The following is a 112,007-nucleotide window of genomic DNA, read 5'->3' as shown; positions in this document are numbered from 1 at the left end:
ATGTCGTTGACATCCTGGGCGCTGGTGATGGCGCATCATCGCGATCCCGAAAACCGTCGGGCAGGCTATATCTATCTCGTGATGGCGAGCTTCGGCACGTTGGCGCTGCTCCTGGCATTCGGCCTGCTGGCCGGGCCTGCGGGCGGCTATGGCTTCGCCGACATGCGCGTGGCCGTTCACGCCGCCTGGCTTCCGGGCCTCGTTCTCATCCTGGCCTTGCTCGGGGCGGGGTCGAAAGCGGGCCTCGTGCCCCTGCATGTCTGGCTGCCTCTGGCGCATCCCGCCGCACCGAGCCATGTCTCCGCCCTGATGAGCGGCGTCATGACGAAAGTGGCGATCTACGGCTTCGTGCGCATCGTCTTCGACCTGCTCGGCGCTCCCGTCTGGTGGTGGAGCATCCTGGTGCTCGGGCTCGGCGCCGTCACGGTGGTGCTGGGCGTGCTGCAGGCCGTCCTGCAGCGCGATCTGAAGCGGCTTCTGGCCTACAGCACGGTGGAGAATATCGGCATCATCTTCATCGGGCTCGGACTTGCGCTCGCCTTTCAGGCAAACGGCATGACGGGGGCCGCGGCGCTCTCCTTCACCGCCGCTCTCCTGCATATTTTCAATCACTCGCTGTTCAAGGGACTGCTCTTCTTCGGCGCGGGGGCCGTCCTCAACGGGACCGGCGAGCGCGACATCGAAAAGCTCGGCGGCCTGATCCGCACCATGCCGCAGACGGCCTTCCTGGTCCTGGGCGGCTGCCTCGCCATTTCCGCCCTGCCGCCGCTCAATGGCTTCGTCTCCGAATGGCTGATCTTCCAGGCGATCCTCGTCAGCCCGGATTTGCCGCAATGGGGCCTGAAACTGGTGATCCCGGCGGTAGGCGCGCTGCTGGCGCTGGGGGCGGCGCTGTCGGCGGCGTGCTATGTGCGCGCTTTCGGCATCGGCTTCCTCGGCCGGCCGCGTTCACCGGCGGCAAGCTCGGCCCATGAGGCCGACCGACTCTCGCTGGCCGCGATGTTCATGCTGCTCGGCTTGTGCGTGCTCGCCGGCATTCTGCCCGGCTTTCTCATCGACGCCGTCGCACCGGCGGTAAGGGAAGCTGTCGGACACGCCATGCCGGCGCAAGCCTCGCTGCCCTGGCTGTCGATCGTGCCGGTGGCGGAAAGCCGCAGCTCCTATAACGGCCTTCTCATCTTCGCCTTTATCGTTATTGCGACGCTTCTCACCGTCAAGAGCATCCACCGTCTGGCGTCGCGCGCGATGAGACGCGGTCCCGCCTGGGACTGCGGCTATCCGGAGCCCAGCCCGCTCACGCAGTATACGGCGGACAGCTTTGCCCAGCCGCTGCGCCGGGTGTTCGGCGAGTTCTTCCTGGCGCGCGAAAAGGTGACGATGCCGAAGCCGGAGGACCCGCTACCGGCGCGGCTCGAGGTCAGGCTGCGCGACCTTGCCTGGGATATGATCTACTTCCCGATCGAAAGGACGGTCGCTCTCGCCGGCGAGAAGTTCAATGCTCTCCAGTTCCTCACCATCCGCCGCTATCTGGGCCTGGTCTTCGCGGCGCTGGTCAGCCTGCTTCTGGTGGTCGCGATATGGGCATGATCCGCGATCTCTTCCTGCAGGGCGTCCAGATGTTCCTGGTTCTGGCGGTGGCGCCGTTGCTTCTGGGCTTCACCCGCCGGGCCAAGGCGTGGCTGCTGCGCCGCAAGGGACCGCCGCTGCTCCAGCCTTATCGCGATCTCCTGCGTCTCATGCGCAAGGAGGTCGTGCTCGCCGAGAACGCGTCATGGCTGTTCCGCAGCGCGCCCTATATGATCTTCGCCGCCACCTGGGTGGCCGCGGCACTGGTGCCGACCTTCGCGACCGGCCTTCAATTCAGCTGGACGGCGGATCTGATCGTCATCACCGCCTTGCTGGGCTCGGCCCGCTTCTTCCTGGCGCTCGCCGGCATGGATGTGGGGACGAGCTTCGGCGGCATCGGCTCCAGCCGCGAGATGATGTTCGCCTCGCTCGCCGAACCGGCGATGATCATGATCGTCTTCACCGTGGCGCTCGTCGCCGGCACCACCCAGCTCTCGCAAGTGGCGGATTTCGTCTTCGCGCATGCGAGCCTGCGCGTGTCGCTGGCATTGGCGCTTGTGGCGCTTATCATCGTCGCGCTCGCGGAGAACACGCGCATTCCCGTCGACAACCCGGCGACCCATCTCGAGCTCACCATGGTGCATGAGGCCATGGTGCTCGAATATTCGGGCCGCCATCTCGCCGTGATCGAGCTCGCCGCAGCGCTCAAGCTGTCGCTCTATATTTCCCTCATTGCTTCCATTTTCGCGCCCTGGGGACTGGCGCAGGGGGATGCCGCGCCCGGCGCCTATGTGACGGCGGTCGTCGCCTATATCGGCAAGCTCGCCGTCGGCGGCTTCCTGCTCGTCCTGTTCGAGACGTCGATCGCCAAGATGCGGGTCTTCCGCGTGCCGGAATTCCTGGGCGCCGCTTTCATGCTTGGTTTCCTCGGCACCTTGCTTCTGTTCGTTTCACGGACCTTCTGATGGACAGGTTTGTTCTCGATTTCGCCCATACGCTCGCCGGCTTCATGGTGCTGGTCAGCTTCATGCTGCTCTACCAGGACCGCATGTTCAGTCTGCTGAACGTCTTCGCGCTCCAGGCCCTCGTCCTGGCCGCCTCCGTGGCCTGGCAGGCGCATGTCCAGGACGCCCCTCATCTTTATGTGACCGCCCTGATCGCGTTGGTGCTCAAGGCGATTATCATTCCGATCGTGCTGCATCGGGTCGTCGTCAGGCTCGGCATCCATCGCAATATCGAGACGGTGGGCGGCATCGGCCTCACCATGCTGTTCGGCATGGGCCTCGTCGCCCTGTCGATGGTGGTCATGCTGCGCGCCACCGCCGCCGCCGATCCGCTGGCGCGCGAGGATCTGGCCTTTGCGCTATCCGTCGTCCTCCTGGGTCTCCTGATGATGGTGACGCGGCGCAATGCGGTCAGCCAGATCATCGGCTTCATGTCGCTCGAGAACGGGCTCATCCTGGCGGCGACCGGCGCCAAGGGCATGCCGCTGGTGGTCGAGATCAGCGTCGCCTTTTCGGTTCTCGTCGCCCTCATCGTGATCGGCGTCTTCCTGTTCCGCATTCGTGAGCGCTTCGATTCGGTCGATGTCCACGCCCTCGACGAATCCCGTGGAGAACGGCAATGATGCCGGAAGGGATCGATCTGCCGGTCGCGCCGCTCGCCGCGCTGCTCGTCATCCCGGCCGTCTCGGCCATGGTTCTGGCGTTGCTGCCGGGCTATCGCCTTACCGCGCGCCTCAATGTGCTGGCGGCGTTCCTGACCTTCCTTTCCTCCTTGTCGCTTTTCGTCGAACGGCCGCAGCCCGGCAACTACCTGTTCGTCGACGACCTCAATGTCGTCTTCATCGTGCTGGGCACCTTTGTCGGGTTTACCACCAGCGCGTTCAGCGCGAGCTACATCGCGCATGAGATGGAGACCGGCAAGCTCACGCCGACATACTTGCGCTTCTACCATGCGATGTATCAATGCCTCATGTTCGCGATGAATCTGGGGCTTCTCGCCAACAATATCGGCCTCATGTGGGTGGCGGTCGAGCTGGCGACGCTGACGACGGTGCTGATGGTCGGCATATACCGCACGCCCGCGGCGCTCGAGGCGGCCTGGAAGTACTTCATCCTCGGCAGCGTCGGCATAGCCCTGGCGTTGTTCGGAACGATCCTCGTCTACATGGCGGCGCGACCGGTGATCGGCGAGGGCCATGACGCCATGGTGTGGACGGCGCTCATCGCGCGGGCGAAGGATTTCAGCCCCGAGCTGCTCAATGTCGCCTTCATATTTCTGATGCTTGGCTACGGCACGAAGGTGGGGCTGGCGCCGCTGCATGCCTGGCTTCCCGATGCGCACGCGGAAGGCCCGACCCCCATCTCGGCGGTGCTGTCGGGCCTGCTGCTCAATGTCGCGCTCTATGCGGTGCTGCGCTTCAAGATGCTGCTGGCGGCAAATCCGGGCGCCATCGCGCCGGGTCCCCTGATGGTGACGCTGGGGCTCGTCTCGCTCATTTTCGCAGGCCTCATGCTTTACCGGCGCCGCGACATCAAGCGCCTGTTCGCCTATTCCTCGATCGAGCATATGGGGCTCATCGCCTTCGCCTTCGGCATGGGCGGCCCGATCGCCAATTTCGCCGGTCTCCTGCACATGACGCTGCACAGCCTGACCAAGTCGGCGATCTTCTTCACCGTCGGCCATATCGCCCAGGCGAAGGGAACCCAGGATCTGAGCAAGATACGCGGGCTCACCGAAAGCCATCCGGTGCTCGGCTGGGCGCTGGTGCTGGGCGTCGTGGCGATCGCCGGCCTGCCGCCGCTCGGCATCTTCATGACCGAGTTCCTCATCGTGAGCTCGACCTTCGCGCGCGAGCCTGTGCTCGCGGTCCTGGTGGTGCTGGGGCTTCTGATTGCTTTCGGGGCGCTGCTGCTGCGATTGAGCGAGGCCGCCTTCGGTCCGGCCACGGGCGATACCAGCGCGGTCAAGGCGTCCTATGTGCCGCTCTTCGCGCATCTGGCGCTGGTGCTGGTGGCCGGCATCTACCTTCCCGGACCGCTGGTCGCCTGGTTCCGGAACGTCGCCGAGCTATTGGGTTAGGAGGCGATCATGGTATTCATATCGGCACTGGCCGCCAAAGGGAGGACGATCAAGGCGCAGCGTCCCTGGCCGCGCATCGTGGTCGACAGCAATGTCTGGCGCGATGCTGCTGCCGGCCTTGCCTCCGGACAGGCGACGCTTCTCGCCCTGTGGAGCGACGGCGAGGCAGTTCACATGGGCCTCACCGGTAAGGCGGAGGAGGGCATCCTGATCGTCAGCCTGCCATGCCCTGACCGGAGCTTCCCGTCCGTTGCCATCGCCCATCCGCCCGCCTTGCGTCTCGAGCGCACGATCCGCGATCTCCATGGTCTGGTGCCGCGCGATTGTCCGGATGAGCGACCGTGGCTCAATCACGGCCGTTGGGGCCTCGAACATCCGCTCGGCGAGGCGAGCAATGGCCCCTCCGATGGATTGCCATATGCGTTCCATACGGCGGAGGGCCCGCCGCTGCACCAGATCCCGGTTGGTCCCGTTCACGCCGGCATCATCGAGCCCGGCCACTTCCGCTTCCACGCCAATGGCGAGACGGTCGTTCGTCTCGAGGAGCGGCTGGGCTATGTGCATAAGGGGATCGATTCATTGCTGCGTGGGGCCACGCTCGACCGGGCGGCGAGCCTCGCGGGCCGCATATCGGGCGACAGCACGGTCGCCTATGCGCTGGCTTTCGCGCAAGCGGCGGAAGCGGCTCTCGGCCTCGCGATTCCGCCGCGCGCCCTTTATCTGCGCGCGCTCATGGCGGAGCTCGAGCGCCTTGCCAATCACTTCGGCGACATCGGCGCCATCTGCAATGATGCCTCGTTCTCTCTCCTGCATGCGCATATGGGGGCGCTGCGCGAGCATGTGCTGCGGACCGCGCATGCCTGTTTCGGCCACCGCCTGATGATGGATCGCATCGTGCCCGGTGGCGTGGCGGCGGATATGACCGAGGAGGGCGGCACGCGCATCCGCTCGCTCATCGCCACCGTCAACGGCACCTTCCCCGAACTCGTGTCTCTCTATGACAATACGGCATCGCTTCAGGATCGGACGGTGACGACCGGTGTCCTTGCAGCCGAGCTCGCCCGTCAATATGGCGCCGGCGGCTATGTGGGCCGAGCCTCGGGCCGGTCCTTCGACGCGCGACGGTGGCCGGGTTACGCACCCTATGGCGAGCTTTCATTCGACGTCCCGGTGCGCGAAGACGGCGATGTCGATGCGCGTGTCTGGATTCGCATCGAGGAGGTCCGGCAGAGCGTCGCGCTCGTCGACCAGATTCTCGCCGGCCTGCCGAGCGGCCCCTCCATGGCCGACATGACGCGAAGCGGCGGTGCAAGAACGCATCGTGAGGGCATATCGCTCGTCGAAGGTTTTCGCGGCGATGTGTTCGCCTGGGTGCGGCTTGCCCGCGATGGCCGGATCGCCGCGGCGCATCTGCGCGATCCGTCGTGGTTCCAATGGCCGCTGCTCGAAGCCGCGATCGAAGGCAACATCGTCGCCGATTTTCCGCTGTGCAACAAATCCTTCAACTGCTCCTATTCGGGAGTGGACGTCTGAGGCCTCGACATCATGCGAAAGCTCCTGTTCAAGAATCTGCTCAGCCCGCCGCTGACCGAGCCAGCGCCGGAGGCCGACGACCTTGCCCTTGCCCAGTTGGCGCGGTCCTTCGACGATGCAGCGCGCCGCGCCCTCGGTCGCAGCCTTTCGATCCGTCATGTCGATGCGGGGTCATGCAATGGCTGCGAGCTCGAGATTCACGCCCTGAGCAATGTCTTTTATGACCTCGAGCGCTTTGGCCTGCGTTTCGTGGCATCGCCCCGCCATGCCGACGTTCTGCTCGTAACCGGGCCGGTCACGCACAATATGCGCGAGGCCCTGGCGCGCACCTACAATGCCACACCGAGCCCGAAATGGGTCGTTTCGGTGGGAACATGCGCCCTGGATGGCGGTATCTTCGCCGACAGCTATGCCTGCGTCGGCGGCGTATCGAAGATCGTGCCCGTCGATCTCCATATCCGCGGCTGTCCGCCGAGCCCCATGGCCCTTTTGCAAGGGCTCATCGCTCTCGTGGAGAGGAGCGCCAGCGCGGCCTAGTCGTTCCGCGCCGGCGGTCACCATCCCCGGCTGAATCGAGGATGCGGTTGGTGCGGTGGCACCGGGTGGGTTAGAAAACGTGATCTTCAAAAGTTACTCTTAGTGCAATATGCCGAAGTGTTGCTCCGACATAAGTCGGCTCAAAACTTCATGTTTGAGATGCTCCTGCAGGATCGCAAAACTGCTGTCATCGCGTCGCAGGTGAATGTGATCCTCGAACAATTCGAGGATCCTTTTCGCTGAGCATAGCGGCAGCAATTCGCTCAAAGCCTTGTGGACAGAGTCAATGATCTTTTCCAAAGCATCGGTTCCGATCACATCACTCGTAAGCTCCAGGCAAACCCACAAATCGTTTCTGTCAACCAGACCGAGTATGCAACGGCACACCTGCGTGGTGGGGTTGGACTCCATGGCTTCTAGCGCTCTTCGAAGCGGCAGAAAATCGAGGCCGATGACCGGTTCCACCAGTATTTTCCCTCTGCGACGATGGACGCCCGGGTAGAGATAGATCTCTGCTTCATTTCCGACTTTCTTGACCAACCGTGCTTGTCGGGATTTGTGGGCCGTATTGAAACCGAGAGGTTCAAGTGCTTGAGCAATTCGTCGTTCCACCTGCGTGATTGCTGCTCGGGTTGTCATTTGCGCATTTTCCACTCTCCGGAATCCGTGTAACTCTTGCTGACTGCGACGATAAGAACAATAGCTGGTCTGCCCCGGTCGGCACTGTATAGTCTGGCACCACGAGCAACTGAGAGAGTGGGCTGCATGACGATCTATTCGCTCGATGGCGTTACGCCCGAGCTTCCGCCTGAGAACGAGTACTGGATCGCGCCCAATGCGGTGGTCGTGGGCAAGGTGAAGCTCGAGCGCAATGCCGGCATCTGGTTCGGCGCGGTGCTGCGGGGCGACAATGAGCTCATCCATATCGGGGAGGGCAGCAACATCCAGGATGGCTGCGTGCTCCACACCGATATGGGGGCGCCGCTCACCGTCGGGCGCAACTGCACCATCGGGCACCAGGCGATCCTGCATGGCTGCACCATCGGCGACAACACGCTGATCGGCATGGGCGCCACGATCCTCAACCACACCAGGATCGGCCGCAACTGCCTGATCGGCGCCAATGCGCTGATCCCTGAAGGCAAGGTGATCCCCGACAATTCGCTGGTGATGGGAGCGCCCGGCAAGGTGGTGCGCGAGGTCTCGGCCGAGATGGCCGAACAACTCACCCGCTCGGCCAAGAATTACGTGAAGAACTGGCGGCGTTTCGCCGCCGGCATGCGCGACTGGTCGCCGGAATAGGCGGAGCCGGCTCAGGGTGGGACTGAGCCGGCTCCTCGACCCGGTCTGGTGGGGGATGGGGAGGGGGACGCCGACCGGGCCGTAGCTCCCTCAACTCTTTTCGGTCCGATGCTCTATTTCTTCTTGCCTCCGGCCGAGACGACGGCGCCCGCGACAGAGTCCTTGTTGGTCAGCGAGACCCACTGGCGCGGATCTTCCGCAGATTGGCGCTTCAGATAGCTGTAACCGGTATCGCTCCAGCGCAGGACGTCGTTGCGGCGATTGTCGAGCACGAAGTCGCCCTTGTCGGTGGTGATGGTGAGCACGGCATGGCCTTGCGCCTTCTCGTCGAGCACGACGGTGATCAGCAGCGCCGATGACGGGAAGCCCAGCCCTTCGAGATAGTGCTTCTTGAGAAGCAGATAGTCCTCGCAATCGCCGGCATCGGTCGGGAGCGTCCAGTATTCGGGCTTGCCATAGAGCTCCTCATCGCTCATCGGCGCGATCTTGCCATTGACGAAGCTGTTGACCTGGTAGACCAGGTTCCAGCGGTCCGGCGACAAGGCCAGTCTCGTCGGCCGGCCACCTTGCGGGCGGCACAGTTTCGGCTCACGGGCGCACATTTCCACGAAGCCGATGGGCGGCAGCGCCTTGCCATAGATGGTTTCAAACTGTTCTGTGGGTTCTGCCCGGTCCTGTTCCGCTTGCACGGCATGCGCTGTGCTGATCAAGCAGAACAATCCGAGCGCAACTCCCCCGAGTCTTGCCAAGATAGTCATTTTTTGACGTCCATTCCCCTTATCGTTGGGCGTCAGACTAGCGGCAAGGCTTTGAGATCGCGTTCAGTTTATTGGCGCAAGTCTCTGAAAACTAATAACAAAATAGAAAGGATGGGAATCGGGACTATTAACCATCAAGGCGCGTGCGCAAACGGCCGGCCTGCGGCAGGCCGGGCCACAGTCATCGAGACGGCAGATCAGCGGATCTGGGCGGAAAGCTGGGTGGTGTTGAGGGGTTTCAGGAATTCAATGGCGATTCCTGATTCCACATAGCGCACGATGCGGCCGCGCATCTTGCCCAGCATCAGATGGGTGCCGAGGCTCGGCATGACGTCGACTTTCACGGCCGCACCCGACAGCGAAATATCGAGGATCTCGCAAGCATAGACCCGGCCATCCGGCAAGGTGATATGCGACTGGGTGTCGGTCGGGGCGAAGCGGGCGTGCCGGCGCAGGTCGGTCCCGGCGGTGGTGTTCTTGGTGGCGCGCCCGGCAAGGCGCGAGGCAAAGCGCTCTTTTCGCTGACCGGTATGGGAAAAGACGACCCGGAAGCCGCCTGGCACCGCCTCTGCGGCAATGCCTTCCACCCGTCCGATCTCATCGATATAGGCGACGATCTGGGCGTCCTTCTCGGGCACTGTCTTGGCTGCGAAGACCGCTCCATCCACGGTCAGGTCGCTTACCTGGCAGGAATATTCGCTCATATCGGGCAGCATGAAGCGGCCGAAGACAACGGCGGCAACCGCCGGGCCTTCGGCTGACGGAAATTTCGTACCAGTCGCGACTGCTGCATTCACGGCCGGAATTGCCTCTCGATTCTGCTTTACCCTGCGCTCTTCGACGCGACCGTAGCATCAGCACCTTAGCGAAGGGCTAAAAATATGAGGTTAAGGAAAACTAAATCCTTAACGGCCGCTCATCCGATTTCTTAACTAATCGAGGCGTCCGCCGTTAATCACCTGGAAGGCCTGTTGCGAATTTGATCGCGCGGAGGCGTAGCGGTCGGCGCCGGGAACCGGCTCGGTCCAGATCGTGCGGGCGGCCGACAGCTCGAAGGTGGTCACCGGGTCGTTCTGCGACCAGGTCACTTCCCGAAACGGCATGATCACGCCGAAGGCAAAAGTCGTATGGCCCTGACGCGCGCGCAACGGCGTGGCGACCAGCTCGGCCGCAACGCCGAGGCCTGACTCGGAATTGAGACGGAAGCGCAGGACAAAGGGCTGATGCGCATCGACGACGCCATCGAGCAGGCGGCTGATCGATTGACGCTCGAAGCGGTCACCTTCGGCAAAGGCCGGCCTGCCGGTCAGCTCCTTGCCCCAGAGCCCGCAAACGCGGGTTCCGGCCAGCCGCCAGGCATAGGCCTGATCCGGCCGGCGCTCGATCATGAAGAGATACGGGACGAGCATGCGGATCTTCTGCAAATCCAGCCAGTCGCGGGGCGGCGCCGACATCTCGCCGCGAACGGCCTCCCAGTAGCGGAACAGCGCGCGGCTGCCCGGATGAAGGATTTCTTCTGGGGTTGCCGTGGCCTTGATGGTATCAGTCATCTGCATTGATTTTGCCGGACTTGTGAGCAGTGGTTGTGTCATGAGTGGACGCTTGGCAGGGAGAGTGCAGCAACCGTGCCAGACGTGACGGACAGGACCGGGCAGGGCTTCCGCGGCGGAAGCGGCCCTATCGTTAACGCGCCCCCCATCGTTCTCATCGTCATCGCCGTCCTGATCGGCATTCACGCGGCCCTCGTCTTTGCCGGCCAGGACTGGGAAATCTGGTCGCTCTACGCCTTTGCCCTCATCCCGGCCCGCTTCGGCGGGAGCGAGAGCATCGCGATGATCGAGGGCTCGCAATATTGGAGCCTCATCACCTATGCCTTCCTCCATGACGGCTGGCTGCATGTGCTGTTCAATTCAGTCTGGCTCCTGATCTTCGGCACGCCGGTGGCGCGCCAGTTCGGGACGCTGCGCTTCCTCCTCATCGCGCTTGTCTCGACGCTCGGTGGCGCGCTCGCCATGATCGCCGTCTTCTGGGGCACGCCGGTGATCGCAGTTGGCGCGTCGGCAGCGGTCTCAGGGCTGCTCGCGGCGGCGATCCCGGTGATGTTCGGGCGCCGGGGCGCGCCTCTGACCTTCAGCGAATTCCTGCATAACCGCCGCGCCATTATCTTCCTGCTCGTGTTCATGGGGCTGACGGTACTTAGCGGTGTACAGGGACTGCCGGGTTTCGCCGACAATGCGCGCATCGCCTGGGAAGCGCATATTGGCGGCTTCATTGCCGGGCTCGCCGCCTATTTCCTCGTGATGCGAGAAGGGATGCGCAGACCCTGAGTTCGTGTTAATCTGAGGGCCAGCGAAGCAGGAGGTGTGCATGACTGTTGCGCAGATTCTCAACGCCAAAGGCCGCGCCGTGATCACGGCGCAACCCGACGATACGGTGCTCGCTGTCGCGCAGACACTCGCCGCCAAGAAAATCGGCGCCGTCGTCATCGTCGATGCGCAAGGGCGCATCAACGGCATCGTATCCGAGCGCGACATTGTTCGAGCCGTGTCGCTGGGCGGCGCCAAGGCGCTGGACAAGCCGATCAAGGAATACATGACCGCTGCGGTCAGGACCTGCGCGCCGCGCGATACCGAGGCCGAGCTCATGTCGCTGATGACGGAGCATCGCGTGCGCCATCTTCCGGTGGTCGAAAGCGGCAAGCTCGGCGGCATGATCTCGATCGGCGATGTGGTGAAGCACCGCATCGAGGCGATCGAGCGCGAAGCCGAGGAGATGAAAAGCTACATCGCGTCCTCGGGCTAGGCTCAATTCGGGCATCAGCCGCCTCAGTCTGACCGAGGACAACCTGTTGAGGCTCCACAGCTAGAGCACGGAGATCGCACGCTCTATCTCCGGCATGGCGCGGTCGACCGCGTCGCGGCCGGCTGCGATTGCTTTCTCGGCCTTGTCGAATTCGAACAGGCCAAGCCCATTGGAGCGCGGGCTCAATGAAATATCGGGCGGATCGCCGGCGAGGCGCGAGCGTGCGAGACGGTCTTGCGTGATGTTGAAAGCGGCGACGAGCACCGAGGTGAGGCTCGGTGCCGTCCTGCCTTTGTCGCTTGTGGCAATGTCGGGCGGATTCTGGATGGCGATGCCGGCTGCCGTCTCGGGTCCCAGATTGACGGCGATCACCAGACGGGCGCCGAGCGCCCGGCAAGCGGCGACGGGCACCGGATTGACCACGCCGCCGTCGATGAGCCAGTGGCCATTGACGCGAACGGGGCGAAAGACGCCCGGCAGCGCATAGGAGGCACGGATCGCCGGCGCCAGCGCGCCCGAGCGCAGCCACAATTCATGCCCCGTGCCGAGCTCGGTCGCGATGCAGATGAAGGGTATCTTCGTGTCGGCAAAAGTAACGCCGCCGACAACATCGTCGAGCAGGCCGCCTAGGCGCTCGCCAGCGATGAGGCCCGATCCGCGCCAGGAAATATCGAGGAGCGACAGGACCCGCCGGCGGGTGAGGCCAAGGGCGAACTCCTTGAGCGCCTGAAGCCGGCCTGCCGCATGGAGGCCGCCGGCAAGCGCCCCGATCGAGGAGCCGGCAATGGCGCAGGCGTGGATGCCGTTCTCCTCCAGCCTTTCGATGGCGCCGATATGCGCCCAGCCGCGCGCCGCACCCGCACCGAGCGCCAGCCCGATGGCCTGTCTCACCTTGCCGTTCATGATGCGACTTTACATCGTGTACGGAAGATCGGGAAATCTCAGATTATTTCGAGTTTGTAACCTTGTGAGTCGCGGCTGACCCGGCGATAGAAGCAGGAATGGCGGCCGGTATGGCAGGCGACACCGCGGCCGGCCATGTTGACGGACATGAGGACAGTGTCCTGGTCGCAATCGAGCCTGATTTCGACGACCTTCTGGGTGTCTCCGGATGTGGCGCCCTTGCGCCAGAGCTCACGACGCGACCGGCTCCAATAATGGGCTTCGCCCGTTTCGAGCGTGCGCGCCAGGGCTTCCGCATTCATGTAAGCGAGCATGACGACCGAGCCATCCCTGGCATCGGTCACGATGGCGGGGATCAGCCCGTTCTCGTCATAGCGCGGCGCGAAGACGACCGATTCTTCGTCGCCCGTGGCCATCAGAGGGAGAAGCCGCCCGAGGGTGAGCGCACCAGCTCCATGAAGCGGGCCTGCAGCACCGGGTTGGATTTGAACTCGCCGGTGAACTGGGTGGTGATGGTCGCGACATTGCGCTTGTTCACGCCGCGCAGCGACATGCACTGATGCACCGCCTCGATGAGGACGGCCGAACCCTTGGGCTCGAGCGCCTTGTCGATGGCCTTGGCGATCTGCGCCGTCATGGTCTCCTGGGTCTGAAGCCTCCGGGCATAGATCTCGACGACCCGCGCCAGCTTGGAAATGCCGACCACGGCATGGGAGGGCAGATAGGCCACATGGGCCCGGCCGATGAAGGGGACGATATGGTGCTCGCAATGGGAGTTGAACTCGATGTCGCGCAGCATGACGATGTCGTCATAGCCCTCGACCTCATCGAAGGTGCGCGAGAGCGCCTGCAGTGGGTCCTCGCCATAGCCCTTGAAGAACTCGCGATAGGCCTTGACCACCCGCTTCGGCGTGTCGAGCAGGCCCTGGCGGGTCGGATCGTCGCCCGCCCAGGCGATCAGGGTGCGGACAGCCTCCTCTGCCTCCTCCTGGGAGGGGCGCTTGAGGGCCGTTTCCCGCGCGAGTTTCTTGACGACAGCATCCATAATTGGGCTCACTTTGACTTCCGATTTCGCCGATCCCATATCATGGGCGGCTTCCAGGGGCAAACACGCCGAAAGACGCTTTGCGGCGCGTTTCCGGCGCACAAAACCGCTTCGCAGCTTGCAGTCCGATGCATTAGGATGTGTGCATGATCAACGAAATCTACAATCGCAAGATCCTCGAATTCGCCGCCGATATACCCCGGCTGCAACGCCTCAATGCGCCCGACGCAACGGCAACGGCGATCTCGCGCCTGTGCGGCTCCAAAGTCACGGTCGACGTCAGGATGGCTGACGGAGTGGTCAGCGATTTCGGCCATGAGGTCAAGGCCTGCGCGCTCGGCCAGGCCTCGTCCTCGATCATGGCGCGCCATGTGGTGGGCTCGACGCCTGAGGAGCTGCGCCATATCCGCAAGCAGATGCATGCCATGCTGAAGGAAGGCGGCGAGCCGCCTTCCGGCAAGTGGCAGGATCTCGAGGCGCTCCTGCCGGTGCGGGACTTCAAGGCCCGGCATGCCTCGACCTTGCTGACCTTCGATGCCGTGGTCGATGCCGTCGACCAGATCGAGGCGAAAGCGAAGGCTGCCGTGCCGGCCTGAATTGCATTCCAGTAAACTGATCAACGCCGCTTGTCCGCGACATCGGGCGCCGGTGGAAACCGGCTCTTGAGGTCGCGGTCGGTGACCGACATGTGATTGCGCGTATATTGCTCGGAGGCCTCGCGCAGCGGCTGGAAGTCCCAGGGAAAATGGGCGCCGCGCCGCAACGCCTCGAACATCATGAGGCGGGCCTGCTGGCTTGCCAGGACTTCCCCGGTGATGCGGGGAATATCGAATTTCTGCTCGACCTCGCGACGGAATGACCGCGCGCGATCCTGGTGATCGGCATAGGCCGCGAGATTTCGCCGCTCGTCGGGATCGGCCGCGATGTCGAACAACTGATCGGGATCGCTCGGGGTATGGACGAACTTCCAGGGTCCGCGCCTCAGCATGTACATGGGAGCGATAACGCCTTCCGCCAGATATTCGCCCCAGGCCGTGGCGTCCGGGGACTCGGCTGAGCCGGCGAGCAGGGAATAGAGGCTTCGGCCATCCACCTTGCGGGCGAGCTCGCCTTTTCCATCCGTACACAGATCAGCGAAGGTCGGAAGAATGTCGCAAAGCGTCACCGGCTCGGCGACCCGGCGCGCGGAAAAGCGTTTCGGCGCCCAGATGATGAGCGGCACATGGGCGGAAGGCTCGAGGAACGACATCTTGTACCACAGGCCACGTTCGCCGAGGAAGTCGCCGTGATCCGAGGTGAAGACGACGATGGTGTTGTCGAGCTTGCCGGTCGCTTCGAGCGCTGCAAGCAGCTTGCCGACGAGCTCATCGATATAGGAGATATTGGCGTAGTAGCCGTGGCGGGCGGCGCGCACATCCTTCTCGGTCACAACATAGTCGTCCATCGCCGACATCTCATAGAGACGCCGGCTGTGCGGATCCAATTCCTCATTGGCGGCCGCCGGCAGCGATGGCAGGTCGATCTCCTCGTCGCGGTAAAGATTCCAGAACTTTCCTCGTGCCGCATAGGGGTCATGCGGGTGGGTGAAGGAGGCCATGAGGCAGAAGGGCGTGTCGTTCTCATAGCGCGCATAGTCATAGATCTTGCGGGTGGCGAGGAAGGCGACTTCGTCGTCGAATTCAAGCTGGTTGGTGATTTCGGCGATGCCCGGCTGCAGCACCGAGGTCATGTTGTGGTACCACCAGTCGATGCGTTCCTGGCGCAGGCGCCAATCGGGCGTCCAGCCGAAATCGGCCGGATAGATATCGGTGGTCAGGCGCTCTTCGAGCCCGTGCAGCTGATCGGGGCCGACGAAATGCATCTTGCCGGACAGGCAGGTGCGATAGCCGGCAAGCCTCAGATAGTGCGCCCAGGTCGGGATGGAGGAGGGGAATTCGGCGGCATTGTCGTAGACGCCGGTCCGCGACGGCAGGAGGCCGTTCATCACAGTCGCACGGGCAGGGGCGCAGAGCGGGCTTGGTGTATAAGCGTTCTCGAACACGACGCCCTCGCCCGCCAGCCGGTCGAGATGGGGTGTCTTCACCAAAGGATGCCCGTAGGCGGGGAGATAGCGCGCCGCCAATTGATCGGCCATGATGAAAAGAATATTGGGCTTGGCGAGCTTCATGCCTATCTCCGTGTCGAAGATCAGAGTGTAAACGGCCCGCAGGGCAGACAGAATGTGCGAACGTCATGATGGGAAGGAAAAGCGACAAGGGCGGGGGCCGGTCGCTGCGGGTCTGGTCGGGCTGATCCGGCTTTACCAGCTTACCGTCTCATCGGTGCTCGGCCGCCGCTGCCGCTACCTGCCGACCTGCTCGGACTATGCGATGGAGGCGATCCGGTTGCATGGCGCCTGGGCTGGATTCTGGCTCGGACTCTCACGCGTGACGCGCTGCCATCCCTGGGGCGGCGACGGCTTTGATCCGGTGCCGGAGGATTTTCCGCGGCGGGACTGGCGTGCCTGGCGCCATGTCATGTGGCGGCAGAAATAGAAAAGGCGCCAATTGCTACTTTAAATTGTAGATTGGTGCGCGCCAAAGATTGGAGGATTTGGGTGGGCCGCTCAGGGGATGTGAGGTCTGGCGCCGCCCTGAGGTCAGTTGTACCAAACTGAGATGCTGATGGTGGGATAGGTTCCTTGGGCGCCACTAGCATGTACGAACAGTACGACAGTCGAATTCCACCGCAGCCGTGGTGGATAGCCAAATGTTCTAAAATATCCGCCGATATCAACGAGATATATTGTTACGAATCTGCTACAAATGAGCAGTCGTTGCGAATACGCCACAAGCCCATTGCGAATCGTGGAGAACTCACCCAAGGTCTGCTCGGACGGGAATTTTGGGACGGGGGCGATCATGCTGCGGTTATGCTGTGGCCGTGCACAGATTTCGTGGGCAATAGGTCAAGTTGGAAAGGCGATTGGACTAGCGGCCGTCGCCTTTTTCATTTGTAGTGGTGCAGCTGCCCAAGACGTTAGTCCTGTGGAACTGCGAAATTTGAGCCCTATGCAGCCATATGCCGCCTATAATGGCAGCTACCGCTATTCTGTCGCGATTAATGTTCCCGAATTCCGCGGGCTCGAACCGAACTTGTCTGTTGCCTACAGTTCGGCGGAAACTATTCGCAATAATCCCAGTGTTGGTGCTTGGCTGGGTGTCGGCTGGAAACTAAATGGGCTTTCGGTTATCGAACGTGTCTCCGGCTCGCCAACGCCGGCCAGCGGCCAGCCCAAGCTCCCAAGCGGTCGAGGCTCGCCCGGTTACGGCGCTTCGAACTTGCCACCTGATTCATTTACGCTCGATGGCGAGGAGATTATCCACTGCGCGGAGCTGCAAAACCCGTCGACGTCACCGTCCTGCGCCGCATCGGTTGCTTCCGGCTTAATTGGCTATGGAAGCAGGGTGGAGAACTATCTGCGCATTCGCCGCAATGGCACGACAAATGTTTGGGAAGTCACGGCACGTGACGGCACCAAGTATGAGTATTCCGCGTTCCAAGGGGGAACCGATTCGACCGCATTCCGCTGGCATCTCTCCAAAGCAACGGACCGACGCGGCAATCATGTCGACTATAGCTATGATTGCGTTACGGACAATGCTTGCGTGTTGGCAACAGTTACCTATTTCAATCAGAGTGGTTCTACTCCGATAGCAACCATTGCGTTCCATTACGAAGCACGGCCGGAAAGCCTGAGCGAAGCTAGCGGATCGGGTTTTCTTGCAAGCGCCAAGCGTCTGAAAACTATTCGCGTTCTTATGGGGCCGACTTTGGTGCGTGCCTATAGATTCGCATACGGAATGAGCAGCGCCACTAATCTCTCCCGTCTGGCTTATGTCCAGGAATACGGAAGGGATGCCACATTTGATGTAAATATGGGAGTTACCGGCGGTACCGCCTTGCCCGCGACTTCATTCACCTATTCAGACTATGATTTGACCACCGATTTCAGTGACTCGACCTGGTCAGGAATATCCGCCACCCCAAATGCGCGATCAGGCGATTTCAATGGTGATGGTCGTACCGATCTTTGCGAATCCAATATCAAACTGTCGACGGGCACTTCATTCACCGTGTTGAGCGCCGCATGCGCAACAGGTGATCTTATTGCCGATTTTACGGGGGATGGGACAGATGATTTGCTCAAGATGTCGGGAAATCCCGCCAAAATTCGTATTAATAAGCTTGTCGGCACTAGCCTGACGGCGCTCACCGCCACGACAAGTCCGACGAGTGGAGGGGATTTCGACGGCGGAATCAAGGGTATCGGCGATTTCAATGGTGACGGGAAGGTCGATATCGTAACGGGTAATCGTAATGTTTGGCTTTCGGATGGTACAGCTTTTATAAAACAAACGACTTGGCAAGTCCCCGTTCTCGCAGATACCGAAAAGAAAATCTGGCCTGGTGACTATAACGGAGATGGCAAAGCAGATCTGCTGATCACGCGCCATTTCACCGACGGCATACATAAATGGGACGCAACGATCTATCTATCGTCCGGATCGCAGTTTGCCGCCCAATCGCCGGTGCTGGTATCTGCCCACACAATCAATGACTATCGCGTGCGTTTCCTTGTCGGCGACATCAATGGCGACGGTCGGACGGATTTGATTAAGGTTTATGATTACAGTGGTGGATTTGCGCCTGCGGAACTGAAGGACATCGCCGACGTCACCATCTACTTTTCAAATGGCCAGACAGTTGTTGCGGTTTGGCCAGAGCAGAGAATCACGGGCATTTCGTACCACCGTGGATCGCAAGCGCGGCTCGCTGATTTAAATGGTGACGGGCGAATGGACCTTCTGCTTGCATCATATATGGGGAACATCACTGGTTATCAGAGTAAACTTTATGTCTTGAACGGTACGAGTTTTCAGCTTGTTTCCGGCCCTGCCATGTACAAGGTGAATGTGGAGGGTGACTTTGATGGTGATGGTCGAACCGACCTCGTTGGCGATTTCAGCTACAGCAATAACATCCGGCTGAGTTCAGGCGATAATGTCCTAGATCTCCTGACGAATGTCGTCGAGCCCTTGGGCGGGAAGATCGCGATTGCCTATGAGCCGTCGAGCGGCAAGCCCAACACGACATTGCCTTTTGTGATGCCTGTGGTGAAGTCGGTGACTCTGGATGACGGGCGCGGCACGGGCGGCACACCCAATTGGGAATCGATCACCAGCTATTCCTATGAAGGCGGAGCCTGGGATCCGAGCGAGCGCCAGTTCATGGGCTTCCAGAAAGTCACGGCACAACTGCCGGCTGTCGAGGGTGAGACGACAGGGCCGAAGGCGGTCTCGACCTACCAGCAGAGCCTGGCGTGTTTAGGTCGTACATCGGCGATCGAACGCCGCGATGGCGCCGATGTGCTACTCCGCAAGGTGGCGGATGCCTATACCACCGATGCCGAAGCTCCTTTTACCTGCCTCAGCACATCTACGACGGCGGATGAGATCGCTTCCGGCCAGACCAAGACGGTGAAGACGGACCGAACCTTCAACGCCCATGGGCTCGTCACCAATGAGGACCAGTATGGCGATCTTGCGGTCACCGGCGATGAGCGGTCGTTCAACACTACCTTCATCCCGAACACCACCGATTATGTGGTGGCATGCCCGCATGTCGAGACGAGCTATTCCTCGCTGACCCAGAGTGCCGCGACGCAGACGGCGCAGACCGGCAATTTCTATGAGGGAATGAGCACCTGGAATGACCCTGCACTCTCCTGCCAGAAACAGGAAGTGCGGCAGTGGATATCGAGTTCGCCGAGCTGGGCCGTCAGCACCTTCACCTATGACAGCTATGGCAATCTCACGGTCGCCATCGGCCCCGAAGGTCAGCGCACCGAGAACACCTATGACGCGACAAACCAGCTGTTCGTGACTGAGACCCGGCTGCCCAAATATTTCGGCACCGGCGCCGACAGCCGCTTCAAGGTCCAGATGCAATGGGACACGATTTGCGGCGCCCCGACCCAGGTCACCGACATCAACAGCCAGAATACAGACTCGGTCTATGATGCGCTCTGCCGGCTGACGCGCGAGGTCAAGCCCGGCGGCGATTACCGGAGGCTCGTTTATGACATTGGCACGGCCGATGTCTCGGCTCCTGGCGGTATCAAGCCCGATGCGATCGACCAATTGATCGAGACCCAACGCCCGGCGCCTCATGCCTCGACGGACGATGACGACTGGGCCAATCCCGGACCGACCATCAACGCCACCACCGACATCATCTCGGCTCAGGCCTATATCGACGGCTTCGGGCGCAAATGGAGGGATTGGAATGAGGGCGTCGTGGTGGACGCTGGCCAGCCGAAGCGCTCACAGACGCAGAGCTTCACGTTCAACAAGCGCGGCAATGTCAAAGCCAGCACGCAGGTGTATTTCGACACGTCCGAAACGGCGCAATGGACCAACTATCACTATGACGCGCTCGACCGTCTGATCGACAAGGAGGCGCCGGATGGCAAGTCGATCACGCTCGCCTATGCGCTGGGCGGTTCATCGACCACCGAGCTTTCCGTCATCACTCAGACGGATGAGACAGGGCGCCAGACCCGCTATCACTATGACGCCTATGGCCAGATGGTGACACGGGCGAAGATGCGGATCAGTTCGGGGGATCCCGAGGCCATCACGCAATATAAGCGCGATGCCCTGAGTCGCATCGTCGAGATCTATGACCCGAACAATAACAAGTGGACCTACAGCTATGACGGGATGAGCCGCCGGACGGCGGTGCATGATCCCGATCTCGGCGACTGGTCCTACAGCTACGACACCGCCGGCCGGCTGCTGACCCAGACCGATGCCAAGGGGCAGGTCTCGACCCTGACCTATGACAGCATGGACCGAGCCCTCACCAAGACGGTGACCGGGTCCGGCCTCGCCACCGAGACGGTGACCAACACTTACGACCAGGCCCGTTCCGGCTTCTTCAATGCCGGAGCGCTCACCAGGTCGATCAAGGAGCGGGCAGGGACGCCGACCATCACCCTGTCCGATGTCGAGATCGACTATGACGCTGCTGGTCGCCCGGTGAAGCAGTCCTTTGCCGGCATCAATGGCAGCGGAACGCCGAAGCTTATCGAAAGCACCTATTGGCATGCGGGCGAGCTCAGGACCCGCACCTTCCCCTCGGGGACAGGCTCGGGCTCCGGCACCTATACGGCCAGCTACGACTATGACGAGATGGGCCGGCTGCTGACCGTCAAGAACGGCTCGACCGACCTCGTCTCGGCCTTGGCTTACAACGGTGCCGGCCAGATGACCTCGGTGGCTTACGGCAACGGCGTCACCACCAGCTATGCCTATAACGCCCAGCGTGCCTTCCTCACCGGGATCACGACCAATAACGGCGCGACCTCGCTGATGGCGCTCACTTACACACGGGACTTTGCCGGTCGTATCACCGCCGTCACCAACAGCACGGTGACCAGCAATGTCGAGAACTGGACCTATGGCTATAGCGATCTGGGAGACCTGATCTCGGCCGACAACCAGGGCGACAATGCCCAGGACCAGACCTGGACCTATGATCTCGCCGGCAACATGTTGACCAATTCCAAGGTAGGGACCTATACCTATCCGACCCAGGGACCCACGGCGGTCCGGCCGCATGCGCCGCTCACCATTGCCGGGCAGAGCGTCAGCTATGACGCGAATGGCAATACGACCGCCTACACGATCGACAGCCAGACCCGGACCTTCACCTATGACGGCGAGAACCGGCCACTGTCGGTTGCCATTTCCGGCGGCTCGACCAGCACTTTCGAATATGGGGCGGATGGCGAGCGCGTCCGGAAGACTGTCGGCACCGATGTCACCTGGTATTTGGGCAATGACACGGAAATCGTTGTCAACGCCATCAATCCGTCAGGGGAATGGGGGCAGTATCTCCATCCCGATGTGAAGCGCACGGGCACCACGCTCTCCTGGCTGCACAAGGATCATCTCGGTTCCAACCGGGTGACGACCGATGCGACGGGGGCCATACCCGGCAACGGCCGCACCGCCTTCGCTTCCTATGGCAAACCGCTGACGACACCGCTCAACTCGAAGTCCTACATCAACGAGCGCTATGACAGCGAGACCGGCCTGCAATATCTCCACGCCCGTTACTACGATCCGGCGCTTGGGCGGTTCCTATCGCCCGATGATTGGGATCCGACGATCGGCGGAGTCGATGTCAACCGTTATGCCTATGCCCTCAACGACCCGATCAACGGATTGGATCCGTTTGGAAACGCCGCGGATGACCATGAGAGCACCAGCGGGGGAAGTTGGAGTGGAGGGGGAAATTTCGCTGGCGGTAGTTCAGGCGGCGGCAAGTCGATCTCCCAGAAGACCGCAGAACGCATGACCTACGAGCATGGTCCACGCTGTGGAACCTGTGCCGACGTCGGCTGGGGTGGTGGTGGGTGGGCGGTCAATGAAGGAAGCAACGCCAATCCGCGTTGGGTAAGCACCAATGTGCGGCAAATCGGGGATCTGTATACCGGACATCCGGCTAAAATGGATGACTGGATGGGAGAGTTCGGCGGGACACAGTTTTCACGGGACGTCTATTCAAATATGGCCGCAATCAATGGTGCAATTGCGGGTCAAATGTCGGGTGGATTCCTATCGGGCTCAGCTACTGAGTCCTATGCACTTGGTGTTCCGTTTAATTCGTACTCCGGGAAAAAAGTGCAAGCCACTGTATTTATTGGCGTAGGCGGTAGTTTTGCTCAGGTTGTGGGCCTTGGCGGTTCAGTAGTTGTCGCGGTAGATACCTCAGGAAATTATCAAATTCTGGGAACGCAAACATTTAGCGTCGGCATGTCAACGGGGGGCTATGTTGTGGCGGGAGCTCAAACAGGTCCACTTTCTGACATGCTGGGTAAGTCGCAAGGGATCGATCTTGCAGTTGGCCCTTGGGGGGGAGGTGTTATGGCTACTCCGGGCTACAAGAACATAGGTGGTTATGTTATGTATGGAGGCAACACGCCCAGTTTTGCCTATGATCGTAACGATACCAGTCCAATTTGGCCAAAATGATGAACATAGAATTTGGGACTGAGACGGTGTTCTCGGTTTTGAGGCGCCGGGCTATTAAAATCTATACTCAGTTGTTCGCGGCCGCTCTCATCACAATGTTCCTAATTATAGTATTTGCCAGCGCAGCTCCCTGGTTTGTGGGAGTTCTAGCGCTGATCATAATTGTGGTAAGGGCGAGGAGAATACTTTCTTGCCCATATTGCGGTGTTCATGATCCAATAGGCGCGTTTTACAGACAATGGGCCAACCCATTTTTGTTGTTGCAGAGCTGTCGTCGGTGTAACACCAATCTAAGTGCACCTTTTGATGCAACGATGATTGTACAGCGTGTAAAAGAGCAGTAGTCACCTGACAGTTGCTACGCATTGAAGAGGCTCAAGCGGCGATCAGTTTTGACGGTTTTGGCTGGCGTGATTTCTCCTTGCGGTGATCCATTCGACATCTGACAAATAAGGGCTTGACTTTGCGGACCAAAGAATGAGATTTGGGAAATATCAGGATTCAGAAAATTGTGCCCGCGGCTCAAACCCGCGGGCGTTTCGATTCTGAACCCGCTTGCGCTCAAACCGCAGGCTGCGACGGGCTTTCTCAAACCAGGCCTGCCTCATTCTTTTCTCCCATCCCAACATCACGGTGCATCAAGGGACGGAATTCCGCGGTTCCGACACTCCTCACCGAGACGGGCCACCGTCACGCGAAGCCGATGGCGCAAGGCGACCCGCCGCCCATGCAGGCACCTGCCCGGCAGGACAATCACCTCCGCCCGTCCAGGCGCCACCAACATCATCCGGCATGCTGCTCGATTGCATGCACGGCAAGGTCGAGTTCAGCCAGATCCAGGTCAATATCGGCTTCGGCGTTCTTATCCCACTGGATTTCTGCAACAGCGTCGCGCCGTCGGACGATGAGGAGAAGTGGGACGACGGCGGCACTTCCTCAGATGCTCAGTTTAAGAGGTCTGAAGTTGCTAGCCTTCATGCTGCTGCAAGGGCCTTGATGTGAGGCCGATCTGGACTAGGACTGCCGGGCCTGGCGAAGCGTATCAGCACTACGCAAGCACTTTTTTCGGTCATGCACTACGACCGCCCCAGGTCATGCAGGTTCTGTTGCGCCTGAGCCTCTAAGCGCGCAGGCAAAAGCACATCGTTAGGCGGCTCTGCCAACCCCTGCATGTATCATAGTGATGGCGCCGAGGCTCTCGGCGAATATGTGGTGAACCGCCCGTTGATCGCATCGAACCCAGTCGCGGCCAAGCTACGTGTTGTTGCGCGAGGGCGGATTCCTCGAAAGCCTGCCCGTAGGAACAGAACGCTCTGGGCGAAGCATTAAGCCTTTGGAACCCTCAGGGCTTTTCCGTCACGTAAGTATCGTGCAAATTCGACCCCTCATACATTGTCGGATCCCAACAGTATGTGGGCTCGATCTGTGTGGTGCTGAGGAGCTGTTCGGTGAGAAACATCGCTTAAGGACTTGGTGGAATCCAATCGCCAACGAGCAGGTAGGGTCGTTCGCTCGTCATTCTATTCAACTTGCTGCATACCGTGTGGCGGCGGAAATAGAAAAGGCGCCGGAGAAAGCTCCGGCGCCTTCGGACTGCAGGCAGCTAAGCAACTTACCAGAGATTGCCGAAATTGTAGATGAGAGCCGCGCGCACGATGTGAACATTGTCGAGTTCAACCGCGGCGGTGCCAGTGACTTGGTCACCGTCGGTCAGCGTGTAGTCGGCGCCATCGAAATCGCCATAGAGATATTCGAGACGGGCGCTGAGGCCGCTGTCGAAGAGGCGATGTTCGATACCACCGCCGATCACCCAGCCTTCATGAGTTTGCTGGTCATCGTCGGGAACGGAGTTCGGGCCGACGAGGCCGCTCAAGGTGGCCTCGATCCAACCATAGCCGCCTGTCGCATAGATCAGGGTATCATCATCGGCCCAGCCGAGTCGGCCACGGATAGTGCCAATGCCATCGAATTCCATATCCACCGCTTCAGAAGGATCACGATTCTGGGCCGTCGTGTCGAAGCCCCAGCCATAGTCGGCTTCGATACCCACCACGATCCCGCCGAAATCATAAAGGTAACCGCCAAGGACGCCGCCATAGCCGCCGGTGCCGCTCAGTTCTGGATCACCGCCATTGTCATAGTTGCCTTCCACGAAAGTGCCGCCGACGAAGCCGCCAATATAGGGGCCGGTCCAGCCGACTTCAGGCGCCGGCGGGGGCTCGTAGTCCGCGGCATAGGCCACGGGGGTCACGGCGAAGAGAGCGGCGGTGCAAAGTGAAAGGCGAAGAAGATGCTTAGTCATAGTTGTCCCCAACGTGTTGCGCTGCAGTTCAGTCAGGGATGATGACTTGTTAAGGTTAATGGGAAGTTATCGATCTGTATTTGATCCGACTGCGGATTAACCTCTTCGGTTGACCGGCATGGCCGCCGCTGCCATAAGCGGCGCCGTCAACCACCCAAGGCTTACCTGCTGCGTTTGCAGGAGTGAGCAGGAGAACATGATGATAAATCTGACCTTTCCCGATGGCGCCGTGCGCCAGGTGCAACCGGGACTTTCAGGCGCCAAGCTCGCCGCCTCCATTTCCAAGTCACTCGAGAAAAAGGCCGTCGCCCTGATGAAGGACGGGGTTCTGGTCGATCTGGCCGATCCCATCACCCAGGATGCGAAAGTCCGAATCATCACCCGGGACGATGCCGAGGCGCTGGAGCTCATCCGCCATGACGCCGCCCATGTGCTCGCCGAAGCCGTCCAGGAGCTTTATCCCGGCACCCAGGTGACGATCGGCCCCGTCATCGAGAATGGCTTCTACTACGACTTTTTCAGGAATGAACCCTTCACTCCGGAAGATTTTCCCGCAATCGAGAAGAAAATGCGGGAGATCATCGGGCGCGACAAGCCATTTTCTAAACGAATCGTTTCACGTGAAGCGGCCAAGGAATTTTTTAAGTCAAGGGGCGAATTGTTCAAGGTCGAGCTGGTCGATGCGATCCCGGAAGGCCAGGAGATCAAATTCTACGACCAGGGCGGCTGGATAGACCTCTGCCGCGGCCCGCATATGACCTCGACCGGCAAGATCGGCTCCGCCTTCAAGCTGATGAAGGTGGCGGGCGCCTATTGGCGAGGCGACGCCAAAAACCAGATGCTCACCCGCATCTATGGCACCGCCTGGGCCAATGACAAGGATCTGCAGGCCTATCTGACGGCGCTCGAAGAGGCGGAGAAGCGCGATCATCGCCGTCTCGGGCGCGAAATGGACCTTTTCCACTTCCAGGAAGAGGGACCGGGCGTGGTCTTCTGGCATGCCAAGGGCTGGACATTGTTCCAGGCTCTCATTGCCTATATGCGCCGGCGCCTCAGGGCCGATTATCAGGAAGTGAACGCGCCTCAGGTGCTCGACAAGGTCCTGTGGGAGACCTCGGGCCATTGGGGCTGGTATCGCGAAAACATGTTCAAGGTGCAGACGGCGGGCGATGAGACCGAGGACCAGCGGGTCTTCGCGCTGAAGCCCATGAATTGCCCCGGACACATCCAGATCTTCAAGCACGGTCTCAAGTCCTATCGCGATCTCCCCATCAGGCTTGCGGAATTCGGCGCGGTTCATCGCTATGAGCCATCCGGCGCGCTGCATGGCCTCATGCGAGTGCGCGGTTTCACCCAGGACGATGCGCATGTCTTCTGCACCGAGGAGCAGATGGCCGAGGAGTGCCTCAAGATCAATGAGCTCATCCTCTCGGTCTATGCCGATTTCGGTTTCACGGAATTCGTGGTGAAGCTGGCGACCCGGCCTGAGAAGCGGGTCGGCACGGATGCGATGTGGGATCATGCCGAGGACGTGCTGACCCGCGTGCTCGACCGGATTTCACGCGAGTCCGGCGGGCGCATCAAGACTGGCGTCAATCCGGGCGAAGGAACCTTCTACGGGCCCAAATTCGAATATACGCTGCGCGATGCGATCGGGCGGGAATGGCAGTGCGGCACCACCCAGGTCGACTTCAACCTGCCGGATCGGTTCGGCGCCTACTATATCGATGCCGATGGCCAGAAGAAGATGCCGGTCATGGTGCATCGGGCGATCTGCGGCTCGATGGAACGGTTCCTCGGCATATTGATCGAGAACTTTGCCGGGCATTTCCCGCTCTGGCTGGCACCGGTGCAGGCGGTCGTCACCACGATCGTTTCCGATGCCGACGGCTATGCCGAGAAAGTGGCCCGGGAACTCCGGCGTGCGGGCCTCAGGGTCGAGACCGATCTGCGCAACGAGAAGATCAACTACAAGGTCCGCGAGCATTCGGTGGCCAAGGTCCCGGTCATCCTCGTGGCCGGCAAGCGCGAGATGGAGGAGGGCACGCTGAATGTCCGCCGCCTCGGCTCGCAGGCTCAGCAGTCGCTGAAGCTCGAGGAAGTGGTGCGTCTTCTCAGCGAGGAAGCGACGCCGCCCGACGTCCAGCGCGAAAAGGCGGCTTAGCGCCCGATCGCGCGAAAGAGGTGCGGAGTTCACCCTAACTATCTGTTCTGGATGAGATTCCTCACCTCAGGTCGAGCCCCGGGGTGAGGGTTTTCCCAACTGAGAGCAGGCTTCAGAAAAGCAGGCTAACTATCTGCAGCAATGAAGTTTTCTGCACTTCCCTGTGGAATGGCAGCTTCCGCCATGATCCGCCGCGCCAGGATGATGGCGGCGGGCCTTGGCTTGCCCTGCGGCCGATCGAGCCAATAGGAAACAGGGTTCTTCACCCGGTGCTGATCGACCTGCATGAAGCGGTCGCGATGTTGCGGCCCCTCGATCATCGGGGGCCGCGCCAGCGCAATCCCCAGCCCATGGGCAGCGGCCTCCAGCACCATATTGTAATCCTCGAAGCGGCGGTCCTGCGGACGCGGACGATAGTCGATGCCCTGGGTCGAGAACCAGGCGCGCCAGGCGGAAGCGTCAGAATCATGGATGAGCGGATGATCGAGCAGCCGCTCGGGCTTGCCCGATCCGATGCGGCGCGCCAGAGCGGGCGCGGCGATCGGGTAGCACAGCTCCTCGAAGAGCTGCACCGAGATGCGGTTGGGAACGCGGCCGCGACCACAGCGAATGGCGAGATCCGCCCCTTCCGCTTCGAGGTCGACATGGCGATGTTCCACGGTGAGCTCGATGCGCAAAGGCGGGTCGCTGCCTTCGAACCGGTTCAGGCGCTGCATCAGCCACAGGCCGCTGACCGAAGGAATCGAGGTCAGCCGGACCACGGCGCTGCCGCGCGCATCCACCCAGCGGTCCGAGCCGTCGGCGATGATCGAGAAGGCCTCGGTGGTGCGCAAGAACAGGCGCTGGCCTTCCGGTGTCAGGGCGACGCCTCGGGCCTGGCGGGCGAAGAGGCGGTGGCCGAACCAGCGCTCGAGCTTGGCGATCTGGCGGCTCACCGCGCCATGGGTGAGGTTGAGCGTGTCGGCGGTCGCCGAGAAGCTCCCGGTGCGCGCGGCCGTGTCGAAGGCGCGCAGCGTATCGAGGGGCGGCAAAGAGCTGTGATCCATGCTCACAGCTCATAGTCGATTGTTTCGTTTGTCAAGGAGCTCGTTCCAGCCGACATGGGGCGCATGTCCGCTGCCTCATCATCACCCGCGACCTCGCGCGACGCGACCGCCATTGGCGCGGTCATCGTCACCATCCTCATCTGGGCCTCGGCCTTCCCGGCCATCCGGGCCGGGCTCGAAGCCTTCGGTCCGGTTGAGCTCGGCGCTGCCCGCTTCGCCATCGCCGGGGTGCCGGCGGCCCTCTATCTCCTCATCACCCGGCCAGGCTGGCCCGAATGGCGTGAGATGTGGCGCATCGCCACCGGCGGCATCTTCTTCGTGGCGCTCTATACCGTGCTCCTCAATATCGGCGAGACGACGGTCTCGGCGGGCGCGGCGAGCTTCATCATCAATGTCAATCCGATCATCACCGCCATTTTTGCGATGCTGCTGCTGAACGAGACCTTCAGCCGCGCCGCCTGGCTCGGCACGGTGATTTCCTTCGCCGGCATCGGTCTTATTGCGCTGGGCGAAGGCGAGGGATTGCGCATCGACATCGGCGCGCTCTTCATCTTCGGTGCTGCTTTGTGCAACACCATCACCACCATCGTGCAGAAACCCATCCTGAAGAAGCACCATCCGGTCACGGTCGCGGCATGGAACATCGTGATCGGCGCGCTCATCCTGGCGCCTTTCATGCCGGCAGCGGCGATGCAGCTGCCGCATGCCTCGCCGGAGGCATTGTTCGCCGTCGTCTATCTGGGGCTCGGCCCCAGCATGGTCGCCTATGCGACCTATTCGGTGATGCTGTCGAAATTCCCGGCCAGCCGCGCATCCAATTTCCTCTACAGCGTGCCGCCCATCTCGACGCTGCTCGGCTTCCTGTGGCTGGGCGAAGTGCCGGGGCTCATCGCCATCATCGGTGGCGCCATGGCGCTTATCGGCGTGATCGTGGTCAATCTCACCAAGTGACCCAGGTCACAGAATACGTCATCTCGAAAGCCACTCCTGTAGCAGCAGACCCATATAGAATTGCCGCATGGTCTTGTCTTGGGTATCAAACAAGACGCTGCGTCCGTAGATGAGATATTCACGGACAGGCGCGGCATCATCCACCACCCTGATGGTCATGTCGGAGGCTACACGCTGCAGATGGTCGCCAGCAGGCTCGATGTCACCCTGTGTCCGAGCCAGTTCCTTGAGAAACATGTCGCTTTGCACATCGTCGAGGATAATGCCACGACGGGTGGATGGGTCTGCAATCTTGATCCTGATCATATGACCCTCCTGCCTTCGCGATAACCCCTCCAGCAGGCTTGCCCGACAGCATTGATCGAGCCGATGTTCACTCCGGGATTACCGCTTCCATCGGGTGCGTCCGGATATCCGGCCAAGTAAACACCACCTACGCCCCTGTTGCCGACGGTGTCCTCCGACCCGTCCATGTGCAAGCCGGCAACATACCCCTTTGCGCCGTAGACAGTTAGCATCACTCCATCAGCGGCCACAGTTGGTCCATGGAGCGAAACCAGCTGAGCATGACTGAACATTCGACTGAGATTGACGGCGGTGTTGCATCCAGAGAGGTACAGGTGACACACATCACAGAGTCTCACAGTCTTGAGACTTGCACCGAAGGAAGGCTCATCGAGAATATCGTCGAGGTAAGTCGGGTCTCCGTGAGCGACGATCTCAAGCAGCTCCAAGCAATCGAAGCTGTTCGCGTCGAGTATAGCGCCGACGCTGGTAATGAGATCACCAGGCCCGGTAAAGCTTGGAATTACTTGGTATCCGGCGGCGGCGGCACCCGTCGTTGCATGTGTCAGGTCACCGGCTAGGGAGGCATCGTTGTGGACCGCAATTATCTTGGTAGGCATAAGGCTACCTCATTGCGAGTTGAACCCCTTCTGCTTACAGTGAGAATTGACGTTACGCAATATTCGATTGCCCGGTCTCGCTGCGAATGGAAATTTTTTTGATCCAGCGCGATATAATGCATCGTTGGAATGGTGATTTGGACGGCAAATGAACTGCTCTGCCTGCGGAACGCCAGCACAGCCAGGCCAACGCTTCTGCACTTCCTGCGGAACGGCACTGGCGGCGGTGTGCTCCGGCTGCGGCGCGCAGAATGCCCCGACCGCCAAGTTCTGCGGCCAGTGCGGATCGCCGCTGGGCCAGGCGGCGCCGGCGGCAGCGCGCGCACCCGAAGCGCGTGCTCCGGACAGCGAGCTGCGCCCGGTCACCGTCATCTTCGCCGATCTGTCGGGCTTCACCGCTCTCTCCGGCGAGCGTGATCCGGAAGACGTGCAGAGGCTGCTCAATGACTATTTCGCCCTTGCCGATGGCGTGATCGTGCGTCTGGGCGGCACGATCGACAAGCATATCGGCGATTGCGTGATGGCGGTGTTCGGGGCACCCGTCGCCCATGGCGATGACGCGGAACGTGCCGTTGCCGCGGCCATCGGCATCCGCGAGGGCATGGCGCCGCTGGCCAAGCGCTACAATGTGACGAAGCTCGATGTCCATAGCGGGCTTGCCGCCGGAACCGTCCTTGCCGCGTCGACCGGCAGCGACATGCACCGGCCCTATACGATCACCGGTTCCTCGGTCAATCTGGCCGCAAGGCTGTGCGATCTCGCCAAAGCGGGCGAAATCCTTTTGTCGGGAGACCTTGCCGCGGCGATCGCGCATCGCCATGCGGTCAGGGATTTCGGCCGCCACCGGCTCGACGGCTTCGCCGAACCGATGCCGGTCTTCAAGCTTGCCCAGACCGGTCCGACAAACAGGGAAACGAGCGGCCCGCGCTTTGTCGGCCGGGAAGCGGAAGTGAGGCAGATCGAGCATGCGCTCGACATGACGGCGCAACAGCAGAGCGGCCGCATCATCCATATTCGCGGCGACGCCGGCATCGGCAAGACACGCCTCCTCGAAGAGGCGACGGACGCGGCGCGCCGGCATGGCTTCCGCTGCCTCGCCGCCGCCGTGATGAGCTTCGGCGGCGGCAGCCAGACGCAATTGCGCCGGCTCGTCACCCAGGCTCTGCTCGGCCTCGGGCCGAGCCTGAGCGATGACGAGATGACGGCGGGCATTGCGTCTTTTGCCGCCGCGAACGGCCTTGGCGAGCGCGACGAGGCTTTCCTCCATGATCTCATGGGGGTGATGTTGCCGGCTCCGCTTGCGCGCCTGTTCAGCACATTCGACGCCCAGGGCCGCAAGGCGGCCCGCGCGGCGACACTGGCGAAAGTTGCCGTTCTCGCCGCCGGGCGGGGACCGCTTTTCTTCACCATCGAGGATCTGCATTGGATCGACGAGGACGGGCTCGATATCCTGGCGCCGCTGGCGCAAAGCGCGCAAGGCCATCCGATCATGCTCGTCTTCACCACGCGGCCGGAAAGCGATCCGCTCAATGCCGCCTGGCGGATGCGGGCGGCGCCGACACCCCTGACCACGATCGATCTCTCCGCGCTCTCGGAGAAAGACGCGCGCCGGCTTGCCGAACAGATGTTCGAGGGCAAGAGTGCCTCGGTGAGGGAGGTGCTGGCGCGCGCCGCCGGCAACCCGCTGTTCCTCGTGCAGCTTCTGCATCACAAGACAGGGGCTGGCGGCGAGGCGCTGCCGCAATCGATACAGAGTCTCGTCGTGGCGCGTCTCGATCGCCTGAGCGAGTCCGACCGGCGCATCGTGCAGACGGCCTCCGTGCTCGGCCAGCGTTTCGCCCGGGAGGAAATCGACCACCTGGCGGAGACGGCCAATGTTCCGATGCAGGCGCTGATCGACGCCTTCCTGATCCGGCCGGCGGGACCGCATTTCGAGTTCGTCCATGCGCTGGTGCGCGATGCGACCTATGGCACCTTGCCGAAATCGCGCCGCCGCAGCCTGCATGTCAAGGCGGCCGAGTGGTTTCGCGGGCATGACAAGCTCCTTGTCGCGAGCCATCTCGATCAGGCGCAGGATCCGGGCGCTGCCAAAGCCTATGATGAGGCGGCGCAGGGCGAATGGGCGATCTATCATTATGAAAGCGCGATTTCTCTCAATGCGCGTGCCCTGGCGCTGGTGGAGGAGGGGGCTTTCAAGGCGGAACTCCTGACGCGGCGCGGCGAAATGCTGCTCGAAACCGGCCAGATCGCGCCATCGCTCGAGGTGTGGCCGGAGGCGCTGCGGCTTGCGGCCAATGATGATGCGCTGACCTGCCGCGCCAATATCGGCTTTGCGCAAAGTCTCAGGCTGGTCGATCGCTTCGATGAGGCTTTCGCGGCGCTCGACCGCGCCGAGACGATCGCCGACCGCGACCGTTTGCTGCTCGAATTGTCGCGCGCGCACTATCTGCGCGGCAATCTGCTGTTCCCGAAGGGCCGGCTCGCCGAATGCCTGGCCGAACACCAGAAGGCACTCGATCTTGCCCGCCAGGCGGGCTCGATCGAGGCGGAGATCCGGGCGCTGGGCGGGCTCGGCGACGGCCATTATGCCCAGGGGCGTATGCTGAGCGCCTATGACGCCTTCAGCCGCTGCGTGGAGCTGGCACGCAAGGAAGGCTTCGGACGCATCGAGGTGGCCAATCTCCCGATGTGCGCCATCGCCGCTCTGTCCAAGGGCGAATGGCAACTGGCGCAGGAGCACAATCGCGAAGCGATCCGGCTCGCCGAACGGGCGGGGGCGCGGCGGGCGGAGATGATCTCGCATCATTGCAGCTATTTCTGCCTGTTCGAGGCCGATCAGCTCGTTGCGGCGCGCGAACATGCGGTCAAGGCCGACGAGATCGCCATCGCGCTCGGCGCCAAACGCTTCGAAGCGGAAAGCAAGATGTTCTTCGCCGAGCTCGCGTTTGCCGACGAGAAGCCCGACGAGGCGCGCCATTACGCGCAATGGGCCTACCAACTGTGCAAGGAGACCGGGCTCAACTACATGGGCCCGATCGTGCTCGGCATGCTGGCGGAGCTGGCGACGAGCGAAAGCGAGCGGCAGGGCCATATCGCCAAGGCGCGCGCCATCCTGGCCGCCGGCGCTCCCAGCCATAATCACATGTTCTTCAACAGCCACATGATGACCTCGGCCCTGAAGCGCGGTGAATGGCAGCAAGCGGAAGGCTTCGCCGAGGCGATGGCCGACTATACGGCGAAGGAGCCCTTTCCGTGGGCTGATTTCCTCATCCAGAGAGCTCGCATCCTGATCCGTCACGGTCGGGGTGAGAGATCGGCAGAGGTCAAGGCCGAGCTGACGCGCGTTGCCGCCCTCGGCCGCAAGCTCAATTTCGTCCGCGCCACCCGGGCGCTCGATGAGGCGATTGCCAACCGATCTTACGTGTCTTCCGGGAAGTGACAGGCCACGCTGTGACAGCCATTCCGGGAGTTCAGCGAGGGTTCCTGCGCCGCGCAGATGTCGGCAGCCTTCCAGCAGCGGGTGCGGAACCGGCAGCCTGAGGGCGGGTCTGCCGGATTGGGCGGATCGCCCTTGAGCAGGATGCGGTCCCTGGCGGCCCCGCCGGGGGAAGCCACCGCGGAGAGGAGGGCCTGCGTATAGGGATGGGCGGACCGCTCATAGAGCTCTTCGCGCTCCGCCATCTCGACGATCTTGCCCAGATACATCACCGCCACGCGGTCGCACAGATGGCGGATCACCGACAGGTCGTGCGAGATGAACAGGCAGGCGAGGTCGAGCTTCGCCTGCAGCTCCTTCAGAAGGTTGAGGATGCCGGCCTGGATGCTGACATCGAGGGCGGAGACCGGTTCATCGAGAACGAGAAGATCGGGTCCGACCGCGAGCGCCCTGGCGATGCCGATGCGCTGGCGCTGGCCGCCCGACAGTTCATGCGGATAGCGCTCGGCATAATCGCGGTCGAGCTTGACCAGATCGAGCAGCTCATGCACCCGGTCCGTCGCGGCGGCGGGCGGCAGGTCGAGGAGCCGCAGGGGTTCGGCAATGATGTCGCGCACCCGCATGCGCGGATGCAGCGATGCATAGGGATCCTGGAAGACGATCTGCAGATGCTTGCGCAAGGGCCGCATGTCGCGGCGCGACAGTCTTGCGATATCGCTCCCGCGGAACAGGATCTCGCCGGCGCTCGGCTCGAGCAGGCGGACGATGCAGCGGCCGAGCGTGGTCTTGCCGCAGCCTGATTCACCGACAAGTCCCAGCGTCTCGCCGCGGGCGATGTCGAAGGAGACATCCGACACCGCTTGCACGTGACCAACGGTGCGCTCGAGGATCACGCCTGAGCGGATCGGGAAATGCTTGGCGAGGTGGCGCACCGACAGGATCGGGCTCATGACGTTTCCACCTTGTCGGCGAAATGGCAGGCGACATCGACACTGCCGCGCGGCAGCAGAGCAGGATCGTCACGCGTGCAGATCGATTGGGCGAATGTGCAACGGGGATGGAAGCGGCAACCCGACGGGCGCTGGGCGAGCGAGGGCAGGCTGCCCGGAATGGCGATGAGGCTTTCGACGGTGCGATCGATCTTGGGAAGCGACGCCAGGAGACCGCGCGTATAGGGATGGCCCGGGCGCCCGAATACCGTGCCGACGGGACCGCGCTCGCAGATGCGCCCGGCATACATGATGGCGACCTCGTTCGCCACCCGCGCCACGACGCCCAGGTCATGGCTGATGAGGACCAGCCCCATCTTGCGCTCCTTCTGCAGCTGCAGCAGCAGCTCCATGATCTGAGCCTGCACGGTGACGTCGAGCGCCGTCGTCGGTTCATCGGCGATCAAAAGCTCGGGATCATTGGCCATGGCGATGGCGATCATCACGCGCTGGCGCATGCCGCCCGAGAGCTCATGCGGATATTGCCTGAGCCGGCGTTCGGGAAAGGGGATGGCGACGACCTTAAGCAGATCGAGGGCGCGGGCCTGGCGGGCGGCGCGCGACAGCGCGGTGGCGTGGATGGCGATGGCCTCGCCGATCTGCTCGCCCACCGTCATGACCGGGTTCAGCGATGTCATGGGGTCCTGGAAGATCATCGCCATGCGCTTGCCGCGCAGAGAGGACAGTTCGCGCTGCGATTTGCCGATGAGCTCCTCGCCGCGGAAGCGCACCGAGCCCGAAATCTCGATGTCGGGCGCGAGCAGCCCCATCAGCGCCAGCATGGTGATGCTCTTGCCGCAGCCCGATTCCCCGACAATGCCGAGCGTCGTGCCTTCGGCGAGCGCGAAGCTCGCCTCGCGCACCGCTTCCAGCCGGCGCGCCGGCCCGCCGAGGCGAACCGTGAGATCGCGAACCTCGAGCAAGGGGGCGGCGCTCACGAGCGCCTCGGATCGAGATAGTCGCTCAGGCCGTCGCCGAGGAAATTGAAGCCGAGCACCACCGAGAGGATGGCGAGGCCGGGACCGGCGCAGATCCACCATTGATAGAAATGAATGGCGCCTTCCGAGATCATCGAGCCCCATTCGGGCGTGGGCGGCGAGGCGCCGAGGCCGATGAAGGACAAGGACGCCGCGAGCAGCACCACCTGGCCGAAATCCATCGTGGCGTTGATGAGGATCGGACCCCAGCACAAAGGCAGGATGTGGCGGATGAGGGTGCGGGCATGACCGGCGCCGCCGGCGACCGCCGCCTCGACATGCTCGCGCGCCTTGACGGCCAGCACCTGGCCGCGCATCAGGCGCGCATAGGCCGGCCACCAGACGATGATCATGGCGATGGCGGCGTTCTCGAGGCCGGGGCCGAGTGCCGCCGTGACGGCCATGGCCAGCAGGATCGGCGGGAAGGACAAGGTCACATCGACGAGGCGCATGATGGCATTGTCGATGAAGCCACCGGCATATCCTGCAATGGCGCCGAGGGCACTGCCGATCGAGACGGCGAAGAAGATGACGGCGCAGGACATGATGAGCGAGGAGCGCGCGCCATGCAGCGTGCGGGTCAGCACATCGCGGCCGAGCGCGTCGGTGCCGAACCAGTGCTCGGCACTTGGCGGCATCAGCCGGCGCGCCACCATGTCGAGCGGGTCATAGATCGGCCAGAGATCGACGCTGAGCGCGGTCACGATCCAGAACAGCGTGATGGCGGCGCCGAGCAGCACCGGCAGAGTGAGATGGGAGGGAAGGGCGAAGGAACGGGGCTTCGCGGGGGCTGAGGAAGCGGACATGGCTATCTCAGCCTGATGCGCGGATCGGCGAAGGCATAGGCGATGTCGGTCAGGAGATTGCTCAGCAGGAAGGCCATGCCGCCGACAATGGTGACGCCCATGATCGCGGGATAATCGAGATTGCGCGCCGCATCGACCGCATAGGAGCCGATGCCGGGCCAGGAGAAGATCGTCTCGGTGAGGACGGCGCCGGTGATCAGATAGGCGAAAGTGAAGCCGATGATGGTCAGCGTCGGGATCATCGCGTTGCGCAGAGCGTGGTTGAACAGCACGCGCAGCTCGCGCGCACCCCGCGCCCGCGCCGCCACGATGTAATCCTGGCTCAGCACATCGAGCATGCTGACCCTGACCAGGCGCGAGACGATGCCCATCACCGTCCAGCCGAGGACGAGGGCGGGCAGGATCAGGTGATAGAGGCTCTCGCGGAACAGCTGGAGATTGCCGGAGAGGAGCGAGTCGATGGTGAGGAAGCCGGTGATCGTCTCGGGCGGCAGGGTGCGGGCATTGAGCCGGCCCGGTCCCGGCAGCCAGCCGAGCGCCACGGAGAACACATAGAGCAAAATGAGGCCGGACCAGAAGACCGGCGTCGATGAGCCGATGAGCGCCCATAGCCGCGCCAGGTGGTCGATGCCGCTGTCGCGGAAGCGCGCGGCGATGACGCCCAGCACGATCCCGGTCAGGCTGCCCGCCAGCATGGCGGCGATGACGAGCTCGAGCGTCGCCGGCAGGCGGTCGAGAAGGTCCTGCGCCACCGGGCGCTTGGTGCGCAGCGACGTGCCGAAATCGCCGGTGGTGAGATTGCCGACATAGATCGCATATTGCTCGGGCAGGCTCTTGTCGAGGCCCCAGCGCGCCTTGGCGGCGGCGACGACGTCCGGATTCTCCATCTGGCGCTCGCCGATGATGGAGATCAGGGGATCGCCGCGGGTATTATGCGAGATGAAGAAGGCGATGGTGATGATGCCAAGCAACAGGAAGGGCATGGCGATGAGACGCCGGATGATGTATCTCGTCATCTGCCCGTCCCTGCATCTGCGGCGCTATCGCCAATGTAATCTGCAAGTCTCATAAAAAGGCGAAACACTCTCCATCATTTTTCCCCTTCTCCCGTGCGCAGCATGGGAGAAGGGGAGTACGCGTGGTTTACTTGAGTCCGAGCTCGTTCATCAGCAGGTTGCAGCAGGCGCTGTAGCGCAGGCCCGTCACCGACTTCGCATGCGCCAGCACCAGGTCGGGGCTGACCACCGGGATGATGATGCGATCATCGATCATGGTCTGGGCGATCTCCTTGTAGATCGCCGGCTTCTCGGCATCGCCGGCGGCCAGCACCTTGGTCAGAAGCTCGGCCGTCTTGGCGTTGGTGATCGAGGCGTCCGTGGCGCCGCCGGCGCGCTTCCACCAGGGCGTTCCCTCCATCATGCCGAAATACTGCACATATTGCGCGCTGCCATAATAATCAGGCGCGAAGAACACGGTGGTGAGCGGAATGCCGTCGCCGCGCACCTGGTCGCGCCATACCGAGAACTCGACCGGCGTCAGCTTGAGCTTGACGTTGATCTTGTCGAGATCCTGCTGGACCTTCTGGATCAGCAGCGAGAGGTCGACGCCATAGGCATTCATATTGGGGAAGGTGGCGTTGATCTCGAAGCCGTCGGCGGCGCCGGCCTTCGCCATCAGTTCCTTGGCCTTGGCCAGATCCTGCTTCGGCTCCGGCAGTCCGTCGGTGCCCGGGAAGCCATTGGGAATGGCGACGGGGATCTTCTTGCCCTGGCCGCCGACGGTGAACTCGATGATGCCGTCATAGTCGAGCGCATAGCCGATGGCCTGGCGCACTTCCTTGCTGGCGAGCTTGCCGCCGTCCTTGGCGCCGGGCGACAGCGCGACATAGAGGAAATTATAGGAGGGCACGGTCTCGACCGACAGTTCGCCGCCCGAGATCGTCTTGGCGGTGTCGGGGTCGATCTGCATGGCGATATCGGCGCCGCCGCTCTGCAGCATCTGCGCCTGCGCCACCGCGTCCTTGGTGTGCTTGATGACGATGTCGCCGATGGCCACGGCACTGCGCTTGTAATTCGGATTGGCCTTGAAGCGCAGCACGTCGCCCGGCTTGTATTCGGCCAGCATATAGGGGCCGCTGCCGGCCGAATGGGCGAGGAACCAGGCCTCGCCCTTGTCGGCGGTGGCCGCGTCCTCGCCGGCGGCGGCGCCATTGGCGGACGCCTCGACGCTGTTGGCGACGCCGGTATAGGGGGCGGTCAGGATGTTGAGGAATTCCGAGTTCGGACCGGTGAGCGTCACGACGACCGTCTTCGCATCCTTGGCCTCGATGCTCCTGACGGCGTCCATCATGAAGGACGCATCGCCCTTCACATTCTTCAGCCGCTCCATCGACCATTTCACGTCCTTCGCCTCGACGGGCGAGCCGTCGGAGAATTTGGCGTCGGGATCGAGCGTGAAGGTGAACTGGCTCTGATCGGCATTGGCTTCCCATTTGGTGGCGAGCCTGGGCACCAGCGACTTGTTGTCGGTGCCTAAACCGATGAGCGTCTCATAGACATTGCTCAGATAGATCTGGCAGGTGTCGCACCAGGCGCGCGCCGGATCGAGCGAGTTGATGTCGATGTCGCGCACGATGACGAGGGGCTTGTCCTCGGCCGAAGCCAGCGCCGGGAACGAGGCCGCGGCGGTGAGGCTGATGCAGAGCAAAGCGGCGGCACGCCACCTGGCGAAATGCGAGCGTCGATAAAGTTTGGTCATCTGTTTCCTCCTCCACTTTTATAGGGGCCGAAGCCCGTTTGGTTCAGTTGGTAGTGCGGGTACCTCCCAGGAGCGTCAGCACCTTTTCAGCAATGCCAGGCGCATCGAGCTTGTATTGGGCATAGAGAGCGGCGGGCGGGCCGACCGGAACGAATTCGTCCGGGATGCCGTGACGCTGGAACGGGATGCGTCCTTCACTGACGAGCACCTCGGCCGCCGCGCTGCCGAGGCCGCCGGTGATATTGTGCTCCTCGATGGTGAGGATGGCGCCCGTCTCCTGCGCCGCCTTGCGGATGGCGGCTTCATCGAGTGGCTTCAGCGTATGCATGTCGATGACGCGCGCCTCGATGCCGCGTTCGGCGAGGAGCTGCGCCGCATCGAGCGTGGCGCGCACCACCGAGCCGCAGCAGATGAGCGAGATCGTCTTGCCCTCGCGCAAGGTCGCGGCCTTTCCGATGGCGAAATCGCGCGGCACATCGGCATAGACCTGTGGGTCGCGGCCACGGCCGAGACGGATATACATCGCACCCGGATGATTGAGCGAGGCGCGCAATATGGCGCGCAGATGATTGGCGTCGGTGGCGCAGATGACGGTGAGATCGGCAATGGTGCGCGTCATGGCCAGGTCTTCCAGCGCGTGATGGCTGGTGCCGTAGAAGCCCATGGACATGCCGGAATGATGGCCGATGAGGCGCACCTTCATGCCGGGATAGGCGCAGTCGGTCTTGAGCTGCTCGGCGCCCAATATGGCGCAGAAGGAGGCGAAGGTCGCCGCATAGGGGATGTTGCCGCAGGACGCCATGCCGGCGGCCACGGTGATCATGTTCTTCTCGGCGATGCCGACATTGAAGAAGCGCTCGGGATGGCGCTTTCTGAAGTCATTGGTGCGGTTGGCATTGGCGAGATCGGCCGTCAGCACAACGATGCGCGGATCATGATCGGCGAGGTCGGCCAACTCTTCGCCGAGGACGAAGGCTGGCAGCGCCGCATTGGGCGTGCCGATGATCGATTTCCTGTCCTTCAGCGCCGCATCGCCGCCCGACGTGCCGCGGAAGATCGCGTCCTGGCCCTGCTGATGGTCAGACATGGGCCTTCTCCCGATAGGGCTGCAAGCCGGCGCGGATCTCGGCTTCGGCATCGGCATAGTCGTCGCCCGCCAGATTGGCGACGTGCCATTGCAGCGACAATTCCATGCGCCTGACGCCGCGACCCTTGATCGTGTCGGCGATGATGACCTGCGGCCTGCCGGTGCCGGCAGGCTTCAAGCGGCCGAGCGCCGCCAAGATGGAGTCGAAATCATGGCCGTCGATGCGCTGCGCCTCCCAGCCGAAGCTCCGGAAGCGCTCCTCGACCGGCTCGATCGCCATCACATCCTCGGTGCGCCCGTCGATGCAGAGCTGGTTGCGGTCGACGATGGCGATAAGGCCCTGGAGCTTGTAATGGCCGGCGGACATGGCGGCTTCCCAGATCTGGCCTTCCGCCAGCTCGCCATCGCCGAGCATGCAATAGACGCGGTAATCGCGCTTCTGCACGCGCGCCGAAAGCGCCATGCCGACGGCGATCGACAGGCCATGGCCAAGCGAGCCCGAGGAGAAATCGATGCCCGGAATGTGCTTCATGTTCGGGTGATCGCCGAAGGCGCTGCCGAGCCTCGTAAAATTGTCGAGGAGCTCGGGAGGGAAATAGCCCAGATGCGCCAGGATGGGATAAAGCCCGATCGCCGCATGGCCCTTGCTCAGCACGAAGCGGTCGCGGTCCGGCCATTTGGGATCCCTCGGATCGAGCTTCAGATGCGCGTAATAGAGTGAGGCGAAGAGCTCGGCTGCCGAGAAGGTCGAGGAATAGTGGCCTGCGCCGCAGATGCGGGCGAGGCGCACGAACATCGCGCGGTCGGCGAGAAAAGCGCGCGAGACATTATGGCCGCGCTCGCCAACCGCTCCCGTCATGCGTCTTCTCCCGCTTTCTCGGCCTTCTCCAGTTCCTGCAGATGGCGCAGGAAATTGCGCCCGCCTTCGACCAGGTCGGCATGGACAGCGGCGCGCAGCGCTTCGCGGTCGCGCGCCCGCAGAGCCTCGACGATGTGCTCATGCTGGTGGCGCCCGTCATAGGTCGGGTGGCCGTCGGGATAGAGGAAATTGAGCAGGGGGCCGTGCTGCAGCCAGAGATTTTCCAGCATGGTGATGAGCTGCGGCATCTTCGCACCGCGATAGAGACCGAAATGGAAATCGAAATTGGCGCGCACGGCCGGATCCCATTCCCGGTTCGCCTCGGCGGCGATGAGGCGCTGGTGATGCGAGGCCAGCCGGTCGATATCGGCATCGCTGATATTGTCGAGGGCGCGCTCGGCGGCGAGCGGCTCGAGCAGCAGGCGGATCTCGCGGCGCTCGACATATTCGGCGACCGAGAGCTTGCGCACGCGGAAATAGGAATGAGGCTTGGCCTCGACGGCACCGTCGCGCACCAGCTGGAAGATCGCCTCGCGGATCGGCGTCTCGCTGATGCCGAAGGTCTTGGAGAGCTCACCGATGCGCAGGCGCTGATGCGGCTTGAGAATGCCGCGCATCAGCCGGTCGCGCATCTGGTGATAGACGCGGTCGGTGAGGCTTCGCGCCTCGACCTGTTCGAGCGGCGCCTGCATCAATGCTAGATTGCTGTCGCTCATCGTCATCTCATCCAAACTGCCGGGCCACTTCGGCAAAGGCCTGGTCCGTCGCCTCGAGCGCGCGGTCGATATCGGCCTCGCTGTGGGCGGCGCTCAGGAACATCGTGTGGGCGGCGTGCATATAGACGCCGCGCTTCAGGGCCTCCGAGCAGAACAGCCAGCCCTTCCTGCGCTCCGGATCGTCGTCGAACAGGATCACCGGCATTTGCGGCGGACCGCTCTGGCGCAAGGCCACGCCATGGGCGCGGGCCTGCGCATCGAGGCCGGCGCGCAGGCGCTCGCCCATGCGCCGCATGATCGCCGGGCCATCGATCGCCTTGAGCTTGGCGATGGTCGCAAGGCTTGCCGCCATGGCGACGGAGGCGGTCCAGAAGGAGCCGGTGATGAAAATATGCGCCGCCGCCTGGCGGAAGCGGTCATTGCCGGTGACGGCGGCGAGCGCATGGCCATTGGCAATGGCCTTGGACCAGGCGGCAAGGTCGGGCTTCACGCCCATTGTTTCCCAGCTGCCGCCCATATGGAGGCGGAAGCCGGCGCGCACATCATCGAGGATCAGGGCTGCGCCGCTGCGGTCGCACAAAGCGCGCGCGGCTTTCGCGAAAGCAGGGGAGGGCAGCTCATGCGGCTTGCCGAGATCGTGCTTGAAAGCGGAGACGAAGATGCCGGCGAGATCATCGCCCGCTTCCGCCACGGCGCGCTCCAGGCTGGCGCTGTCGTTATAATCATAAGTGATGAGATGGGCGCGGTCTTCCGCCGTCGAGCCTTGCGGGTAAGGATTGCACCATGGAACGGCGCCATGATAGGCGCCCCTGGCCACCAGGATCTTGCGGCGCCCCTGGGCGGCACGCGCGATCATGGCGCAGGTCGTCGTCGCATCGGTGCCGTTCTTCTGGAACATCGCCCAGTCGGCATGGGCGACAGTGCCGACCATGAGCTCGGCCAGCTCGACTAGGCGGGCGCTCGGGCCGTTGAGCACATCGCCCTGGCGGCGCTGCGCATTGGCGGCCGCTTCGACATCGGGGTCGCTATAGCCCAGGATCATCGGCCCCCAGGCGCACATGAAGTCGATGAGCTCGCGCCCATCGGCATCCCATAAATGGCAGCCTTCGCCGCGGACGAAATATTGCGGGTAGTTCGCAGGCAATTTGGCGGCGTTGAGATGTCCCCACATCCCGCCCGGAATCACGCGCGCCGCGCGCTCGCGCAGCTGCGCATCAGCCGAGATGCGGGTGTGGTCCATGCGCTCGCTCCCTCAAACTGACTGGTTTCCAGGCCTTTCGGTCCTTGCCAGTGTCTTTCTGACGTGATCCTATAGGATATATTCTATAGTTGTGAAGCGGAATCTTCGCGGGGGAGGGGACTTGCCTATGCTTCTGGCGGCCATAGCCGACGACTTCACCGGCGGCCTCGAGCTTGCCTCCCTCATGGTGCGCGAGGGGCTCTCCGCCCGCATGGTGACGCGTCATGCCGATGCGGCGGCGATCGGCGATGTCGATGCCGTCGTCTTCGCATTAAAGAGCCGCGTGGCGCCGGCGTCTGAAGCCGTGGCGGGCTTTGCCAAGGCCTGCGATCTCATCGATGCCAAGGGTGGTGCGCGCCAGGTCTTCTTCAAATATTGCGCGACCTTCGATTCAACGCCCCGCGGCAATATCGGGCCCTGCGCCGATTATCTGGCGGAGCGCTACGGCGCAGGCTTCGTCGGCTTCTGCCCGGCCTTTCCGGATGTAAAGCGCACGGTCTATCAGGGCCATCTCTTCTATGCCGACCAGCTCATCTCGCGCTCGCCCAAGCGCCTCGACCCGCTGACGCCGATGAAGAATCCCAATCTTGTCGAAGTGCTGCAGGCACAGACCCGGCATCCGGTCGGGCTCATCCGCCATGAGGATGTGATCGGTGGCGCCGATACGCTGCGCGCCCGGGCCGCCGCCCTCGAAGCCGAAGGCAAACGCTATGCGATCTGCGATGCGGTCGACAATGACGACCTCAGGCGCCTCGCCCAAGTCTGCATCGACTGGCCGGTGATGACGGGGGGTGGCACGATCACCGAGCATTATCCCGCTCTGTGGCGCGCCCGCTCGCAGCTCAGGACGCGCACTTCCGAAACGGCACTGCCGCGCGTGGAAGGACCCGCCGTCGTGCTGGCCGGAAGCTGTGCCGAGCAGACGCGCGCCCAGCTCGATCACTTCGAGCAGACCCATCCGGTCCTGAGACTCGATCTCCTCGACATGGCCGACAATGCGGGAGCAATCGAAAAGGCATCCGCATGGATGCACGAGAAACTGCGGCACGGCCCCTTGGCGGTGGCGGTCCAGTCATCACCCGAAGCGGTCGCTGAGGCGCAACAGCGCTTCGGGCGGAAGGGTGCGGGCCGGCGCGGCGAGAAGCTGCTCGGGCGGGTCGCCATCGAGCTTCATCGCGCGGGCGTACGGCGTTTCGTGGTGGCGGGCGGCGAGACATCGGGCGCGGTGCTCGAGGCGCTCAAGGTGAAGGCGCTCGATACCGGACCCTATATTGCCGGCGCCGGCGCCGCGCAGGCGGTGACGCGCGGGGCGGATCCGGTCTCGTTCCATCTCAAATCCGGCAAGCTCGGCAGCGTCGACATGTTCAGCCGCGTGATCGCCGGATAGGCAAGCATGAGGGGAGTGGCTAATTCGCCTGGAGAATGGCGCTGATCTGGCCGGGTGTGATGGTGAAGGTCGAATTCTGATCGACGCCATCGATCTGTGTACGGAGCGTATACTGGCCGGGCGTCAGCACGACGTCGGCGGCGGGGCCGGGGATGCCGGGCAGCGCATTGCCCCTGGCATCGGTGATGAACCAGATCACATCATGGTCTTCGGCATTCGACATATTGAGGCGAGCAATGCCGGCGCTCATGTCGAGCTCGACCGCCGACATGCGCCCCGGCTTCACCATCACCTCGGCGACGGCCGAGGCGTTGCCGGGGCGGAAGCGGCTCTCGATGCGATAGGTGCCGGCGCCGAGGCGCAGGATCTCGCCCGGCTCCTCGGTGATCGCCACCAGCTCGCCGCCGTCAAGCCCGGAAGCCTTGTAGATGCTGGTGAAGGGATGGGCGTCGGGCAGGCCGATCTGCTTGAGCTTCGGCAATATGCGCAAGCCGCCGACATTGAACACCAGCGTCACGCCGAGGCGCTGACCCTCGAGCAAGGTGAGCTTGCGCGCCACCTTGACGGCGCCATAGCTCGCCTCGACGACATAGTCGCCGGGCTCGGCCGGCAGTTCGGCGGCATCGGAGTCGCGCGTCAGCAGGGTTTCGCCACCATAGGCCTTCACCCGCCAGGAGACCGGCCGGTTGATGAGGCCGCCATTTTCGCTCAAGCGGGCATTGAAGGAGAGGGCCTCGCTGCCGGGCCTCGTCAGTTCGATGCGGATCTCGGAGGCGACGTCGGAACCGCTCGTTTCGATCTGGGGCGTCCTGTCTATGGCGGCTGTCGAGGCGGCGGAAGCAGGGTCGATAAGCAGAAGGGCCGCGAAGAAACCCAGAACATAGCGGCCCTTCTGCATAGACGACGTTCCCCTGTTATCCCCGGACCTTCCCGGCCGGCCCTGACAGCCAACACGAGACCGGCTTCGGGCTCAATCTTATGCTTAATTTTTGGTTAACGCGACCGCTGCAATTGTGCCTTGTTTTTTCCGATCTTGACTTTGCCGGTCGGGTTCCGCTGTTAAGGCGCCCATGACCCGCCTCAACGACACGTCTTCCGCCCTTTCCCTCCTCAAAACCCGCAAATCAGCCTCCGTCAAGGCGATGGGGGCCCCCGGTCCCACCGCCGACCAGCTCAAGACCATCCTCGAAATCGCGGTGCGCGTGCCCGATCACGGCAAGCTCACGCCCTGGCGCCTCGTCCTGTTCGAAGGGGCGGCGCGCGCGAAGTTCGGTGAGATCATCAAGGCGCGCTGGCAGACGCTCAATCCCGGGCATGGGGAAGAGTCGCTCGCTTTCCAGCGCAACCTGCTTCTCAGGGCGCCGACCGTCATCGCGGTCGTGTCGAAAGCGGGGCCACATGTGAAGATCCCCGAATGGGAGCAACTGCTCTCGGCGGGTGCGCTCACGCAGAACATGCTGCTCGCCGCCGCCGCTCTCGGTATCGGCGCCCAGTGGAACACCGACTGGATCGCCTATGACGCGGAGATCATGAAGTCCATGGGCCTCAGCGAGGCTGAGAAGATCGTCGGCTTCGTCTATTTCGGCACGCCACAGGCGGCGCTCGAGGACCGGCCGCGCCCCGATCCGGAGAGCCTCATCACCCGCTGGCAAGGCTGACGCATGACGATCAAGGGCGTTCTCTTCGACAAGGACGGCACGCTGATCGACGTCACCGGCACCTGGGTTCCGGCCTATCAGCAACTGCTCAACGAAGTCTTCGCCGACCGCAGTCCGGCGGAGATCGAGGCGAAATTCACCGCCGCAGGCTTCGACCCGGTGAGCGGGGCCTTCCGCGCCGGCTCGGTCCTGGCCCAAGGCACGACGCGCGACATCGTCGACATTTGGTGGCCCGGCCTCGATGCCGCGGGCGTCTCGGAAAAAGTGAGGCTCCTCGATATCGACTATCGCGACCTGGGCGTCAGGCATTTGAAGGCGCTGATGCCGCTCAGGCCCGTTCTCGCGGAATTGCGCGCCATGGGGTTGAAGCTTGGCGTCGCCACCAACGACACGGCAGGTTCGGCGGTTCTCCATATGCGGGCGCTCGATGCGGCCGATCTCTTCGACATCATCCTCGGCGCCGACAGCGTGGCGCGGCCCAAGCCCTCTGGCGACATGATCCATGCCTTCGCCGATGCGGTGGGCATCGAGGCCAGCGAGGTCGCCATGGTGGGCGACAACCCGCATGACATGGAGACCGCGCATGATGCGGGCGCCGGCCTTGCGATCGGGGTGCTCTCCGGCAATTCGGCGCATGACCATCTGGCGCCGCTCGCCGATCACGTGATCGCCAGCATTGCCGGGCTGCCCCGCCTCATCAAAGGATTGAGCTGATGCATTATGATGCGATCGACAATGCGCATGGCCTGCCCAATGACCCGTTCAAGGCCATCGTGGCGCCGCGCCCGATCGGCTGGATATCGAGCATCGCCAAAAATGGCGTGCCCAATCTGGCGCCCTACAGCTTCTTCAACGCCATATCCGAGAAGCCGCATTATATCGTGATCGGGTCTTCGGGCATGAAGGACTCGCTCACCAATATCGAGGCCACCAGCGAATTCGTCATCAATCTCGCGACCTATGAATTGCGCGAGCAGGTGAACATCTCCTCCGCGCGCGTCGCACCCGATATCGATGAGTTCAAGCTGGCGGGCCTGACCCAGGCGGCGTCGCGCTTCATCAAGGCGCCGCGCGTCAAGGAAAGCCCGGCGGCGCTCGAATGCAAACTGTTCCAGATCGTGCCGCTGCCCGACGACAATGGCGATGCCAGGCAATGGGCGATCATCGGACGCGTGGTCGGCGTCTATATCGATGACCGCTTCATCAAGGATGGTCGGGTCGATACCGCGGCGATGAGACCGATCGCGCGCATGGGCTACAGCGAATATGCGACCGTCGAGACGGCCTGGCGCATGCGCCGGCCGGATTGACGGGCGGTCAAACCTGATTTCCCAGTTGCTCGAGGGCAGCTTTCGTCGCGTCCCAGGCGTCTTCGAGAGCCTCAAGCTCGCGGCGGAGAAATTCGGCAAGGAGCGCGTGTCCGGCTCCTTCTGCATCCTGCGGCGCCTCTGGTGCTGACGCTGGCGCGGTCGCAGCGCATGAAGACATCGAAAGCGGCGGTGTGACATTCCCTGTGAGCGCGCTGCTATCTGACCTTGATAACGACCTTGCCCTTGGCACGTCCCTCCTCGACGTAAGCCAGAGCCTCATTGGCCGCTTCAAAGGGAAAGACGCGATCCACGACAGGCCGGATCGTTCCGGATTCGACGAGCGACGTAATTTTGCTCAGTTGATTCCCCTGCGCCCACATGAAATGGAACGAATACGTTATGCCCAGGCGTCTGGCCTTGGCCCGAATGCCCCGGCTCAGGAAGCGCAGAACCAGCTTCAGCATCACGTTCAGGCGCCGTTGCTTCGCAAATTCGGGATCCGGCGGACCGGAGATGGAGATGAGCTTGCCGCCCGGTTTCAGCACATGCACGGATTTTGCAAGTGTCTTGGCGTCCTGACTGTTCAAGACGACGTCGTAGCCCGTCAGGATTTTCTCAAAATCCTGTTTCCTGTAGTCGACGACGATATCGGCGCCGAGGCTCTTCACCAGATCAAAATTTGCTGCGCCGGCGGTTGTTGCGACTGTCGCGCCGAGGTGCTTTGCCAGCTGGATGGCAATTGCCCCTACACCGCCGGAGCCAGCTTGAATGAAGACCTTCTGCCCCTTCTTCAAGTTTGCGCTTTCAACCAAGGTCTGCCAGGCAGTCAAGCCGACCAGGGGAAGTGATGCGGCTTCTTCCATGCTGAGGTTCCTGGGCTTCAAGGCCACGTCGGCTTCATCGACGGCTATGAATTCGGCGAATGTCCCGATCCGCCCATCGCGCGGGCGCGCATAGACATTGTCACCCGCCTTGAACTTGCGGACTTTTGGTCCGATCCGGACGATTGTCCCAGCGACGTCATGGCCCAGGATAAGAGGCATGCGATAAGGCAGGATGAGCTTGAATTCACCCGACTTGATCTTGGAATCCAGCGGATTCACCGCCGCCGCGTGGATTTCGATCAAGACATCGTTATCCTGGAGGTCTGGCTCCGGCATCTCGGCCAGCCGCAGCGCGCCGTTCTTGTTGTACTTATCGACAACGAATGCCTTCATAGTAATCACCTTCCAATAGAGCTCTTGGTGAACGGGAACGAAACCGGCTACCTCCGCCGCACCATCATTCAGACCGGCAAGCGAAACTGCTTGCGCAGGCTCTTGTCGAATATTTCTGCGGGGGCGAAGCGGCGCAGCATGCTGACCTGCCGGGCTGCCTTGCCGGCTGTATAGCGCCGTCGCGGATGGTCATCGGTCGCCACCCTAACGACCACATCCGCCACCACTTCCGGCCGATCGGCTTTAGGCATCACATCGCGAAGGAGCGCGTCGACTTCCATTCGAGCCCGATCGTATTCCTTCAGCACTGAATCAGGCTCGATACCGTTCTGGTCGAAGACGGTGCGGACGAATGCCGGCTCGATGACCGAGACGCGAATATTGAAGGCGCGCACCTCGTGGTCGAGCGACTCCGAGTAGCCTTCGAGCGCATGCTTGGCCGCCGAGTAATAAGCTGAGTAGGGCGCCGGGATGAGGCCCAACACCGAGCCGATATTTATGATGCGCCCAAAGCCCTGGCGGCGCATCGTCGGCAATATCGCGTTAGTCATGCGGATCACGCCGAACAGGTTCACATCGAAGAGGGCTTGAACCTGTGCGATCGAGGATTCCTCTGCGCCTCCAAGTAGGCCGACACCGGCATTGTTGATCAGAAGGTCGATCCGGCCCGTCTGTGAGATCACCGTCGACACGAGCGCATTGACTGCTGCGGCGTCGGTCACATCGCAGACCAGCATGGATACTCCGTCCGGGCCATCGGCAATTTTGCGACGGCTTGTCCCGAAGACGGTAAATCCCGCTCGTGCCAGGGCCGCGGCGCTGGCGCGGCCAATGCCCGACGAGGCTCCGGTTATGATCACGGTCCTACCCGAATATGCGCTCATTTCATGCTGCGAACTCATGGGGGCTAGCTTTCCTTCGCTTTTTGAATTATGATCATAATATCATATTATGATCGTAATGCAATAGAAATGAGGAAGAGCAGTCATGCGCTACGAAAAGGGCCGAAAGGACGCGTCACGCAGCCGAATCGTGGAAGTCGCCACGGAGCGTTTTCGGGGCGACGGCATCGCTGCGTCGGGATTGGCAACCATCATGAACGACGCTGGGCTGACGAACGGCGCCTTCTATCCGCACTTTCGATCCAAGGGAGACCTTGTGCGTGAGAGCGTGGTGGCGGCTTTGGAAGCGCAGTCACTGCAACTGTTGAAGATATTGGCCTCCGGAGGACCGGAGAGGGCGATAGAGGAGTATCTGTCGACTGCGCACAGGGACAATCCGGAAAAGGGCTGCGCTTCTGCCGCCTTGTTGCCGGAACTCGCGCGTCAGCCACCTGAAACGCGCAAGGCTTATACCGACCATTTCCTGTTTCTGGTGCGCCAGGTATCTGCGGCGCTTCCGCAGACGAAGGATACCGAGGGCGTGGCGCTGGGCGTCTTCGCGACGCTCATCGGTGCGCTCCAATTGGCCCGTGCCGTTGAAGGCAAGGAACTATCGGATCGCATCCTCGCGGCAGGCGCGAGTGCGGCGCGGGCTCTGATCCATCGACGCCAGGACGAAACGGCGTCCTAAGCTGCGGGTAAGGTCGCGGAGCCGATGTCCGCTCCATCGCATGCAAGCCTAACTGATGCGGGCGAGCAGCGCCTTCGCCGCCTTGAGATGCGGCACGTCGAGCATCTCGCCATCGAGGCCGATCACGCCGGCATGGCCTGCCTCCGCAAAGGCCTTCACGATGCGCTGGGCTTTGGCAATCGCCTCGGGCGCGGGGGTGAAGATGCGGTTGACCGGCTCGACCTGGTCGGGATGGATGCACATCTTGGCGGTGAAGCCGTCGCGCACGGCCTCGCGGCATTGCGTCTCGAGGCCTGCGAGATCGCGGAAATTGGCATAGACGCCGTCGATGGGCTCGACGCCCGCGGCGCGCGCGCCGATGAGGCAAAGCGTGCGGGCAAGCTCGTAAGGTGCGGTGGGGCGGCCTTGCGCATCGCGGTTCGATTGGGCGCCCAAGGCGGCGGCAAGGTCCTCCATGCCCCAGGTGAGGCCGAGAAGCTGCGGCCCCAGATCGCCATAGGTGCCGAGCGTGAACATCGATGCCGCCGTTTCGGTCGCGATCGCGATGACCGGAAGGCCTGCCATGGCGATGAGGCGTTTGACGTCGGCGCCTGATTGCGATTTCGGCAGCAGCAGTCCGTCGGGCTTTGATCGGGCGATGGCCGCGACGTCGTCGGCGATGAGCCCGCTGTCCAGGGCGTTCACCCTGACGAAGAGCTTTGCCTTGCCGCGCGGCGATGAGAGAATTTCGCGCGCCAGCTCGCGCGCTCTGGGCTTGTCGGCCGGCGCCACCGAATCCTCGAGATCGAGGATCACCACGTCGGCGCCCGAGGCGAGCGCCTTGGGGACCTTCTTCTCGCTGTTGGCCGGGACGAAGAGGAGGGAGCGCAAGGTCAGGCCTCGGCCGGGCGCTTGCGCATGAAAGCCTGGCGCCGGCATTCGGCGACCAGCGTGCCGTCCTGCTTGTAGGCGCGATGATGGAAGTCGACGATGCCGGCCGTGGGCCTGGACTTGCTCTCGCGTTTGGCCAGTACCTCGGTCGTGACATTGACCGTGTCGCCCTGGAACAGGGGGGCAGGGAACTTCACATCGGTCATGCCGAGATTGGCGATGGTGGTGCCCAAAGTGAGCTCGTTCACCGAGATGCCGATCATCAGGCCCAGCGTGAAGAGCGAATTCATGAGCGGCTGGCCCCATTCGGTCCTGGCCGAAAAATGCCGGTCGATATGGAGGGGCTGCGGATTCATGGTGAGGCAGGAGAACATCATATTGTCCATCTCCGTCACGGTGCGCGTGATGGAATGGCTGTAGGTCTTGCCGATCTCGAATTCCTCGAACCACAGTCCCGGCATGCGAGTCTCCCTTAGGTTTCTCCTAGAACATCACCGGGCGAAAGTGAATCGTCCACCCCTCATGCTTTCGGTTGGGGCAGGTCATGGCGTCTGCAATCAAAGCGTGTAGGGGACGGGAAGTGAGTCGCGATGCGAGTCCTAAGGTAAGGCATCAAACCGCCACAATCCGGGTCTGTGGATAACTTCGCCATATGACGGTCTAATATACTGAAATGATTTGGGTTCCCCTGGAGGTTGGCACTGTGGAAACCCTGTTAACGACGCATTAACCACCGGAGTCGCAGGACTCGTCCAACGTAACTTGGGCGGCTGGTTAGCGGATGCGTCTGGAAGGAATAATCGACATGACAAGATGTCTGCTTGTCGATGAGGATCATGAGGAGCGCCAGGTGTTGAGCGAGCTTCTCGGACAATATGGGTTCGACATGGCCGAGACCGCCTCGGCCGATGCCGCGCTCAAGCATTGCCGCGTCAACTCGCCCGATATCGTGGTCACCGCCGACCGGATCGGCAGCATGAGTGCGGGCGAATTCGTCAAGCGCGTTCGCCGCGCCGCCAATGGCCGCAAGCCCGTCGTCCTCGTCTATACCGAGAAGGCCAATACCGATGAGATCGGCAGCGCCATCATCGAGGGGGCGGCCGAGTTCCTCTTAAAGCCGTTCGATCGCGATCTCCTCGAATTCAAGCTGAAGCAGGTGGGACTCCTTTGATTTTGCCGTGAAGCTCCATTCGCGGCACAATCCTTTCACAATCTCCGTGCAGTAGGCCTCATAGCGAAGAGTGAGGAGGGGCTTGATGTTTGCCGGTTTGCGGTCGGTCGGGGTGCTGCTGCTCGGCGTCGCCATCCTGTCGCTCGGCCATGGGCTGCATGGCTCGCTGGTCGGTGTGCGCGCCAGTGCCGAGAATTTCGATGCCGCCACCACCGGCCTCATCATGTCGGGCTATTTCGCAGGCCTCCTGCTCAGCTCGATCGTGACTCCACGCATCGTCCAGAGCGTCGGCCATATCCGCGTCTTCGCCGCCTTCGCCTCGGTCGTGTCGACCGCCGTGCTGCTCATCCCGCTCTGGGTCGAGCCCGTCTGGTGGTTCCTGATGCGCTTCATCGCCGGGTTGTGCACCTCGGGCCTGTTCATCGTCTGCGAGAGCTGGCTCAATTCAGCCTCGACCAATAAGAACCGCGGCCAGTTGCTCTCGATCTACATGATCATCACCTATGCGGCGATGGGCCTCGGGCAGCTGCTCCTCAATGTCGCCGATTCTTCGGGCTTCTCGCGCTTCATCATCGTTTCGGCCCTGCTGTCGATGGCGATGCTGCCGCTCACTCTCATGCCGACGGAAACGCCGAGCCTTGCCGGCACGCGCCCGGTGACGCTGAAAGAGATCTACAAATCCTCACCGCTCGCCATCGTCGCCACGCTGGCCTCGGGCCTGGCGCAGAGCGCCTTCTTCAGCATGGGCGCCGTCTATGCGCTGATGCAGGGCCTGCCGCTGTCGCTCGTCTCGGTGATGCTGGCGCTGCCGCCGCTCGCCCTCATCGTCTCGCAATATCCGGCGGGCGTCCTTTCCGACCGCTATGACCGGCGCAGCATCATCATGATCCTGAGCGCCATCGCCGCGGCGATCGCCCTCATCAGCATTCCCGCCGCCGGGATCTCCTCGACCGTCCTCATCGCGCTCTTCACCCTGTTCGGGGCGATCGCCCTGCCGATCTATTCGCTCGTCATCGCCCATGCCAATGACCACATGGCGAAGGAGCAGATGCTGGGGGCGAGCAGCAAGCTGGTGCTGCTCTACGGCACCGGCGCCATGGCCGGCCCCTCGATCGCCGGCTTCTTCATGAAATACATGGGCTCGTCCGGCTTCATGACCTTCATGGCGGTGATCTATGTGATCATGGCGGTGCATGCCCTGTGGCGGCGACAGCAGCGGCCGACCACCGTCAAGGCCACGGCGAGCGACATCATGAAGGTCGGCCCGATGACCACACCGGTCGCCGCCCAGGCCCAGGCGGAAGAGGGCTCGGCGCGCCAGGGCGCCAGCTAACCCTTTCAAATTCAAGGCTCGTCATGGTGAACCGTTTCTTAAGGGTTCGCTGACAATTTTAGCATCGTGATTTTGGTGAGTGGGCTTTCTTCATGACTGGCCAGCCTGGGCTCGATGTCAGCATCTTTGACACGATTATCGAAACGGGGGATGCGCAAGCCCGCATGCAGCTCGTGGTCGAGCTTGCCCGCCTGGCGAGCGATGCCGAAGCGCCGGACAATGAGCGCGACTGCATCGTGCCGACGCTGCTCAAGCTCGCCACCGATCCGGTAAAGGATGTCCGCCGCGTGCTGGCGGAGGCGCTGGCCGGCGCCGGCGACCTCCATGGCGACGTCCTGTTCAGCATCATCGCCGATGAGGATGACGTGGCGCTGCCTTTTCTCGCGGCGACGCCGGCGCTCGACCCGTGGAAGATGCGCACCATCGCGCGCGTCGGCGATGCGCCCCGCCAGGTCACGCTCGCCGGACGCCCGGACCTCGACGATGACGTGATCCAGGAGATCGCGACCCAGGCCGATCTCTCCGCATGCCTCGCCCTGTTCGACAACGAAGCCTGCACCCTCAGCGAGCGCAACTGCCGCATCCTCTATGCCCGCTTCGGCCGGGTGCAAGAGATCATCGACCGCCTGCTGGCACTCGATACGCTGCCGCTCGACATCCGCATCATGCAGGCCAAGCGCGCCTCCAACCAGGTTCATCAGCTGATGGCCGAGCGTGGCTGGGTGCCGGCCAACGATGCGGCCGACATGGTCGCCGACGCCGAGGAGCGCGCCATCCTGCAGATCCTCGACAGCGCCAACGATGTCGAACTGCCGCCGCTCATCCGCTTCATGACCAGCCGCAGCATGCTCACCGCCTCGATCGTCATGCGCTCGGCCTGCGCCGGCAATATGCGCATCGTCGAAGCGGCGATGGCGCATCTCGCCAATGCCACGACGGCGCGCGCCCAGGACGCGCTCTATGGAAATGTGTCGGCCTTCAACTCGCTCTATCGCAGCTCCGGGCTGCCCGCGACCTGCATCGGCCTCATCAGGGCCGCGGGGCAGGTCGAGCGCGAATTGCGCGATGCCAGGCGATCGCTCAGCGTCGAGAATTTCGGCCGCCGCCTCATCGAGCAGATCATGACCGGCGACGCCGCCATGCCGGCGGGCGAGCGCGCCAAATATCTCGATTTCATCGCGCGCTATTCCGGCGAGCGCATCCGCGTCATCGCCAGCCGCCTGCGCGAAGGTCTCGTCACCGCGGCGTAAGCGAGGCTTAATCTCCCTCCGCCGCGCGAAGCGCGGGGAGGGTGGACGCCCGCAGGGCGGACGGGTGGGGTTTCTCCGCCGAGACAATGCCCGTCAATTGGCCTGAGCTGCTTGCAAATTGCTTGCTTGCGCGACTTCCTTGCGGAGACACCCCACCCGTCGCGCGTGCCACGCGCCACCCTCCCCGCCTTCGGCGGAGGAGGGAGAGTTGGTGAGGACGTCGTGTGAGATGACTTTTCAAAGTCGTCTCGTTCCAGAGCGAAATCATTCCATGCGCGCGGTGAATTCTCATCCCAATCGTGAAAAGGAAATGCCGGAGCTTTGAACTCCGGCATTTCCGAACTCGCTCACGCAACTCACGATGAAGTGAGTGTAGGCGCGGCATGATTAAAGGTTCCCTAAAAGCGAAATTGTTCCGCGAGAACTCTTTCAGCAAGGGAGTGGCCGGGATCGAAGAGCAGGCGCGCGGAGCGCTTGCGGTCCTCGGCGATCTCCACCTTGCGGATGTGTCGCACCTCGACGTGATCGGCGACCACGGCGACCGGGCGCTTCTCGCATTCGAGACTCTCGATGGTCACGCGCGCCTGGTGCGGAAGAATGGCGCCGCGCCAGCGCCGCGGACGGAACGGGCTGATCGGCGTCAGCGCCAGCAACGGCGAGTTGATCGGCAGGATCGGACCATAGGCGGAGAGATTGTAGGCGGTGCTGCCGACCGGCGTAGCGAGGAGGATGCCGTCGCATTTCAGCTCATCCAGCCTGACATGGCCGTCGATCGAGATCCTGAGACTCGCCGTCTGGTGCGTCTGGCGCAGGAACGAAACCTCGTTGAACGCCATCGCCTTGTGGATACTGCCCGACTGGTCGACTGCGCTCATCTTGAGCGGCCTGACCATGGTGAGCTCCGCCGCGCGGATGCGCTCGCGCAATCCCTTCTCGCTGTAGTCGTTCATCAGGAAGCCGACGGAGCCGCGGTTCATGCCGTAGATCGCCTTACCGGACGACATGAAGCGGTGCAGCGTCTGCAGCATCAGGCCGTCGCCGCCCAAAGCGACGATGACGTCGGCGTCCTCGGGCGCGCTCTGGCCATGGATCTTCGCCAGGCGGTTGAGCGCGCGGCGCGCCTGGGGAACCTCGGCTGCGACGAAAGCGAGGCGGCGAAATTCCATGAAGGCTCCGTGGCGTTGACAGGACGAGGCAACTCAATCATTGAAGCAGCGAGATTGGCAAGCCCTGAAATTTCAACGCTCGCATGCGCCGCATCGTCTTCTGCATCACCTGCCGCCATTCGGTCGAGGACCGGGAGGGGCCTGACGGCCTGACCGGCGGCGAGACGCTGGCCCGGCATATGGAAGCTCTCCTCGCCGACAGGCAGCGGCAGGACATCACGGTCGACCGCCAGACCTGCCTGTGGTCATGCCTCAAGCACTGCAACGTGTTCCTGCAGGACACCGAGCGCTACAGCTATCTGGCCGGGGGATTCAGGCCGGCGCGGGAGACGGCCGAGGCCATCCTCGCCTGGTTCGATCTCCATGGCGAGAGCGCCACCGGGGAAGTATCCTTCAAAACCTGGCCGCAGGAGATGCGCGGTCATTTCATCGCCCGCTTTCCCCCGGTTCGGCCATGAGCCAGGTGACGCTCATCCTCGGCGGGGCGCGGTCGGGCAAGAGCCGTCATGCCGAAGGCCTGGCGCAGCGCCGCAAAGGCCAACGCGTCTATATCGCCACCGCGGAAATCACCGATGAGGAGATGCGCGAGCGTATCGCGCTGCACCGCAAGCAGCGCGGCTCCGGCTGGAAGACGGTCGAAGCCCCCCTCGACCTGGTCGGGCGGTTGCGCGATGCCGATGACGCGAGGAGCTTCATCCTCATCGACTGCATCACCGTGTGGATCAATAACCTGATGTATCACGGCAGGGATGTGGCGGGCGAAGTGGCCGAGCTCTGCGCCTTATTGTCAAGGATGCGTGCCCGGGTCGTCCTCGTCTCGAACGAGGTGGGCCTCGGCATCGTTCCCGACACTGCGCTGGGGCGCGCCTTCCGTGACGAGGCGGGGCGCGCCAATCAGGCCCTGGCGCAAGCCGCCGATGAGGTGCTGTTCATTGCCGCGGGACTGCCGCTCCTTCTCAAAAGAGCAAAGCCGGCACGGCGAAGAGCGCGAGCAAAAGCATCAAAGCGCGGCCGTAGAGGGTAAGCCCCGAGCGGATATCGCCGGCGGTCAGATCGTGCCGCCCATCGCCCATCCTGGCCAGGTCGACCAGGCGGCCCTGGTAGGAGCGCGGACCGCCAAGGCTCAGGCCAAGCGCGCCGGCGAGCGCCGATTCGGGCCAGCCTGCGTTGGGCGACACATGGCGATGGGCGTCGCGGGCCATGGCGATGAAAGCCCGCTTGCAGGATTGCCAGCCCGACGGCAGCGCCGCCAATGCGAAGAGAAGGCCGGTGAGGCGCGAGCACGGCAGATTGACGAGATCGTCGAGCCGCGCCGAGGCCCAGCCGAAAGCCAGATGGCGCGGCGATTTGTGGCCGATCATGGAATCGGCCGTGTTGATCGCCTTGTAGAGGACGATGCCCGGCAGGCCCAGAATTGCGAACCAGAAGACCGGCGCCACGACCCCGTCGGAAGCGTTCTCGGCCAGGCTTTCGAGCGCGGCGCGGGCGACGCCTGACTCATCGAGCGCCTGCGGGTCACGCCCGACGATGCGGCTTACCGCGGCGCGTCCCCGGTCGAGCGATTGCGAAAGTCCGTCCGCCACCGCCCGCACATGATCGCGCAGCGATTTCTGGGCAAGAAACGGCGTGGCGATGAGCGCTTCCATGACCCAGCCAAGGGGCAACTGGCGCAACAGGAAAGCGATTGCAGCGGCAACACCCCCGGCCGCCAGGAGAAGGATCCACAGGGCAACGATGCCGGCCGTGTGATCGCCCGGGCGGTCTTGCGGGTTGAGCCGGGCATCGAGCCAGGCAATCAACCGGCCGAACCATTCGACCGGATGGCCGACGAAACGGGCAACCGCAGGCGGATAGCCGAAGATGTTCTCGACGAGGAGGAGGGCGACGGCGGCTGTGATGAACATCAAAACACCACCGGGCTCGCGAACCCCAACAGGCGGGCGATATCGAGATGGCGTTCGAGATGCCGGGCCAGCTCGTCCAGTGTTTGCTCGACCGTGGCCTCGAAAGAAAGCGCGCTGCCCTTGCCGCCCAGCTCCTCGAGGAAATGCCGGCGAAACGCATCGGTTGTGAAAAGGCTGTGGATATAGGTGCCCATGACGCGTCCATCTGGCGACCGGGCGCCATCCGGAGATTCGCCGATCAGGGTGAAGGGCCGCGCGCAGTCGGGGCCGAGCGTGTGTCCGAGATGGATCTCATAGCCCGAGACCGTTTCACCGCTCGCCACGTGACGTGCCTCAACCCGCGTCAGGGTCTTGTCAGGCAGGAGCGTGGTTTCGACATCGAGAAGGCCGAGGCCCGGCGATGATCCGGGCTTTCCCTCCAGGCCTTGCGGATCATGGATCGTCCTGCCCAGCATCTGATAGCCGCCGCACAGGCCGAGGACGGCGCCGCCATGACGGCGATGGGCGGCAATGTCCGCATCCCAGCCCTGGGCGCGCAGGGCTTCAAGATCGCCAATGGTCGATTTTGAACCGGGAATGATGATGAGATCGGCGTTGCGGGGCAGGGGTTGGCCGGGCTGGACGATCTCGAGCGTCACGCCGGGTTCGAGCTTCAGGGGATCGAGATCGTCGAAATTGGCGATGCGGTTCAGGCGCGGGACGGCGATATGGAAATCGCCGGCGCCGCTCCGGGCGGCTTTCTCGAGCGCCACGGCGTCCTCGGCGGGAAGCCGGCTCGCCTCGGCAAAATGCGGCACGATGCCGAGGCAGGGCCATCGAGTGTGCTGCTCGGTGATCGTCACTCCTTCCGAAAAGAGTGTAGGATCGCCGTGGAAGTTGTTGATAAGGAAAGCTTTTATTCGAGATGCGTCCGCCGGCGGCAGGATCGCCTTTGTGCCGACGAGAGAGGCGATGACACCGCCCCGGTGGATATCGCCGATCAGGATGACCGGCGCATCCGCGGCTTCGGCAAAGCCCATATTGGCGAGATCGCCCTGGCGCAGATTGACCTCGGCCGGGCTTCCCGCCCCTTCGATGATGACGAGATCGGCATCGCGCGCGAGCTTGCGGTAGCTCTCCAGGATCGCCGGCATGTAGCGCTGGCGCTCGCGGAAGAAATCGCGGGCGCTGGCGGTGATGGTGCGGCGGCCCTGCACGATCACCTGCGCGCCGGTCGAGCTTTCGGGCTTGAGCAGGATCGGGTTCATGTCGACGGTGGGGGCAATGCGGGCGGCGCGCGCCTGCAAGGCCTGGGCACGGCCGATCTCGCCGCCATCGATGGTGACGGCCGCGTTGTTCGACATGTTCTGCGGCTTGAAGGGGCGAACCGCCATGCCGCGATCGGCGAAGAGCCGGCAGAGGCCGGCCGCGATGAGCGACTTGCCCACATCGGAGCCGGTGCCCATCAGCATGATCGCCTTGGCGGGAGACTTAGCCAATGGCAGTCTCCCATTTTTTTACCCTCCCGCGAAGCGGGGAGAGGGTAGGGGCCCGCCGCGCAGCGGCGGGAAGGGTGAGGGGTCTGCCAGAGGAAGGCTGCGAGCTTGTCGTAACGCGCGACCTCATGCGATCACATGGGCGTAGGAGCCCATGACCCTGTCGCGGCGCAACCCCATGGGCCCCAGATCGCGCTGGGCGGCGTCCATGGCCTGGAAGAGCGGCGTCTCATCGTCCTGGCGCGCGATGGTCGAATAGTGGAATTCGTGGCCTCTCAATTCGTGCGGCCAGGGCAGGGCGCCGTCATGCCGGAAATGACGATAGCCCAGATGCAGCTTGCGCCGGGCGAAGCTCGTGACGACCGGCAGGAGATCCGCCATGCGGTGCTCCAGGCCGTCCGCATCGATCAAGGCGCGGCCCAGCACCATGTAGCCACCGCATTCGCCATAGATCAGCCGGCCGCTTTTGGCCGCCGCGGTGAGGCCGGCAAGGAAACGCTCGGCCTGGCTCAGCCGTCCGGCATGCAATTCGGGATAGCCGCCCGGCAGGAAGATCGCGTCGGCGTCGGCTGCCGGCGCCTCGTCGGCCAAAGGCGAGAAGAACGACAGGCTGGCGCCCTGGCGGCGCCAGCCGGCGAGGAGATGCGCATAGGCGAAGGCAAAGGCCTCATCCCGCGCGATCGCCATGTGCTGGCCGAGCGGCGGCAGGGTCTGTTGCGTTAGCGCCACGCCAAGGGGGCGTGCGAAAGCGCGGAGCTTCGCCAGGTCGATATGCCCGGCGACGACATCGGCGGCACGATCGAGAAAGCCCGTCAGATCGGCATGCTCGCCCGCCTGGACCAGGCCCAGATGCCGGCTGGGCAGGCCGAGCGTCTGGTCGCGCGGAACGGCCCCCAGCACCGCCGCGCCGGAAGGCACAAGCGCCTGGCGCAGGATGGCCTCGTGACGGGGGCTGGCGACGCGGTTGAGGATCACCGCCGGAAGGGCGAGCCCCGGGCGATACGCTCTGAAGCCCTGGACCAGGGCCGCGATCGATTGCGCCTGGTGGCTGCAGTCGATGACGAGAATGACCGGCAGGCGCAGTTCCTCGGCAAGATCGGCGGTCGAGCCGCGTCCCTGTTCCGGCCCGTCGAAGAGTCCCATGACGCCTTCGATCAAGGCGAGGTCTGCCCCGTCGCCGATGCCGGCGGACAACGACGTGAGGAGCGGCGAGGGCATCGCCCAGGCATCGAGATTGAAACAGGGACGCCCGGTTGCCGCTTCATGGAATCGTGGATCGATATAGTCGGGACCGACCTTGGCCGATGCGACCACCACGTCTTGCCGTGCCAGCGCGCGCAAGAGAGCGAGCGTGATGACGGTCTTGCCGCTGCCCGACGAGGGAGCCGCGATGACAACGCCGTCAGCCAAGCGGATTCTCCCTCAGCGCTCCCTGATACCAGTCGAGGATGGCGCGCCATTCGGCGATCCGGCCCAGCACCACGATCGCCGGCGTTGCGAGCTCTCGCGCCGCCAGGAAGGATCTCACCTCGCCGAGCTTCGTCTCCAGGACGGATTGCTGCGGCAGTGTGGCGTGCGAGATCACCGTGACCGGATCCTGCGGATCGCGCCCGCCCGCCAGCAGCGCATCGGCGATCTCGGCGAGGTTCTTGACGGCCATATACATGACGATCACCGGCGAGGCGGTGGCGACCGCTTGCCAGTTCACATTGGCGGGCATGTTGCCGGAGGCATCGTGACCGGTGAGGAAGATCACCGAATGATTGGTGTCGCGATGGGTGGAAGGCAGGCCCGCATAGGCAAGCCCGCCAATGCCGGCGGTGATGCCGGGCACGATGCGGAAGGGGATTCCCGCCTTGACCAGGTGCTGGCATTCCTCGCCGCCGCGGCCGAACATGAAAGGATCTCCGCCCTTGAGGCGCAGAACCCGCTTTCCGGCCTGAGCCAGCTCGATCAGGCGAAGCGAGATGTCGCGCTGCTGCGCGGAGGGCTTGCCGCCGCGCTTGCCGGCATATTCGAGCTTGGTGCCCGGGCGCACCCAATCGAGGATCGCCGGATTGACGAGCGCGTCATAGACCACGACATCGCTCGATTGCAGCGCGTGATAACACAGAAGTGACATGAGCCCGGGAGCGCCCGGGCCCGCGCCCACGAGCCACACGGAGCCTGGCGCGAAGACCGGGAAGGGCTCGCTGTCGAGGCGTGCAAAGCCCGCTGCCGCGCCGCTGTTCGGTTGCCTGTTCATGCGGTGTTGTTTGCCTGAAATCCGGGATAATACAATCAGCTTATGGCAGTTTCCGGCGATACGCCCCCGACCGTTCCAGGCCCCCCGCCGACCCCAAATGTGGGCGCCGGCCCGAGGGTGCTGATCCTGGGCGGAACGGCAGAGGCGCGCGAGCTCGCGGGACTTTTGATCAAAAGCGGCTATGCGCCGGTGACAGCGCTGGCGGGCATCACACAGGAGCCGGCCGGCAGGGCAGGCGACACGCGCATCGGCGGTTTCGGCGGCGCTCAGGGGCTGGCGGATTATGTTGCGGCGCAGGGCTTTTGCGCCCTTGTCGATGCGACGCATCCTTTTGCCATGCGGATTTCCAGTTACGCCAAGGAAGCAGCGCAGCGTACGGGCCTGCCTCTGCTCAGGCTGGAACGTCCCGCCTGGACGCCGCAGCCCGATGACCGGTGGATCCCGGTTGCCGACAATCCAGCTGCCGTAAGTGCAGTTCCCGCACATGCCCGTGTGCTGCTCACCATCGGACGCAAGGAGGTTTCGCCTTATTTCGCGCGGTCCGACATCACCGGCATAGTCCGTATGATCGAGCCTTTGGACATGGAAGTTACCGGCAATTGGCGCGTCCTGCTGGCGCGACCGCCTTTCAGCCTGGAAGGCGAGCTTCGCTTGTTGTCGGACAACTCCATAACATATCTGGTCACGAAGAATTCAGGCGGCACGGAGACGCAAGCCAAGCTCGCGGCGGCACGCCTGAAAGGGCTTCCCGTCATCATGATCGAGCGGCCCCGGAAGCCGCAAGTGCCGACAGTCGCCGACAAGCGGCAGGCGCTCGAATTGCTCCGTCAAGTTGTAAGCGCTTGACCCCGCCGCGTTTCTCGGCTTCTCTAACTTCAAGAGAACAGGGCTATGCCGGTTCTCGAGGGAGTAACGAAAAGAGAATAGGCAGACCGCGCCAGAATGATAAGTGCTCCGATGAGGGCGATGCGATCTCCTCAACAAGAGATGAAATTCCGGGCGGCAGCATATTCAGAGAAGGATCAGCAATGAAAAACATGCTTATGTCACTGGCTTTGGGAGCAGGCCTCAGCGTCGCTGCGGTTTCCGCGGCTTCCGCCGCAACGCTCGACGACGTGAAAGCCAAGGGCTTCATCCAATGCGGCGCCAATACGAGCCTTATCGGCTTCGGCTTCCCGGACGACCAGAACAACTGGACGGGCCTCGATGTCGATTTCTGCCGGGCGCTTGCCGCGGCGATCTTCAACGACCCGACCAAGGTGAAATTCACCCCGCTGTCGGCCAAGGAGCGCTTCACGGCGCTGCAGTCAGGCGAAATCGACGTGCTGTCGCGCAACACGACATGGACGATGAGCCGCGATACGTCGCTCGGTCTTAAATTCGCGGGCGTCACCTACTATGACGGCCAGGGCTTCATGGTGAAGAAGTCCCTGGGCGTGAACAGCTCGCTCAATCTCAACGGCGCCTCGGTCTGCACCCAGACCGGCACCACGACCGAACTCAACCTCGCCGACTATTTCAAGGCGAACAACATGACCTATCAGGTCGTGGCATTCGAGCAGGAGCAGGAAGTGCTCAAGGCTTATGAGGACGGACGCTGCGACGTCTACACGACCGACCAGTCGGGCATCTATGCCCAGCGCCTCAAGCTGGCGGCGCCCGACGATCATGTCGTTCTGCCCGAGATCATCTCCAAGGAGCCGCTCGGACCGGTGGTGCGCCAGGGCGATGATGCCTGGTTCAATGTCGTGAAGTGGACCTACTTCGCGCTGCTCAATGCCGAAGAGCTCGGCATCACCTCCAAGAATGTCGGAGAGATGATGAACTCGACCAACCCGGAAGTCACGCGCTTCATGGGCAAGGAAGGCGATTTCGGCGTAGCCATCGGCCTTACCAATGATTGGGCCGCGCAGATCGTGAAGCATGTCGGCAATTACGGCGAGATCTTCGAGCGCAATCTGGGCGAGAGCAGCCAGCTCAAAATCGCCCGCGGCAAGAATGCGCTGTGGACCAAAGGCGGCCTGCAATACGCGCCACCGATCCGCTAAGCATCAAGAGGAAGCCCGGACCAAAGTCCGGGCTTCCTTGTTTTCCTGCACAACGAGATCACGCAAAGTGACAGTTGCAACGGGTGGGAAGGGGTGAAGGGATGACCGCAGTCATCGATGAAGCACGTCCGCAACGTGTTTCGTTCTTTAACGATCCGAAAGTACGCTCGCGCGCCGCGCAAATCGTCTTCGCGCTGCTGCTGCTGTGGGTCGGTTACGAGATCTATCACAATACGTCGGCCAATCTGGCGAAGCTCGGCAAAAACGTCGACTTCAACTTCCTGGGAAACACCGCCGGCTTCGATATCATCCAACGGCCGATCGAATATTCGCGTGAATCATCCTATTTGACAGCCATTCTCGTCGGCTTTCTGAATACTTTGATCATTGCGATACTGGGGGTCATTTGCGCGACAATCCTCGGTTTCGTCATCGGTGTCATGCGCCTGTCATCGAACTGGCTGCTTGCCAAGATGGCTGCCGGCTATGTCGAAATCATCCGCAACATACCGCTCCTCCTGCAAATCCTCTTCTGGTACACCGCCGTCCTCAAGCCGCTACCCGGACCGAAGGAGAGCCTGAGCTTCCTGGGCGTCGCGTTCCTCAATAATCGCGGTTTTATTATTCCCAAGCCGATCTGGGGCGATGGCGCAGGCTTTGTCGGTATCGCCTTCATCATCGGGTGCATCGCCGCCATTGCGGTCTCGCGCTGGGCCCGCCAGCGTCAGGAGCGCACGGGTGAGCAGTTTCATAGCTTCTGGGCCGGTCTCGGCCTCATTATCGGATTGCCGATCGTTGCCTTCCTGCTCGCCGGGGCTCCGGTCACTTTCGAGTATCCCGAGCTAAAGGGTTTCAATTTCGCGGGCGGCACGACAATCCTGCCGGAGCTGATCGCGCTGCTCCTCGCCCTTTCGATCTACACTGCATCGTTCATTGCCGAGATTGTCCGCGCCGGCATCATGGCGGTGAGTCACGGCCAGTCGGAAGCCGCGCATGCCCTGGGGCTGAGGGCGCAGCCGACGCTCCGGCTGGTGGTCATTCCGCAGGCTCTGCGCGTGATCATCCCGCCCCTGACCAGCCAATATCTCAATCTGACGAAGAATTCCTCATTGGCTGTGGCCATTGCCTATCCCGACCTGGTCGCGATGGGCGGTGTCGTCATGAATCAGTCGGGACGGGCGGTCGAGATCGTTGTGATCTGGATGATCGTCTATCTCGCGCTCAGCCTTTTCACATCCGCGTTCATGAACTGGTACAATGCGCGCGTGCGCCTGGTGGAGAGATAGGCCATGACTGATCTGTCCTCCAGCCATGCCTGGGTCCGCACCAAAGATGCGGAGCGTCTGCCGCCGCCACCCAATACGACTGGCGTGGTTGGCTGGCTGCTGCAAAATCTCTTCAACACGCCGTTGAACAGCGTCTTCACCATTATCGGCGTTGCCTTCATCGCCTGGATAGGGTGGGGGATCATCGAATGGGCCATCATTCGCGGCGTATTCAGCGGTGAGAGTCGCGACGCCTGCGTTGCCGTACCGGATTCGGGTGCCTGCTGGCCCTATGTGGCGGCCAAGTTCCATCAATTTGTCTATGGTTTCTATCCATTCGACCAGCGATGGCGGGTGAACATATGCTTCATCGTCGGCGCCATTGCGCTGGCGACCATGGCCATTCCCTCGCTGCCCTACAAGAAGTGGAACGCGCTCTTTCTGCTGGTCGTCTATCCGTTGATGACTTTCGTGCTGCTCACCGGCGGCAATCTCGATTTCTCCACTTCGACCCTCCTCGGCATCGTTGGTCTCCTGCTGCTTTCGGCGCTCATCGTGCCGCTGCTTGCTTTCGGCATCGAAGAAGGCGTGCAGCGCAACCGGACCGCTCTCCTGCTTGCCGGTGCGGCACTCCTGATCTGGCTGGTGACGCTGTTCATCAGCATGCCGGAGATCAACCTGCTGGGCAGCTTCGTGTCTGTGTCGACATTGGCGGTGGTTGCTCTGCTCCTCGCCGCGGCGATCATGTCCCTCGTGCATGAAGCATCGTCGCGCGATGTCTCGGCCCGATCGGCGCTGCTCGGCTGGGTCGGCGCCTGCTGCGCCGTCATCGCCGTCCTGCTTGTGATGACCGTCGATTTCGGCCTGGTTGCGGTCGAGACCCAGCAATGGGGTGGCCTCCTGGTGACCATGGTCGTGGCGATCACCGGGATCGTTGCCTCGCTGCCGCTCGGCATCCTTCTGGCTCTTGGCCGGCGCTCAAAGATGCCGGTGGTGCGGCTGTTCTCGGTGGTTTTCATCGAAGTATGGCGCGGTGTGCCGCTCATCACGGTGCTCTTCATGTCGAGCATCATGCTGCCGCTGTTCCTGCCGGAAGGCGTGAATTTCGACAAGCTGCTCCGCGCTCTCGTTGGTACCGCCCTGTTCTCGGCAGCCTATATGGCGGAGACGGTCCGCGGTGGACTGCAGGCCATTCCCAAGGGGCAATATGAAGCCGCCCAGGCGCTTGGCCTTTCCTACTGGAGAACGATGAGCCTGATCGTGCTGCCTCAGGCGCTCAAGATCGTCATCCCGGGCATCGTCAATTCTTTCATCAGCCTGTTCAAGGATACGACGCTGGTTCTCATCATCGGACTCTTCGATCTGCTCGGCATCGTGAAGGCCAGCTTCGCCGATCCCAAATGGGCTGCACCGCAGACGGCCTCCACCGGATTCTTTGTCGCCGCGCTGATGTTCTGGGTCTTCTGCTTCGGCATGTCACGCTATTCGATTTACATGGAACGCCGGCTCGCGACCGGTCACAAGAGACGAGGGATATGATGACTCAAGCGTCGACAACGCCGAAGGTCCAGGCGGCGGCAGGCAACCAGGCGGGCGAGGTCGCCATTCAGCTCGTTGGCGTCAACAAATGGTACGGCGAATTCCATGTGCTGCGCGACATCAACCTCGCGGTCGAACGGGGCGAGCGCATCGTGATCTGCGGGCCTTCGGGCTCGGGCAAGTCGACGCTCATTCGTTGCATCAACCGCCTGGAAGAGCATCAGTCGGGCCAGATCATCGTCGACGGCAACGAACTCACCAACGACCTGAAGCGGATCGATGAGGTCAGGCGCGAAGTGGGCATGGTGTTCCAGCACTTCAATTTGTTTCCGCATCTGACTGTGCTCGAGAACCTCACGCTCGCCCCGATCTGGGTGCGCAAGATGGCAAAGGCGGAAGCCGAGGCGGTGGCGATGAAGTATCTCACTCGCGTGAAGATTCCCGAGCAGGCGAAGAAATATCCGGGCCAGCTCTCAGGCGGCCAGCAGCAGCGCGTCGCCATTGCCCGCTCGCTGTGCATGAATCCCAAGATCATGCTGTTCGACGAGCCGACCTCGGCGCTCGACCCCGAAATGATCAAGGAAGTGCTGGAGGTGATGGTCGATCTGGCGCAATCCGGCATGACCATGCTGTGCGTCACGCATGAGATGGGCTTTGCCCGTCAGGTCGCCAACCGGGTGATCTTCATGGATCAGGGCCAGGTCATCGAGCAGAACTCGCCGGCCGAGTTCTTCACCAATCCGAAGAGCGAGCGCACCAAGCTGTTCCTGAGCCAGATACTGCACTGATCGATCGAGCCCGTTGCCATTGCGGGCGCAAAGGTGCGATCGGTAGGTCGTTTGTGCGGTGGCCAATCGAGTGCCGCTGTCAGCGAGTCGGGGGAAATCCCTGTCGGAGATAACGCTGGAGGCGGCAAAGTTCTCCCCTGTAGTTCGCTGTAGTTCCCTGTAAATTCCCTGTTCTTGCCTGAGCGTGGATACTAGGCGGCCCAATCGCCCTTGCGCATGAGAGGCTCCTTCGCGCCATTGGCGAGCACGCCATCGATATCAAGCTCGCCCGATCCGATCATCCAGTCGACATGGATGAGGCTGGCATTGGCGCCGGCCGAAGCCAGCGCCTCGGCGCTCAGGGTCGAACCGTTCTTCATCGTGTCGGTATAGGACTGGCCGACGGCGATGTGGCTCGCCGCATTCTCGTCGAACAAGGTGTTGTTGAAGACGATGCCGCTTCTGGCGATGGGCGAAGAATGCGGCACCAGCGCCACTTCGCCGAGGCGCGCGGCCCCTTCATCGGTCGCGATCATGTTGGCGAAGACATCGCCGCCCTTGTCGGCATGGGCTTCGACGATGCGCCCCGCTTCGAAGCGCACCCTTATGCCGTCGATGAAGGTGCCCTGGTAGGACAATGGCTTGGTGGCCGAGACCGTGCCATCGACTCTGGCCCGGTGCGGCATGGTGAAGACCTCTTCGGTCGGGATGTTGGCATTGCAGGTGATGCCGTTGCGCGAGAGCGACTCTCCGCCCTTCCAGACATGGCCGTCGACGAGGCCGATGGTGAGGTCGGTGCCGGGGCCGCGATAGCTGAGCGCCGCATAGCGCTTCGCATTGAGGAGCTCCGTACGCTGACGAAGATTGCGCGAGTGCTCGACCCAGGCGGCGACCGGATCGGGCTGGTCGGCCCGGCTGCAGGCGAAAATCGCATTCCAAAGCTTTTCGAGCGCGGCGTCCGCGGGCAAATCGGGGAAGACCGATCGGGCCCAGGGCGCCGTCGCCGCTGCCACGACACACCAGTTGATCGCATGGCCCGCGATCAGCTCGAGCGCCGGGCGATAGGCCTTCGAGCGTGCGCGATTGGCCCTTGCCACCTTGTCCACATCCTGGCCGGCGAGCAGGGCAGGGTCCTCGCCGATGATGGCGAGCCGCGCCGCGCCTGCCTTGAAGGCGGTGGCCATGCCGTCGAACAGCCAGCCGGTCGCCTTGTCGAAGCTTTCGTCGGGTGCGTGCTGGTAGCGCGCCAGCGTCGTGACATCGTCGCCATAGAGGGTCGTGACCAGCGTCGCGCCGGCACGATAGGCGTGCTCGGTGACACGGCGCACCAGCGGGAGCGCTTCGACCGGTGCCGTCACGACGAGTTCCTGGCCGGGAGCGATATTGAGGCCGGAGCGGACGATCAGGCGGGCATAGCGGTCGAGAAGATCTGCATGTGTCATCAGTGTCTCACATTCAACGAGGTTTGGCGGTGCCGGTCTCGACCGGCGTGTCGGCGGCAGCGCCCCATTCGCTCCATGAGCCGTCATAGAGCGCATGATCCCTGGCGCCGATCAAAGTGAGGCCGAGGCTCAGTATCGCTGCCGTTACGCCTGAGCCGCAGGAGGTGATGACCGGCTGCTTCACGTCGATGCCGGCGTCGGCGAAGGCCTTGGCGATGGCATCCACTGATTTCAGCGTGCCGTCGGGCTTGAGCAAGGTCGCATAGTGGACATTGTTCGCGCCCGGAATGTGGCCGGACCGCACGCCGGGACGGGGCTCAGGCTCCTGGCCGGTGAAGCGGCCGGGAGAGCGCGCATCGGCAACCTGGCTCTTGCCGGTCTTGAGGTTGGCCAGCATCTCCGCCTTGTCGCGCACCATCATCGACTGGAAGCGGGCGGAGAAATGCCGCTCCTGCGGCTTGCCGGGCGGATCCTCATCGATCGGCCGGCCTTCGGCCTTCCATTTGGGAAATCCGCCGTCGAGCACCGCGACGTCGTCATGGCCGAAGACGCGGAACATCCACCAGGCGCGCGCCGCCGAGAAGAGCCCGGCGGTGTCATAGGCGATCACTTTCTTGCCGTCGCCGATGCCGAGCCTGCGCATGCGGGAAGCGAATTTTTCGGCACTCGGCAGCATATGGGGAAGCGTTGTGGCGGTATCGGAAATGTCATCGATGTCGAAGAACCGGGCGCCGGGAATGCGCGCCGCCTGGAATTCGGCCTTGGCGTCGCGTTTCGCCGCCGGCAGATGCCAGGACGCGTCGATGATCGCGATATCGGGGGCCGCGAGACGCTCGGCCAGCCACTCGGTGGATACGACATAAGGCGACATGATCACTCCGATGGATATCAGCTCGCGAAGGCAAGCCTTATGCGGCGGTTCATCTTGCCCTTGTTCTCGATCTTGGCGACGACGACGGGGCCGATGGCGCCGGTCGATCTCAGATGCGTGCCGCCGCAGGGCTGCAGGTCGACGGAATCATTCTCGCCGATCGCGACGAGGCGGATACGTCCCGAGCCGCGCGGCGGCTTGACCCACAGGGTGCGGACGAGCGAGGGATTGGCGTCGAGCTCCTCTTCGGCGATCCAGCGCGTCGTGATCGGGTGATCCTCGCTGATCCAGCCGTTGATCTTCGCCGCCAGCTCATCCTTGATCGGTATGTGGCCTTCCGGGATGTCGAAATCGATGCGCCCGCCATCCTCGGTGAGGGCGCTTCCCGTCACCGGAAAGGGCACGGCGGCGCAGAGCAGATGCATCAGCGAATGGCAGCGCATGTTGCGGAAGCGGTTCGCCCAATCGAGCTCGGCCGAGACCGATGTCCCGGGCGCGAGCGTCACGGGTGCGGCCGGCACATGCACGGCGTTCTTCGTCTCGTCATAGACGGTCGTGGCGATCGCGATGGGCGAGCCATCGACGACAAGGGTGCCCTTGTCGCCCGGCTGCCCGCCGGCCGTCGGGTAGAACACCGTCTGGTCGAGGATGATGCCGCCGCGCTCATTGATGCCGATGACCTTGGCTTCGCAGGACTGGCGATAGGCGTCGTCGCGAAAGAGGAGGGCAGTCATCAGGCCGTCACGTCTTCGAACACGCCCGGCACGCTCGGCACATGCTCCTCGAGCCAGTCCGGAACCGGCAGGCCCTTCTCGCGTAGGAATTCGGGGTTGAACAGTTTGGACTGGTAGCGCGTGCCATAGTCGCACAGCAGCGTCACGATCGTGTGGCCGGGTCCCATCTGCCTGGCGAGGCGGATGGCGCCGGCGACATTGATGCCGGTCGAGCCGCCGAGACACAGGCCTTCCTCCTTCAGGAGATCGAAGACGATCGGGATCGCCTCCGTATCCGGAATCTGGAAAGCGTCGTCGACCTTGGCGCCCTCGATATTCTTGGTGATGCGGCCCTGGCCGATGCCTTCGGTGATGGAGGAGCCTTCCGCCTTGAGCTCGCCGGTCTTGTAATAGCTGTAGAGCGCCGCGCCTAAGGGATCGGCAAGGGCGATACGGATGTTCTTGTTCCTGGCCTTGAGGCCGTCGCTCACGCCGCCCAGCGTGCCGCCCGATCCGACGGCGGAAACAAAGCCATCGATCCTGCCATCGGTCTGCTGCCAGATTTCCGGCGCCGTGGTCTCGACATGGGCTCGGCGGTTGGCGATGTTGTCGAACTGGTTCGCCCAGATGGCGCCTTCGGGGGTGGTCTTGGCCAGGGCTTGGGCAAGACGGCCGGAATATTTCACATAGTTGTTAGGATTCTTGTAGGCGACGGCGGGGACCTCTACCAGCTCGGCGCCGAGCAGGCGCAGCGTGTCCTTTTTCTCCTGGCTCTGGGTCACCGGAATGACGATCACAGTCTTGAAGCCCATTGCATTGGCGACGACGGCGAGGCCGATGCCGGTATTGCCGGCCGTGCCTTCGACGATGGTGCCGCCTGGGCGCAACTCGCCCCGGGCGATCGCGTCATTGATGATGAAGAGCGCGGCCCGGTCCTTCACCGACTGGCCGGGATTCATGAATTCGGCCTTGCCGAGAATGGTGCAGCCGGTCAGCTCGGAGGCCTTCTTCAGCTTGATCAGGGGGGTGTTGCCGATCGCGGCGATGACATCCGGCTTGATATCCATGAATTCTCCGACGGACTTAAAAACTGCAGGGACGAACCGATAACAGGTCCCGTTGGCGCACGGAAGATCGCTTTAGGGGCGTCCCGGCATGGAAAGAACGCCTTGCCAGCGCAGATTCACCATCTTCCGCTGCGATAAGTTTGTTTTGCACTGTTTTTCAGCGTGTTAGATTTATCCCGGCAATTCAACACGGAGTACGGCATGTCTGGTTTGAGGCTGGCGCGGATATCCGCCGCCGCAATGGCAGTTGCAGTGTTTCTGGCGGGGCAGGCGTGGGGCGATGGCGGCCATGTCGGGACCGGCGGGCCGCCGAAGGCCCAGCTCAGCCGTCTGGCAGAGCAGCAAAAAAGATTGAATTCCCTGGATAATTCCGATGCTGCGCGCAGCCTCTACTCGCAGCTGATGGTATGGCCGCCAAGCTATGCAAAGCTCAGGGTCTGTTTCTTCGGCGGCTCACCGGAAACGAATGCCGCTATCGCCAAGGTGGCGGGTGAGTGGATCACCCGCGATGTCGGTCTCAAGCTCGATTTCGGCAATGAGCATAAGCCGCGGAAATGCTCCGCCGGCACGCGCGAGAACCAGATCCGCATTTCCTATGACGCTCCCGGCTACTGGTCGCATACCGGCCAGAACGCGGTTGTCCTCGCCGGCCAGAATGAACCGTCGCTCAATCTCGAGGGCTTTGACAGGATGGAGCCCGCCAAGCTCGGTCAGGGCAATGAGCGCGCCATCATCCTGCATAGCTTCGGTCACGCTTTGGGGCTGCTGCATGAGCAGCTGCTGGCGAATGGCCGCTGCCAAGAGGAGTTCGACTGGAAGTACATCGAGGCCCAGGGGAGTGGTCTGGACGGGCCGTTGACCTGGATAATACCGATACCTGCCATCATCATGCAGTCGGGGCCCGATCTGGTCGCCAGCGAGTTCGATGCGAAATCCGTCATGCTCGAGCCCTATCCCGAGAAGTTCTTTGTAAAAGGGGCGGCCAGCCCCTGTTTCATCAAGCAATATAATCGGGATGTCTCGGCGGGCGATCATGCCGCAATGGCCGGCCTTTATCCCGCCAAGGGGGCAAAGCGGGCCGAGGCCTTCCGGAAGAAGAAAGCCGCCTTTCAGGAGATCGCCGACAAGGCCGGCAAGAGCAAGCGCCAGGCGGCTCGCGACGTCATGCGGGCCTATTTCGGCGGCAAGTGACCGGCGCTTAAAGCGGTTTGGTCCGCAAGGTGATCGACGGCGGCAGTTTGGCTTCGGGAATGTAATTCGGGTCGACCTTCTGTGCGATACAGTCGCCCAGCATCAGATAGTCCGAGTTCGGCATATGGAACCAGCGCCGGAACTCCTCGGTCGTCATGTGGCCCATAAGGTAAATCTCGAGCACCTGGCGACTGAAAGGGTGAAGCCTGGACGGCAGGCAGGAATCGATATCGCGGATATCCACGGAATGTCGCTCCATTTCCTCGCCGGTTCATGTTGCTCCCTTTTTGCCGACAATCAAAGATGCCGGCGAAGGGCCGGTGCTCGGCGCCATGAACTCGCCCGAATTTGACGCGTTGTCATCGCAGTTTTACCACCTTCCGCTGCGATAACTATTTTAACGCGATGGCCCCCTGTGCTAGATTCGCCTGGTCCGGGGGGAGTTCCTACAGGGAGTAATGCATGTCGGTCTTGAGGCTGGCCAGGGTAAGCGGACCCGTGGCGCTGGCTACCATATGGGATGCCCGATCCCCGGGGCATTGGGACCGGTCCTCTCGAACTCGCTGGAATCACTGGATGATTACCGACTTGCCGCGCAACCCTGATGACGGCAACCAGACTTTATTTGAAATGTGATCGAGTCCAACCGAAGGAGACTGAGTGCATGACGGCGTTAGGCGTTTCAAAATGGATGTTCGCGTCGGTGATTGCCGCTGCGGCGGCAACAGGTGCGGTCGCGGCGGAGAAGAATCCGCTGCTGGCGCGCGACGGCCTCCCGGAAAAATACATCAAGCGCATCAAGCAGTACCAGGCGGCGCTCGACAAGCTCGATGATTCCGAGCAGGCGAAGGGCATCTTCCGCAACAGCTCGCTGTGGGGGCCCAACTATCCCAAGCTGCGTGTCTGCTTCTTCGAAGGCAGCCAGGCCCTGCGCGAGGTGGTGGCCAATGTCGCCAAGGAGTGGATGGCGGAAGACAATTCGATCCGGCTCGATTTCGGCAAGCCCGGCAAGCGGCGCACCTGCCAGCCCGGGAACGGTAATGAAATGCAGATCCGTGTGTCCTTCAGCCAGGAAGGCTACTGGTCGCAGGTCGGCCAGAACAGCGTGGTGTTCGTCGAGCAGAAGGATCCGTCCCTCAATCTCGGCGGCTTCATGAATGTGTCGCCGGACCAGCTCTCCGATTATGAGATCGGCACCATCCGCCATGAATTCGGCCATGCGCTCGGCATCGAGCATGAGCACCAGAATCCCAAGGGCGGCTGTGACAACGAATATAACTGGAAACTGATCTACCAGTATCTGGAAGGCCCGCCGAACAACTGGACCAAGGAGACGATCGACTGGAACCTCAGGCAGGCCTCGGGCGAGGATCTGCAGATGACCAAGTTCGACAAGAACTCGGTCATGCTCTACCAGTTCCCGTCCGATTTCTACAAGAAAGGCGCCAAGAGCAAGTGCTTCGTGCCGGCGCCGAATTCGCAGATCTCGGGCGGCGACCGTGCTCTGGCCGCCGCCATGTATCCGGCCAACGCGGCCTCGCGCCTCGAGAACTTCAAGGAGAACAAGGACAAGTTCGAGGCGATCTGGAACAAGGACGGTGGTGACGCCGGCACCAAGGGCGTGATGTTCGACGCCGTCAAGGCCTTCTTCGATCGCCCTGGCACCAAGGACGCTCCGGCCGAAGAGGATTGATCGGCTTGGCGATGTGAAGGGCCGGCGGGAAACCGCCGGCCCGTTTGTGTGGGGCAACTGAATTCTCGAATTTCTGCCTTCAACTTCATCGCGGGAGAACGGGTGAATGACGGCGTCAGCTTTCTCTAAATGGTTGGTCGCGGCGGTGATCGCGCTGTCGGCGGCAGGCGGTGCGTCGGCGACGGAGAAGGAGCGGTTGCTGGCGCGCGACGGGCTTCCGGCGGAATATGTCAAGCGCATGCTGCAGTATCAGCAGGCGCTCGAGAAGCTTGACGATTCGGAGCAGGCCAAGGGCATCTATCGCAACACCACGCTCTGGGGGCCGAATTATCCCAAGCTGCGCGTGTGCTTCTTCGAGGGCAGTCAGGCCCTGCGCGATGCAGTGGCCAATGCCGCCAGCGAATGGGCCGCCGAAACCACTTCGATCAGGCTCGATTTCGGCAAGCCCGGCAAGCGGCGCAGCTGCCAGCCGGACGGCAGCGGCGCCGAAATGCAGATCCGCGTATCTTTCAGCAAGGACGGCTACTGGTCGCATATAGGCCAGAACAGCGTCGTCTTTGCCGCGCAAAACGAACCGTCGCTCAATCTCGGCGGCTATCTCGGGATCACCCAGCTCTCCGACTACGGGAAGGGCACTGTCCGGCATGAATTCGGCCATGCGCTCGGCATCGAGCATGAGCACCAGAACCCAAAGGGTGGCTGCGATGACGAGTACAATTGGAAACGCGTCTACAGCTACCTGCAAGGCCCGCCGAACAACTGGACCAAGGAAACCATCGACTGGAATCTCCGTCAGGCCTCCGGCGAAGACCTTCAGCTGACGAAGTTCGACAGGAAATCGGTGATGCTCTATCAGTTCCCGGCGGATTTCTACAGAAAGGGCGCCAAGAGCAAATGCTTCGTGGCAAGGGAGAGCACACGGGTTTCGGCCGGCGACCGGGCTCTGCTCGCCCTCATGTATCCGGCTGATCCGGCGTCGCGGATCGCGGCGTTCAAGAAGAACAGGGAAAAGTTCGAAGCGATCTGGAACAAGGGCGGTGATGCGGGCACCAAGGGCGTCATGTTCGATGCCGTCAAGGCGTTCTTCGATCGTCCCGGCACGAAAGATGCTCCGGCCGAAGAGGATTGAATTTGATGATCGGCCGGCTTTTCATTCGGCTGGTCTGGCTTGCAGTTGAGGATGGCAAATGGTCACCCGCCGACGGATGACGCCATGGAGCCCGGGGAGCTGGCCGCGGTGGATCTGGGCGATCATCACGGCGGTTCTCGTGGCGGTGCTCATCTTGCTGGGCGGCGGCAAGAGCATTACCGCAGCCTATAAGAGTCTCACCGAAACCGATCGCATCATCGAGATATCGGCGGCCCTTTCGGGGGCGGCGGAGAACTCGGTGCCGGTCACCCTGATCAAGATCGACGACGAAACCATGCTGCGATGGGGAAATCCGCCGATCACGCCTCACGCCGCCCTGGCGCAGCTCATCCGTACTGCCGAAGCGGGCGGGGCAACCGGCATCGTCGTCGATATCGATCTGGCATCGGAGAACACGGCGACGATGGCCGATCCGCAACTCGTCCAGGCGATCTCCAACTCCACCGTGACCACGCTGCCCTTGATGTTCGTGCGCAGCTTCCGCGCCGGCGGCGTGAGTGAGGACCAGGCCGGGCCAGGACCGGCGGCCGCCAACCCGACACCTTATGACGGCGCCTTCGCTCAATCCGGAAAGGCCATCTGGGTGAGCGTCCTGACGCCGCTGTCGGCCGATCGCATCGTGCGCCGGCTCCGGCTGTGGCAGACCATCTGCGAGGGAGCGGAAGGGGTCAGCTATCCCTCGCCGGCGCTCGTGGTGGCGGCGCGTTTCGATGCGCAAGGCGATCGCTCGGCCGATCTCGGCAAGTTCCTCGCGGCGCAAGTGGACCGGCGCTGCAAGCGCCTCGACGCCCAGCCGGCGCTGTGGCCGCATCGCGCCTCTTCGGACGTGGCCATCCAGTATATGTTCAACGCCGAGACCGACGAGGCGACCGCGAAGACGGTCGCCTACAAGGGGGCCCAGGTTCCCGTGTTCAAGCAGATATCGGCGTCGGCATTGGTCGGCTTCGATGGGACGCAGGCCAGCGCCACTGGCGAAATCCATCCGGAGGCCTTCAAGGACCGCATCGTGGTGATCGGCGTCACCCATGGCAATTCGCACGACATCTATGCGACGCCGCTCGGTTCGCAGCCCGGTACCGTCATTCTCGCCAATTCCATTGCCGCCGCCTCGGCCATGGCCGACATGCCGGAGGCATCGCCTCTTACCGAGCTTCTGATCGCCATCGGCATATTCGGGCTGCTGGCTTTCTTCTCTTACAAGTTCCAGCTGGCGCCGGCCGCACTCTTTGCGGGCGTCGCCACGGTGGCGGCGGCGCTGATCCTGTCGCGCATGTTCGGGTTCGACGCCGCCATCCGCATCATCGCGGTGACCATCACGCTGTTCGTCCTGCACAAGTTCATCGATTCGTCGGCGGGCGTCATCTATGACTGGAGCCACGGCAAAGGCTGGCGCTCCATACTCAAACCGCATTGAGGAGTATCATCGTGCTGCTGCGCGTCCTGCTCTTCCTCGCCGTCCTGAACCTGTCGGCAGGTTTCGCCATCGCCGAGGATGCGCGCCCGGCCGGCTATATCATGGCCTATGAGCTGAAGGGCGCCGATGCCGACAAGGGAACCGTCGTGGTGCGCAACGGAACCGAGCTCGCACCCAAGCTCCTGATGCCGCTTTATGACGATGACGCCGTCTTCATCCGCGAAGAGGCGAGCCGGATCACGCTGAGCCTCGCCCGGGAAGGCAATCTGGTCGTCTCCGGCAAGCTCATGCGCAAGGACATCACCGGAGAAATGACGAGCGGCGATGACGGCTTCAGCATCATCGAGCAGATCGCCGCCATCCTGGCGGGCGACAGCGACGATAATGGCTTTTCCGTCCTCGTGTCGAAGGGAGGCGATGAGATCAAGGCGCCGGCGGCGGTGCGCGGCCGCAACTATGTGCTGCGTGACGGTGGGGCCTTGCATCTGGCCTGGCTGGGCGGCGAGGCGCCGTTCTCGGTGCGGATCGATCAGGGGCAGGGCGGTGAGGCTGCCCGGCAAGAGGCGCGCGACATCGAGATCCCGCTGGCCAGGATCGCCGGCCGCAAATTCGCGGTGACCGTCACAGATGCGCGCAAGAAGAAGCTGCGTGTCGCCTTCGAGCTGCGCAAGGCGGCGCCGAAAGTGCCGGACGAGGTCAAAGCGCGCGACAGCAATGGCACGATCGCCGCCGTCTGGCTTGCCGGGCGTGAAAACGGAGCATGGCGGATGGAGGCGCTTCGCCGGCTGCGGGCGCTGCCGCAGGACAAGACGACGATGGAGCTGATCGCGGCCCTGGAGCAAGGCTGGCTGCCGAAGTGAGTGGTGTCCGTGATCAGGCCACGGACGCCATCACGGCGGCGGTATCGAAATACTCATAGAATTCGGTAGCCTTGCCGCGGTTGAAACGCCAGAGATCGGCCTTGGGCGAGTGGAAAGTCTTGCCGGTCGCCTTGTTGGTGAAGCTGACATCGGACAGCACCAGGATATAGGGACCGCCGGCGATATATTCCTTGACCTTGTAGCCCTCCATCCGGAAAACCTGTTCCAGCCCGCGAAAATATTCGCCGACTTCGACGCGGCTCTTGCGCCGCCTGGAAAAGGCCACCGGATCGGCGCCTTCCGTCAAGGAGCCCCAAAGGACATTGGGAGCGAGGATCTCCATGATCGCCTCGGCACTTCCGCCCTTGGTCTTGTCCCATTGGTCATAGAGCTTCCTGAGCGCCTTCACATTGGCCTTTGCCGCCGCCGTCATCCCGGTTGCGGTGCGCGAGGCGCCCGATTTGAACAGGGGCTTCGGCTTCTGGGGAACGGTGCACACACCTTCCGGGCTGCAGGCTGCATAGGCCTGGTGGTTGTCGAAGAACTCGAAGAAATCGGCGATCTTGCCGCGCTTGAGGCGGATGATGTCGAGCTTGGGCGTGTGGACGACCTTGCCGGTGTGCTTCTGCCTCCAGGCGCATTCGCATATGACCGCGATCGTCGCGCCTTGCACCAGGAACATGTGGACATTGTAGAAGATCATCTCCCAGTCCCTGGCGAGACCATCGAAATAGGCACGGACCTTGTCCTTGGTGCTGTGATCGCGGGTGAACAGCATGGGCTGCGCACCGGCACCGATCGAGCGGAAAGTGCCATCGTCGGCCATCATCTGGATGAAGCGCTCGCTTGTCGTTCCCTTGCCGCGATCCCATGCGCGATAATGCGATCTGACCTGATTCACGATATTTGCCGGCATGACACTCTCCCCTCGTGAAGTGGTGTCATCCTACAACAAAAATGCCGTCAGGTCATCCGATGCCGCTAGCTGGCGGCGGCGATCGCCTGCGCGGTGTCGTAATATTCGTAGAACTCGGTGGCTTTGCCGCGGGCGAAGCGCCAGAGATCGGCCTTGGGCGAGCGGAAGGTCTTGCCGGTCTTGCGGCTGGTGAAAGAGACATCGGCCAGGACGAGCACGAACGGGCCGGCAGCGATATAATCCGTCACCTTGTAGTAGTTCATCCGAAAGGCCTGATCGAGCTCACGGAAATAATCCGCGACCTCTTCCCGGCTGAGGCGCGTCCTGGTGAAGGTAACCGGATCGGCGCCGCCGGTGAGCGAGCCCCACAGGACATTAGGGGCGAGGACGTGGACATAGGAGTCGGCCGTCCCGCCCTTGGTTTTGTTCCATTGGGCATAGAGCTTCTTGAGCGTCTTCACATTGGCCGTCGTGGCCGATGTCACGCCCGACACGGTGCGCGAGCCGCCCCATTTATAGAGCGGCCTCGGCTTGCGCGCGGTCACATCGCCGCCCGGCACGCAGGCGGCGAAGGCCTGATGCGTGTCGAAATACTCGAAGAAATCACACATCTTGCCGTCCTTCACGCGGATGATATCGAGCTTGGGCGAGTGGACGGTCTTGCCGGTGTGCCGTTGCTTCCAGGCGCATTCGCAGACGATGGCGATCGTGTCACCCTGCACCAGGAACAGGCGGACATTGAAGAAGATCATCTGCCAGTCGCGTATCAGCCCCTCGAAATAGGCGCTGATTTCCTTCCTGGTGCGGTAGGAGCGGGTGAACGCCATCGCTTCCACGCCGCCTCCGATCGAACGGAAGGTGGCGTCGTCGGACATCAAGTCGACGAAGAGTTGGCCGGTCTTGCCCTTGCCGCGATCCCACGTCTTGTAGCGCGTCTTGATCTGGCGAAGGATGCCTGGCGTCATATGGCCTTACGGTCTCACATCGAAAGTGAACAGGCTCGAGCTCATCACCGGTCCGCCGCTTTCATCTTCCTCCATGGTGGCCGCCCGGGTGGCGGAGCCCGTGATGCCGCCCAAGAGGTTCTTGAGGGCCTTGCCCTGACCGGTGCCGCGGGTGGCGGACTTCTCCTCGACACTTCGCGTCTGCTGCATGGCCGACAAGGTCGGCTGGATCAGCGAGCACATGCTGGGCGCGATCTTGGAGGCATCCTGCGGAATGGCGAGGATCACCGCATTCTCGGTGCCGACCGCTGCCGGGCGCTTGGCCTTGGCGTCCCAGGTGTTGATCTGGATCGTGTAGGTGACCTCGCCCGAGCCGGAATAGAGGGTCCGCACGCATCCACGCGCCTTGTCCTGGCTCGACATGGTCTGCACCCCGCCCAGCGCATCCACATAGAAGGCGGCGATATAATAGGTCCGGTCGGTCTCATTGGTGATCTTGAAGCGCACGGTGTCGCAATTGCCCACGCCTTGCGGCGAGAAGGCGGCGAGCGGCTTCTCCGGGTCCGTCTTGTTGGGCTTGGCGCAGGCGGTCGAGGGATCGGCGCTCTTGTCACCCTTGCGCTGAATGGTGGCGGTGATCTCGGGCCGATCGGCGTTCTCGTCCGCGGACGAGCCGACCGAGGAGGCAAAGCGGATCAGCTTCTCGGCGCGCGACAGCGACCACACGGCCTCCTTCATCTTCTCGGCAAGCGCCTTGGGATCGCCGCCGATCTCGATGCTGGGCGTCTCGCCGAAGCTGCCGGCCTTCATGTCGAGCGGGCGGTCGGGACGCATGATCCACAGCCGGCCATTCTGCGCCCGGAGCAGGACATCGCCATCGGGATTGCCGGCCTCGCCCAGGGCAATGCCGATATCGGCGGACCCCGACTCCGTTCCGAAGGCCATGTCGACGGCCTTGCTTATTTCGTCAGCCTGCGTCGCATCGGCGAGATCCTCCTTGGGCGGCGGCGACACAGCGAAACGGAAGCTCACGGCCTGCTCGGTCAGGCGCACGGCGATCGGCCCCTTCGCGATCTTGTCGGCACCCGGTTCCCAGATGATGTTGCCGGCCTGACTCGAGGCCGCTTCGGCGCTCACGATCTCGGCCTTGCCGATCGCCGCATCGCTCTTGCCCGGCGCATAGAGCGCCACGCGCGAGCCTTGCTCGAAGCCGTGCAGGACGCCCTGCGGGATGGCGATGGCCTCGTCTGCCACGATGGAGGTGATGAGCCGGGGGCCCTTGGCATTCGCCCCGGGGATGGGCCGGTCGAGCACGCCGTCGAAGACGGGCTGCGGCACGCGTCCGCCGGAACGGTCGGTCTGCAGATCGGCCGAGATCTCGCGCGCCAGGTCGGCAAAGGTCTGGGCCGTGCCCTGGGTCAGGGCATGATGCAGTGCGTTGGTGAAGACGCCCATGCGCTGCGTCTTGCCGTCGCCGACCATCGGCAGGTTGTAGCCGGTGAAGGGACGCTCGATCGCCTCGTCGAAGGCATCGACCGCATAGAAGCCGACGAGATCATTCTCGTTCTTCGTGACGATGGCGCCCTTGCGGCTGCCGCCGCGCGTGGCGCCGGCATCGGCCGCTTCACTCTTCTCAGGCACGCCGAGAGCGGCGGGATCGATCGAGCGGGTCACGCTGTCGCCGCGCGTCACAGTGCCCGAATGGCATGAATCGATGATCGCCCAGACGAAAGTGCCCTTGGCCCGGATGGCATCGAGCTTCTGGCCGAGCTCGTCATCGACCAGCGCGTTCTGGATGCTGCCCCCGGTCGGGTCATAGGGGCCGGTATCCGTCGGCAGGAGGACCTGGTCATAGCCATCGGCCTCCGGCTCGATCTCGGCGGCCGGGTCATTGTCGGGCTGGCGGGTGCCGTGACCCGAATAATAGAAGACGAAATCGTCTTCCGGCCCGGTCTCCGCGACGATCTTGTCGAAGGCCGTCCTGATATTGGCGATGGTGGCGGCGCCATTGAGGACCGGATAGTCGGCTCCCTCCGGCACGCCGTCGCTCAGCACGGTGATGTCCCTGGGATCGACACCGCGCGATTTGAACAGGCGCCACATGATCGACACGTCGTTGCGAGGGCCCAGCAGGTCGCGGATGCCGGAGGCTTCGTTGTAGTCGGCGGAGCCGATCAGCAGCATGCGGGTCTTCGCTTCAGCTGCCGATTGAGCTGCAGCGAGAGCGAGGAGGGCACTTGCCGTGCCGGCCAGCAGATACTTCTTCATCATGGGATCAACGCACCAAAGCTATGGGGAAATCGGGAATGGTGTCGGGCTTGCGCACGACGGGGGACTGGCGTTTGTCGGTCAGCTGCTTCACGCGGTCCGACAGCCATAGATCAAGCTCGGCAATTGTCAATTTGCCGTCCTTCACATAGTCGGCCCCGCCGCCGAAGCCCTCGATCAAGGCTTCAGTGAAAGCACCGTTCTTCCATGTGTCGTTCTCGATCGACAGTTGACGGCCAGTCGATGACGCGAACATGACGACGCCATTCTCGGCGCTCGACAGCTCGTTCACGATCTGGGTGATATCGGCATCGGCGCTGCGCGTCTGCTCGCCGCGCGTGCTGGCGGCCGAATGGCAGGCATCGATGAACATCATCGCCTTTCCGGCAAGGCCGCTCATGGTGGCCAGGAGATCGTCGCGCGAGACGGCGGAGGAGCGCAGCCTCTCCATCTCGCCATCGACGGGCAGATAATAGAAGCGCTGCTTGTTGTCGGTGACGCCGTGCCCGGCCATGAAGACCATGCCGACATCCCGGGAGGTCACCTCGCCCTCCAGCCATTCCAGAGCCTCGACGATGTCGTCGCGCGTGGCGTCCACATCGGTCAGCAAGCGCACGTCGACCTTGCCATAGATGCCGCCTTCCTGGCGCTTCAGCGCGTCGGCGAAATCCTTGGCGTCCTGAGCGGCATATTTGAGCTTGTAGTCGGCATTGGCATAATCGCTGACGCCGACCACGACGGCATAGAGCTTGGGCTTCAGCATCTCCGCAAAAGCGCCATCCCACAGGACCTTGACGATTCTGACCTCGCTGGCTCCCGTCTTTGTCCTGGCGATGAGTCCGATCTCGACGTTTTGAGAAGGGATCGGAATATCGAGCGTCGTCACTTCGTCCTCGTCGGGGATGGCGATCGCGGCGCGACCTTCGAGCGGACGACCATTGATCAGGATGTCGATACCCTCGATCGGCTCGCCGCTCGGCGAACGGACGCGGTAAGAAACCTGGATCGGAGAGGTGGCGGTTTTGATCTCGTTGCTGTCCATCGCGAGTTCTACTACGGCGGGCAGGATGGCACGTGTCAGCTCGCCCGATGCCGGTTGCTCATCGAGGCGTCCGGCTTCGGCATTGGCGCTCTTTACGGCCTCCTCCGGATCGAGCGTTGCAAGGACCTTCTGGACGATGTCGGGGCGGTAATAGGTGTTGCGCAAGCGAGATGCCGGGAAGAAGTCGGGCGCCATCGTTTCCGCACGGTTGATATTCCAGCCGATCAGGTCCTCGCCGCCCGGCGATGCGGCGTAATAGCCGGTGGGCGTCCAGAGGATCCAGCGCTGGTCCTTGTTGTGGACGAACAAGGCGAGGAGTTCCTTGCCGTCCTCGGCCCTGAACCAGCGGATGGTTCCGTCGCCCACGGCGGCGACAATGACCTTGCCGTCCTGCGCGATATTGGTGCCCCAGGCGACACCAGGAATTGCGGTGCGCCACAGGAACTTGGCTTGCGCATCATAGCGGCGGATATACCAGGCCGTGCCCAGCGCCACATATTGCTTGTCTGGCGACAGCGCCACGCTGAAGCTCGTCTCATGCGGGTCGGCCACCAGGATCTGGTCATCGACCTTGGTTTCGCGCCCGCCATTCCAATTGTCGATCTTGCGGCTGGTAATATCGGGGCCCATGAGATCGTCAGCGATCCCCGTCACATCCTTCAGCTCGAGCGTCGTCGTGTCGAACAGGACCGGACGCTTGCCGCCGACATCGAGGGAGAAGCGCACCTTGCTGCCATCGGCGCTGACCGAGATCGCGCCTTTTTCGTTGCGACCCATGCCGGCAATGGGCGTGAACAGCTCCATCAGCGGAGCTTCCTTCGAATGCGTGTCGTTCGGGCTGTTGTCGAGCACTGCGATCTGGGGCAGGGCACCCACCGCCACGATGCCCGATGCGCCAAAGGGCTGGAGGTCGAGCACCGTATCGGCCGAATTGTAAATGAAGGACCGCTGGCCCATGCCCTGGTCGCGCCAGCGCACGACGCGGTACCAGCCGGTCTCGTCGCGGAACGCGCCGCCGGCATAGAGCGTGCCGCCGTCCTTCGACCAGGAAACAGCCGTGAGGTCGCCCTTCTCCATACCGGAGAGATCGGGCTGAGGCAGCCATTCATAATTGTTGGTCGAGAAGATATCGACCTTCGGCACATCGCTATAGCCGATGGCCACCTTGTCGGTGCCGGCAGCAAAGGAAACCGAGAAGACCTTCTTGCCGCTCGGCGCCTTGACCTGCGACAGGAGGCTGCCGTCCTGAGCGTAGAGGCGCAGAAGACCGTCATAGGAACCGGTGGCGAATGTGCCGTTCTCGGCGAAGGCGATGCCGTTGGTGTCATCGGAATAGCCGGTGTCCTCGGTGACGAGCGCGCCCGTTGCCACATCATAGAAGCGCATGCCGAAATTGCGGCCGAAGGTCACTGCCAGCCTGTCGCCATCTGGCGAGAAGGCGAGATTCATGGTGACTTCGCTGTTGGGTCCCAGCGTGCGGATCACCTGGCCATTGGTGGCGTCGATCAGATAGACATACTGCTTCTTCATCCAGCCGCCGGCGGCGATGGTCTTGCCGTCGGGACTGAGGGCGATGGCGAAGACCGATCCTTCGAAGCCCTCGCCGATCGGCACGCGGAAAACGTTCTCGAGCTTGCCGTCCGGCACGCTCCACACCCTGATGGTCTTGTCATAGGAGGCGCTGACGATGCGCTTGCCATCGGCGCTCACCGCCACATGCCGGGCAACCGCCGTATGCATGCCGGCCTCGACGCGCAATTGCGGCTCGTTTCCAGCCTCGGGCTTGGCTTCCTGGGCGATGCCGGCTTCCGTGGCGATGCACAGAAGCAAGGCGCTCAACAAAAAAACAACGCTCCGCATGCCGTCCAGCGGTTCCCTGCCGTTTCGATCCCCGTATGATGAATTCTAGACTCTTGTGCCCTTTGGGCAAGTTACATATCGGCGGAGTTTGTGGCGGCAGAACGGAGAAAGCCCGCCGCTTTTGCGGCCCGTTCCTGCAGGCCGTGAAAATCACGTTGATTTGAGATCGATTGCCGGGCCACCGGCCAACGGGTCATAGGTTGCAGATAGGGGCCTCCGGTACCGGCGAATGGCCATCCGCCGGTTTTTTCCATTAATGTCAATCTGTTCTGGACCGCTCGCCGGACCGACCTTTTAATGGGACGATCGAATCATGCTGCGTGATCACCTGCCCATCTGGACCTGGCTCAGCCCGCTTGCCGGCTGGCTTCTGCTTGCCGCTACCCTGGGAGGCTCGCACCCCTTGCTCACCCCGGCGATCGGTATCGGGCTGATCGCCGCCGTTCTCGCTGCGGTGCATCATGCCGAAGTGGTGGCGCACCGGGTGGGCGAGCCCTTCGGCACGCTCGTGCTGGCGCTCGCCGTGACGGTGATCGAAGTGGCGCTCATCGTGTCGCTGATGCTGGCGGGGGGCGATGCGACGGCGGCGCTGGCCCGCGACACGATCTTTGCCGCGATCATGATCATCCTCAACGGCATGGTGGGCCTGTGCCTCCTGGCCGGCGGGTCCCGGCATGGCGAGCAGGCCTTCGGCCTCTATGGCGTCAATGCGGCGCTCGCCACGCTCGCCGCCATGGCGGTGATCACGCTCATTCTGCCCAATACGACGACAACAACCGCCGGCCCCGTCTATTCATCGAGCCAGCTCATCATGATCGCGATCGCGTCCCTGATTCTCTACGCTGCCTTCGTGCTGGTGCAGACGGTCAGGCATCGCGACTATTTCCTGCCCGAGGGACAGGCGGCACATGACGAGGCGGCCCATGCCGCGCCACCCAGCACCAAGGTTGCGCTGGTGAGCGCGGCTCTGCTTCTCATCTGCCTCGGCGCTGTCGTGCTTCTGGCAAAGGCCTTGTCGCCGACGATCGAATCGGCGGTGACGTCGGCAGGGGCGCCCAAGGCCGTGGTCGGCATCATCATTGCGGCGATCGTGCTCCTGCCCGAGAGTCTCGCCGCGCTGAAGGCGGCGCGGGTGAACCGCCTGCAGACCAGCCTCAACCTGGCGCTCGGCTCGGCGCTCGCCTCCATCGGGCTCACCATCCCGGCGGTGGCGATGGTGGCGCTGGCGACCGGCTGGACCCTGGTGCTCGGTCTCGACACCAAGGGCATGGTCCTCTTGGCACTGTCACTGCTGGTCGCGACGCTGTCGCTCGGAACCGGGCGCACGACGGTGCTTCAGGGCGCCGTCCATCTGGTGATCTTCGCCGTCTATCTGTTCACCACCATCGTGCCGTGATGACAGACCCTTTCGGGTTTGAGCTCTCCCGCAAAGGAAAATTGCCGCTTGCCGTGCAGATCAGCCAGGGCATCGGCGCGGCGATCCTGGAAGGGCGGCTGGCGCCCGGCGCAAGACTGCCGTCATGGAATGACCTGGCGGCCCAGCTCGGCGTTGCGCGGGGCACGGTCAGGGCCGCCTATGAGCGGCTGCTCGATGAGCAGCTCATCACCGCTTCGGGGCCAGCCGGCACCTATGTGTCGCAGCAACTGCCGGCGCGCGAGAAGAGCGTCAATGAACCAGAAGAAGCCAGCCTCGCCGATTTCTTCACCGGTTTCTCCGCGCCGCCCAAGGTCTTCCAGATGGGCGTGCCCGCTCAGGACGCCTTTCCGTTCAAGCTTTGGTCGCGACTCATGGCGCGCGCGGCGCGCCTGGCCGCCGCGGCGCCGGTAAGCTATCCGGATCCGCGCGGCGAGCCGGATCTGCGCCGCGGGATCGCCGCCTATCTCGCCATTGCGCGGGGCGTGCAGTGCCGGCCTTCACAGATCTTCATCACGTCCGGATATGCGGCAGCCCTCAACCTCATCATCCAGACGCTCGACCTCAAAGGAGCAAAGGCCTGGATCGAGGATCCCGGATTCCCGGTCAGCCGCAAGTCGCTTGGTCTTGCGGGCGTCGGCACGGTTCCGGTGCGGGTGGATGGTGAAGGCATTGTCGTTACCGAAGGCATCGCCGCGGCCGGGAATGCGGCGGTTGCGCTGGTCACGCCCGGCCAGCAGGCGCCTCTGGGCATGGCGCTTTCTCCTGCGCGTCGGCGTGAATTGATCGACTGGGCGAGGTTGTCCGGCGCGTGGATCATCGAGGACGATTATCTGAGCGAGCTGCAGTTGCAGGGGCGCGCTGCGCCGGCGCTCGCCGCACAGGACGATTCCGGACGCGTCATCCACATAGGCACCTTCTCGAAGACGATCACGCCCACCTTGCGGCTCGGCTTCGTGGTCGTGCCGGCAGCCCTCATGGCCAAATTCCACGATGCGGTGGCGTGCCTTTCTCCCGCGAGCAATGCGACGGCACAGCGTGCGGTGGCGGAGTTCATCCGCGATGGGCATTATCTTCGCCATCTCCGGCGCATGAAGAAACTCTATCGCGCGCGTCGCGACGTCATGAAGACGAGGTTCAACGATGCGGCGCCCGTTGAGACCATGGCGGGCCTCGCCGTTCTGCTGCGCCTGCCGGCGGGAGCGAGGGATGTCGATATCGCGGCGCGCGCGGCTGTGCTCGACATGGCGCCGAGGCCTGTGTCGCTGTGGTATGCGCGCGATGACCTGCGCCGCAGCGGCCTCCTGCTTGGGGTGACCAATGCGACAGGCAAACATTTCGACCTGTCCTGCACCCGGTTGAAGCGCCTGATCCGCGATTTCTCCTGACAACGATGGTGCAGGATTTCCGGCAGGTCTTGGAGCTGTTCCGGCGGCGCGGATGATCGCAGTGTCGCGGGCAAGGCTCGGAGCCAGCGAACGGAATTCGTCCATGGGTTATCGCATCTTTCTTGCCGGAGCGTCAGGCGTCATTGGCCGGCGCCTGGTTCCACTCCTCATCGAAGCGGGTCATCATGTCACCGGCATAGGACGTACGCCGCGATCCGGCGATGCCGTGCGGGCAATGGGCGCCTTCTATATCGCTGTCGATGTCTTCAATGCCGATGGCTTGCGCGATGCGATGATCACCGCGCGTCCGCAGATCGTGATCCATCAGCTGACCGATCTGCCCGAAGCCCTCGATCCGGCTTTGATGAATGAGGCGATCCTCCGCAATGCGCGCATCCGCGATGAAGGAACCCGCAATCTCGTGGCCGGGGCCCGCGCCGCCGGGACCCGCCGCATCATTGCCCAGAGCATCGCCTGGGCCTATGCGCCGGGCCAGCCGCCTTACGCCGAGAGCGATCCGCTCGATATCGATGCGCAGGGCAGCCGCGCGACAACGCTGCGCGGCATTGCGCGGCTCGAAGGACAGGTCCTGAATGCGCGCAACCTCGCCGGGATCGTGCTGCGCTACGGCCAGCTCTATGGGCCGGATACGGGAAGGGACGTGCCGGCCGGAGCTTCGCCGCTGCATGTCGATGCCGCCGCCCATGCCGCCTTCTGCGCGCTCGATCGCGGCGATCCCGGCATCTTCAACATCGCTGAGGCGGAGGGTGAAGTCATCATCCGCAAGGCGATCGACGGGCTTGGCTGGCGAGCCGATTTTCGCCTGAGCGAAGAGAAGATGAAAGTGAGGGCATGACCATGAATGGAGTCATACGCCAGGCGAACCGGGGAAACCTCACAGGCTTGAGCTTGGCCAGCCTCGGCGTCCTTCTGCTGTCGGCTGCGGCGCTCAACTGGGGCGGCACTTCCGGCATGGATCACCTCATGCACAGCAACAGCGGCGAGACGGCAGCGGCGGCGCGCCCGGCGACGATCGTCAGGCCGGTTTCCTGCGAGAAGCTTCCCAATGTGCCGGGCAAATCGATCACCACCGTGGTGGTGGAGTTTCCCCCCAATGCCTTTTCACCGCGCCACCGGCATCCAGGCTCGGTCACGGCTTTTGTGCTCAAGGGCGCCGTCCGATCGCAATTGAACGGCGGCCCGGCCGAGACCTTCACGGTCGGCCAGTCCTGGTTCGAGCCGCCGGGCACGATCCATATGTTCGCCGAGAATGCCAGCGCGACCGAGCCTGCCTCGCTGCTGGCGACCTTCGTGGCGGATGATGATTGCGGGCCGCTGACGATCTTCGATTGACCTTGTCTCGCTGGAATAGTTCCGTAGGCTGCGGCAAACGGGACTGATCCATGGGGCACGGACATTTACACGGGGCAGCGGCTTCATCCGGAACCGCGGCTGGAAAGCACAAGAGCCGGCTCGCCTGGGCGCTCGGCCTGACCACCTCCTTCATGCTGGTCGAAGTGATCGGCGGCCTGTGGACGGGGAGTCTGGCGCTTCTTGCCGATGCGGCCCACATGCTGACCGATGCGGGCGGCCTGGCCCTGGCGCTCATCGCCATCCGCTTCGCCGAACGGCCGGCGACGCCGCAGAAGACCTATGGCTATGTGCGCATGGAAGTGCTGTCGGCGCTGACCAATGCAGTCGTGCTGCTGCTCCTCACCGCCTATATCCTCTATGAGGCCTATCAGCGCTTCCTCCATCCGCCGGAAATCCTGGGGCTACCGATGCTCGCGGTGGCGGCGGTGGGCCTCGCCGTCAATCTGATCAGCATGAGATTGCTGGCCGGCGGATCGGAGGAAAGCCTCAATGTGAAGGGCGCCTATTTCGAGGTCATGTCGGACATGCTGGGCTCGCTCGGCGTCATCCTGGCGGCCCTCATTGTCATGCTCACCCAGTGGACGCTCATCGATCCGCTCATCGGCGCCGCCATCGGCCTGTTCATCGTGCCGCGCACCTGGAACCTGCTCAAGCAGGCGGTGCACATATTGATGGAGGGAACGCCGCCCAATATCGACATCGGTCTTCTCGAGCGCAAGCTCAAGGACATTGCCGGCGTCGAGGCCGTGCATGATCTCCATGTCTGGACCATCACCTCGGGCCTCGATGCCATGAGCTGCCACCTCGTGGTGGCCGATGCCGCAGGCTCCCGGCGCATACTGGCGGAGGCGTCGGCGCTGATGCGCGAAAGCTTCGGCATCACCCATTCGACCATCCAGATCGAAGACGAGGCGCATCATGCAGGCGAGGGCGATCCAGGACCGGGACACACTCGATAGATGGATCGCCCGCGCCAGGTTCAGGCGGCGAAGCCGCCGTCGATCGTCTGCATCGAGCCGGTGATCATCGCGCCATGAGGGCCGGCGAGGAAGGCCGTATATTCGGCGATCTCGTCGCTATGGATATGGCGCTTGATCGCCATGAAGCTGTGCATGAGATCGGCCATGGGTCCATCGGCCGGGTTCATATCGCTGTCGGTGGGGCCGGGCTGCACGCTGTTGACGGTGATGCCGCGCGGGCCGAAATCGCGGGCGAGGCCGCGCACCATGCCCTGCATCGCCGATTTGGTGAGCGCATAGGCGGAGCCGCCAGCAAAGGGAATGCGATCGCCATTGGTCGAGCCGATGACGATGATGCGGCCATCGGGGTTCATCTTGCGCGCCGCTTCGACGGCGGCGTGGTAGGGCGCGCGGACATTGATATCGATCATGCGGTCGACTGTATCGGCCTCGATGGTGAGGGGGTCGCCGATGGCTGCAATACCGGCATTGATGACGAGGATGTCGAGCGCGCCGCGGCTCGCCACGGTGGCGACGAGGGCATCGCGATCGGCACTGTCGGCGTGGATCGCCTCGGTGCCGGTCTCTTTGGCAAGCTTTTCCGCCGCCTCCCGGGAGCCCGCATAGGTGAAGGCGATCCTGCCTCCGCCCTTGGCGAAGCGGCGGACGACGGCGGCGCCAATACCGCGGCTGCCGCCCAGGATGAGGATATTCTTATCCGAAAAATCGGCCATCTGAGTTCTCCTTGAATTTATGTAGTGGTCGCTATATATAGGTGACCGGGAGATCTGCAAGGATTATTTTAGTGACCGCTACAAAAAATTCGGAACCACGCGGCAGGCCGCGTTCATTCGATATGGACGAGGCGATCCATACCGCCATGAAGCTGTTCCATCGCCGCGGCTTCGATGCGGTAGGGGTGGCCGAGCTCGGCGCCGAGCTCGGCATCAAGCCGCCAAGCTTCTATGCCGCCTTCGGCAGCAAGGCCGGACTCTTCCGCCAGGCCGTCGAGCGCTATGCGGCAGGCGAGGCCAATGTCTTCGGACGGGCACTGGCCAAGGGCGGCACGGTCACGGAGGTGATCGAGCGCATGCTCCACGAAGCCGCGAAGATCTATCCCGAGCATGACGGCATCGCCGGCTGCCTGGTCATCGATGGAGCGCGCAACAGCGCCGATGCCGAAGCCTGCGCCATCATCGCTAGCTTCAAGAAATCCAGCCGCAAGACACTCCGCGACTTCATCGCGACCGAATTTCCGCGCCAGGCGGACGAGCTCGCCGATTTCCTGGTCATTGCGCTCGGCGGCATGTCGGGGGCGGCACGGGATGGGGCAGGCGTCCGGACGCTCAAGGCATTCGCCGCGGCGGCGAGCCGCGCATTCCGCACCGAGACCACGCGATAGTAACTTGCATTTTGATAGTGACTTGGCTAGTCTCCCGGCATCATGCAGCCGAAGAAATCCTTTGGAGTCGAGTGCCCGGTGGCGCGGACACTGGAATGCATCGGGGAGTGGTGGAGCATCCTCATCCTGCGCGATGCCTTCCAGGGCTTCACGCGCTTCGATGAGTTCCAGAAGAGCTTAGGGATAGCGCCCAACATACTGTCGCGGCGCCTGGCGCATCTGACGCAGGCGGGCCTGTTCGAGCGCCGGCGCTATCAGGCGCGGCCGCCGCGCCATGAATATGTGCTGACCGCCAAGGGCCGCGATCTTTTTCCCGTCATGATGGCGATCTTTGCCTGGGGCAACCGGCATCTCGCCGCCAAGGGGGAAACGTTTCTCATGGCGGAGCGCGCGACAGCGCGGGTGCTGAAGCCCCTGATGGTCGATGCCGAAAGCCTGATGCCGCTGTCGCCGGCGTCCGTCATTCTCATTGCCGGGCCGCGCGCCACGGCGGGGACGCATGCGCGCCTCGCCTCGTTGCGGGCGCTCAGGCCAGATACTCCCCTCGCAAAAGGATAATCGTCATGCGCCGAATTGTCGTCACGGGTCTTGGCCTGGTCTCGCCGCTGGGATGCGGCGTCGAGCTTGCCTGGTCGCGTCTTCTCAAAGGCAGCTCCGGCCTGCGGGCACTCCCCGAATGGGCCGCCTCGTTGCCTGCCAAAGTCGCCGGCATCGTGCCGTCCATAAGCGATGACGCGCAGGGCGGCTTCGATCCCGACCGGGCGGCGGCGCCCAAGGACCATCGCAAGATGGACCGCTTCATCCTCTTCGCGCTGCTCGCTGCCGCCGAGGCGGTCGCGCAGGCCGGGTGGCAGCCCGCCAATGCGCATGAGGCGGAGCGCACCGCCACCATCATCGCTTCGGGGATCGGCGGCTTCCCCGCCATGGTCGAGACGGTGCGCACCGTCGACCAGCGCGGCGTGCGCCGGCTCTCGCCTTTCACCATCCCGGCCTTCCTCGCCAATCTGGCGGCGGGCCAAGTCAGCATACGCCATGGTTTCAAGGGGCCGCTCGGCACGCCGGTCACTGCCTGCGCGGCGAGCGTTCAGGCGATCGGCGATGCGGCGCGGCTGATCCGCGCCGGCGAGGCGGATGTCGCGCTGTGCGGCGGCGCGGAGGCCTGCATCGATCTCGTCAGTCTTGGCGGCTTCGCGGCGGCGCGGGCGCTCTCGACCGGCTTCAATGACAGGCCCGAAGAGGCGTCACGGCCTTTCGACCGCGACCGCGATGGCTTCGTCATGGGCGAGGGGGCAGGGCTTCTGGTGATCGAGGCGCTCGAGCATGCACAAGCGCGCGGCGCCAGGCCGATTGCCGAGATCATCGGCTATGGCACCACGGCGGATGCCTATCACATGACATCGGGACCCGATGACGGCGAAGGGGCGCGCCGCGCCATAGCGGCGGCGCTGCAGCAGGCGGGGCTCGCGCCCGATGCGGTCCAGCATCTCAACGCGCATTCGACCTCGACGCCGGTCGGCGACAGGGGCGAGCTCGAAGCCATCAAGTCGGTGTTCGGACAGGCGCGGCGCATCGCGGTCAGCGCCACCAAATCGGCGACGGGACATCTGCTCGGCGCCGCGGGAGGACTGGAAGCGATCTTCACCATCCTTGCGCTGCGCGACCAGGTGGCGCCGCCCACGCGCAACCTCGTCAATCCGGATCCCGCGGCGGAAGGCGTCGATCTCGTCGCCGGCAGCGCGCGGCCGATGGCGATGGAACACGCGATCTCGAACGGCTTCGGTTTCGGCGGCGTCAATGCCAGCATCCTGCTGCGCCGCTGGACTACAGCATGATCCGGAAAAGTTCATGGCCGGGCCTGACCCGGCCATCGTACCGGTTTTCCGAAAAATCCTGCGCAAAAAAACCAATTAGAGTTTCTTGGCCGGGGCCAAGTCGAAGGTCTTCTGGACCGATTTGCCGGCCGCAAGGGCCGCGGTCCACTTGGCCTCCAGAGCAATCTTCTTCTCGGCGGCGCCGATATGAGCGCGGGCCATCGCGGGCGACAGCGACACGAGGCCATCATCATCGCCGATGACGAGATCGCCCGGCGTCACCAGCCTGCCGCCCATGATGACGGGCGTGTTGACAGCGCCTTTCTCGGCGGAAGAGGGGCCGCGCGGCGTTATCCAGCGCGTGAACACCGAAAAATCCGACCATTCCGCCAGGGTCGCGACATCGCGGATGGCGCCGTCGCAGACCAGGCCCGCCATCCTGCGGCCGCGCAAATGGCCACTGAGGATCTCGCCGATCATGGCGGTCTCGCGATGACCGTGGGCGGCGATCATCAGCACGTCGCCGGGACGCATCTGCTCGAGCGCAAAGAGCACGGCGCCGAAATCCGGCGGCTCGCAGAGCGCCGTCACCGCGCGCCCGAAGAGGCGCGGCTGCCGGCCCGGCGGGTTGAGAGGGCGGATATCCGGATCGATCTGGCCGTCGCCGCGCACGATATCCACCGCAATGGCAACCGGCACGGCGCGCCAGCGCTCGATTTCCGCGGCCGACAGATCGGATGTCGGCGCGGCATGAATGGTGACGGTCACGGCAAGTCCCCTTCGTCTGTTTCCCCAACGATGGAGACTTGCTTAGCCCATCCCTGGATCGAGATCACGCCTGCTTCGTCACGGTGATATGTGAGGCGAGCGGTGTCGAGACCCACTCGGTGAAGGCATATCCCAAAGCCGGCAAATCGAGATCGTGAAAGAGGCTTTCGCCCTTGCCCAGCAGCATCGGCGACATGGCCAGATGCATCTCATCGACAAGCCGGGCCCTCAGATATTGCCTGACCGTCGCGACGCCACCGCCCACCAGCACATCCTTGCCTTTGGCGGCCTCCCGCGCCCGGCGCAGTGCTTCCTCGATGCCATCGGTCACGAAATGGAAGGTCGTCCCGCCCTCCATCTCGACCGGCGGGCGCGCATGATGGGTCAGCACGAAGACCGGCACATGATAGGGCGGGTTGTCGCCCCACCAGCCTTTCCAGGTCTCATCGGGCCAGGGCCCGCGCACCGGGCCGAACATGTTCCGTCCCAGGATCCAGGCGCCGATATTCTCGAAACCGCGCTTGGCGAAGTCCTCATCGATACCTGTTTTGCCATCCTGCTTGCCAAGCATGGCGCGGAAAGTCCTGGTCGGGAAAAACCATCTGTGCAGGTTCTCGCCGTTCACGCCGAGTGGGTCTTGCACGCTCTGGTCAGGCCCGGCGCCATAGCCGTCGAGGGAGATGGAGAAGTTGCGGACATACAGTTTGGACATGGCAGGCTCCTGTATAACCAGTTGTGTAATGCAACTAGTTATACAAAGAGTGATTGCATAATGCAAGTGGTTATTTGAGACGTTTCACACGATCTCGTTCCGCAAAGCCGATCCCGCCTGCAGGCGCCCGATATTTTCCAGCAGGAGATCGACGATGCGGCTTTCATAGCGGCGAGTCTCGCCGGCACTGTGCGGCGTCACGAGCACATTGGGGAAGCGCCAAAGCTCGGAGCTCGCCGGCAACGGCTCATCATAGACGCAATCGAGAGCGGCGCCGGCAAGGGCGCCGCGGCGCAGAGCCTCGATGAGCGCCGGCTCATCGACGACACGGCCGCGCGCGACATTGATGAGATAGGCGCCCGGATGCAGGGCGGCGAGCGCCGCCTCGCCGATCAGCCCTTCGGTTTCGGGGGTAAGCGGGCAGGTGAGGGCGACAAAATCCGCTTGTGGCAAGGTGTCGAGGAGCTGCGCCGGACTGACGATGCGTGCCACGCCCGGCACGGGCTGCGGCGTACGCTTCATGCCGATCACCGTCATGCCGAAGGCATCGGCGAGACGGGCAAGCCTCTGGCCGATGCGCCCGAGGCCGATGACCAGCAGCGTCTTGCCATGAAGCTCATCTTCACGGCGGGAGGGATCGCCGATCATCGGGCGCCAATGCCGCCCCGACTGATGATCGCGGGCCAGATGCAGATGACGGGTGAGGGCCAGCATCAGCGCGATCGCATGCTCGGCGACCGCGATCTCGTTGCCGCCCTGGGCACTGGCGAGCTTTATGCCGCGCTCGCGCAACATCGCCTTCGCGAACTGGTCGGTGCCGGCGCTGATCGACTGGATGAGCCGCAGCCTCGGGGCGCGGTTCACCAGCTCATTGCGCCAGAGGCCGGAAACCACGAGAATATCGGCGTCGCCGACACGCCGCTCAAGCTCGTCAAGGGTGCGGACCTCGAAGGACTCGAACTTGCGGCCGCGCGTCAGGAATTCATCACGCAGCTGGTACGCTTTGTGGGCGAAGGCGATGGTCAGGTCAGGGGAGGGATCGCTCATGAAGAGAGGAGACTCTGTTTGATATTGATCGGCTCATTATAGACAGGCAGCTGCCTTGGGAAATGCCGGCTTGTGACTCGCGTAACGGAATGATTGACTGAGCTACGCGTAAACGTTGTGAGCAGGAGGAGACGCAAGCTTGCTCTTTGCATTCGACGATCGGTCATCGGATTCGCCCTTTATCGAAAGAGTGTGGCGCTGTCACAGTCTGCACGCCGGCTCGTTTCGCTCCATCGCCTCGCCGCACTGGGAAATGGTGATCACGCGCCATCACGGCTGCAGCATGTTCACCTTACGCGGACCGGAGACCAGGCCCACTTTTGCCGAAGTTCCGGCGGAGGGCGCGTGGTTCGGCATCCGCTTCCGGCTCGGCACTTTCATGCCGGGATTGCCGGTGGCCCGTCTCATCGACCGGCAGGATGTGAATCTGCCGGTCGTGTCCGGGCATTCCTTCTGGCTCAACGGTGCTGAATGGGAATATCCGGACTTCGACACCGCCGAGACCTTCGTGGCGCGTCTCGTCAAGCGCGGCTTCATCGCGCGAGATCCGGCCATCGAAGCTGTGCTCGCCGGTGATGACCAGGCCCTGTCGGTGCGTTCCGTCCAGCGCCATTTCCTGCACGCGACCGGCATGACCCATGGCACCTATCGCCAGATTGCACGCGCACGCCATGCGACACAGCTGCTCAAAGCAGGGGCATCCATTCTCGACACTGTTCACGAGGCGGGTTTCTTCGACCAGTCGCACCTGGCGCGTTCCCTCAAACGCCTCATCGGGCAGACGCCGGGCGGCGTCATGCGCGAGGAGGAGCAGTTGTCGTTTCTGTACAAAACAGCGTCCGGGGCCTGAGCCTATTGTGCTCGCGGCCATGCCGCCCTGAATGGCGCGCCGTGGTCGATCAGCGGCGGCGCCAGGCAGAAAACTGAAAAGAGGAGGGGAACGCATGATACCCAACACCAGAGCCACAGTCTGGCTCGGCTACATATTGAGCGGGCTTGTCATTCTGTTCATGATCTTCGATGCGGCCATCAAGCTCGTTCCGATTGACGCCGTCATCGCATCGAGCACGGCTCTGGGTCTGCCCGCCACGGCAGGGTTCGCCCGCGGATTGGGCATGCTGGCGCTGGCCTGCACGGCGCTCTACGCCTTTCCGCGCACTTCCGTGCTGGGGGCGGTGCTGCTTACCGGCTATCTGGGCGGCGCGGTCGCCACGCATGTGCGGGTCAGCAGCCCGGTTTTCAGCCATGTCCTGTTCGGGGTCTATCTCGGCATCCTGCTGTGGGGTGGACTCTATCTGCGGGATGAGCGTCTGCGGGCAATCTTCCCGGCTCGCCGGTCCTGATGTCCGGTTCGCCGGTCGCAAATTTGCCACGAGATGCCAGGATTGTCGGGCCATGTGTTTTTCTCCTTTTGGCCGCCTTGCGTCGATCCGCCGTTCCAGCTCCGCCATTGTCGTCATGGTCCTGTGCCTGGCTGTTTCCGTGCAGCCCGTGCTGGCCGCCAAGAAGGGCATGGAAACGCTGCGCATCTCTCCCTTGAGGATCATGTGCGTCAAGGCTCCTTGCCCTCCCTGGGATGCGATGGCGATTTCACAAGGAACGGGACCCGCAGGCCCGCATCCACTTTATCTGGGACCTTTGCCGTCCATCATCGGGACGAAAGCGGACAGGACCCTGATCGCCAGGACATGGCGCGAGAAGGGCTGTCTCATTCTGCGCGCCAGGTTGCAGCGGCCAGGCAAATCCGCGGTTCTCACCGTTGGCCGCATCCTGCGTTCCTGCTGATCATCCGCAAGAAAAAGGGGTCGGACGCGCAGCATCCAACCCCTTGTTTGAACTGGCTCCCCGGGCCGGACTCGAACCAGCGACCAAGCGGTTAACAGCCGCTTGCTCTACCACTGAGCTACCGGGGAATGGCAGCGCCTATACCAGAGGTTTCTGGCACTTGAAAAGTGTTTTTGCAAGCTGTCGAAAAGCTTTTGCCGCCACCCTATATAGAGGCCTCAGGGAGCGGACCGACCCACATGCACAGCGTCAAATTCGCCGGGCGGAGAATTTACGTACCCAACCATCCGGTCATCAGGATCGTGCTGGGTTGTGTGCTTCTCCTCGGCGGTTTCCTGGGGTTCCTTCCCGTGCTCGGCTTCTGGATGGTGCCGCTCGGCCTGCTGATTCTTGCCATCGACATCCCGATAGCGCGGCGCCTCAGGCGACGCCTCGAGATCAGGCTCGGCCGCTGGCTGGTCAGGACATCGCCGAAATGGGCGCGCCGCTTCGGCTTCTCGACCGGTGAAAAAACGGCCTGATGACTGTCACGCCTTCTTATTCCTGTCATTGCCGCTCGCCTATCGTGAGCCGGCTCAATGCAGAAGAGATGGCGGGCATGAAATCCGATCGTGACATCGACAAGACCTATCCGCGCGCCGATTTCGTCGCCAAGCTCAGGCGCCTGGCCGATGCGCTCGAGGCGGAAGAGCCGTTCGAAATCCAGGTCGCCGGCGAACGGCTGCATGTGCCGGCGCGCGCGTCGCTCTCGATCGAGCATGAGCGCGAAGCGGGGAATGAGGAGATCGAATTCCAGCTGCGCTGGCGGCGCGAGACGGCGGCCTGATTGAACTTCAGGAGGGCGGTCCAGCCGCGGCTCTCAATTGGCTGAGCCGCTCAGCCGCCCGCATCAGCAACTCATGTTCGTGACTGAGAAAAGGGTTTGCATCGCCACCGGCGTCTTCCAGATCGCGGGCATGAGCAATGAGTTCGTCAACCAACTCGCTATCGGACATTCCAGGCCTCGCCGCTTGTTGTTGCGACTCGAGAATTCACGGGACGGCATTTTGGTTTCATCGACCGGAAAATTTCCGGTCCGCATATCGATGATCGGCAATTGAATGGCTGCCAAGCGGGAACGGGGCGACGGCTCGACGCCGACCCCTCAGACGCGCAAGAGCCATCCGCATGAGTCGGTTGGCGAAAATCGGACCAATGCCCGAGAGCAGCGTGCAAGCGGGTTGCGACGGTGCCCGTCACAAAACCTGCAAACTCGCTGATTTAAAAGGGGAAAGAGAAGAAAGACTGGAGGCCTCGCCCGGAATCGAACCGAGGTACACGGATTTGCAGTCCGCTGCGTAACCACTCCGCCACGAGGCCCTGGGCGGGCCTTATAGTCGAAGCCCACGGCAACTACAATGTGTTACGATTGGCGCATGGACAGACACCTTCTATTTGGTTATCAGCATCTTATGACCGATTTCGCCACTGCCCGCGCCAGGATGATCGTTTCCCAGGTGCGACCCAACGGCATCACCGATGGCCGCATCCTCCAGGCCATGGCCCAGCTGCCGCGCGAGCTCTTCGTACCTGAAGCCCGCCGCGCCATTGCCTATGTCGATGAGGATGTGGAGATCGGCTCCGGCCGCGCCCTCATGGAGCCGATGGCGCTCGCCAAGCTGGTACAGCTCGCCGAGATCGGTCGCGATGACCGTGTGCTTCATGTCGGCTGTGGCACCGGCTATGCGACGGCCCTTGTGGCGTCGTTGTGCAAGTCGGTTGTCGCCATCGATGAGGACCAGGGATTTGTCGATGCCGCCAGCGCCAATCTGGCCCGGCTCGGGATAGCCAACGCCAAGGTCAGCAAGGCCGCCCACGCTTCGGGTTGGAGCACGGCCCAACCCTATGACGCCATTCTCATCGACGGCCAGGTGCCGGCGGTTCCGCCCGCTTTGCTGCAGCAGTTGGCCGATGGGGGCCGGCTGGTGGCCGTGGTGGGTGACAATCTGGTGGCGACGGCGACACTTTACAGCCGGCATGACGGGGCGATCAGCTCGCTGCCTGCTTTCGAGGCATCGGTCGCCCGCTTGCCGGGGGTCGTTGTGGACAGGCCGGGCTTTGTCTTTTGATTGGGTTCCGATCTTGCGCTAAGATCGAGATCGGGCTCGAAGGGAACATAAAAGTGAGTTTTGGGCAAATGGGGCGTATGCGGTTCAGTGCGTGGGGAATAGCAGGGGCGCTGGCACTTCCGCTCCTGTTTGGTTCAGCGATCGTCAAAGCCGAAACCCTGGCGGAGGCCTTGGCGTCGGCCTATTCCGGCGAGCCGACCTTGCGGGCCGAGCGTGCCCGCCAGCGGGCAACCGACGAGCAGACGCCCCAGGCGCTGTCGGGCTGGCGTCCGACGGTGAGCGCCGCCGGTGACATCGGTGTAACCGATACGCATGCCAGCCCCAATATCGGCAGCAACGGAACCGACTATCCGTCCGACATTTCCATCACCCTGACGCAGCCGGTGTTTCGTGGCTTCAAGACGGTCAAGGGCGTGAAGCGTGCCGAGGCGAATGTCGAAGCCGGCCGCCAGAACCTGCTGGCGGTCGAGCAGCAGACACTGTTCGACACGGTCCAGGCCTATATGAATGTGATCCGCGACCGGCGGATCCTGGCGCTCAGGCAACGTAACGTCACGGTGCTGCGCGAGCAGCTGCGCGCCTCGACCGAGCGCTTCAATGTCGGCGAGGTCACCCGCACCGATGTGGCGCAATCGCGCGCCCGCCTCAGCCTGTCGGAATCGACGGTTGCGGAAGCCAAATCCAATCTCGCCGCCAGCATCGCCACCTACAACAAGGTGGTTGGCCATGCGCCGGGCTCGCTCAAATATCCGAAGCTGCCCAAACTGCCGAAGAGCCTGAACAGCGCCACGGCGCTGGCGGAGAAGATCAACCCCAACATCCTTTCCGCCGCCTTCGTGGCGGAAGCTGCCCGCCACAATGTCGGCGTGGTGAAGGGGGACCTCCTGCCGTCGGTCAATCTGCAGGCAAGCGCGTCCAACACCATTCCCGATCTCGATCACGACAGCCGGAATACGGAGCGGCTGAGCCTCATCGGCAGCGTCAGCATCCCGCTTTACGAGGCCGGCAGCGTCTATTCGGCGGTGCGCGAGGCCAAGCAGACGGAAAGCCAGCGCCGCATCGAGATCATCGGCGCCGCCCGCACGGTGCGGGAATCGGTGGTCACCTCGTGGAACGCGCTGGCGGCCGCCCGCGAGACCATCACATCGGCGAAGGCGCAGGTCTCGGCCTCCGCTCTTGCCCTCGACGGCGTGAAGCAGGAATATCTGGTAGGATCGCGCACGACGCTCGACGTGTTGAACGCGGAAGCCGAGCTGCTCGACGCCCAGGTCACCCTGGCGCAGGCCGAGCGTGACCAGATCGTCTTCGCCTATCAGGTCCTTGGCTCTGTCGGCCAGCTGACGGCCCGGCAGCTCAGCCTCGGTGTCGACTATTACGACCCGATCGAGAACTACGACAATGTCCGCAGCAAGTGGTTCGGCACCGGCGTGAACACGGTCGACTGAACCGAAGCCGTTCCTCGCCATCTCCTGCGCGAGACGCTTTCCGCGGCAACGGTGCGAAACATGAGCGCAGGCCCGCTGTTCTTGTGATAGGCTTTGCCCGCAATTTGCAAGTGCTCCCGTTTTGCGCGATCTTGATCGGGAGTTGGTGCATATGAGTCGCCGGCGACAGGACTTAACCTCAATGAAACAAGGCCACAAACCGGCCGAGCCCAGAATGGAAGACGTGCTGGCTTCCATAAGGCGTGCCATTGACGAGAATGCCACCGGAGCGCCGGCAGACCGTTTGGGTGGGGCAATGGCAGAGCTCAGAGTGAAGCTCGACCGGCCGTTGACGTCGCAGGACAACCGCCAGCGCGACTACAATTCGAGCACGGCATCACAATCGTCACAGGGCTTCGCCGGTATTTTGGGGACAAGGCGGAGCTTCGAGTCGGCGCGGCGGGAGCGGGAACCAATCGAGCCGCGGCCCGAACCGGTCGCCATGCCCGAAGACGACGGGCAGTATATCTATGACGGCTATTATGGCGCGCAGGTCTCCGACTATGACGAATCGGCGCCGGTCGAGCCGCCTTATCCGGCAGGCCGGCCGCAAGTCTCCCAGCGCTACTTGCCGCCGCCCGTGAGCCTCGACAACCGGCAAAGCATGGGGGCGCCGGCGGGCGGCCTCATGTCGGAGAGCAGCAGTGCCGCGACACAGGCCGCTTTCGATCAATTGGCAGATACGATCACCAGGCGAGCATTGGGCGACCGCCCGATCACCGACATCGCGCATGAGCTTCTCAGGGGCATGCTGAAGGAATGGCTCGACAACAATCTGCCCAAGATCGTCGAACGGCTGGTGCGTGAGGAAATCGAGCGCGTTGTCCGGCGGCCGCAGCGATAATCGTTGTTCCATTGATCCAGTCCGGCCTGGGAGCGGAGCGTTTGGCCTGGGTTCGAGGGGTTTGCGGGGGGCAATCCAGCGATGACAGCGGATAAAAGGCAGTCACCACGCATGCGCCGCCTCGAGGATGCGCGCTAAAGGCCGGTTGAAACAGGCAGCGCTCTGGTGTTTAAAGCCCGCCATGCCTCCCCAAATCAGCGAAAATCATGCTTGAGAAGACCTATATCCCTGCCGAAATGGAAGCCCGCCTCTATGTAGAGTGGGAAAAGGGCGGCTTTTTCAAGCCGGGGCGCCGTCCCAAGGCCAAGCCCTTCACTATCGTCATCCCGCCACCCAATGTGACGGGCTCGCTCCATATGGGGCATGCCCTCAACAACACGATCCAGGACATATTGTGCCGCTTCGAGAGGATGCGTGGGCGCGACGTCCTCTGGCAGCCGGGCACCGACCATGCCGGCATCGCCACGCAAATGGTGGTGGAGCGCCTCCTGCACAAGGAGAACAAGACCGACCGGCGGACCATGGGGCGCGAGGCCTTCCTGAAACGCGTTTGGGCGTGGAAGGAGGAATCGGGCGGCACCATCTCGCGCCAGCTGCGCCGGCTCGGCGCCTCCTGCGACTGGAGCCGCGAGCGCTTCACCATGGATGAGGGCCTGTCGCGCGCCGTCCTCAAGGTGTTCGTCCAGCTCTATCGGGACGGGCTCATCTACAAGGACAAGCGGCTGGTCAATTGGGATCCGAAGCTGCTGACCGCGATCTCCGATCTCGAAGTGGTGCAGAAGGAGATCAAGGGCCATCTGTGGCATCTGAAATATCCGATCGAAGGATCGGATGAGCATATCGTCGTCGCCACCACGCGGCCCGAGACGATGCTGGGCGACTCGGGCGTCGCCGTCCATCCGGAGGATGAGCGCTACAAGCATCTGATCGGCAGGAATGTCGTGCTGCCGCTGGTCGGCCGGTTGATTCCGATCGTGGCGGACGAATATTCCGACCCCGAGAAGGGCACCGGCGCGGTCAAGATCACGCCGGCGCACGACTTCAATGATTTCGATGTCGGCAAGCGGCGGACTCTGCGCCAGATCAATGTGCTCGACCAGTTCGGCAAGATGCTGCTCGAGGGCAATGAGGATTTCCTCGCCGCCGCCAAGGTGCCGCCGGCGACATTGGCGCTCCATGGCCTCGACCGGTTCGAGGCGCGCAAGCGCATCGTCGCCATGCTGGAAGAGCAGGGGCTCGTCGACAAGATCGAGCCGCATGTCCACCAGGTTCCGCATGGCGATCGTTCCGACGTCGTCATCGAGCCGTGGCTGACCGAGCAGTGGTATGTCGATGCCAGGACCTTGGCTGAGCCCGCCATCGCCGCGGTCGAGAAGGGCGACACGGTCTTCGTGCCGAAGAACTGGGAGAAGACCTTTTACGAATGGATGCGCAACATCCAGCCCTGGTGCATTTCGCGCCAGCTGTGGTGGGGGCATCAGATCCCGGCCTGGTATGGCCCCGATGGCGAGATCTTCGTCGAGGAGAATGAGGACCTGGCGCTGGCCGCGGCCCAGCGCCATTACGGCACGCGCACGCTCCTGAAGCGCGATGAGGACGTGCTCGACACCTGGTTCTCCTCCGCTTTGTGGCCGTTCTCGACGCTCGGCTGGCCCGATGCGACGCCTGAGCTCAAGCGGCATTATCCGACCGATGTGCTGGTCACCGGCTTCGACATCATCTTCTTCTGGGTGGCGCGCATGATGATGATGGGGCTTCACTTCATGAAGGAGAAGCCCTTCCACACCGTCTATATCCACGCGCTGGTCCGCGACGAGAAGGGCCAGAAGATGTCGAAGTCGAAAGGCAATGTCATCGACCCGCTGGATCTCATGGACCAGTTCGGCGCCGATGCCCTGCGCTTCACGCTCGCCGCCATGGCGGCGCAAGGACGCGACATCAAGCTTTCGACCCAGCGGGTCGAAGGCTATCGCAATTTCGGCACCAAATTGTGGAACGCGGCGCGCTTCTGCGAGATCAACGGCGCCAGGCGCGATCCGGATTTCGACCCGATCGCGGCGCGGGTCACCATCAATCGCTGGATCGTGGGAGAGGTGGCGCGCAGCCGCGACACGGTCACCAAAGCGATCGAGGAGCATCGCTACAATGACGCGGCGGGCAGCCTCTATGGCTTCGTGTGGAACGTCTTCTGCGACTGGTATGTCGAGCTGATCAAGCCGGTGCTTTCGGGAAGCGACGAGGCGGCCAAGGCCGAGACGCAGCATTGCGCGCAGTGGGTGCTCGACCAGATCCTGCTGCTGCTGCACCCCTTCATGCCCTTCATCACCGAGGAGCTGTGGCAGAAGACGCAGGCGCAAGGCATGCTCATCGCCGCCGAATGGCCGAGCTACAAGGGGCTTGGCGATGCGAAAATCGATGCCGAGATGAGCTGGGTCATCGACTTCATCTCGCAGGTGCGCTCGGTGCGCGCCGAGATGAACGTGCCGGCCGGCGCCAGGATCGGTTGCGTCATCGTCGGCGCCAATACGGAATCGCGCCGGCGCGCCGCCACCTGGGAACAGGAGATCGTGCGGCTGGCGCGGCTCAAGTCCATCGATTTCGGCGACAAGGTTCCGGCCTCATCGGCGCAAGTGGTGCTGGGCGAGGCCGTGCTGGCGCTGCCGCTGGAAGGCGTCATCGACTTTGCGGCCGAACGGGCGCGCCTCGGCAAGGAGTTCGAGAAGGTGGCGAAGGACATCGCCGTGATCGAGGGCCGCCTCGGCAATCCGGGCTTCGTCGCCAAGGCGCCGGAAGAGGTTCTGGAAGAGACGCGCGAGCGCAAGGCCGCGCTCGCCGCCCAGCGCGTCAAGCTCGACGAGGCGCTCAGCCGGCTGAAGTAGCGGCCGGGCGCGCTGCCTTGCGGCGCCGGCGCCGGGTCGGCTTTGCCGCGCTGCCGCTATTGCTGGCGCGGCTGGCGCGGACGGGCGCAGCGCGGCGCATGCCATAGGGGAAGAGGGTTCCGATCGCGACGCCGAGTCCCAGGCCGACCGCGCCCAGCAGCAAGGGATTGGCTTCGCTCAGATGAGCGAGATCGGCGCGGCGCGGCATGCGCAAATGGGGGAGGTGGGAGCTTCCGGCCGCTTCATGGGCCCAGTCATAGGCTCGTCCGAGAGTTTCCCGGCCGCGGCGCATCGCCATGCCGGCATTGTCCTGCAGCGACCGGGCGGCGGTCGTCTTGCCGTTTCGGCGAGCCCGCCGCGTCGTCTTGGTTTTCCGGGTGGTCTTCATCTTGGAACCTCCTTCTTTTGAGTTGCGATGAGTGATCTGGCCTTGCGCCTGATGCGCTGGGCCTTGGCTTGTCGCGGCCGGCGGGCGTCCAAAGCGAGCCAGCTCAGTCCCAGCAGCACGGGAATGACGGGCAGGGGATTGCGGCGCAATGACCGGCCGGCGGCGGCGACGGCCTGCCGTCGCGGGTCGAGTTGGCGCAAGGCCTCATCGGCAAGGCCGAGCGGTGTCAGTTTGCGCCTCACCTTGCGCAGGCTTCTGGCGAAATCCGCGCGGCGGCGATCGGCCTCGGCTTCCAGCTCATCAATTCGGCTCATTGAGCGCGCTCCAGATGGTCCTCGCTGTATCCTGCGTGCGGCCCTTCAGCACGGCTGTGTGCAGGATCGTCCGGATCCAGGCGATCAGGCCGCCGGCGATCACGATCAGCATGAATCCGATGGCGAGGCCTGCCATGACCGGGCCCAGGGACGGCGTCAGGCTCGCCACAAGGACGTTGGCCAATGTGACCGATGCGGCGATTGCCGCCATCAGGGCGCCAACCGCCATCAACGCCGCGACTTCCACACGCCGGACGCGCGAGCTTACCTTCGCCCGGAAGAGGCGCCGTTCCGCCGAGGCCCAGGCCCGACCATCGCTCTTCAACTGGTCGAGGAGCTCGCTCAAGGTGGTGTCCGGTTTGCCCTCAGTGTGCGCCATGGCGCTGCTCCTAATGCACGGCCTTGCGGGCGCGTCCGCGCCGTCTTGTGCGTCCGGCGGAGGATTTTGGGCGCGCCTTCATCGGGACCGGCCAGCCATGCACCAATTGCGTGAAGGCAAGACCAGCCGCGACGCCGAGCGTCAGGGTCGCAACCGGCTGGCGCCTGGCGAAATGGGTGAAGTCTTCCAGCATGTCGGGAAATTCGGTCTTGGCGATATAGTCGGCGAGGTCATCGAGATTTTCCGCCGCGGCGTCGCTGTAGAACCGCAGTTGCGGAAAATCATCGAGGGTTGCGCCGAAGTCCCGGGTGGCTGAGGCAAGCTCGACGATCCGATCGGCGCCTGAGCGCTTGCGGCTTTCCGCCAGTGTCGAGGCTAGGGACAGGGCATCGTCGAAAATGCGATTGCCGACCGGCTTGCTGTAGGATGTGCGGCGGGGGCGCCGGGTTTTCTTCGCTGCTTTGGCCAAGGGAGTAACCTCGCAATCCAGGTTGCTGACGCTGCGAGTGACAACGTCCGGATTTCAGGAAAGTTCCCGGAAGGGAACAGCAGCCCTTTGATCCGGCTCGTCTAATCCCGTTCTTGCGTTTGACGCCGCAATCCCGCAAGGAGCGCCGGCATCCTTCGGACATCATCCCGGTGAGAGATTCATGCCGTCATCACGCCACATCACCATCGCGCCGCAGAGCGGCGAGGCTGTCGCCGTCAAGCGCGGCGATCTTGTCCGCATCATCGATCCGAAGGGCCAACAGGTCGCGGATCTCTGGGCCTTCGCGACTGAAGAAGGCGCGCTCGACTGGCTCTCGACATCGCAGACGCGCAATATCACCGAAAGGCTCTTTCCACGGATAGGCGAGAGCTTCTACAGCGCCAAGGCCGAGCCGATGCTGACGCTGATCGAGGATGCATCGCCCGGGCCCCATGACATGCTCTATCCGGCCTGCGATCGCGCGCTCTATGATCATGCGGGACTGCCCGATCATCCCAATTGCCAGGACAATCTTCTGGCGGCGCTCAAGCGCTCCGGCATCGCCATCAGCTTCGTGCCTGATCCGGTGGACCTGTTCCAGAACTCACCGCCGCAGCCCAATGGCCGCATCGATGTCCTGGCCTCGATCAACCCGCCCGGCGGCTATGTGACCTTGCGGGCCGAGCGCGACCTGCTCCTCGTGGTCACCGCCTGCTCGGTCGACTTTCATCCGACCAATGGCGATGCCTGCACCGAGATCGAAGTCGAGGTCACATCGCCTCGATGAAACTGGAAATTCACTGTTGCCTCAAGGTGATGTGTCGACACGTAACTGTCATGAAGCTTGCAAATAATTAAGCCATTCGGCCCGGTCTTTTTGACCGAGCCGTCTTTTCGGATCGCGGAAGTGGTGTTAGGTTTTTCCGGGCCGGCGAGGAGGCGTGACATGGGCAACACCAGACTGACGTGGAACGAAGAGACCAGATCCTTCAAAGCCAACTACCGCATCGAGCATGTCGGCAATATCCATTTCGAAGTCGACTCGAACCTGCCGGGCGGTGGTGCGCGGCAGAGCGGTGACGAGAAGAAGGCGCTGGCGTTGCGCCATGCCAAGCTCCTGGTGCGCAGCCTCGCCGCCGAGCTCGAACGCCAGGCGCGCTGAACGCGCTCAGCCTGCGGCGGCGACCGAGGCGAGATAAGGCACGATGCGCTGCGCCGCATCGTTGTCCATCGTCGTGATGGTCTGATAGAATTTTATCGCCACATCGCACATGCGCTTGTCATCCAGGTGCTTGCCCGGCTCGATGATGAGCTGCAGATCGGCATCCGTCATGCCCTTCGATTTCAGATAGCCGACGGTGATGCGCCAGTCCGCTACGGTGGGCTGCAGATGCTTGAGCTTCAGGCTTTTGCCTTCGGCGGCCGTGCGGAAATAATATCCGGTCGTCTCGTCCGAGAGCTGCATCAGCGTCTGGTCCTTGAGGAAATCGGGGCCAAGTGTCCGGGTGAGGGCAACGCCACCTTTGGCGACCAGCTCGTTGCAGACCTTGAAGCCATATCCGGTCCTGACATAGTCATATTGAGGGATTTGCGCGCTCAGGCTCAGGCGCAGGCGCTGCAAGCTCGCCATGGCGAAATAGGGGGCGTTCTGCCTTCTGAGATTGGCGGTGAACTCGGCGCCCTCGATCAGGGCTCGCTGGGGATCGGTGCCCTCACGCATGTCCCTGAAGACGAGCTCCAGCAATTGCGCATAGGCTTCGGGATAATATTCCTTGAGAACCTGATATGTCTTGAAGCCGGCCAGCTCCTTCTCGACCTCGGCGCGCAGGTCGGTTTCACTGGTCACGGGCGGCCGGGCCCAATCGCGCAAAAGCGGTGCCAGCTCAATATAGGCTGCGGGAATCATGAGAAAGGCGATGAGGGCGACCAACCAGCCCCGTCCCACGTTCTTAACAGCATCCATCCGACAATCATTGCCGACATTTGTGAGTCACGGCAAGGTGGGCGCCAACAATATTTGACGCTTGGTAATTTGAATGCTAGGCCCACAAACTTGGCGGAAACTGTCGTTTGGCGGAGGCGGTCGGGAGGAGTCATGAGGAAAGGGGTACTGATACTGCCGTTTTTTCTCCTCGGCGGATGCAGTACCGCGTCCATGCCGGACCTGGAGGACGTCCCCCCGACCGCGCAAGCGTCGGCGGACCCGGAAGCGGCGGCCGGCCTGACAGGATTGGCTGAACTCACCGCTGAACAGCGGACGGATATAGAACAGGGTGTAAGGCGGGGCCTTTCTGACGACAATTCCGCAGTCTTCGGCAGGATGAAAGCCAGAGTCAGCCAATTCACCACGCAGAGCTACATCGTCTGTGGATGGGTCAATCCGGGCAGCAGCGGATATCAGCCCTTTGTCGCGATGTATGTCCCGAAGATGAGAAACGCGCTGCTGATCGGCGTGGGGGGCCGGCAACCGCCCGACGCCATACGTCGGCGTTGCATCGATGAGGGCGTTCCTCTCGATAGTTAGCGGGGCGGAGGCAGCGCGTGCCGCCTGACTGAAGTGGTGCCGGAAGAGGGGATTGAACCCCCGACCTTCGGTTTACAAAACCGCTGCTCTACCGCTGAGCTATTCCGGCCACGCGCGAATGCGAAGGCCATATAGCGGGCGCTGCCGCGAGGCGCAACGCCCGTTCAGGCGGCGGCCTTCGCCTGCGAGCGGCTGCCCTCGATGTTGGGCAGGAACCAGGTCACGAGCCCGATGAGCGGCAGGAATGAGCAGAGCTTGAAGACATAGCCGATGCTCGTCCAGTCGGCGATCTCGCCGAGGATGGCAGCACCCAATCCCCCCATGCCGAAGGCAAGGCCGAAGAAGAGGCCGGCGATCATGCCGGGCCGGCCGGGCACGAGCTCCTGCGCATAGACGACGATGGCCGAGAAGGCCGAAGACAGGATCAAACCAATGATGATGGCCAGCACCAGCGTCCATTCGAGATTGGCATAGGGCAGGGCCAGCGTGAACGGGACGGTGCCCAGGATCGAGAACCAGATCACATATTTGCGGCCGAAATAGTCGCCGAGCGGGCCGCCCAGGAAAGTGCCGGCGGCAACCGCGGCGAGAAAGACGAACAGATAGAGCTGCGAGCCGTGCACCGACACGCCGAAGGTTTCGATCAGATAGAAGGTGAGGTAGTTGCCGAGGCTCGCCATGTAGACGAATTTCGAGAACACCAGGGCGACCAGGACCGCGATCGAGAGGATGACGCGGTTGCGCGAAAGATGCGCGACCTTGTGGCGCTTGCTTGTTGCAGAAACGCGCGTGCGTCCGTGGGTGGCGTACCAGCGGCCGACGAAGGTCAGGAGACCCATGGCGACAATACCCGCCGCCATGAACCAGGCGACGCTTTTCTGGCCGTGAGGCAGGATGATCAGCGCCGCGAGCAGGGGGCCGATGGCGGACCCGACATTGCCGCCGACCTGGAACAGGGACTGAGCGAAGCCGTGCCGGCCGCCGGAAGCAAGCCGTGCGATGCGCGAGGACTCGGGGTGGAAGATCGACGAGCCGATGCCGACAAAGGCGGCGGCGGCCAGCAGCAGCGGATAGGAGTTGGCGGTTGCGATCATGCCCAGTCCGATGACGGTCATGCCCATGCCGATCGCCGCCGAATAAGGCAGCGGGCGGCGGTCGGTATACATGCCGACCAGCGGCTGCAGGAGCGAGGCGGTGAGCTGGAAAGCGAGCGTGATGAAGCCGATCTGGCCGAAATCGAGGTGATAGGAGTCCTTCAGGATCGGATAGATCGACGGCAGCAGCGCCTGCATCATGTCGTTGAGGAGATGGCAGAGGCTGAGCGCGCTCAACACCGCGATCACAGTGTCATGATGGGAAGGAGCGTCGGCGTTCTCGGCGGTCGTCACGATTGGCATCCTGTTTCCGGAGATGCCCTCCTAGCCGATCAGGCCGTTTCAGGCCTGCGCTTTTTCGGCAACCGAGCCCCCCGACCGGTGCAAAGCATAGAGCGCGATCGCCGTCGCATTCGACACGTTGAGGCTCTTGATCGCTCCCGGCATGTCGAGCCTCACCACGAGATCGCAGGTCTCGCGCGTCAATTGCCTGAGGCCCTTGCCCTCGGCGCCAAGCACCAGCGCCACCGGGCGGGAAATCTTTGCATCGCCGATATCTTCCTCAGCCTCGCTGTCGAGACCGAGGAGGAGGAAGCCATAGCCCCTGAGCTCTTCCATGGCGCGGGCCAGGTTGGTGACCTTGGTGAAGGGCAGATGCTCGTAGGCGCCGGAGGCCGATTTGAGCAGCACGCCCGAGGCTTCCGGGCTGTGGCGGGCGGTGGCGACAAGGGCCGTGGCGCCAAAGGCGGCGCAGCTCCGCATGATGGCGCCGACATTGTGGGGGTCGGTGACCTGGTCGAGCAGGATGACGATTCCCTGGCGCGGGATCTGGTCAAGCCGTGGCTGACGCAAGGGCTTGCAGTCGAGGACCAGGCCCTGATGGACGGCTTCGGGGCCCAGCAGCCGGTCCAGCTCGCGGGGAAGGGCGGGCTCCGGGGTCAGCCCGACGGCGGCGATTTCGGGCGCCAGCCGGTCGGCGGCGTTCCTGGTCGCCAGCAGCTTGATAAACTTGCGTTTCGGGTTCTTGAGCGCCTCGGCGACGGTATGGACGCCGTAAAGGCGCTCAATCTCGTCACTGCCGTGCGGGGATTTCTGGTGATCGGCCATGGGCGACCTTATATAGGAAGGCGGTAACGGCTCAATCCTTGTTACATCTGGCTTTTTTGCGGTTGACAGGTCCTGGCGCGGCGAGCATAAAGCCGCCACTCAAGGGCCCGGGCAACCCCCGGGCTCCTTGGCGTTTGGCTCAAGCTCAATACGGCGATTCGGGGGAATGTCCCGAGCGGCAAAGGGGGCGGACTGTAAATCCGCTGTCTTCGACTTCGTAGGTTCGAGTCCTACTTCCCCCACCATCGCTTTCAGGGGGCAAGGGTCTGAAGCGCCGAGATGAGAATGAGGATTGAGGAGTTCGAGTTCCCGGGCGGGTGTAGCTCAATGGTAGAGCAACAGCCTTCCAAGCTGATGACGGGGGTTCGATTCCCCTCACCCGCTCCAAAGTTTGACGTCCGAGCCGTGTTAACAGGGTTGTAGAAATGGCCAAAGAGAAGTTCAACCGAGACAAGCCGCATTGCAATATTGGGACGATTGGTCATGTTGATCATGGCAAGACGTCGTTGACGGCTGCGATCACCAAGGTTTTGGCTGAGACGGGTGGTGCGACCTATACGGCCTATGACCAGATCGACAAGGCGCCGGAAGAGAAAGCGCGTGGCATTACGATTTCGACGGCGCATGTCGAGTACCAGACGCAGAACCGGCATTATGCGCATGTCGACTGCCCTGGCCATGCCGACTATGTGAAGAACATGATCACTGGTGCTGCCCAGATGGACGGCGCCATCCTGGTGGTTTCGGCTGCCGACGGCCCGATGCCGCAGACGCGCGAGCACATCCTGCTTGCCCGCCAGGTCGGCGTTCCGGCGCTGGTTGTGTTCATGAACAAGGTGGACATGGTCGACGATCCGGAGCTTCTGGAACTGGTCGAGATGGAAGTTCGCGATCTTCTGAAGTCGTACCAGTTCCCGGGCGACGAGATCCCGATCGTGAAGGGCTCGGCGCTGATGGCGCTCGAGGGCAAGAACCCCGAGCTTGGCCATGATGCGATCCTGAAGCTGATGCAGGCGGTTGACAGCTATATCCCGCAGCCTGAGCGTCCGAAGGACCAGCCGTTCCTGATGCCGATCGAGGACGTGTTCTCGATTTCGGGCCGCGGCACGGTCGTGACGGGGCGCATCGAGCGCGGCATCGTGAAGGTCGGCGAGGAAGTGGAGATCATCGGCATCCGTCCGACGACGAAGACGACGGTTACGGGCGTCGAGATGTTCCGCAAGCTGCTTGACCAGGGCGAGGCCGGCGACAATGTCGGCGCTCTGTTGCGCGGTGTCGACCGCACGGGTGTCGAGCGTGGG

At 62.9% G+C, this 112,007-nt stretch carries 109 protein-coding genes and 5 tRNA genes (1 of these 114 running past the window's edge); 60 read left to right on the top strand and 54 right to left on the bottom strand.

Features of this window, described 5'->3' with window-relative positions; genetic code table 11:
- The 6 genes in view from hyfB to DT068_RS17075 are tightly spaced (at most 12 nt apart) and all read left to right on the top strand, a layout consistent with a single transcriptional unit that may run on beyond the window.
- A protein-coding gene (gene hyfB / locus DT068_RS17100) for a hydrogenase 4 subunit B (RefSeq protein ID WP_119391085.1) crosses the window boundary here: on the top strand, window positions 1-1,587 show its 3' portion. It extends 426 nt beyond the left edge of the window; only the last 1,587 of its 2,013 coding nucleotides appear in the window; its start codon lies beyond the left edge, outside the window; its stop codon occupies window positions 1,585-1,587.
- Window positions 1,578-2,531: a respiratory chain complex I subunit 1 family protein gene (locus DT068_RS17095; RefSeq protein WP_119391084.1), complete on the top strand. Its 954-nt coding sequence runs from the start codon at window positions 1,578-1,580 to the stop codon at window positions 2,529-2,531. Before hyfB ends, DT068_RS17095 begins: the two co-directional genes overlap by 10 nt.
- Entirely contained in the window at window positions 2,531-3,193 is a 663-nt protein-coding gene (locus DT068_RS17090) for a hydrogenase-4 component E (protein ID WP_119391083.1), read from the top strand. The genes DT068_RS17095 and DT068_RS17090 overlap by 1 nt, the downstream gene beginning before the upstream one ends.
- Complete coding sequence (locus DT068_RS17085) at window positions 3,190-4,650, top strand: hydrogenase 4 subunit F (RefSeq protein WP_368904785.1); 1,461 nt, start codon at window positions 3,190-3,192, stop codon at window positions 4,648-4,650. Before DT068_RS17090 ends, DT068_RS17085 begins: the two co-directional genes overlap by 4 nt.
- A 9-nt stretch (window positions 4,651-4,659) precedes the next feature.
- Window positions 4,660-6,183: a hydrogenase large subunit gene (locus tag DT068_RS17080; protein WP_119391082.1), complete on the top strand. Its 1,524-nt coding sequence runs from the start codon at window positions 4,660-4,662 to the stop codon at window positions 6,181-6,183.
- A 12-nt stretch (window positions 6,184-6,195) separates the two neighbouring features.
- Complete coding sequence (locus DT068_RS17075; RefSeq protein WP_119391081.1) at window positions 6,196-6,720, top strand: NADH-quinone oxidoreductase subunit B family protein; 525 nt, start codon at window positions 6,196-6,198, stop codon at window positions 6,718-6,720.
- A 99-nt stretch (window positions 6,721-6,819) separates the two neighbouring features.
- Here the strand turns inward: DT068_RS17075 and DT068_RS17070 are convergent, their stop codons facing one another.
- Entirely contained in the window at window positions 6,820-7,359 is a 540-nt protein-coding gene (locus DT068_RS17070) for a hypothetical protein (RefSeq protein WP_162914262.1), read from the bottom strand.
- A gap of 126 nt (window positions 7,360-7,485) precedes the next feature.
- Here DT068_RS17070 and DT068_RS17065 point away from each other — a divergent pair, with 126 nt between their 5' ends.
- Window positions 7,486-8,022 (top strand): gamma carbonic anhydrase family protein, encoded by a 537-nt coding sequence (locus DT068_RS17065; RefSeq protein WP_119391079.1) that lies wholly within the window; start codon window positions 7,486-7,488, stop codon window positions 8,020-8,022.
- Between the two features lie 113 nt (window positions 8,023-8,135).
- Here DT068_RS17065 and DT068_RS17060 read toward each other — a convergent pair whose 3' ends face one another.
- The 3 genes from DT068_RS17060 to DT068_RS28080 all read right to left on the bottom strand — a co-directional run bounded on the left by DT068_RS17060 (window position 8,136) and on the right by DT068_RS28080 (window position 10,330).
- Window positions 8,136-8,732: a transglutaminase-like cysteine peptidase gene (locus DT068_RS17060; RefSeq protein WP_162914261.1), complete on the bottom strand. Its 597-nt coding sequence runs from the start codon at window positions 8,730-8,732 to the stop codon at window positions 8,136-8,138.
- A 245-nt stretch (window positions 8,733-8,977) separates the two neighbouring features.
- Window positions 8,978-9,577, bottom strand: coding sequence for a PilZ domain-containing protein (locus DT068_RS17055; protein WP_119391077.1), 600 nt, complete (start codon window positions 9,575-9,577; stop codon window positions 8,978-8,980).
- A 135-nt stretch (window positions 9,578-9,712) separates the two neighbouring features.
- A complete protein-coding gene (locus DT068_RS28080; RefSeq protein ID WP_162914260.1) occupies window positions 9,713-10,330 on the bottom strand; it encodes a PAS domain-containing protein in 618 nt (205 codons plus the stop codon).
- A 75-nt stretch (window positions 10,331-10,405) separates the two neighbouring features.
- On the opposite strand from DT068_RS28080, the gene DT068_RS17045 reads away from it, so the two are divergent.
- Together DT068_RS17045 and DT068_RS17040 are read left to right on the top strand one after the other, a co-directional pair.
- On the top strand, window positions 10,406-11,107 hold the full coding sequence (locus DT068_RS17045; protein ID WP_162914259.1) for a rhomboid family intramembrane serine protease: 702 nt from the start codon (window positions 10,406-10,408) through the stop codon (window positions 11,105-11,107).
- 40 nt (window positions 11,108-11,147) lie between these two features.
- Window positions 11,148-11,582, top strand: a complete 435-nt coding sequence (locus DT068_RS17040) for a CBS domain-containing protein (protein ID WP_119391075.1) — start codon at window positions 11,148-11,150, stop codon at window positions 11,580-11,582.
- A gap of 60 nt (window positions 11,583-11,642) precedes the next feature.
- Here DT068_RS17040 and DT068_RS17035 read toward each other — a convergent pair whose 3' ends face one another.
- The 3 genes from DT068_RS17035 to folE are packed head-to-tail and all read right to left on the bottom strand — an operon-like array spanning window position 11,643 to window position 13,530.
- A complete protein-coding gene (locus tag DT068_RS17035; protein ID WP_119391074.1) occupies window positions 11,643-12,485 on the bottom strand; it encodes a patatin-like phospholipase family protein in 843 nt (280 codons plus the stop codon).
- Between the two features lie 38 nt (window positions 12,486-12,523).
- Window positions 12,524-12,901 (bottom strand): phosphoribosyl-AMP cyclohydrolase, encoded by a 378-nt coding sequence (gene hisI, locus DT068_RS17030; RefSeq protein ID WP_119391073.1) that lies wholly within the window; start codon window positions 12,899-12,901, stop codon window positions 12,524-12,526.
- Complete coding sequence (gene folE, locus DT068_RS17025; protein WP_119391072.1) at window positions 12,901-13,530, bottom strand: GTP cyclohydrolase I FolE; 630 nt, start codon at window positions 13,528-13,530, stop codon at window positions 12,901-12,903. The genes hisI and folE overlap by 1 nt, the downstream gene beginning before the upstream one ends.
- Before the next feature lie 146 nt (window positions 13,531-13,676).
- Between folE and DT068_RS17020 the strand changes: the two genes are divergently transcribed.
- Window positions 13,677-14,126 (top strand): iron-sulfur cluster assembly scaffold protein, encoded by a 450-nt coding sequence (locus DT068_RS17020; protein WP_119391071.1) that lies wholly within the window; start codon window positions 13,677-13,679, stop codon window positions 14,124-14,126.
- Between the two features lie 20 nt (window positions 14,127-14,146).
- Here DT068_RS17020 and betC read toward each other — a convergent pair whose 3' ends face one another.
- Entirely contained in the window at window positions 14,147-15,697 is a 1,551-nt protein-coding gene (gene betC / locus DT068_RS17015) for a choline-sulfatase (protein WP_119391070.1), read from the bottom strand.
- Window positions 15,698-15,749: 52 nt separating this feature from the next.
- Between betC and yidD the strand changes: the two genes are divergently transcribed.
- The 3 genes from yidD to DT068_RS17000 all read left to right on the top strand — a co-directional run bounded on the left by yidD (window position 15,750) and on the right by DT068_RS17000 (window position 23,615).
- Window positions 15,750-16,064 carry a membrane protein insertion efficiency factor YidD gene (gene yidD, locus DT068_RS17010; protein WP_119391069.1) on the top strand — a complete coding sequence of 105 codons (315 nt, stop codon included), beginning with the start codon at window positions 15,750-15,752 and terminating at the stop codon, window positions 16,062-16,064.
- Window positions 16,065-16,580: 516 nt separating this feature from the next.
- Window positions 16,581-22,613 carry an FG-GAP-like repeat-containing protein gene (locus DT068_RS17005; protein WP_162914258.1) on the top strand — a complete coding sequence of 2,011 codons (6,033 nt, stop codon included), beginning with the start codon at window positions 16,581-16,583 and terminating at the stop codon, window positions 22,611-22,613.
- Between the two features lie 792 nt (window positions 22,614-23,405).
- On the top strand, window positions 23,406-23,615 hold the full coding sequence (locus DT068_RS17000) for a hypothetical protein (RefSeq protein WP_119391067.1): 210 nt from the start codon (window positions 23,406-23,408) through the stop codon (window positions 23,613-23,615).
- 610 nt (window positions 23,616-24,225) lie between these two features.
- On the opposite strand, the gene DT068_RS16995 is transcribed toward DT068_RS17000, so the two are convergent.
- Window positions 24,226-24,915: an outer membrane protein gene (locus DT068_RS16995; protein WP_119391066.1), complete on the bottom strand. Its 690-nt coding sequence runs from the start codon at window positions 24,913-24,915 to the stop codon at window positions 24,226-24,228.
- Between the two features lie 199 nt (window positions 24,916-25,114).
- Between DT068_RS16995 and thrS the strand changes: the two genes are divergently transcribed.
- Window positions 25,115-27,079 carry a threonine--tRNA ligase gene (gene thrS / locus DT068_RS16990; protein WP_119391065.1) on the top strand — a complete coding sequence of 655 codons (1,965 nt, stop codon included), beginning with the start codon at window positions 25,115-25,117 and terminating at the stop codon, window positions 27,077-27,079.
- A gap of 125 nt (window positions 27,080-27,204) precedes the next feature.
- Here thrS and DT068_RS16985 read toward each other — a convergent pair whose 3' ends face one another.
- Window positions 27,205-28,125: a LysR substrate-binding domain-containing protein gene (locus DT068_RS16985; protein WP_119391064.1), complete on the bottom strand. Its 921-nt coding sequence runs from the start codon at window positions 28,123-28,125 to the stop codon at window positions 27,205-27,207.
- A gap of 63 nt (window positions 28,126-28,188) precedes the next feature.
- Between DT068_RS16985 and DT068_RS16980 the strand changes: the two genes are divergently transcribed.
- The gene (locus tag DT068_RS16980) at window positions 28,189-29,076 is read left to right on the top strand and encodes a DMT family transporter (RefSeq protein ID WP_119391298.1); all 888 of its coding nucleotides are present in this window, start codon (window positions 28,189-28,191) and stop codon (window positions 29,074-29,076) included.
- 18 nt (window positions 29,077-29,094) lie between these two features.
- Here the strand turns inward: DT068_RS16980 and DT068_RS16975 are convergent, their stop codons facing one another.
- Together DT068_RS16975 and DT068_RS16970 are read right to left on the bottom strand one after the other, a co-directional pair.
- Entirely contained in the window at window positions 29,095-29,382 is a 288-nt protein-coding gene (locus DT068_RS16975) for a hypothetical protein (RefSeq protein WP_119391063.1), read from the bottom strand.
- A complete protein-coding gene (locus DT068_RS16970; RefSeq protein ID WP_119391062.1) occupies window positions 29,379-29,981 on the bottom strand; it encodes a hypothetical protein in 603 nt (200 codons plus the stop codon). Before DT068_RS16970 ends, DT068_RS16975 begins: the two co-directional genes overlap by 4 nt.
- 148 nt (window positions 29,982-30,129) lie before the next feature.
- Here DT068_RS16970 and DT068_RS16965 point away from each other — a divergent pair, with 148 nt between their 5' ends.
- Window positions 30,130-33,420, top strand: coding sequence for an AAA family ATPase (locus DT068_RS16965; RefSeq protein ID WP_119391061.1), 3,291 nt, complete (start codon window positions 30,130-30,132; stop codon window positions 33,418-33,420).
- Here DT068_RS16965 and DT068_RS16960 read toward each other — a convergent pair.
- From DT068_RS16960 to DT068_RS16920, 9 genes are all read right to left on the bottom strand, one after another.
- Window positions 33,399-34,367 (bottom strand): ABC transporter ATP-binding protein, encoded by a 969-nt coding sequence (locus tag DT068_RS16960; protein ID WP_119391060.1) that lies wholly within the window; start codon window positions 34,365-34,367, stop codon window positions 33,399-33,401. The two genes, DT068_RS16965 and DT068_RS16960, sit on opposite strands and share 22 nt — an antisense overlap.
- Window positions 34,364-35,344, bottom strand: coding sequence for an ABC transporter ATP-binding protein (locus DT068_RS16955; RefSeq protein ID WP_368904784.1), 981 nt, complete (start codon window positions 35,342-35,344; stop codon window positions 34,364-34,366). The genes DT068_RS16960 and DT068_RS16955 overlap by 4 nt, the downstream gene beginning before the upstream one ends.
- On the bottom strand, window positions 35,341-36,189 hold the full coding sequence (locus tag DT068_RS16950; RefSeq protein ID WP_119391058.1) for an ABC transporter permease: 849 nt from the start codon (window positions 36,187-36,189) through the stop codon (window positions 35,341-35,343). The genes DT068_RS16955 and DT068_RS16950 overlap by 4 nt, the downstream gene beginning before the upstream one ends.
- 2 nt (window positions 36,190-36,191) lie before the next feature.
- Window positions 36,192-37,205: an ABC transporter permease gene (locus tag DT068_RS16945; RefSeq protein WP_119391057.1), complete on the bottom strand. Its 1,014-nt coding sequence runs from the start codon at window positions 37,203-37,205 to the stop codon at window positions 36,192-36,194.
- Between the two features lie 127 nt (window positions 37,206-37,332).
- Complete coding sequence (locus DT068_RS16940) at window positions 37,333-38,946, bottom strand: ABC transporter substrate-binding protein (protein ID WP_119391056.1); 1,614 nt, start codon at window positions 38,944-38,946, stop codon at window positions 37,333-37,335.
- Window positions 38,947-38,989: 43 nt separating this feature from the next.
- Complete coding sequence (locus tag DT068_RS16935; protein ID WP_119391055.1) at window positions 38,990-40,033, bottom strand: transketolase family protein; 1,044 nt, start codon at window positions 40,031-40,033, stop codon at window positions 38,990-38,992.
- Window positions 40,026-40,892, bottom strand: coding sequence for a transketolase (locus DT068_RS16930; RefSeq protein ID WP_119391054.1), 867 nt, complete (start codon window positions 40,890-40,892; stop codon window positions 40,026-40,028). The genes DT068_RS16935 and DT068_RS16930 overlap by 8 nt, the downstream gene beginning before the upstream one ends.
- The gene (locus DT068_RS16925) at window positions 40,889-41,608 is read right to left on the bottom strand and encodes a GntR family transcriptional regulator (protein WP_368904783.1); all 720 of its coding nucleotides are present in this window, start codon (window positions 41,606-41,608) and stop codon (window positions 40,889-40,891) included. Before DT068_RS16925 ends, DT068_RS16930 begins: the two co-directional genes overlap by 4 nt.
- 7 nt (window positions 41,609-41,615) lie before the next feature.
- On the bottom strand, window positions 41,616-42,848 hold the full coding sequence (locus DT068_RS16920) for an aminotransferase class III-fold pyridoxal phosphate-dependent enzyme (protein WP_119391053.1): 1,233 nt from the start codon (window positions 42,846-42,848) through the stop codon (window positions 41,616-41,618).
- Between the two features lie 127 nt (window positions 42,849-42,975).
- On the opposite strand from DT068_RS16920, the gene otnK reads away from it, so the two are divergent.
- Entirely contained in the window at window positions 42,976-44,235 is a 1,260-nt protein-coding gene (gene otnK, locus DT068_RS16915; RefSeq protein WP_119391052.1) for a 3-oxo-tetronate kinase, read from the top strand.
- 19 nt (window positions 44,236-44,254) lie between these two features.
- Here the strand turns inward: otnK and DT068_RS16910 are convergent, their stop codons facing one another.
- Complete coding sequence (locus DT068_RS16910) at window positions 44,255-45,133, bottom strand: hypothetical protein (RefSeq protein ID WP_119391051.1); 879 nt, start codon at window positions 45,131-45,133, stop codon at window positions 44,255-44,257.
- A gap of 172 nt (window positions 45,134-45,305) precedes the next feature.
- On the opposite strand from DT068_RS16910, the gene DT068_RS16905 reads away from it, so the two are divergent.
- The 3 genes from DT068_RS16905 to DT068_RS16895 are packed head-to-tail and all read left to right on the top strand — an operon-like array spanning window position 45,306 to window position 47,203.
- Window positions 45,306-45,893, top strand: coding sequence for a nitroreductase family protein (locus tag DT068_RS16905; RefSeq protein ID WP_119391050.1), 588 nt, complete (start codon window positions 45,306-45,308; stop codon window positions 45,891-45,893).
- 3 nt (window positions 45,894-45,896) lie between these two features.
- Window positions 45,897-46,607: an HAD family hydrolase gene (locus DT068_RS16900; RefSeq protein ID WP_119391049.1), complete on the top strand. Its 711-nt coding sequence runs from the start codon at window positions 45,897-45,899 to the stop codon at window positions 46,605-46,607.
- A complete protein-coding gene (locus tag DT068_RS16895) occupies window positions 46,607-47,203 on the top strand; it encodes a flavin reductase family protein (protein ID WP_119391048.1) in 597 nt (198 codons plus the stop codon). The genes DT068_RS16900 and DT068_RS16895 overlap by 1 nt, the downstream gene beginning before the upstream one ends.
- Window positions 47,204-47,418: 215 nt before the next feature.
- Here the strand turns inward: DT068_RS16895 and DT068_RS16890 are convergent, their stop codons facing one another.
- Together DT068_RS16890 and DT068_RS16885 are read right to left on the bottom strand one after the other, a co-directional pair.
- Window positions 47,419-48,420 carry an NADP-dependent oxidoreductase gene (locus DT068_RS16890; RefSeq protein WP_119391047.1) on the bottom strand — a complete coding sequence of 334 codons (1,002 nt, stop codon included), beginning with the start codon at window positions 48,418-48,420 and terminating at the stop codon, window positions 47,419-47,421.
- 68 nt (window positions 48,421-48,488) lie between these two features.
- Entirely contained in the window at window positions 48,489-49,304 is an 816-nt protein-coding gene (locus tag DT068_RS16885) for an oxidoreductase (RefSeq protein WP_119391296.1), read from the bottom strand.
- Between the two features lie 103 nt (window positions 49,305-49,407).
- Here DT068_RS16885 and DT068_RS16880 point away from each other — a divergent pair, with 103 nt between their 5' ends.
- On the top strand, window positions 49,408-49,992 hold the full coding sequence (locus DT068_RS16880; RefSeq protein WP_119391046.1) for a TetR/AcrR family transcriptional regulator: 585 nt from the start codon (window positions 49,408-49,410) through the stop codon (window positions 49,990-49,992).
- A gap of 48 nt (window positions 49,993-50,040) precedes the next feature.
- Here DT068_RS16880 and DT068_RS16875 read toward each other — a convergent pair whose 3' ends face one another.
- Entirely contained in the window at window positions 50,041-50,862 is an 822-nt protein-coding gene (locus DT068_RS16875; RefSeq protein ID WP_119391295.1) for an HpcH/HpaI aldolase/citrate lyase family protein, read from the bottom strand.
- Between the two features lie 2 nt (window positions 50,863-50,864).
- Window positions 50,865-51,323 carry a MaoC family dehydratase gene (locus tag DT068_RS16870; protein ID WP_119391045.1) on the bottom strand — a complete coding sequence of 153 codons (459 nt, stop codon included), beginning with the start codon at window positions 51,321-51,323 and terminating at the stop codon, window positions 50,865-50,867.
- Between the two features lie 344 nt (window positions 51,324-51,667).
- On the opposite strand from DT068_RS16870, the gene DT068_RS16865 reads away from it, so the two are divergent.
- From DT068_RS16865 to DT068_RS16855, 3 genes are all read left to right on the top strand, one after another.
- Entirely contained in the window at window positions 51,668-52,033 is a 366-nt protein-coding gene (locus DT068_RS16865) for a response regulator (protein ID WP_162914257.1), read from the top strand.
- 85 nt (window positions 52,034-52,118) lie between these two features.
- A complete protein-coding gene (locus tag DT068_RS16860; protein ID WP_119391043.1) occupies window positions 52,119-53,366 on the top strand; it encodes an MFS transporter in 1,248 nt (415 codons plus the stop codon).
- Between the two features lie 92 nt (window positions 53,367-53,458).
- Window positions 53,459-54,616, top strand: coding sequence for a DUF2336 domain-containing protein (locus DT068_RS16855; protein WP_119391042.1), 1,158 nt, complete (start codon window positions 53,459-53,461; stop codon window positions 54,614-54,616).
- A gap of 398 nt (window positions 54,617-55,014) precedes the next feature.
- Here DT068_RS16855 and DT068_RS16850 read toward each other — a convergent pair whose 3' ends face one another.
- Window positions 55,015-55,782 carry an NAD kinase gene (locus tag DT068_RS16850; protein WP_119391041.1) on the bottom strand — a complete coding sequence of 256 codons (768 nt, stop codon included), beginning with the start codon at window positions 55,780-55,782 and terminating at the stop codon, window positions 55,015-55,017.
- A gap of 83 nt (window positions 55,783-55,865) precedes the next feature.
- Between DT068_RS16850 and DT068_RS16845 the strand changes: the two genes are divergently transcribed.
- Together DT068_RS16845 and cobU are read left to right on the top strand one after the other, a co-directional pair.
- Entirely contained in the window at window positions 55,866-56,240 is a 375-nt protein-coding gene (locus tag DT068_RS16845) for a DUF1636 family protein (RefSeq protein ID WP_119391040.1), read from the top strand.
- Window positions 56,237-56,806, top strand: a complete 570-nt coding sequence (gene cobU, locus DT068_RS16840; protein ID WP_119391039.1) for a bifunctional adenosylcobinamide kinase/adenosylcobinamide-phosphate guanylyltransferase — start codon at window positions 56,237-56,239, stop codon at window positions 56,804-56,806. Before DT068_RS16845 ends, cobU begins: the two co-directional genes overlap by 4 nt.
- Here the strand turns inward: cobU and cbiB are convergent.
- From cbiB to cobA, 4 genes are all read right to left on the bottom strand, one after another.
- On the bottom strand, window positions 56,739-57,686 hold the full coding sequence (gene cbiB, locus DT068_RS16835) for an adenosylcobinamide-phosphate synthase CbiB (protein WP_119391038.1): 948 nt from the start codon (window positions 57,684-57,686) through the stop codon (window positions 56,739-56,741). The genes cobU and cbiB overlap by 68 nt on opposite strands.
- On the bottom strand, window positions 57,686-59,137 hold the full coding sequence (locus DT068_RS16830; protein WP_119391037.1) for a cobyric acid synthase: 1,452 nt from the start codon (window positions 59,135-59,137) through the stop codon (window positions 57,686-57,688). The genes cbiB and DT068_RS16830 overlap by 1 nt, the downstream gene beginning before the upstream one ends.
- Before the next feature lie 150 nt (window positions 59,138-59,287).
- Window positions 59,288-60,571, bottom strand: a complete 1,284-nt coding sequence (locus tag DT068_RS16825; RefSeq protein ID WP_119391036.1) for a cobyrinic acid a,c-diamide synthase CobB — start codon at window positions 60,569-60,571, stop codon at window positions 59,288-59,290.
- Window positions 60,564-61,406, bottom strand: coding sequence for a uroporphyrinogen-III C-methyltransferase (gene cobA, locus DT068_RS16820; RefSeq protein ID WP_119391035.1), 843 nt, complete (start codon window positions 61,404-61,406; stop codon window positions 60,564-60,566). The genes DT068_RS16825 and cobA overlap by 8 nt, the downstream gene beginning before the upstream one ends.
- Window positions 61,407-61,505: 99 nt before the next feature.
- On the opposite strand from cobA, the gene DT068_RS16815 reads away from it, so the two are divergent.
- From DT068_RS16815 to DT068_RS16795, 5 genes are all read left to right on the top strand, one after another.
- Entirely contained in the window at window positions 61,506-62,252 is a 747-nt protein-coding gene (locus DT068_RS16815) for a cobalt-precorrin-6A reductase (protein WP_368904782.1), read from the top strand.
- Window positions 62,253-62,434: 182 nt separating this feature from the next.
- Window positions 62,435-63,454 (top strand): amino acid ABC transporter substrate-binding protein, encoded by a 1,020-nt coding sequence (locus DT068_RS16810; protein WP_119391033.1) that lies wholly within the window; start codon window positions 62,435-62,437, stop codon window positions 63,452-63,454.
- Between the two features lie 101 nt (window positions 63,455-63,555).
- Entirely contained in the window at window positions 63,556-64,740 is a 1,185-nt protein-coding gene (locus DT068_RS16805) for an amino acid ABC transporter permease (RefSeq protein WP_119391032.1), read from the top strand.
- 3 nt (window positions 64,741-64,743) lie between these two features.
- Window positions 64,744-66,258 carry an amino acid ABC transporter permease gene (locus DT068_RS16800; protein WP_119391031.1) on the top strand — a complete coding sequence of 505 codons (1,515 nt, stop codon included), beginning with the start codon at window positions 64,744-64,746 and terminating at the stop codon, window positions 66,256-66,258.
- Window positions 66,258-67,046 carry an amino acid ABC transporter ATP-binding protein gene (locus DT068_RS16795; protein ID WP_119391294.1) on the top strand — a complete coding sequence of 263 codons (789 nt, stop codon included), beginning with the start codon at window positions 66,258-66,260 and terminating at the stop codon, window positions 67,044-67,046. Before DT068_RS16800 ends, DT068_RS16795 begins: the two co-directional genes overlap by 1 nt.
- 191 nt (window positions 67,047-67,237) lie before the next feature.
- On the opposite strand, the gene DT068_RS16790 is transcribed toward DT068_RS16795, so the two are convergent.
- From DT068_RS16790 to DT068_RS16775, 4 genes are read right to left on the bottom strand one after another with little or no spacing between them, the layout of a single operon-like run.
- Window positions 67,238-68,467 carry an aminopeptidase gene (locus DT068_RS16790; RefSeq protein ID WP_119391030.1) on the bottom strand — a complete coding sequence of 410 codons (1,230 nt, stop codon included), beginning with the start codon at window positions 68,465-68,467 and terminating at the stop codon, window positions 67,238-67,240.
- A 13-nt stretch (window positions 68,468-68,480) separates the two neighbouring features.
- Entirely contained in the window at window positions 68,481-69,338 is an 858-nt protein-coding gene (gene sseA, locus DT068_RS16785) for a 3-mercaptopyruvate sulfurtransferase (RefSeq protein WP_119391293.1), read from the bottom strand.
- Window positions 69,339-69,355: 17 nt separating this feature from the next.
- Window positions 69,356-70,072 (bottom strand): alanyl-tRNA editing protein, encoded by a 717-nt coding sequence (locus DT068_RS16780; RefSeq protein ID WP_119391029.1) that lies wholly within the window; start codon window positions 70,070-70,072, stop codon window positions 69,356-69,358.
- Complete coding sequence (locus tag DT068_RS16775; RefSeq protein ID WP_119391028.1) at window positions 70,072-71,118, bottom strand: cysteine synthase A; 1,047 nt, start codon at window positions 71,116-71,118, stop codon at window positions 70,072-70,074. Before DT068_RS16775 ends, DT068_RS16780 begins: the two co-directional genes overlap by 1 nt.
- A 201-nt stretch (window positions 71,119-71,319) precedes the next feature.
- Here DT068_RS16775 and DT068_RS16770 point away from each other — a divergent pair, with 201 nt between their 5' ends.
- A complete protein-coding gene (locus DT068_RS16770; protein WP_162914256.1) occupies window positions 71,320-72,309 on the top strand; it encodes a zinc metalloprotease in 990 nt (329 codons plus the stop codon).
- 7 nt (window positions 72,310-72,316) lie between these two features.
- Here the strand turns inward: DT068_RS16770 and DT068_RS16765 are convergent, their stop codons facing one another.
- Window positions 72,317-72,553, bottom strand: coding sequence for a hypothetical protein (locus DT068_RS16765; RefSeq protein WP_162914255.1), 237 nt, complete (start codon window positions 72,551-72,553; stop codon window positions 72,317-72,319).
- Between the two features lie 420 nt (window positions 72,554-72,973).
- Between DT068_RS16765 and DT068_RS16760 the strand changes: the two genes are divergently transcribed.
- The 4 genes from DT068_RS16760 to DT068_RS16745 all read left to right on the top strand — a co-directional run bounded on the left by DT068_RS16760 (window position 72,974) and on the right by DT068_RS16745 (window position 77,426).
- Entirely contained in the window at window positions 72,974-74,002 is a 1,029-nt protein-coding gene (locus tag DT068_RS16760) for a zinc metalloprotease (RefSeq protein ID WP_162914254.1), read from the top strand.
- Window positions 74,003-74,108: 106 nt separating this feature from the next.
- A complete protein-coding gene (locus DT068_RS16755; RefSeq protein WP_162914253.1) occupies window positions 74,109-75,131 on the top strand; it encodes a zinc metalloprotease in 1,023 nt (340 codons plus the stop codon).
- A gap of 58 nt (window positions 75,132-75,189) precedes the next feature.
- A complete protein-coding gene (locus DT068_RS16750) occupies window positions 75,190-76,566 on the top strand; it encodes a CHASE2 domain-containing protein (RefSeq protein WP_119391023.1) in 1,377 nt (458 codons plus the stop codon).
- An 11-nt stretch (window positions 76,567-76,577) separates the two neighbouring features.
- A complete protein-coding gene (locus DT068_RS16745) occupies window positions 76,578-77,426 on the top strand; it encodes a hypothetical protein (RefSeq protein ID WP_119391022.1) in 849 nt (282 codons plus the stop codon).
- A gap of 13 nt (window positions 77,427-77,439) precedes the next feature.
- Here the strand turns inward: DT068_RS16745 and DT068_RS16740 are convergent, their stop codons facing one another.
- The 4 genes from DT068_RS16740 to DT068_RS16725 all read right to left on the bottom strand — a co-directional run bounded on the left by DT068_RS16740 (window position 77,440) and on the right by DT068_RS16725 (window position 84,435).
- Complete coding sequence (locus tag DT068_RS16740) at window positions 77,440-78,342, bottom strand: nuclear transport factor 2 family protein (protein WP_119391021.1); 903 nt, start codon at window positions 78,340-78,342, stop codon at window positions 77,440-77,442.
- Window positions 78,343-78,407: 65 nt separating this feature from the next.
- The gene (locus DT068_RS16735; RefSeq protein ID WP_119391020.1) at window positions 78,408-79,307 is read right to left on the bottom strand and encodes a nuclear transport factor 2 family protein; all 900 of its coding nucleotides are present in this window, start codon (window positions 79,305-79,307) and stop codon (window positions 78,408-78,410) included.
- A 6-nt stretch (window positions 79,308-79,313) separates the two neighbouring features.
- On the bottom strand, window positions 79,314-81,557 hold the full coding sequence (locus tag DT068_RS16730; RefSeq protein WP_119391019.1) for a caspase family protein: 2,244 nt from the start codon (window positions 81,555-81,557) through the stop codon (window positions 79,314-79,316).
- Window positions 81,558-81,561: 4 nt separating this feature from the next.
- On the bottom strand, window positions 81,562-84,435 hold the full coding sequence (locus tag DT068_RS16725) for a caspase family protein (protein ID WP_162914252.1): 2,874 nt from the start codon (window positions 84,433-84,435) through the stop codon (window positions 81,562-81,564).
- A 334-nt stretch (window positions 84,436-84,769) separates the two neighbouring features.
- Between DT068_RS16725 and DT068_RS16720 the strand changes: the two genes are divergently transcribed.
- From DT068_RS16720 to DT068_RS16700, 5 genes are all read left to right on the top strand, one after another.
- Window positions 84,770-85,852 carry a calcium:cation antiporter gene (locus DT068_RS16720; RefSeq protein WP_119391017.1) on the top strand — a complete coding sequence of 361 codons (1,083 nt, stop codon included), beginning with the start codon at window positions 84,770-84,772 and terminating at the stop codon, window positions 85,850-85,852.
- Entirely contained in the window at window positions 85,852-87,258 is a 1,407-nt protein-coding gene (gene pdxR, locus DT068_RS16715; RefSeq protein ID WP_119391016.1) for a MocR-like pyridoxine biosynthesis transcription factor PdxR, read from the top strand. The genes DT068_RS16720 and pdxR overlap by 1 nt, the downstream gene beginning before the upstream one ends.
- Window positions 87,259-87,361: 103 nt before the next feature.
- Window positions 87,362-88,114, top strand: a complete 753-nt coding sequence (locus tag DT068_RS16710) for an NAD-dependent epimerase/dehydratase family protein (RefSeq protein ID WP_119391015.1) — start codon at window positions 87,362-87,364, stop codon at window positions 88,112-88,114.
- Window positions 88,115-88,161: 47 nt separating this feature from the next.
- Entirely contained in the window at window positions 88,162-88,611 is a 450-nt protein-coding gene (locus DT068_RS16705) for a cupin domain-containing protein (RefSeq protein ID WP_368904781.1), read from the top strand.
- Between the two features lie 50 nt (window positions 88,612-88,661).
- Window positions 88,662-89,591 (top strand): cation diffusion facilitator family transporter, encoded by a 930-nt coding sequence (locus DT068_RS16700; protein ID WP_119391014.1) that lies wholly within the window; start codon window positions 88,662-88,664, stop codon window positions 89,589-89,591.
- 20 nt (window positions 89,592-89,611) lie between these two features.
- On the opposite strand, the gene bdcA is transcribed toward DT068_RS16700, so the two are convergent.
- Window positions 89,612-90,325: an SDR family oxidoreductase gene (gene bdcA / locus DT068_RS16695; protein WP_119391013.1), complete on the bottom strand. Its 714-nt coding sequence runs from the start codon at window positions 90,323-90,325 to the stop codon at window positions 89,612-89,614.
- 71 nt (window positions 90,326-90,396) lie between these two features.
- On the opposite strand from bdcA, the gene DT068_RS16690 reads away from it, so the two are divergent.
- Genes DT068_RS16690 through fabF form a run of 3 tightly spaced genes read left to right on the top strand, consistent with a single transcriptional unit; the run spans window position 90,397 to window position 92,825 of the window.
- Window positions 90,397-90,993 carry a TetR/AcrR family transcriptional regulator gene (locus DT068_RS16690; RefSeq protein ID WP_368904780.1) on the top strand — a complete coding sequence of 199 codons (597 nt, stop codon included), beginning with the start codon at window positions 90,397-90,399 and terminating at the stop codon, window positions 90,991-90,993.
- Window positions 90,994-91,035: 42 nt separating this feature from the next.
- The gene (locus tag DT068_RS16685) at window positions 91,036-91,551 is read left to right on the top strand and encodes a winged helix-turn-helix transcriptional regulator (RefSeq protein ID WP_119391011.1); all 516 of its coding nucleotides are present in this window, start codon (window positions 91,036-91,038) and stop codon (window positions 91,549-91,551) included.
- A gap of 5 nt (window positions 91,552-91,556) precedes the next feature.
- Window positions 91,557-92,825: a beta-ketoacyl-ACP synthase II gene (fabF, locus tag DT068_RS16680; protein WP_119391010.1), complete on the top strand. Its 1,269-nt coding sequence runs from the start codon at window positions 91,557-91,559 to the stop codon at window positions 92,823-92,825.
- A 75-nt stretch (window positions 92,826-92,900) separates the two neighbouring features.
- Here the strand turns inward: fabF and DT068_RS16675 are convergent, their stop codons facing one another.
- The 3 genes from DT068_RS16675 to DT068_RS16665 form a co-directional block, all read right to left on the bottom strand.
- Window positions 92,901-93,572 (bottom strand): RraA family protein, encoded by a 672-nt coding sequence (locus DT068_RS16675; protein ID WP_119391009.1) that lies wholly within the window; start codon window positions 93,570-93,572, stop codon window positions 92,901-92,903.
- Between the two features lie 64 nt (window positions 93,573-93,636).
- Complete coding sequence (locus DT068_RS16670; protein WP_119391008.1) at window positions 93,637-94,284, bottom strand: dihydrofolate reductase family protein; 648 nt, start codon at window positions 94,282-94,284, stop codon at window positions 93,637-93,639.
- A gap of 84 nt (window positions 94,285-94,368) precedes the next feature.
- A complete protein-coding gene (locus tag DT068_RS16665; RefSeq protein ID WP_119391007.1) occupies window positions 94,369-95,331 on the bottom strand; it encodes a D-2-hydroxyacid dehydrogenase in 963 nt (320 codons plus the stop codon).
- A gap of 139 nt (window positions 95,332-95,470) precedes the next feature.
- Here DT068_RS16665 and DT068_RS16660 point away from each other — a divergent pair, with 139 nt between their 5' ends.
- From DT068_RS16660 to DT068_RS16650, 3 genes are all read left to right on the top strand, one after another.
- Window positions 95,471-96,181 (top strand): AraC family transcriptional regulator, encoded by a 711-nt coding sequence (locus DT068_RS16660; RefSeq protein WP_119391006.1) that lies wholly within the window; start codon window positions 95,471-95,473, stop codon window positions 96,179-96,181.
- 94 nt (window positions 96,182-96,275) lie between these two features.
- The gene (locus tag DT068_RS16655; protein ID WP_162914251.1) at window positions 96,276-96,674 is read left to right on the top strand and encodes a DoxX family protein; all 399 of its coding nucleotides are present in this window, start codon (window positions 96,276-96,278) and stop codon (window positions 96,672-96,674) included.
- 52 nt (window positions 96,675-96,726) lie between these two features.
- Window positions 96,727-97,116, top strand: a complete 390-nt coding sequence (locus DT068_RS16650) for a hypothetical protein (RefSeq protein ID WP_119391004.1) — start codon at window positions 96,727-96,729, stop codon at window positions 97,114-97,116.
- Window positions 97,117-97,169: 53 nt separating this feature from the next.
- On the opposite strand, the gene DT068_RS16645 is transcribed toward DT068_RS16650, so the two are convergent.
- A tRNA-Asn gene (locus tag DT068_RS16645) sits at window positions 97,170-97,244 on the bottom strand.
- Window positions 97,245-97,355: 111 nt separating this feature from the next.
- On the opposite strand from DT068_RS16645, the gene DT068_RS16640 reads away from it, so the two are divergent.
- The 3 genes from DT068_RS16640 to DT068_RS16630 all read left to right on the top strand — a co-directional run bounded on the left by DT068_RS16640 (window position 97,356) and on the right by DT068_RS16630 (window position 98,216).
- Complete coding sequence (locus tag DT068_RS16640) at window positions 97,356-97,637, top strand: PGPGW domain-containing protein (protein ID WP_119391003.1); 282 nt, start codon at window positions 97,356-97,358, stop codon at window positions 97,635-97,637.
- A 77-nt stretch (window positions 97,638-97,714) separates the two neighbouring features.
- Window positions 97,715-97,942, top strand: a complete 228-nt coding sequence (locus DT068_RS16635) for an amphi-Trp domain-containing protein (RefSeq protein WP_119391291.1) — start codon at window positions 97,715-97,717, stop codon at window positions 97,940-97,942.
- Window positions 97,943-97,979: 37 nt separating this feature from the next.
- Window positions 97,980-98,216: a hypothetical protein gene (locus tag DT068_RS16630; RefSeq protein ID WP_119391002.1), complete on the top strand. Its 237-nt coding sequence runs from the start codon at window positions 97,980-97,982 to the stop codon at window positions 98,214-98,216.
- A 185-nt stretch (window positions 98,217-98,401) separates the two neighbouring features.
- On the opposite strand, the gene DT068_RS16625 is transcribed toward DT068_RS16630, so the two are convergent.
- Window positions 98,402-98,475 (bottom strand) — tRNA-Cys (locus DT068_RS16625).
- A gap of 92 nt (window positions 98,476-98,567) precedes the next feature.
- On the opposite strand from DT068_RS16625, the gene DT068_RS16620 reads away from it, so the two are divergent.
- The 4 genes from DT068_RS16620 to DT068_RS16605 all read left to right on the top strand — a co-directional run bounded on the left by DT068_RS16620 (window position 98,568) and on the right by DT068_RS16605 (window position 104,431).
- Window positions 98,568-99,224 carry a protein-L-isoaspartate O-methyltransferase family protein gene (locus tag DT068_RS16620; RefSeq protein WP_162914250.1) on the top strand — a complete coding sequence of 219 codons (657 nt, stop codon included), beginning with the start codon at window positions 98,568-98,570 and terminating at the stop codon, window positions 99,222-99,224.
- A 77-nt stretch (window positions 99,225-99,301) separates the two neighbouring features.
- On the top strand, window positions 99,302-100,669 hold the full coding sequence (locus DT068_RS16615; protein ID WP_162914249.1) for a TolC family outer membrane protein: 1,368 nt from the start codon (window positions 99,302-99,304) through the stop codon (window positions 100,667-100,669).
- A gap of 295 nt (window positions 100,670-100,964) precedes the next feature.
- The gene (locus DT068_RS16610) at window positions 100,965-101,552 is read left to right on the top strand and encodes a PopZ family protein (RefSeq protein ID WP_368904779.1); all 588 of its coding nucleotides are present in this window, start codon (window positions 100,965-100,967) and stop codon (window positions 101,550-101,552) included.
- 206 nt (window positions 101,553-101,758) lie between these two features.
- Window positions 101,759-104,431: a valine--tRNA ligase gene (locus tag DT068_RS16605; RefSeq protein ID WP_119390999.1), complete on the top strand. Its 2,673-nt coding sequence runs from the start codon at window positions 101,759-101,761 to the stop codon at window positions 104,429-104,431.
- Here the strand turns inward: DT068_RS16605 and DT068_RS28075 are convergent.
- Genes DT068_RS28075 through DT068_RS16585 form a run of 4 tightly spaced genes read right to left on the bottom strand, consistent with a single transcriptional unit; the run spans window position 104,415 to window position 105,981 of the window.
- On the bottom strand, window positions 104,415-104,819 hold the full coding sequence (locus DT068_RS28075) for a hypothetical protein (protein ID WP_162914248.1): 405 nt from the start codon (window positions 104,817-104,819) through the stop codon (window positions 104,415-104,417). The two genes, DT068_RS16605 and DT068_RS28075, sit on opposite strands and share 17 nt — an antisense overlap.
- The gene (locus DT068_RS16595; protein ID WP_119390997.1) at window positions 104,816-105,133 is read right to left on the bottom strand and encodes a hypothetical protein; all 318 of its coding nucleotides are present in this window, start codon (window positions 105,131-105,133) and stop codon (window positions 104,816-104,818) included. Before DT068_RS16595 ends, DT068_RS28075 begins: the two co-directional genes overlap by 4 nt.
- Entirely contained in the window at window positions 105,120-105,512 is a 393-nt protein-coding gene (locus DT068_RS16590; RefSeq protein WP_119390996.1) for a phage holin family protein, read from the bottom strand. Before DT068_RS16590 ends, DT068_RS16595 begins: the two co-directional genes overlap by 14 nt.
- Window positions 105,513-105,522: 10 nt before the next feature.
- Window positions 105,523-105,981 (bottom strand): hypothetical protein, encoded by a 459-nt coding sequence (locus tag DT068_RS16585; RefSeq protein WP_119390995.1) that lies wholly within the window; start codon window positions 105,979-105,981, stop codon window positions 105,523-105,525.
- Between the two features lie 181 nt (window positions 105,982-106,162).
- On the opposite strand from DT068_RS16585, the gene DT068_RS16580 reads away from it, so the two are divergent.
- Entirely contained in the window at window positions 106,163-106,768 is a 606-nt protein-coding gene (locus tag DT068_RS16580) for a DUF1989 domain-containing protein (protein ID WP_119390994.1), read from the top strand.
- Between the two features lie 159 nt (window positions 106,769-106,927).
- On the top strand, window positions 106,928-107,143 hold the full coding sequence (locus tag DT068_RS16575; RefSeq protein WP_119390993.1) for a hypothetical protein: 216 nt from the start codon (window positions 106,928-106,930) through the stop codon (window positions 107,141-107,143).
- A gap of 6 nt (window positions 107,144-107,149) precedes the next feature.
- Here DT068_RS16575 and DT068_RS16570 read toward each other — a convergent pair whose 3' ends face one another.
- Window positions 107,150-107,944, bottom strand: a complete 795-nt coding sequence (locus tag DT068_RS16570; RefSeq protein ID WP_162914247.1) for a hypothetical protein — start codon at window positions 107,942-107,944, stop codon at window positions 107,150-107,152.
- Window positions 107,945-108,076: 132 nt separating this feature from the next.
- Here DT068_RS16570 and DT068_RS16565 point away from each other — a divergent pair, with 132 nt between their 5' ends.
- Window positions 108,077-108,505, top strand: a complete 429-nt coding sequence (locus tag DT068_RS16565; RefSeq protein WP_119390991.1) for a hypothetical protein — start codon at window positions 108,077-108,079, stop codon at window positions 108,503-108,505.
- Window positions 108,506-108,539: 34 nt separating this feature from the next.
- On the opposite strand, the gene DT068_RS16560 is transcribed toward DT068_RS16565, so the two are convergent.
- From DT068_RS16560 to rlmB, 3 genes are all read right to left on the bottom strand, one after another.
- Window positions 108,540-108,614: transfer RNA gene (locus tag DT068_RS16560), tRNA-Thr, on the bottom strand.
- A 55-nt stretch (window positions 108,615-108,669) separates the two neighbouring features.
- The gene (locus DT068_RS16555; RefSeq protein ID WP_119390990.1) at window positions 108,670-109,902 is read right to left on the bottom strand and encodes an MFS transporter; all 1,233 of its coding nucleotides are present in this window, start codon (window positions 109,900-109,902) and stop codon (window positions 108,670-108,672) included.
- Between the two features lie 39 nt (window positions 109,903-109,941).
- Complete coding sequence (rlmB, locus tag DT068_RS16550) at window positions 109,942-110,706, bottom strand: 23S rRNA (guanosine(2251)-2'-O)-methyltransferase RlmB (protein WP_119390989.1); 765 nt, start codon at window positions 110,704-110,706, stop codon at window positions 109,942-109,944.
- A 160-nt stretch (window positions 110,707-110,866) separates the two neighbouring features.
- Between rlmB and DT068_RS16545 the strand changes: the two genes are divergently transcribed.
- The 3 genes from DT068_RS16545 to tuf all read left to right on the top strand — a co-directional run.
- Window positions 110,867-110,951 (top strand) — tRNA-Tyr (locus tag DT068_RS16545).
- Window positions 110,952-111,019: 68 nt separating this feature from the next.
- Window positions 111,020-111,093 (top strand) — tRNA-Gly (locus DT068_RS16540).
- A gap of 38 nt (window positions 111,094-111,131) precedes the next feature.
- Window positions 111,132-112,007, top strand: an 876-nt coding sequence (gene tuf, locus DT068_RS16535) for an elongation factor Tu (protein WP_119390988.1), incomplete at its 3' end; no start/stop codon positions are given.

This window comes from Taklimakanibacter lacteus (genome assembly GCA_003576695.1).
Taxonomy (GTDB): domain Bacteria; phylum Pseudomonadota; class Alphaproteobacteria; order Rhizobiales; family Aestuariivirgaceae; genus Taklimakanibacter; species Taklimakanibacter lacteus.
This window is presented reverse-complemented; position numbering and strand designations above follow the sequence as displayed.

What these genes read in the sequence shown, in the direction of transcription:
- DT068_RS16770 (WP_162914256.1), top strand. Translation starts at nt 71,320, where the DNA reads ATGTCTGGTTTGAGGCTGGCGCGGATATCCGCCGCCGCAATGGCAGTT.
- DT068_RS16595 (WP_119390997.1), bottom strand. Translation starts at nt 105,133, where the DNA reads ATGAGCCGAATTGATGAGCTGGAAGCCGAGGCCGATCGCCGCCGCGCG.
- DT068_RS17085 (WP_368904785.1), top strand. Translation starts at nt 3,190, where the DNA reads ATGATGCCGGAAGGGATCGATCTGCCGGTCGCGCCGCTCGCCGCGCTG.
- DT068_RS16775 (WP_119391028.1), bottom strand. Translation starts at nt 71,118, where the DNA reads ATGGATATCAAGCCGGATGTCATCGCCGCGATCGGCAACACCCCCCTG.
- DT068_RS16635 (WP_119391291.1), top strand. Translation starts at nt 97,715, where the DNA reads ATGAAATCCGATCGTGACATCGACAAGACCTATCCGCGCGCCGATTTC.
- DT068_RS16920 (WP_119391053.1), bottom strand. Translation starts at nt 42,848, where the DNA reads ATGGACCACACCCGCATCTCGGCTGATGCGCAGCTGCGCGAGCGCGCG.
- DT068_RS17035 (WP_119391074.1), bottom strand. Translation starts at nt 12,485, where the DNA reads ATGAACGGCAAGGTGAGACAGGCCATCGGGCTGGCGCTCGGTGCGGGT.
- thrS (WP_119391065.1), top strand. Translation starts at nt 25,115, where the DNA reads ATGATAAATCTGACCTTTCCCGATGGCGCCGTGCGCCAGGTGCAACCG.
- DT068_RS16790 (WP_119391030.1), bottom strand. Translation starts at nt 68,467, where the DNA reads ATGACACATGCAGATCTTCTCGACCGCTATGCCCGCCTGATCGTCCGC.
- DT068_RS17040 (WP_119391075.1), top strand. Translation starts at nt 11,148, where the DNA reads ATGACTGTTGCGCAGATTCTCAACGCCAAAGGCCGCGCCGTGATCACG.
- DT068_RS16735 (WP_119391020.1), bottom strand. Translation starts at nt 79,307, where the DNA reads ATGACGCCAGGCATCCTTCGCCAGATCAAGACGCGCTACAAGACGTGG.
- DT068_RS16805 (WP_119391032.1), top strand. Translation starts at nt 63,556, where the DNA reads ATGACCGCAGTCATCGATGAAGCACGTCCGCAACGTGTTTCGTTCTTT.
- DT068_RS16710 (WP_119391015.1), top strand. Translation starts at nt 87,362, where the DNA reads ATGGGTTATCGCATCTTTCTTGCCGGAGCGTCAGGCGTCATTGGCCGG.
- DT068_RS16910 (WP_119391051.1), bottom strand. Translation starts at nt 45,133, where the DNA reads ATGCAGAAGGGCCGCTATGTTCTGGGTTTCTTCGCGGCCCTTCTGCTT.
- DT068_RS28080 (WP_162914260.1), bottom strand. Translation starts at nt 10,330, where the DNA reads ATGACTGATACCATCAAGGCCACGGCAACCCCAGAAGAAATCCTTCAT.
- DT068_RS16640 (WP_119391003.1), top strand. Translation starts at nt 97,356, where the DNA reads ATGCACAGCGTCAAATTCGCCGGGCGGAGAATTTACGTACCCAACCAT.
- DT068_RS16615 (WP_162914249.1), top strand. Translation starts at nt 99,302, where the DNA reads ATGCGGTTCAGTGCGTGGGGAATAGCAGGGGCGCTGGCACTTCCGCTC.
- DT068_RS17075 (WP_119391081.1), top strand. Translation starts at nt 6,196, where the DNA reads ATGCGAAAGCTCCTGTTCAAGAATCTGCTCAGCCCGCCGCTGACCGAG.
- DT068_RS16860 (WP_119391043.1), top strand. Translation starts at nt 52,119, where the DNA reads ATGTTTGCCGGTTTGCGGTCGGTCGGGGTGCTGCTGCTCGGCGTCGCC.
- DT068_RS16565 (WP_119390991.1), top strand. Translation starts at nt 108,077, where the DNA reads ATGAGGAAAGGGGTACTGATACTGCCGTTTTTTCTCCTCGGCGGATGC.
- DT068_RS16740 (WP_119391021.1), bottom strand. Translation starts at nt 78,342, where the DNA reads ATGCCGGCAAATATCGTGAATCAGGTCAGATCGCATTATCGCGCATGG.
- DT068_RS16830 (WP_119391037.1), bottom strand. Translation starts at nt 59,137, where the DNA reads ATGCTGATGGGCACCGGCTCCGATGTGGGCAAGTCGCTCATCGCGGCC.
- DT068_RS16925 (WP_368904783.1), bottom strand. Translation starts at nt 41,608, where the DNA reads ATGAGCGACAGCAATCTAGCATTGATGCAGGCGCCGCTCGAACAGGTC.
- DT068_RS16655 (WP_162914251.1), top strand. Translation starts at nt 96,276, where the DNA reads ATGATACCCAACACCAGAGCCACAGTCTGGCTCGGCTACATATTGAGC.
- DT068_RS17020 (WP_119391071.1), top strand. Translation starts at nt 13,677, where the DNA reads ATGATCAACGAAATCTACAATCGCAAGATCCTCGAATTCGCCGCCGAT.
- DT068_RS16750 (WP_119391023.1), top strand. Translation starts at nt 75,190, where the DNA reads ATGGTCACCCGCCGACGGATGACGCCATGGAGCCCGGGGAGCTGGCCG.
- DT068_RS16685 (WP_119391011.1), top strand. Translation starts at nt 91,036, where the DNA reads ATGCAGCCGAAGAAATCCTTTGGAGTCGAGTGCCCGGTGGCGCGGACA.
- DT068_RS28075 (WP_162914248.1), bottom strand. Translation starts at nt 104,819, where the DNA reads ATGAAGACCACCCGGAAAACCAAGACGACGCGGCGGGCTCGCCGAAAC.
- DT068_RS16905 (WP_119391050.1), top strand. Translation starts at nt 45,306, where the DNA reads ATGACCCGCCTCAACGACACGTCTTCCGCCCTTTCCCTCCTCAAAACC.
- DT068_RS16895 (WP_119391048.1), top strand. Translation starts at nt 46,607, where the DNA reads ATGCATTATGATGCGATCGACAATGCGCATGGCCTGCCCAATGACCCG.
- DT068_RS16975 (WP_119391063.1), bottom strand. Translation starts at nt 29,382, where the DNA reads ATGATCAGGATCAAGATTGCAGACCCATCCACCCGTCGTGGCATTATC.
- DT068_RS17080 (WP_119391082.1), top strand. Translation starts at nt 4,660, where the DNA reads ATGGTATTCATATCGGCACTGGCCGCCAAAGGGAGGACGATCAAGGCG.
- DT068_RS16995 (WP_119391066.1), bottom strand. Translation starts at nt 24,915, where the DNA reads ATGACTAAGCATCTTCTTCGCCTTTCACTTTGCACCGCCGCTCTCTTC.
- DT068_RS16900 (WP_119391049.1), top strand. Translation starts at nt 45,897, where the DNA reads ATGACGATCAAGGGCGTTCTCTTCGACAAGGACGGCACGCTGATCGAC.
- DT068_RS16700 (WP_119391014.1), top strand. Translation starts at nt 88,662, where the DNA reads ATGGGGCACGGACATTTACACGGGGCAGCGGCTTCATCCGGAACCGCG.
- yidD (WP_119391069.1), top strand. Translation starts at nt 15,750, where the DNA reads ATGTGCGAACGTCATGATGGGAAGGAAAAGCGACAAGGGCGGGGGCCG.
- DT068_RS16650 (WP_119391004.1), top strand. Translation starts at nt 96,727, where the DNA reads ATGTGTTTTTCTCCTTTTGGCCGCCTTGCGTCGATCCGCCGTTCCAGC.
- DT068_RS16800 (WP_119391031.1), top strand. Translation starts at nt 64,744, where the DNA reads ATGACTGATCTGTCCTCCAGCCATGCCTGGGTCCGCACCAAAGATGCG.
- DT068_RS17090 (WP_119391083.1), top strand. Translation starts at nt 2,531, where the DNA reads ATGGACAGGTTTGTTCTCGATTTCGCCCATACGCTCGCCGGCTTCATG.
- rlmB (WP_119390989.1), bottom strand. Translation starts at nt 110,706, where the DNA reads ATGGCCGATCACCAGAAATCCCCGCACGGCAGTGACGAGATTGAGCGC.
- DT068_RS17095 (WP_119391084.1), top strand. Translation starts at nt 1,578, where the DNA reads ATGGGCATGATCCGCGATCTCTTCCTGCAGGGCGTCCAGATGTTCCTG.
- cbiB (WP_119391038.1), bottom strand. Translation starts at nt 57,686, where the DNA reads ATGTTCATCACAGCCGCCGTCGCCCTCCTCCTCGTCGAGAACATCTTC.
- DT068_RS16670 (WP_119391008.1), bottom strand. Translation starts at nt 94,284, where the DNA reads ATGTCCAAACTGTATGTCCGCAACTTCTCCATCTCCCTCGACGGCTAT.
- DT068_RS16880 (WP_119391046.1), top strand. Translation starts at nt 49,408, where the DNA reads ATGCGCTACGAAAAGGGCCGAAAGGACGCGTCACGCAGCCGAATCGTG.
- DT068_RS17070 (WP_162914262.1), bottom strand. Translation starts at nt 7,359, where the DNA reads ATGACAACCCGAGCAGCAATCACGCAGGTGGAACGACGAATTGCTCAA.
- DT068_RS16890 (WP_119391047.1), bottom strand. Translation starts at nt 48,420, where the DNA reads ATGAAGGCATTCGTTGTCGATAAGTACAACAAGAACGGCGCGCTGCGG.
- DT068_RS16850 (WP_119391041.1), bottom strand. Translation starts at nt 55,782, where the DNA reads ATGGAATTTCGCCGCCTCGCTTTCGTCGCAGCCGAGGTTCCCCAGGCG.
- DT068_RS16760 (WP_162914254.1), top strand. Translation starts at nt 72,974, where the DNA reads ATGACGGCGTTAGGCGTTTCAAAATGGATGTTCGCGTCGGTGATTGCC.
- DT068_RS16620 (WP_162914250.1), top strand. Translation starts at nt 98,568, where the DNA reads ATGACCGATTTCGCCACTGCCCGCGCCAGGATGATCGTTTCCCAGGTG.
- DT068_RS16780 (WP_119391029.1), bottom strand. Translation starts at nt 70,072, where the DNA reads ATGACTGCCCTCCTCTTTCGCGACGACGCCTATCGCCAGTCCTGCGAA.
- DT068_RS16935 (WP_119391055.1), bottom strand. Translation starts at nt 40,033, where the DNA reads ATGTCTGACCATCAGCAGGGCCAGGACGCGATCTTCCGCGGCACGTCG.
- DT068_RS16970 (WP_119391062.1), bottom strand. Translation starts at nt 29,981, where the DNA reads ATGCCTACCAAGATAATTGCGGTCCACAACGATGCCTCCCTAGCCGGT.
- DT068_RS16965 (WP_119391061.1), top strand. Translation starts at nt 30,130, where the DNA reads ATGAACTGCTCTGCCTGCGGAACGCCAGCACAGCCAGGCCAACGCTTC.
- DT068_RS16985 (WP_119391064.1), bottom strand. Translation starts at nt 28,125, where the DNA reads ATGGATCACAGCTCTTTGCCGCCCCTCGATACGCTGCGCGCCTTCGAC.
- DT068_RS16605 (WP_119390999.1), top strand. Translation starts at nt 101,759, where the DNA reads ATGCTTGAGAAGACCTATATCCCTGCCGAAATGGAAGCCCGCCTCTAT.
- fabF (WP_119391010.1), top strand. Translation starts at nt 91,557, where the DNA reads ATGCGCCGAATTGTCGTCACGGGTCTTGGCCTGGTCTCGCCGCTGGGA.
- DT068_RS16940 (WP_119391056.1), bottom strand. Translation starts at nt 38,946, where the DNA reads ATGACCAAACTTTATCGACGCTCGCATTTCGCCAGGTGGCGTGCCGCC.
- DT068_RS16575 (WP_119390993.1), top strand. Translation starts at nt 106,928, where the DNA reads ATGGGCAACACCAGACTGACGTGGAACGAAGAGACCAGATCCTTCAAA.
- DT068_RS16580 (WP_119390994.1), top strand. Translation starts at nt 106,163, where the DNA reads ATGCCGTCATCACGCCACATCACCATCGCGCCGCAGAGCGGCGAGGCT.
- DT068_RS17000 (WP_119391067.1), top strand. Translation starts at nt 23,406, where the DNA reads ATGCTGCTCGATTGCATGCACGGCAAGGTCGAGTTCAGCCAGATCCAG.
- cobU (WP_119391039.1), top strand. Translation starts at nt 56,237, where the DNA reads ATGAGCCAGGTGACGCTCATCCTCGGCGGGGCGCGGTCGGGCAAGAGC.
- sseA (WP_119391293.1), bottom strand. Translation starts at nt 69,338, where the DNA reads ATGTCGCCTTATGTCGTATCCACCGAGTGGCTGGCCGAGCGTCTCGCG.
- DT068_RS16570 (WP_162914247.1), bottom strand. Translation starts at nt 107,944, where the DNA reads ATGGATGCTGTTAAGAACGTGGGACGGGGCTGGTTGGTCGCCCTCATC.
- DT068_RS16930 (WP_119391054.1), bottom strand. Translation starts at nt 40,892, where the DNA reads ATGACGGGAGCGGTTGGCGAGCGCGGCCATAATGTCTCGCGCGCTTTT.
- DT068_RS16960 (WP_119391060.1), bottom strand. Translation starts at nt 34,367, where the DNA reads ATGAGCCCGATCCTGTCGGTGCGCCACCTCGCCAAGCATTTCCCGATC.
- DT068_RS16720 (WP_119391017.1), top strand. Translation starts at nt 84,770, where the DNA reads ATGCTGCGTGATCACCTGCCCATCTGGACCTGGCTCAGCCCGCTTGCC.
- DT068_RS16755 (WP_162914253.1), top strand. Translation starts at nt 74,109, where the DNA reads ATGACGGCGTCAGCTTTCTCTAAATGGTTGGTCGCGGCGGTGATCGCG.
- DT068_RS16950 (WP_119391058.1), bottom strand. Translation starts at nt 36,189, where the DNA reads ATGTCCGCTTCCTCAGCCCCCGCGAAGCCCCGTTCCTTCGCCCTTCCC.
- DT068_RS16855 (WP_119391042.1), top strand. Translation starts at nt 53,459, where the DNA reads ATGACTGGCCAGCCTGGGCTCGATGTCAGCATCTTTGACACGATTATC.
- bdcA (WP_119391013.1), bottom strand. Translation starts at nt 90,325, where the DNA reads ATGGCCGATTTTTCGGATAAGAATATCCTCATCCTGGGCGGCAGCCGC.
- DT068_RS16590 (WP_119390996.1), bottom strand. Translation starts at nt 105,512, where the DNA reads ATGGCGCACACTGAGGGCAAACCGGACACCACCTTGAGCGAGCTCCTC.
- DT068_RS16555 (WP_119390990.1), bottom strand. Translation starts at nt 109,902, where the DNA reads ATGCCAATCGTGACGACCGCCGAGAACGCCGACGCTCCTTCCCATCAT.
- DT068_RS16865 (WP_162914257.1), top strand. Translation starts at nt 51,668, where the DNA reads ATGACAAGATGTCTGCTTGTCGATGAGGATCATGAGGAGCGCCAGGTG.
- DT068_RS16810 (WP_119391033.1), top strand. Translation starts at nt 62,435, where the DNA reads ATGAAAAACATGCTTATGTCACTGGCTTTGGGAGCAGGCCTCAGCGTC.
- cobA (WP_119391035.1), bottom strand. Translation starts at nt 61,406, where the DNA reads ATGAACAGGCAACCGAACAGCGGCGCGGCAGCGGGCTTTGCACGCCTC.
- hisI (WP_119391073.1), bottom strand. Translation starts at nt 12,901, where the DNA reads ATGGCCACGGGCGACGAAGAATCGGTCGTCTTCGCGCCGCGCTATGAC.
- betC (WP_119391070.1), bottom strand. Translation starts at nt 15,697, where the DNA reads ATGAAGCTCGCCAAGCCCAATATTCTTTTCATCATGGCCGATCAATTG.
- pdxR (WP_119391016.1), top strand. Translation starts at nt 85,852, where the DNA reads ATGACAGACCCTTTCGGGTTTGAGCTCTCCCGCAAAGGAAAATTGCCG.
- DT068_RS16795 (WP_119391294.1), top strand. Translation starts at nt 66,258, where the DNA reads ATGACTCAAGCGTCGACAACGCCGAAGGTCCAGGCGGCGGCAGGCAAC.
- DT068_RS16980 (WP_119391298.1), top strand. Translation starts at nt 28,189, where the DNA reads ATGTCCGCTGCCTCATCATCACCCGCGACCTCGCGCGACGCGACCGCC.
- DT068_RS16885 (WP_119391296.1), bottom strand. Translation starts at nt 49,304, where the DNA reads ATGAGCGCATATTCGGGTAGGACCGTGATCATAACCGGAGCCTCGTCG.
- DT068_RS16870 (WP_119391045.1), bottom strand. Translation starts at nt 51,323, where the DNA reads ATGCCGGGACTGTGGTTCGAGGAATTCGAGATCGGCAAGACCTACAGC.
- otnK (WP_119391052.1), top strand. Translation starts at nt 42,976, where the DNA reads ATGCTTCTGGCGGCCATAGCCGACGACTTCACCGGCGGCCTCGAGCTT.
- DT068_RS16665 (WP_119391007.1), bottom strand. Translation starts at nt 95,331, where the DNA reads ATGAGCGATCCCTCCCCTGACCTGACCATCGCCTTCGCCCACAAAGCG.
- DT068_RS16945 (WP_119391057.1), bottom strand. Translation starts at nt 37,205, where the DNA reads ATGACGAGATACATCATCCGGCGTCTCATCGCCATGCCCTTCCTGTTG.
- DT068_RS17005 (WP_162914258.1), top strand. Translation starts at nt 16,581, where the DNA reads ATGCAGCCATATGCCGCCTATAATGGCAGCTACCGCTATTCTGTCGCG.
- DT068_RS16845 (WP_119391040.1), top strand. Translation starts at nt 55,866, where the DNA reads ATGCGCCGCATCGTCTTCTGCATCACCTGCCGCCATTCGGTCGAGGAC.
- DT068_RS16730 (WP_119391019.1), bottom strand. Translation starts at nt 81,557, where the DNA reads ATGATGAAGAAGTATCTGCTGGCCGGCACGGCAAGTGCCCTCCTCGCT.
- DT068_RS17065 (WP_119391079.1), top strand. Translation starts at nt 7,486, where the DNA reads ATGACGATCTATTCGCTCGATGGCGTTACGCCCGAGCTTCCGCCTGAG.
- DT068_RS16610 (WP_368904779.1), top strand. Translation starts at nt 100,965, where the DNA reads ATGGCAGAGCTCAGAGTGAAGCTCGACCGGCCGTTGACGTCGCAGGAC.
- folE (WP_119391072.1), bottom strand. Translation starts at nt 13,530, where the DNA reads ATGGATGCTGTCGTCAAGAAACTCGCGCGGGAAACGGCCCTCAAGCGC.